The organism is Streptomyces sp. NPDC026672, from assembly GCF_040638185.1.
In the GTDB taxonomy this organism is placed as follows: Bacteria; Actinomycetota; Actinomycetes; order Streptomycetales; family Streptomycetaceae; genus Streptomyces.
On record NZ_JBEZXS010000005.1, the window covers coordinates 222,887 to 336,048 of the forward strand.

Consider the following 113,162-nt stretch of genomic DNA (forward strand, 5'->3'; position numbering starts at 1 on the left):
ATGGCGAGCCCGCCGTAGGGATCGGTGAGCTGCCACCAGCGCCGGCCCTCCAGGTCCTCTAAGGGGAGGGCCTTCTCCAGGCGCCGGCCGAGGGCGTCCTCGGGGCGTACGGCGGTGATGCGGGCGGCGGCGGAGTTGAAGCAGACCACCCGGCCGTGTTCGTCGGCGATCACCAGACCGTCGGGCAGGTCCTCGGGGTCGATGCCGGACCCGGTGGGGTCGCCGTACCGGGGCGCCGGCACGCGCCGCAGGTCACGCCCGCCCGGGGCACTGTTCGTGCCGACGCTCATCCCCGTATCCCACCCTTCGGCCGCCGTGGGCCCCAGAGCTGGTCACCTTACTAGCTCTCGGTGACGGAGCGGCACCCTCCGGAGGCGCGCTGCGCACGGGCCGACGCGTAGAGACATACGGCGGCGGCGGTGGCGAGGTTCAGGCTCTCGGCCTTTCCGTGCAGGGGGACACGCACGACGGCGTCCGCCAGCGCGCGGGTCTCCTCCGGGAGCCCCCACGCCTCGTTGCCGAACACCCAGGCCGTGGGCCCGCCCATGGTGCCCTTGTCCAGCTCGTCGTCCAGGTCGTCGGTGCCGGCGCCGTCGGCGGCGAGGACGCGCACCCCGGCGGCCCTGAGGCCGGCGACGGCCCGCTCCACCGGGACGCCGACGGCGACGGGCAGGTGGAACAGCGAGCCGACGGAGGCGCGTACGGCCTTGGGGTTGTACAGGTCGACGGAGGCGTCGGTGAGGACGACGGCCTCGGCGCCCGCGGCGTCGGCGCACCGCAGCACGGTGCCGGCGTTGCCGGGGTCGCGGACGTGCGCGAGGACGGCGACGAGCTTGGGGCGGGCCCTGAGGACGTCCTCGAAGTCGGTGTCGAGGAACCTGCACACCCCGACGAGTCCCTGCGGGGTGACGGTGGTGGAGATGTCGGCGATCACGTCCTCGGAGGCGAGGTGGACGTGGACCCCGGCGGTGCGGGCCTCGCCGACGATGTCGGCGTACCGCTCCGCGGCCTCAACGGTGGTGAACAGCTCGACGAGCGTGTCCCCGTGCCGGGCGGCCTCCCGTACGGCCTGCGGCCCCTCGGCGAGGAACAGCCGCTCCTTGCCCCGGAAATTCCGCTTCCCGAGCCGCCGGGCGGCAGTCACACGCACGGAACGGGGGGAGATCAACTCAGGAGAGACAGGGGGCATCTTTCTTGCTTCCGGAGACTTGTGGCGCCCCGGAGGGGCGCGGGGCTGTGTCGATATGCGGCTCCGCCGCGTGGGCGCGACCAGCCACGGCGGAGCCGCAGCCGAAGGACGGCCCACCCCACCCCAACGGCAAGGCCCGCAAGCCATGACAGCCTGCGGGCCTGCAGTCGGGTCGGCCGAAGCTCAGCGCAGCGTCACGCCGCCTTGGGGGCGTTCACGTCCGCCGGGAGCGCCTTCTGCGCGGCCTCGACCAGCGCGGCGAACGCGCTCGCGTCGTTGACGGCCAGCTCGGCGAGGATCTTGCGGTCGACCTCGATGTTCGCGGCCTTCAGACCCTGGATGAAGCGGTTGTACGTGATGCCGTTGGCGCGGGCAGCGGCGTTGATGCGCTGGATCCACAGCTGACGGAAGTCGCCCTTGCGCTTCTTGCGGTCGTTGTAGTTGTAGACCAGCGAGTGGGTGACCTGCTCCTTGGCCTTGCGGTACAGGCGCGAACGCTGACCGCGGTAGCCGGAGGCCTGCTCGAGGATCGCCCGGCGCTTCTTGTGGGCGTTGACTGCCCGCTTGACGCGTGCCACTTGTTAACTCCTTGTAGCGGGGCCGCGGTTGACTTCACGCGACCCGGAAACGATATGGGTCCCGGTCCTTGCGTACGGCGCTCAGGGGGCGCCGTGCGTCACTTGCCGAGAAGCTTCTTGATCTTCGCGGCGTCGCCCGGGGCCATCTCGGCGTTGCCGGTGAGGCGACGCGTCACGCGGGACGACTTGTGCTCGAGCAGGTGGCGCTTGCCGGCGCGCTCACGGAGCACCTTGCCGGAGCCGGTGACCTTGAAGCGCTTGCTGGCACCGCTGTGCGACTTGTTCTTCGGCATGGCGCCGTTATCTCCTCGTCGGTGGCACTCCGGTGCCCGGTCGCGAAACCGGGCACGGTGGAGCGTCGCTGCTTGTTTCGGTTACGTCCTGGGACTCGCGTCCCGGGGATCACGCCTCGGCGGGTTCCTCGGCGGGCGCCTCTGCCTCGGCCTCTACCTCGGCCTCGGCGGGGTTCTGCGAGCGGCCGGGGTTGGCCTTCGCGTCCGCCTTGCGGGCTTCCTGCGCCTGTCGAGCCTCGGCCATCGCCTCGGTCTTCTTCTTGTGCGGACCGAGGACCATGATCATGTTGCGGCCGTCCTGCTTCGGGTTCGACTCCACGAAGCCGAGGTCCTGGACGTCCTCCGCGAGCCGCTGGAGCAGCCTGTAGCCCAGCTCGGGCCGGGACTGCTCACGACCGCGGAACATGATCGTGATCTTGACCTTGTCGCCCTGCTTGAGGAACCGGACGACATGACCCTTCTTGGTGTCATAGTCGTGCGGGTCGATCTTCGGCCGGAGCTTCATCTCCTTGATGACCGTGTGCGCCTGGTTCTTGCGCGCCTCACGGGCCTTCATGGCCGACTCGTACTTGAACTTCCCGTAGTCCATGAGCTTGCAGACGGGCGGACGGGCGTTCGCCGCGACCTCGACCAGGTCGAGGTCGTACTCCTGCGCAAGCTCCAGGGCCTTCGCGAGCGGCACGATGCCGACCTGCTCGCCACTGGGACCGACAAGTCGCACCTCGGGAACGCGAATCCGGTCGTTGATGCGGGGCTCGGTGCTGATGGATCCTCCTCGGTAGCACCATACGGCCGCCTGGCGGACGACCGCGTGTGTCTGACTGACATGGAGACCAACCATCACGGCACATGAAAAATGCCCCGGACGGGACACAGGCGGGACTCCGAAGCATCCGGAGCACCGCCGCGGTGAGCCGCGGGGCGCGCTTTCCGACGACTGCTCCACCGTCCGTACGGAACGGTGGGGGTCGTCTGACCCGGTTGACCCGCCGTCCCGGGGGACGGTCAGGTGGGAGATCGGAGCCTCCACTTGCGGGCCGAACACATACATGTTCGACCGGTCGTTGCACAAGGCTAGCAGCTCCACCGGTGAAGGGCTAACCGAGACCGGCTGGGGCCGGGCCCGCCGCGCCGCCTATCGTGTCCCGCATGAGTGAGACCTCCCCCTCCGGCCCCGACGGGCAGCCCGACTTCGACGAGATGACCCGCGACATCGCCGAGGTCCCCGCGGTCGAGGTGATCGTGACGGTCGCCGTCAACCTGATGAGCGCCGCCGCGGTGAAGCTCGGCCTGACCGAGGAGGGCGACAAGTACAAGGACCTGGACGAGGCGCGCAAGCTGGTGACCGCCCTCGCCGGTCTGCTGGACGCGAGCGCGACCGAGATCAGCTCCTTCCACGCGGCGCCGCTGCGCGACGGTCTGAAGTCGCTCCAGCTGGCGTTCCGCGAGGCGTCGATCGTCCCGGACGACCCGGGCCAGGGTCCGGGCGAGAAGTACACGGGCCCGGTCTACGGCTGAGGTCCCCGCAGGACGCCCCCGGTTTCCCCTCTCCGCTCGAACGGAGAGGGGCGCCGCCGGTTCAGGCGCGGACGTACAGGGGCTCGCCCGGCGGGGTGGTCCCGGCCGGCAGGAGCGCCAGGTCGAGACCGCGCACCAGGCGGGCCCTCAGTGTGTCGTCGGCCGCCAGGCGTCCGGCGACGGCGCGGGCGGCCACGGCGGGGTCGGCGCCAGGGTCGAGCACGAGGGCGAGGGTGCCGTCGGCCTCGCCGGGGCCCAGGTGGGCGCGGAGCACGGCGGGTTCGCCGGCGCAGACCGCGCGCACGGCCCCGACGACGGCGGGATCGGCGAGCGGGTCGGTGCTCGTGCGGCCCTCGGCCAGCGCGAGCAGGGCGGGGCCGGTCAGCTCGAACGGCACCGGGCCCGACATGTCGAGCACGATGGTGTCCGCCCGCTCATGGGCGGCGGCGCGCAGCGCCTGGTACAGCGGTACGGCGACGGGGCGGGCCCCGGCGTCCCACCGGGCCAGCGCGTCGGTGGAGGTGAACGCGGGCAGGGCGGTGCGGCCCCCGGCCTTCAGGGTGGGCACGGCCATGTCGCTGGTCTTCTCCCGGCGCAGCCCCTTCTCGTCGTACTCGGCCTCCCCGAGCACGGCCACGACGGGCACGAGCAGCCGGGTCCCCTTCAGGGCCTCCAGGACGGGGCCGACGGCGGTGCGGTCCTCGGCCCAGGCGGCGAGCGCGGCGCTCAGCCGGGGGTCGGCGGAGCCGTCGTCGTCGGAGTAGCCGGGGTCGGGAATGTTCTTGTTCGCCACGGTCACCGACCCTATCGGTGGGATGCTGCTGGGCTTGTGCGGGGCCCGAAACCCGGCGGTCACACGGCTCATGGATTTCTGGGATTTCTCTGACAAGGATCTAACGCCGGGCTAACGGGGCGCACAGCCGGTGCCCCGAGCATCACGGCATGGAGTCTTCCGGAGGGGGCCGCCCGCTCGTCCACGCCCTGGTCGCGGCCGTGGCGGTGGTGGGGGTGACGGCGGCGGGGTCGGTGTACGTGCAGGCGCGGGCGCACTCGGGGCCTGCGCCCGTATCCTCGGCGTCGTCGTTGCCGCCCTCGCCGTCACCGTCGTCCCGCTCGACGGCGGCGCCGTCGTCGGTGCCGTCGGTCTCCGCCCCCGCGGCGGCGCGCGAGGAGGAACCGGTGGATCCGGACGAACTGCTGCACAAGGGGATGGCCGACGTCGACGTGCCGTCGGGGGCGCGGGTCTCGGTGGCGGTGCTGGACCTGGGCTCCGGTGCGCGCGCCGGGTACGGGACGGGGACGTTCGACACGGCGAGCATCGTGAAGGTCGACATCCTGGCGGCGCTGCTGCTGCGGGCGCAGGACGCGGACCGGCGGCTCACGGCGGCCGAGCGGGCGTACGCGACGCGGATGATCGAGAGCAGCGACAACGACGCGGCGTCGGCGCTGTGGCGGGACATCGGCGGTGCGGCGGGGCTGGACGCGGCCAACAGGCGGTTCGGGCTCATGGACACGACCGGCGGGGACGGCGGTCTCTGGGGGCTGACGCGGACCACGGCGGCCGATCAACTGACGCTGCTGCGGCAGGTGTTCGAGGACGACTCGAAGCTGAGCGCGGCCTCACGGGCGTATCTGCGGGGTCTGATGGAGAACGTCGTGGCGGGGCAGCGGTGGGGGGTCTCGGCCGTCCCGGGCGGCTCCTCGGGGTGGGCCCTGAAGAACGGCTGGCTGCCGCGCAGTACGACCGGCCTGTGGGACGTCAACAGCATCGGCCGGGTGACCTCGGCCGGCCGCTCCTACCTCCTGGCCGTCCTCACCGACGGCACGTCCACGCAGGAGCGGGGCATCACCCTGGCCGAGTCGGCGGCGCGGGCGGCGGTCGCGGCGCTCGCGGCCGGCTGACCTCACTCGGACCGTTCGCGGCGGGTCCGCCAGAGGATGGCCGCGGCGACGAGGAGGACACCGCCCGCGCCGCCCGCGAGGGGGCCCGCCCAGCCGGCCGCGCCGCCGGAGCCGCCCTCCTTGTCGGGGCCGGGGCCGAAGTACCGCTCGCCGTAGGCCGCCGGGCGCAGGCCGCGCGGCTTGAGGCGGCCCGCGGCCTCGATGGCGGCGGCCGGGTCGACGAACCCGAAGCCGCGGGAGTCGTCGCGGCCCCCGCTGGGCGCGTTCCGCGCGGTGTCCTCCAGCAGCTTCTTGATCTGCGCGGGGGTCAGCCCGGGGTGGGCCGCCTTGACGAGGGCGACGGCGCCGGAGACGAACGCGGACGCGGCGCTGGTGCCCCAGCCCTCGTAGTACTTGTGGTCGGGGTCGGCGATCACGACGTCCACGCCGGGCGCGCTGACCGTGGCGTACCAGCGGCGGGTGGAGAACGCGGCGCGGGTGCCGTACCGGTCGACGGCGGTGGCGGCGATGACGCCCGGGTAGGCGGCCGGGTAGGAGATGTGGTCGCCCTTGTCGCCGCCGTTGCCGGCGGAGGCGACCACGGCGACGCCCTTCTTGAGGGCGTACTGCACGGCCTCGTCCTCGCTGGGTTCCGGGTGCGCGGAGTCGGAGTCGTCGCCGAGGGAGAGGTTGATGACGTCGGCGCCGTGGTCGGCGGCCCAGCGGATGCCTTCGGCGAGGGCGTTGCCGCGGCTGCTGCGGGCCTTTCCGCGGGCGGAGTCGCCGTCCTCCAGGATCACGCGGACGGGCAGGATCTTGGCCTCGGGCGCGACGCCCATGACGCCGTCCGCGTCGCCGGGGCCGTGGCCGTGTCCGGCGATGATGCCGGCCATGGCGGTGCCGTGCCGGGCCCACGCGCGGTCGCCGGGCTCCGCGCCGAAGCCGATGAGGTCCTTGGTGGGCAGGACGTTGCCGGTGAGGTCGGGGTGGTCGGACTCGACGCCGGTGTCCAGGACGGCGACGGTGACGCCCCCGCCCTTGGTGGTGCGCCACGCCTGGTCGGTGTGGAGCGCGGACAGGGCCCATTGCTGGGCGCGGATGCCGTCGGCGTGCGCGGTGGTCGCGGGCAGCAGGGCGAGGGAGCCGGCGAGGAGGAGGCTCAGGGCCGTACCGGTGGCTCGGTTCACTCGGTTCGCTCGCTTCTCATGAGGGCGTCTCCGTGGCCGAGGCGACCGTGGAGCGCAGCCGCCGTGCGACGCGGTCGGCGAGGCCCTGCGCCTCCTGGCCGAGGCCGGCCTGGGCGGGGGCGGTGGTCGCGCCGGTCTGCACGGCGTCGGCGGCGGGCTGGGGGGCGTCGACGGTACGGCCGTCGGCCCAGCCGGAGACGGCGTAGGCGACGACGGGGGCGTCGGTGAGGACGGAGAGGGTCCAGGAGGCGCGCTGCCGGTCGTGGAAGCCGGCGGCGACGGTGCCCGCGGCGGCGTACGTGCGGGGCATCAGGTCGGTGCGGCGGTCCAGGCGCTCGTTCTTGACGCGGGCCGCGAGGGCGGTCATCGCGGCGGGGTCGGCCTCGGTGAACAGGAGGCCGACGGTGGTGACGTAGCTCTGGGTGGCGTCGGTGTAGGTGGCCCGCAGCAGGCGGCGGCAGCCGGCGGGGGCGAGGACCTTGCGCAGGAGGGGGTCGAAGGCGGTGGCGCAGCCGCTGTCGGGGGCGACGGCGATACGGGTCCAGGTGCGGTCGGCTCCGCCGGGGCCGGCGCCGCGGCCCTCCAGGGTGGGCGGGAACAGTTCGTCGACGGGGACGCTGTGCCAGAGGCCGGCCGCGGTGACGAAGCGTCCGCCGGTGCCGGAGTCGCCCGAGTCGTCGGTGAGCCAGCTGCCGGTCACGGCGCCGCCGATCAGGCCGAGTCCGAGGACGACGCAGACGGCGGAGGCGAGGGCGCGGGGGCGGGGGCGGACCCGGGTGCCGAGCGGCCGTGGGCGGGCCTGCTCGTCGTAGCCCTCGGGCACGCCGAAGGACACGACGGGGCGCTGTCCGGGGGCGCTCCAGGACAGAGCGGGGTCGGGCGCGGAGTCCGGCCGGGGGCCGACGTCGGGCGCGGTGCTGGGCATGGGCGGCACGACGGGCCCGCGTCCGGCGCGCACCCCGAACGCCTGGAACTCCCCGTCGGAGTCGACCTCGTCGACCGCCGCCCGCGCCCCCCGGCGGGGCGGGCTGTCGGGAAACCGAGCAGAGGCCACCGGCGGCCCCGGCTCCCCGGAACCGGTGCCTCGGGAGACGCGCGAGCCCCGACCCCCGTCGAACGCGCCCCCGCTCCCTGCCCCCGCCGACTCCCGGGGGCCGACGCCTCGCGGGGCACCCCCGGAGGCAGACGGGAAGGACTGCTCCCCGGAACCGGCGGCGCGCGGAGCGTACAAGGGCCGGGGAGCCGTGGCCGCGGGACCGTCGGCCGCGGCCCGCGGGGCACCCCCGGAAGCAGGCGGGAAGGGCGGTCCGTCGGTGTGCGGAGGCCGGGGAGCCGTGGGGTCGGTTCGTGGGGCACCCACCGACGGGTGCGCGGGGGGCCGGTCGCCGGGGTCGGCGGGTGCGGTGTCCGCCGGGCGGGGTGGGCGTTGGGGGTCGGGTCTGTGGGGTGGGGGCGGTGCGTGGTGGGAATCCGTGTTCATTCGCCCCCCGTCTCCTCATCCCCGGGCCCTGTGCTCGTACGCGGGCCGTCGTCCTCGCCCGGGCCCGCGGAGCCGATCCGTCCCGGGCACGCATACCCGCACGGACGGGTCGGCATCCCGCCGCAGGCGCTGCGGCCGGGCTCGCCCCGTCGTGCGTGCGCGTCACTCTACGGCTTGTCGGACGGCGGACGGGAACCAGTCCGCACCCCCGGGGCATCTGCCCGGAACGTCCCCCTACCCTGCGGTAATCCCGTCTGGCAGGCTTCGTTCATGACAACGCGCGCCGCCGACCGGGCCCGTTACGACCGGGCCACCGCCGCTCTCGACGCCCCTCTCGCGATCGTGGACCTGGACGCCTTCGACGCCAACGCGGACGATCTGGTCCGGCGCGCGGCGGGCAAGCCGGTCCGGGTCGCCAGCAAGTCCGTGCGCTGCCGGGCGCTGCTGGAGCGGGTGCTCGCGCGCGACGGCTTCCGGGGGATCATGTCGTTCACCCTGGCCGAGTCGCTGTGGCTGGCCCGCTCCGGTTTCGACGACGTCCTGCTGGCCTACCCCTCCGCCGACCGCACGGGCTTCGCCGAGCTGGCCGGCGATCCCAAGCTCGCCGCCGCGGTCACGGTGATGGTCGACGACCCCGCCCAGCTCGACCTGATCGACGCCTCCCGGGCGGGCGGCCGTGAAGTGGTGCGTGTCTGCCTGGAGTTGGACACCTCGCTGAAGCTGCTCGGCGGCCGGGTGCGGGTGGGCGCGCGGCGCTCCCCGCTGCACTCCCCCGCCCAACTGGCCGAGATGGCGCGGACGGTGTCCCGGCGGCCCGGCTTCCGGCTGGTCGGGATCATGGCGTACGAGGGCCATGTCGCCGGGGTCGGTGACGCGGTCGCGGGCCGGCCGCTGCGCTCGCGGGCGATACGGCTGATGCAGGCGACGGCACGCCGGGAGCTCGCGGAGCGCCGCGGGGCGGTGGTGCGGGCGGTCCGCGCGGTGGTGCCGGACCTGGAGTTCGTCAACGGCGGCGGCACGGGCAGTGTGCAGCACACGGCGGCCGAGGACGCGGTGACGGAGATCGCGGCGGGTTCGGGGCTGTACGTGCCGCGGCTGTTCGACAACTACACGTCGTTCACCGGCCGTCCGGCGGCCCTGTTCGCCCAGCCCGTCGTACGGCGCCCGGGGGTGGGCGTGGTGACGGTGCTCGGCGGCGGCTATCCGGCCTCCGGTGCGCCGGGCACCGACCGCCTTCCGGTGCCGTACCTGCCCGAGGGCCTGTCGTACGACGGGCAGGAGGGTCCCGGTGAGGTGCAGACCCCGCTGCTCGGCTCGCCGGCGGACGACCTGCTGATCGGGGACAAGGTGTGGTTCCGGCACGCCAAGGCCGGTGAGCTGTGCGAGCGGTTCGACGTGCTGCACCTGGTCGAGGGGGACGTGGTGACGGCGACGGTGCCCACGTACCGGGGCGAGGGCCGCACGTTTCTGTGACCGTTCGTTTCCCCCGCGCCCCTTTGCGGCACTACTCCTCGCCGGGTCGTATGCCTCGGGTGATGGTGTCCATCTCGGACAATGGCGGTCCGTCCGGACCCGCGTCGAGGACCAGCCGGACCACGACGGGCGCCCCGCTGCCGGTGCTGGAGGGGAAGGCGAGGGACTCGACGTAGCCGCCGGGTCCGTCGGCGGTCGTCACCCGCCAGCGCACGAAGTATCCGGCGCGGCCCGCCACGGTGAGGGGTCCGGAGGCGACGACCCGGTGGGACTCGATGCCGCCGAAGGGCCGCTCGCCGACGAGGTCCTCCTCGTAGGCGGCGTCGGCGGCGTCCGGGATGTCCTCGCGGGCGAGGTCCTCGGGGGTGCCGGCGTCCGCCGTGTGGGTGGTGACATAGCCGTGGCGGCACAGGCCGGCGCCCGCGGGGCAGTCGTAGGTGCCGTCCGTGCTCATGACGACGCTGTGGTCGGCGACGTACTCGGGGCGGACCCAGCCCGTGGGCAACGGCAGGGTGATGCCGTTGAGTTCGTCGACGACACGGTCCGGGTCACCGGAGGGTGACGCGTCCGCGGGACGCGAGGCGAGCGGCGAGGGCGGGGTGCCGCTCGCCGGGGCGGCGGGCGGACCGTCCGCGGCGGTGGGCGGGGTGTCCACGGCGGTGGAGGTGTCCTCGCCGTCGCCGCCGCGCAGCACGAGCGCACCGACGACGATCGCCGCGACCAGGACAACCCCGGCGGTGACCAGCGCGATCGCCTTCGCGGGCCGGGAGGCGCCCTCGGCCGGGGGCGGCGGGGCCCCGGGAGTACGCCGGTGCTCGGTCCAGGCGGTGCCGTCCCACCAGCGCTCCTGGTGGGGGGCGTGGGGGTCGGGGTACCAGCCGGGCGGGGGCGTCATGCTCATTGCGGCACTGTAGGACGGGGACCGCGGGCGGGTACACGGTGTCCCGGAGGCCGGGACACCGTGCGCCGGTGCCGCTACAGGGGCGTGACGTACGCGCCCGAGATGCCGCCGTCGACGAGGAAGTCGGTGGCGTTGACGAAGGACGAGTCGTCGCTCGCGAGGAAGGCGACGGCGGCGGCGATCTCGTCGGCCTCGGCGAACCGGCCGACCGGGATGTGCACCAGCCGGCGCGCGGCCCGCTCGGGGTCCTTCGCGAACAGCTCCTGGAGCAGCGGGGTGTTGACCGGTCCGGGGCACAGCGCGTTGACGCGGATGCCCTCCCGCGCGAACTGGACGCCGAGTTCGCGGGACATGGCGAGGACGCCGCCCTTGGACGCGGTGTAGGAGATCTGGGAGGTGGCCGCGCCCATCCGGGCGACGAAGGACGCGGTGTTGATGATGGAGCCCCTGCCCTGGCGCCGCATGTAGGGGATGGCGGCCTTGCAGCACAGGTAGACGGAGGTGAGGTTGACCTCCTGGACGCGCTTCCATGCCTCCAGTCCGGTCTCCAGGATGGAGTCGTCGTCGGGCGGGGAGATGCCCGCGTTGTTGAAGGCGACGTCGACGCTGCCGTAGGTGTCGTGGGCGATCCTGAACAGGGCCTCCACCTGGTCCGCGTCGGTGACGTCGACCTTGACGAACAGCCCGCCGACCTCGTCGGCGGCGGCCTTGCCGCGGACCTCGTCGACGTCGCCGCAGACGACGTGGGCGCCCTCGGCGGCGAGCCGCCGCGCGGTGGCGAGTCCGATGCCGCTGCCGGCGCCGGTGATGACGGCGGTCCGGCCGACGAGACGTCGGCAGACGGGAGTCCGGGGGAAGTCCCCGGGGGTGGGGACGGTCTCTGCGGTCACTGTGCGGGGCCCTCCGTGCTGATGAAGACGTTCTTGGTCTCGGTGAAGGCGGTCAGGGCGTCCGGGCCGAGTTCGCGGCCGAGGCCGGACTGCTTGAAACCCCCGAAGGGGGTCCAGTAGCGGACGCTGGAGTGGGAGTTGACGGACAGGTTGCCCGCGCGGACGGCCCGGGAGACGCGCAGGGCGCGGCCCAGGTCGCGGGTCCACAGGGAGCCGGCCAGCCCGTAGGGGGTGTCGTTGGCGAGGCGGATCGCGTCGGCCTCGTCGGTGAAGGGCAGCAGCACGGCGACGGGTCCGAAGATCTCCTCGCGGGCCGCAGCGGAGTCGGGCCGTTCGCCGGTGAGCACGGTGGGCGGGAACCAGAAGCCGGGCCCGTCGGGGGCCGAGCCGCGCAGCGCCTCGGCGTCGTCCGGCACGAACGACCGTACGCGGTCGAGCTGCCGGCGGGAGATCAGCGGTCCCATCCGGGTCTTCTCGTCGTCCGGGGCGCCGACCACGACCGCGGCGAGCGCGTCGGCGAGCAGGGCGCGGACGTCGTCGTACACGCTCTCCTGGACGAGGACGCGGGTGCGGGCGCAGCAGTCCTGGCCGGAGTTGTCGAGGAAGGAGAAGGGGTCGACGGCGGCTTCGAGGTCGGCGTCGGCGAAGACGATGTTGGGGCTCTTGCCGCCGAGTTCGAGGGTGACGGGCTTGACCTGTCGGGCGCAGCGCTCCATGACCTCGCGGCCGGTGCGGGTGGACCCGGTGAACACGATCTTCGCCACGTCGGGGTGGTCGACCAGGGCGCGGCCGGTGATGTGCCCGTGTCCGGGCAGGACCTGGAAGAGGTGCTCGGGCAGGCCCGCGTCCAGGGCGAGTTCTGCGAGCCTCAGGGCGGTGAGCGGGGTGGTCTCGGCGGGCTTGAGGAGCACGGCGTTGCCCGCGGCGAGGGCCGGGAAGGAGCCCCAGGAGGCGATGGGCATGGGGAAGTTCCAGGGGGCGATCACGCCGACGACGCCGAGGGGTTCCTGGAAGGTGACGTCCCAGCCGCCGGGGACGGGGATCTGCTTGCCGAGGAGGCGTTCGGCGCCGCCGGCCGCGTACAGCAGCAGGTCGCGGGCGTTGCCGGCCTCCCAGCGGGCGTTGCCGATCAGATGGCCGGCCTCGCGGACCTCCAGCCGGGCGAGTTCCTCGGTGTGGCCGTCGACGGCGTCGGCGAAGCGGCGCAGCAGCCGGGCGCGGTCGGCGGGGGCCGCGGCGGCCCAGGCGCGCTGGGCGGCGCCCGCGCGGGCGACGGCGCGGTCCACGTCCTCCGCAGTGGTGCCGGGGACGGTGGCGACGACGTCTTCCGTCGCCGGGTCGAGAACGGTCAGTTCATGCTCGTGCGACACCGAAGGACCTCTCACATGCGTTCGAAGGAGCGGCGCAGCTCCCAGTCGGTGACCGCCGCGTCGAAGGCCTCCAGTTCGACGCGGGCCATGTTGCGGTAGTGCGCGACGACCTCGTCGCCGAAGGCCGCGCGGGCGATGGGGCTGTTCTCCCAGAGCTCGGCGGCCTCGCGCAGGGTGGTGGGGACGTGGGCGAAGTCGGCGGTGTAGGCGTTGCCCGGGCAGGGGTCGGGCAGGTCGAGTTCCTGCTCGATGCCGTAGAGGCCGGCCGCGACGAGTCCGGCGACGGCGAGGTGCGGGTTGACGTCGCCGCCGGGGAGCCGGTTCTCGAAGCGCAGGGAGCGGCCGTGGCCGACGACGCGCAGGGCGCAGGTGCGGTTGTCGTGGCCCCAGGCGACGGCGGTGGGGGCGAAGGAGCCGGGCTGGAAGCGCTTGTAGGAGTTGATGTGGGGGGCGTAGAGCAGGGCGAAGTCGCGGAGGGCGGCGAGCTGTCCGGCGAGGAAGTGGCGCATCACCGGGGACATGCCGCCGTCGAGGTCGCCGGGCATGGCGTTGGCGCCGCTCCCGTCGGCGAGCGAGAGGTGGACGTGGCAGGAGTTGCCCTCGCGCTCGTTGTACTTGGCCATGAAGGTCAGGGAGACGCCCTCCTGGGCGGCGATCTCCTTGGCGCCGGTCTTGTAGATCGCGTGCTGGTCGCAGGTGACGAGGGCGTCGTCGTAGCGGAAGGCGATCTCGTGCTGGCCGGGGTTGCACTCGCCCTTGGCGGACTCGACGGTGAGGCCGGCGCCGGCCATCTCGTTGCGGATGCGGCGCAGCAGGGGTTCGACGCGGCCGGTGCCGAGGACGGAGTAGTCGATGTTGTACTGGTTGGCCGGGGTCAGGCCCCGGTAGTTGGCGTCCCACGCCTGTTCGTAGGTGTCCTTGAAGACGATGAACTCCAGCTCGGTGCCGACCTTGGCGGTGTAGCCGAGGGCGGCGAGGCGCTCCAGCTGGCGGCGCAGTATCTGGCGGGGCGCGGCGACGACCGGGGAGCCGTCCTCCCAGGCGAGGTCGGCGATCACCATGGCGGTGCCGGCGTTCCAGGGCACACGGCGCAGGGTGGTGAGGTCGGGGTGCATGGCGAAGTCGCCGTAGCCGCGGTCCCAGGAGGACATCGCGTAGCCGTCGACGGTGTTCATGTCGGCGTCGACGGCGAGGAGGTAGTTACAGCCCTCGGTGCCGTGGTGGAGGACCTCGTCGAGGAAGAAGCGGGCGGCGAACCGCTTGCCCTGGAGCCGGCCCTGCATGTCGGGGAAGGCCAGGACGACGGTGTCGATCTCCCCGCCGGCCACCAGGGCGTGCAGTTCCTCGACGCTCAGCGGGGGTGTGCGGTCTGCCACGGGAGTGCTCCTTCGGCTGCTGCGCGCTTCTTCGGCCGGGCCGGGAGCCATAAGGTATTGCGGACGACCTTTGCTTGGGAAGGGGGCACGGCCGGATGCCACTGCACGCGGACGGCGAGGCCGGCGACCGGCTCGCGCCGGTGCTGCGGCCGGTGCGCGCGGGCAACGGCTTCGAGGAGGCGCTGGAGCAGATCCTCCAGGTCGTACGGCTGGGGCTGGTGCCCGGCGGCGGGCGGCTGCCGGCCGAGCGGGAGCTCGCGGAGCGGCTCGGGATCAGCCGGGTGACGCTGCGCGAGGTGCTGAAGGTGCTCCAGGAGCAGGGGCTGGTCGAGGCGCGGCGCGGGCGGTACGGCGGGACGTTCGTGCTGCCGCGCGCGGACGCGGGCGGCGAGGACGAGCTGCGGCGGCGGATCGCCGCGGTGGACATCGAGGACGTGCTGCGCTTCCGGGAGGTCCTGGAGGTGGGGGCGGCGGGCTTGTGCGCGGCGCACGGGCTGGAGGGGGCCGCGGCGGGGCGGCTGCGGGAGGCGCTGGCGGGGACGCGGGACGCGCCGCTCGCGGAGTACCGGCGGCGGGACACGCTGCTGCACCTCACCCTGGCCGAGCTGTGCGGGTCGCCGACGCTGGCGGCGCAGTACGCGGCGGTGCGGGCGGGCGTGAACGATCTGCTGGACTGCATCCCGCTGCTCGTGCGCAACCTGGAACACTCGCAGCGTCAGCACACCGCGCTCGTGGAGGCGGTGCTGGCCGGGGACGCGGACGCGGCGCGGCGGACGATGCGGGAGCACTGCGCGGGGACGGCGGCGCTGCTGCGGGGCTTTCTGGCCTGAGTCCGCGGTAAAGGTTTTGGGTTCGACCATTGGATGTCGGGAGGCACGTGTGACCGGACGACCGTTGATCGGGGTGAGTACGTACCTGGAGGCCGGGGCGCGCTGGGGGGTGTGGGAGCTGGAGGCGGCGCTGCTGCCCGCCGGGTATCCGCGGCTCGTGCGGCGGGCCGGGGGGATCGCGGTGATGCTGCCGCCGGACGATCCCGCGCACGCGGCGGCCGTGGTGGAGCGGCTGGACGGGCTGGTGATCGCGGGCGGCCCGGACGTGGATCCGGGGCGGTACGGCGCGGAGCGCTCCCCGCGGACGGGTCCGGCGGCGCCGGAGCGGGACGCGTGGGAACTGGCGCTGATCGGGGCGGCGTTGGGGGCGGGAGTGCCGCTGCTGGGCATCTGCCGGGGGATGCAGCTGCTGAACGTCGCGCTCGGGGGGACGCTCGTGCAGCACATCGACGGGCACGCGGAGGTGCCGGGGAAGTTCGGGGAGCACGCGGTCAGGCCGGTGCCGGGTACGCGGTACGCGTCGGTGGTGCCGGAGGAGACCGTCGTGCCGACCTTCCACCACCAGGCGGTGGAGCGGCTCGGCGAGGGGCTGGTGGCGTCGGCCTTCGCGGAGGACGGGACCGTGGAGGCGATCGAGACGGGGGGTGCGGGGGCGTTCGTGCTGGGGGTGCAGTGGCACCCGGAGATGGACGAGGACGTCCGCGTCATGCGCGCCCTGACCACCGCCTGCCCACCTCGTTAGGCCCTCGCGACCAGCCCGCCCGCCCCGCTCACCCCCGTGTGAGCGACAGCAGTTCGCGTGCCGGGCCCGTCGGGGGGTGGCCGGTCGGCCAGACCGCCCTCAGGGCGCGGTGGAGGGGGATGTCCGCGAGGGGGATCTGCACCAGGCGGCGCATCGTGAGTTCCTCGCCGACGGCCAGTTCGCTCAGGACCGCCGGGCCCGCGCCGCTGATCGCCGACGCCTTCACCGCCGTCGTCGAGGAGAGCTCGATCAGCGGGCGGGCGAGGCCGCCGAGCGCCGCGTCCAGGACCTGGCGGGTGCCCGAGCCGCGCTCGCGCAGGATCAGCGGGGTCGCCGCCAGCTCCCCCGCCGCGAGCGGTCGGCGGCGGCGGGCCCAGGGGTGTGTGGGCGCCGTGACGACGATCAGGTGGTCGTGGGCGACCGTCGTCGCGTCCAGGCCCGCCGGCACCGTGAGCCCCTCCACGAACCCCAGGTCCGCCTCGTCGGCGAGCAGCCGTTCCGCCACCGTCGCCGAGTTGCCCGCGTGGAGCGAGACCGCCGTGTCGGGGCGCTCCGCGCGCAGCGCGATCAGCCAGCCGGGCAGCAGGTACTCGGCGATGGTCATGCTCGCCGCCACCCGCAGCCGGGAGTCCCGCCGGTGCCGCAGCGCCTGGGTGCCCGCGTCGAAGGACTCCGCCGCCTCCACCACCCGCCGGGCCCAGTCGGTCACCAGCGCCCCCGTGTCGGTGAGCCGGGAGCCGCGCGGCGAGCGGTCGACCAGGGCCAGCCCCAGTTGCCGTTCCATGGAGCGGATCCGGCTGCTCGCGGCGGGCTGGGTGATCCCCAGCTCCCGCGCCGCCGCCCCGAGGCTGCCCAGCCGGGCCACGGCGAGCAGCAGTTCCAGCGCGCCCAGGTCCGGCACCCGGTGGGCCACCGTGCCGCCCGGTCGGCGCCCGTCGTCCGCCCGCCCGTCCCGCCTGCTCATAAGGTCAGTTTATGCCCTGATAGCGACGTGCCCCCTGGTCGGGTGGAGCGGGGCGCGCGACGGTGGACGCATGGTCACCGTCGCCCACTCCCTGCGCCTCCCCCGCGCCGCCCGCGTCCGTCATCTCGGCCCCAACTGGTACGCCGCCGTCATGGGCACCGCCATCGTCGCCTCGGGCGGCGCCGCCCTGCCCGTCGGCACCCGTGCGTACCGGCCCGTCTGCACCGCGGTGTGGGCGCTCGCGGGGATCTCGCTCGCCGTGCTCCTCGTGGCCCGCGCCCGGCACTGGGTCCACCACCGCGACCAGGCCCGCGCCCATCTCCTCGACCCGGCCGTGGCCCCCTTCTACGGCTGTCTGGCGATGGCCCTGCTCGCGGTCGGCGGCGGCGCCATGACCGTGGGGCGGGACTGGATCGGCACCGGGGCGGCGGTCGCGCTGGACACGGTGCTGTTCACCGCCGGCACGGTCACCGGACTGGCGTCGGCCGTCGCCGTGCCGTACCTCATGGCCGTACGCCACCGGGTGGAGCCCGCGCAGGCGACCCCCGTGTGGCTGCTGCCGCTCGTCGCGCCGATGGTGTCGGCCGCGCTCGGCCCGCTGCTCGTGCCGCACCTGCCGCCGGGGCAGGCCCGCGAGACCCTGCTGCTGGCGTGCTTCGCCCTGTTCGGGGTGAGCCTGCTGGCCACGCTGCTGATGCTGCCCCTGGTGTTCGCCCGGCTGATCACCCGGGGCCCGCTGCCGCCCGCGCTCGCGCCGACGCTGTTCCTGGTCCTCGGGCCGCTCGGGCAGTCGACCACGGCCGTGGGGATCTTCGCCGACCTCGCCCCGGGTGTGGTGCCCGCCCCCTACGACCAGGGCTTCGGTGTGCTCGCCGTGCTCTACGGGGTGCCCGTCATGGGGTTCGCGCTGCTGTGGCTGGGCTTCGCCGCGGCGCACGTGGTGCGGGCCCGGCTGCACGGGATGCGGTTCGCGATGACCTGGTGGGCGTTCACCTTCCCGGTGGGCACCTGTGTCACCGGGGCCGCGGCGCTGGCCCGGCACACGGGGCTCGCCGTGTACCAGTGGCTCGCGGTGGGCCTGTACGCGCTGCTCGTCGTGGCGTGGGCCGCGGCCGCCGCCGGGACCGTGCGCGGGCTGGTCAGCGGTGAACTGCTCGCAGCGCCCGGGACAGCACCCGCGGCGCGTCGGCCAGAGACGGCCCGTACCAGGTGAGCCGGCGCCCATCGACCAGGGCGCAGGGCAGGCCGGGGAAGGACTCGGGGCCGTCGTCGACGGTGAACCGGTAGGGCTCGTCGGGCAGCACGACCAGGTCGGGGGCGGCGCCCCGCAGGTCGTCGAGCGGGACGCGGGGGTAGCGCTCGGGGTGGCCGGCCCAGAGGTTGTCGACACCGAGGCGGGCCAGGACGTCCCCGGCGAAGGTGTCGCGGCCCAGGACCGTCCAGGGCCGCCGCCACACCGGCACGACCGCCGTGCGGCGCTCCGCGGGCGCGGGGAGCTCCGTCCAGGTGCGCTCCGCCTCGTCCAGCCAGCGGGGCCGCGCGGGCGCGCCGCACGCGGTCAGCACCCGCTCCAGTTCACGGAAGGCCTGCGGGACCGTGCGCACCTCGGTGACCAGCACCTCCGGGCCCGCGGCGCGCAGGGCGGCCAGGTCGGGGGCGCGGTTCTCCTCCTCGTTGGCGACGACCAGGTCGGGGGCGAGCGCGGCGATCCGTGCCACGTCGGGGTTCTTGGTGCCGCCCACGCGCACCACGTCGAGACCGGCGGGGTGGCTGCACCAGTCGGTGGCGCCGACGAGCCCTCCGGGGGTGGTGGCCGCGATCGCCTCGGTGAGGGACGGGACGAGGGAGACGATCCTCATCTTGCGCTCCGCCGGGAAGGGCGCGATGTGCCGGTTCTCAGGTGCGGCGGCGTCGTGGCCGGTCGCGCAGTTCCCCGCGCCCCTTCGGGGCGCTGCGAAGATTCGCTCGGCATGCTCAGCGGGCGCGGTCCTGGACGGCCTCGATGTGTTCGGCCACCGCGACGACGACCACCCGGGTGTCGGGGACCGTGGCCCGCCAGCGGTGGCGCACACCACCGGTGAGGTAGAGGGTGTCGCCCTTGCCGAGCCGGTAGGCGCGGCCCTCGGCCTCGATCTCCACGGCTCCGTCGGCGACGTACATCAACTCGTCGTTGCGGTGCTGGAATTCACGGCCGGCGTCGTGGTCGCCGGTGAACTCGGAGGCGTGCAACTGGTGATGACCCCGCACCAGGGAGCGCACCCGGGGCGCAAAGTCCTGTTCGCAGTCGTCGGCGCGCACGACGTCGACGCTGCACGCGGGGTCGGCGGCGGCGAGGAGTTCGACGGCCGTGGTGCGCAGGGCGTCGGCGACCTTCTCCAGGGAGCTGCGGCTCGGGCGGGCCCGGTCGTTCTCGACCTGGCTCAGGAAGGGCACGGACAGTCCGCTGCGCTCCGCGACGACGGCGAGGGTGAGTTCCAGCGCACGGCGTCGCCGCCGGACGGCCGCGCCGACCCGCAGGGGCTGTTGTTCTTTGTGGTCGCCCATCGCTCCGGCTCCCTCCTTCGCTCGTCGTCGCGCCGCTTCGGTGCCTGTGCGCGGGCACACACCGTCTGGTGGGTTCTCTGCACCCTACGCATGTTCGCCAAACCGTTTCATGCGCCCGTCACATCCGTGTCACGCCCTGTGGACATCACCCTTACGGTTCGCGCCAGTGCGCGGGCCGGTCGCGTCGCGCCTGCGGGGGTCGCCGCCCGGGTGTGAAAGGGCTGGCCGGCGGGGCGCCGACCGGTCCGGCCGGGCGTGGGATCGTGCTCATGGGCCGCTCCCGAGGTCGTGGCGGCACCGCCGGTTCCTCGACCGGCGCGGATCGCCGCCCCATATTTCTCAATGCGCGGGCGGCTCCGTGTGTTCCCGCTCACGCGACGGAATTCGGGCGCGGCGCGGGGCCGCAGGTCACAGCGGATGCCGGAGGGGCGCCAACCCGGCCGTTACGGCGGCGACTTGGGGCGGTCCTGACAGGGCGGTGCCGCCGGTCGCGCGGTGTGCGCGACCGGCCGCACCGGTCGGAAGCATGGCCTTCCCCGGTCATGGTGTGGCGCTCCGTGGTTGGCCGGATCCTTACCGTAGGCAAGGATCCGGCCCCCCGGCGCACCGGGCCCGTCAGGTCACCCGGCCGTCTGTTTCCCGGTCACCGGGGCCCACTTCTCGGCGAGCCCCGGGTGGGCCTTCAGCCAGTCGCGGACGGCGTCCTGCTCCTTGCCCTTGCCCGCCTGCTGGATCTGCGACTCCAGACCGGTGAGCTGCTTCTCCGTCATGGAGAAGTCCTTGAGCCAGGCCGCGACCTCGGGGTTGTCACCGGCGAAGCCCTTGCGGGAGAGGCTGTGCACACCGTCGCCCTTGCCCCAGGCGCCCTTGGGGTCCGTGAGCTTCTTCAGGCCGTAGTCGCTGTACGCCCAGTGCGGCGACCAGAGCGTGACGACGATCGGCTGCTTCTTGGCGTACGCCCTCTCGAGTTCGGCCAGCATCGCGGGCGTGGAGCCGTCGACGACGTCGTACGAGCCCTGGAGGCCGTACTCCTGGAGGACCTTGTCCTTGAGCATGCCCATCTCGCCCGCGCTGGGCTCGATGCCGACGATCCGCCCGCCGAACTCGGAGGCGTGCGCCTTGAGGTCGGCCAGCGAGTTCACGTCCTTCACGTACGAGGGGACGGTGAGCTCCAGGGAGGTAGGGCCGTACCACGAGCCGAGGTCGTCGAGCCGCTTGCCGTACTTGCGCCAGTACTCGGCGTGGGTGGTGGGCAGCCAGGAGTCGGTCTCGAAGTCGACCTGGCCGGTGGCGAGGCCCGTGTACAGGGGTCCGGCGGTGTACTGGGTGGTCGTCACCTTGAAGCCGCGCTCCTCCAGGAGCTCCTTCCAGAGGAAGGTGGAGGCGACGCCCTCGTCCCAGGGGATGTAGCCGATCTTGATCTCCTTGCCCTTGCCGACGTCCGTGGCGGACGCCTGCGCGGGGCCCGAGGAGGAGCCGAAGACGCCCATGCCGCCCGCGACGAGGGCGAGGACGACCACGCCGACGACGGCGACGACCGGGCTCGGCCGGTACTGCCACGGCCGGGTGCCCGCCGCCGCGCGGGCCCGGGCGGCGGCCCTGCGGCCCAGCGGGGAGAGCTGGGTGCCGAGGGCACTGGTCATCCGGTCCAGGTAGATGGCGAGGACGACGATGCCGACGCCCGCCTCGAAGCCGAAGCCGATGTCGAGCCGGCCGATGGCCTCGTTGACCGCGCCGCCCAGACCGCCGGTGCCGACCATGCCGGCGATGACGACCATGGACAGGCCCAGCATGATCACCTGGTTGACGCCGGCCATGATGGTCGGCAGGGCCAGCGGCAGCTGGACGCGGAGCAGGATGTCGCGCGGTGGTGTGCCGAACGCCTCGGCGGCCTCGACCAGTTCGGCGTCGACCTGCCGGATGCCCAGCTCGGTCATGCGGACGCCGGGGGCGAGCGCGAAGATCAGGGTGGCGATGACACCCGCGGCGGTGCCCAGGCCGAAGAAGAGGATGGCCGGGATCAGCAGCACCATCGACGGCATCGTCTGGAGCAGGTCCAGGACGGGCCGCACGGTCGCGCCGACCGCCCGGGAGCGGGCGGCCCAGATGCCGAGCGGGACGGAGATCACCAGGGCGATCACCGTGGCCACGAGCACCAGGGCCAGCGTGGACATCGCCCGGTCCCACAGGTCGAGGGAGTCGACCAGCGCGAACCCGGCGAAGGCGAGGACACCGGCGGCCGGCCCGCGCAGCCACCAGGCGAGCACGGCGAGGATGCCCGCGAGCAGCAGGGGCTGCGGCGCGGCGAGGACGGCGTTGATGCCGTCGTACATGCCCTCGACGACCGCGCGGATCGCGTCGAACAGCCAGGAGAGGTGACCGACGAGCCAGTCGACGCCGGAGTCGACCCAGTCGCCGAGCGGGAGCCTAGGCACGGGCCACCGCCTTTCCGCCGCGGCCGTCCCGGCCGTCGCGCGGGTGGTCGCAGGGCTCGGGCTCGGGCACCCCGGCCCCGTCGGCGAGGAAGCCGACGAGCCGTTCGCGCGGCACGACGCCGACGAGCGCGCCGTCGGTGTCGAGGACGGCGACCGGGTGCGTCAACCGGGCGCTGATCGCGCAGAGTTCGGTGAACGGCGTGTCCGGCGCGGCGGTCTCGCAGCCGCAGTCGGCCTCGTCGCCGCGCACGTCGCCGTCCATGACGGCGCGTGCGGTCAGCACGCGGGAGCGGTCGACGTCCTTGGTGAAGGAGGCCACGTAGTCGTCGGCGGGCCGTACGAGGATGTCCTCGGCGGTGCCCGTCTGGACGATGCGGCCGTCGCGCATGACGGCGATGCGGTCGCCCAGGCGCATGGCCTCGTTGAGGTCGTGGGTGATGAACACGATGGTCTTCTTGAGGGTCTTCTGGAGTTCGAGGAGCTGGTCCTGCATGTCACGGCGGATCAGCGGGTCGAGCGCGCTGAACGACTCGTCCATGAGGAGCAGGTCGGCGTCGGTGGCGAGCGCGCGGGCGAGGCCGACGCGCTGCTGCATGCCGCCGGACAGCTCGTCGGGCCAGGAGTCCTCCCAGCCGGCCAGACCGCACAGGGCGAGCGCCTCGTCGGCGCGGGATTCGCGCTCGGCGCGGGGCACGCCCTGCACGGACAGGCCGTAGGCCGCGTTGTCGCGGACACTGCGGTGCGGGAAGAGCGCGAAGTGCTGGAAGACCATGCTGATCTTCTTCGAACGCAGTTCGCGCAGCTCGCGGTCGCTCATGGCGGTCAGGTCCTGGCCGTCGAAGCGGACGCTTCCCGCGGTGGGCTCGGACAGGCCGTTGAGCATGCGCAGCAGGGTGGACTTGCCGGAGCCGGACAGCCCCATCACGACGAAGATCTCGCCGCTCTCCACCCGGAAGGAGGCGTCGACGACGGCGGCCGTGATGCCGTCGGCACGCAGCTCCTCGCGGTCGGTCCCCTGCCGCAGCCGCTCCACGGCCTCGTCGGGTCGTCTGCCGAACACCTTGTGGAGATGGTCGGCCTCAAGCCTGGATGACACGCTTGCCTTTCGTCGTGGTGGGGGAAACAGAGGCCGCGCCTGCCCCTGTTCCGGTGGGCCAAACACGCGAGTGGCCCAGTTCACAGCCGCTCCACGGCCCTCGACGCGCTCCGCCGCCGGGTGGCTGTCGGTGGGGTGCGGCATGATGCGGGCGTGACCGGACGACTGATGCTCCTCGACACCGCCTCCCTGTACTTCCGCGCCTACTTCGGCGTGCCGGACTCCGTGCGGGCACCGGACGGGACACCGGTGAACGCCGTGCGCGGGCTGCTCGACTTCGTCGACCGGCTGGTGCAGGACCACCGGCCCGACCTGCTCGTGGCCTGCATGGACGCGGACTGGCGGCCGGCGTGGCGGGTCGAGCTGATCCCCTCCTACAAGGCGCACCGGGTGGCCGAGGAGCAGACGGTGGGACCGGACACGGAGGAGGTGCCGGACACGCTGTCGCCGCAGGTGCCGGTGATCGAGGAGGTCCTGGACGCGCTCGGGATCGCCCGCGTCGGCGTCGCCGGTTACGAGGCGGACGACGTGATCGGCACCTTCACCGCCCGCGCGAAGGGCCCGGTCGACATCGTCACCGGCGACCGCGACCTCTACCAGCTGGTGGACGACGAGCGCGGGGTGCGGGTGCTGTACCCGATCAAGGGCGTCGGCACGCTCCAGCTCACCGACGAGGCGGTGCTGCGCGAGAAGTACGGCGTCGACGGCCGGGGGTACGCGGATCTGGCGCTGCTGCGCGGCGACCCCAGCGACGGGCTGCCGGGCGTGCCGGGGATCGGCGAGAAGACGGCGGCCAAGCTGCTGGCCGAGTTCGGGGACCTCGCCGGGATCATGGCGGCGGTCGACGACCCGAAGGCGAGGCTCACCCCGTCCCAGCGCCGGCGGCTGGACGAGTCCCGGCCGTATGTCGCGGTGGCGCCGAAGGTCGTCCGGGTCGCCGGAGACGTGCCCGTGCCGGACGTCGACACCCGTCTGCCGCGCACCCCGCGCGACCCCGCGGCCCTGGAAACACTGGCGGTCCGCTGGGGTCTCGGAGGCTCGCTCCAGCGCCTGCTCACGACCCTGATGGTGTGACCCAACCCGCAGTTCTACGCCAAAAACGCCCCATGATCGTGTCACGGGAGAGGTCCGATGGACCAAGGAGGTGCTAACTTAGGTAAACCTAATGTGGAACAGGGAGGACGGTCATGGCAGTGGCAGAACGCCCGGGACGCACATCGCGGAAGCCTCATTCCGCCCAGGTCGTTCGTGTGGAACGCCTGACTCCCCATATGCACCGTGTGGTCCTGGGCGGCGACGGCCTGGCCGGCTTCAGCGCGGACAGCTGCACCGACCACTATGTGAAGCTCCTGTTCGGCGCCGAGGGCGTGACCTATCCGGAGCCCTACGACCTCCAGCACATCCGGGACGTCTACCCGCGCGAGCAGTGGCCGATCACCCGGACCTACACCGTGCGGGACTGGGACTCCGAACAGCGGGAGCTGACGCTGGACTTCGTGGTGCACGGCGACGAGGGCCTGGCCGCCCCGTGGGCGCTGCGCGCACGGCCCGGCGAGGTCCTGCGGTTCATGGGCCCCGGCGGCACCTACCGGCCCGACGCGGACGCCGACTGGCATCTGCTCGCCGGTGACGAGAGTGCCCTGCCCGCGATCGCGCGATCCCTGGAGGCACTGCCGGACGGTGCGCGGGCGCACGCGTTCATCGAGGTGTCGGGCCCCGAGGAGGAGCAGAAGATCGACGCCGACGTGGAGGTCGTCTGGCTGCACCGCGGCGCCCGGCCCGTGGGCGAGCCGCTGGTGGAGGCCGTGCGGGCGCTGGAGTTCCCCGCCGGCCGGATGCAGGCGTTCGTGCACGGTGAGGCGGGCTTCGTGAAGCAGCTGCGCCATCTGCTGCGGGTGCAGCGCGGTGTGCCGCGCGAGGACCTGTCGATCTCCGGGTACTGGCGGCTGGGTCACAACGAGGACGGCTGGCAGGCGTCCAAGCGCGAGTGGAACGCCCGTATCGAGGCCGAGCAGGAGGGCGGGACGGCCGCCGCCGCGTAGCCCACCGGGCGCCGCACCTCGGCGCCCACCGGAAGTCGCGGGCCGCTCCTCCCCCGCGCAGTGCCGTCTACGCTGGCCGGATGCGACGCAAGAACCGGGTTCCGGCCTCTCCCCTGCCGCAGCGCGACGGCGTGGACGCGGTGCGGGTGCGGCTGCCCCGGGAGGGGGACTGGGCGACCGTGCGCGAGTACCTCGTGGCACGTCTGTCCGGTGCCGGGCCCGGAGTGATCGACTCGATGATCGGCGCGGGGCGGTTCGTGGGGGCCGACGGGCGGGCGGTGGCACCGGACGCGCCGTATGTGCCGGGGATGTTCGTGTGGTTCCACCGCAACTCCTCCCCCGAGGTCCCGGTGCCCTTCCCGCTGGTGGTCGTCCATCACGACGACCACCTCGTCGTCGCCGACAAACCGCACTTCCTCGCCACCACCCCGCGCGGCGGACACGTCACCGAGACGGCGCTGGCCCGGCTGCGGCGGGAGCTGGACCTGCCCGAGCTGTCGGCCGCGCACCGGCTGGACCGGCTGACCGCCGGGCTGGTCATGTTCACGGTGCGCCCCGCGGAACGCGGCCGCTACCAGGCGCTGTTCCGCGACCGGCTGGTGCGCAAGGAGTACGAGGCGATCGCGCCGTACGACCCCGGGCTCGCCCTCCCCCGCACCGTGCGCAGCCGGATCCTCAAGGAGCGCGGGGTGCTGGCCGCCCGCGAGGTCGAGGGCGAGCCCAACGCGGAGTCCCGGATCGAACTGCGGGGTCACCGCGAGGGGTTGGGGCGCTACCGGCTGCTGCCGCGCACGGGGCAGACACATCAGCTGCGGGTGCACATGACCGCCCTGGGCGTGCCGATCCTCGGCGACCCCCTGTACCCGGAGGTGACCGCCCCCGCACCGCCCGGCGACTTCCGGCGCCCGCTCCAACTGCTGGCCCGGAGCCTGGAGTTCACCGACCCGATCACGGGGACCGAACACCGCCTGCACAGCACCCGGACCCTGACGGCCTGGTCGGCGTACCAGGAGTGGACAGAAACCGACCGGTGACCGGGCCGGCCCGGGGCCGCGCAGGGCCGGGCCGGGCAGGGCGGGACAGGGGCCGCGCGGGGCGGGGTCGGGTTGGATTGGGCGGGGTCGGGTTGGGTTGGGCGGGGTCGGGTTGGGCTGGGCTGGGCTGGGCTGATCCGACTGGGCCGGTCCAGGCCGCTCCGGGCGGGCCGGGCGGGACGCGCAGCGCAGGGCAAGGCCGTCCGGGTGGGTGGGGTGGTCAGCGGGTGGTCCACCAGCGGCGCAGGCGCTGCCACAGGCTCCGTGGGCCGGTGGGACCGGGTGTTGCCGGGGGCTCGGGGACCGTCGTCGCGGCACGGAGGTCGGGCACCGGACCGGGACGGAGGGCGGGCGTCGGCTCGGGACGAAGGCTGGGCGTCGGCTCGGGGCGGGAAGCCGTGGTGCCGACCTCCCGGGCGGGGGGCCGCGGTGGCAGCGGGACGGGGCTGGGCCTGGCCATGACGTCCTGCGGTGGTCTCGGTTCGAACCGCACCGGCAGTTCGACGAGATGGCGCGAGGCGATCGACGCCCGCCACCGCAGCTCGCTCTCGTCGCAGTCGAGCCGCACGTCCGGCAGGCGCGTCAGCAGCGCGTCGACACCGACGTCGGCGATGGCGCGTCCGATGTCCGCGCCCGGACACTCGTGCGGCCCCCCACCGAAGGCCAGATGGGACCGGTTGCCCTGCATGTTGGCGTTCGGGTCCGGACGGACCCGGGGGTCGACGTTGCCGGGCGCGGGTGCGAACAGCAGCCCGTCGCCCCTGCGGATGCGCTGCCCGCCCAACTCCGTGTCCTGTTTGGCGAAGTAGCCGAACACGGTGCTGAACGGCGGCTCGTCCCACAGGGACTGCTCGACCGCCTCGGGCACCGTCATCTGCCCGCCGCTGAGCCGGGCGCGGAAGCCGGGCTCGGTGAAGACCATGCGCAGCGCGTTGGCGAGCAGATTGGCGGTGGTCTCGTAGGCCGCGATGAGCACGACCCGCAGGTGCTGGCCGACCTCCTCGTCGCCGAGCCCGGCCGGGTGGGTGACGAGGTGGCTGGCGAAGTCGTCCTCGGGCCGGGCCCTGCGGCGGGCGGTGAGCCGCATCAGGCAGCCCATGATGTACTCGTTGCTCGCGATCGCGGTGTCGGTGCCCTTGAGCATGTCGCGGGCGGCCTGCACGAGCCGGTCGTCGTACTCCTCGGGCATGCCGAGGACCTCGCACATCACCGCCATCGGCAGGTGCTCGGAGAACTGGGACACCAGGTCGGCCCGGCCCGTCTCGCAGAAGTCGTTGACCAGGCGCTGGGTGTGGCGGCCGATGTACCGCCGGATGCCGCGGTGGTCGACGGTGGCGATGGCACCGGTGACGGCGGCGCGCAGCCGCTGGTGCTCGTCGCCCTCGGCGTGCGAGCAGATGGGCTGCCAGGCGATGTGCGGCATCAGCGGGTGGTCGGGCTTGACCGAGCCCCCCTGGAGGGGGCTCCAGATGCGGCTGTCCCGGGTGAACTGCGAGGGGGTGCGCACCATGTGGAGGTTCTCGGCGTGCCCCAGGACCAGCCACATCGGTACGTCGTCGTGGAGCAGGACGGGGGCCACGGGGCCGTGTTCCTCGCGCAGCCTCTCGTACAGGTCGCCGAGGTCCGTCGCGTCGGGGCCGTACAGCCGGTGCGGTCCCCCGGGGCCCTGGCCGTGCGCGGGGCAGCCGGGAGGCGGTGCGGGACGGCCCTCGTCGGTGCCGGCCGGGGAGTGGGGTCGAGACGTCACAGTGGTCGCTCCGGAACTGGAGGATGTCGGGGTCGGGGACGGTCGGGTGAGGGGGCGGTCAGGTGAGGGGGCGGTCAGGTGAGCGCGCCGGTCATGGCCAGCGAGTGCAGGAAGCGCATCAGGGTCATCAGCACGTCGCGGCTGGAGGCGCGGCGGCGCGCGTCGCACTCGACGATGGGGATGTCCGGGGAGAGGTCCAGCGCCGTCCGCAGTTCCTCGACGGGGTAACGGGGGGCGTCCGGGAAGGAGTTGACGGCCACGGCGAAGGGCACGCCGCGTTCCTCCAGACGCCCTATGACCTCGAAGCTGACTTCAAGACGCCGGGTGTCGACGAGGACGACCGCGCCCAGCGCGCCCTCGAACAGCCGGTTCCACAGGAACCAGAAGCGCTCCTGGCCGGGGGTGCCGAAGAGGTAGAGGACCAGCTTGTCGGTGATGCTGATGCGGCCGAAGTCCATGGCGACGGTGGTGGCCGTCTTGGTGTCGGAGCCGTAGTCGTCGTCGACGCCGACGCCGGCCTGCGTCATGGTCTCCTCGGTGGTCAGCGGTCTGATCTCGCTGACGGAACCGACCATGGTCGTCTTGCCGACCCCGAAGCCGCCCACGATCACGATCTTCACGGCGGCCCGTGCCGTCTGCGGGAGGTGGTCCTCGGTCCGTGGGCCCGGGACGGTGTCAGAGCCGTTGAAGTCCATGCATCACCGCTTCGAGGAGGGAACGGTCGGGGAGCGCCTGGCGGACGATCGGGGCGCGCGCCTGCACCAGTCCCGCCGTGATCAGCTCGGTGATCACCACGGTCGTCGCGCTGAACGGCAGGCTCAGATAGGCCGAGAGCTCGGCCACCGACAACGGGGAGGTGCAGAGCCGGAGCAGGGTCGCCTGCTCCGGCGAGACGGACGGCGGGGAGTCGGCGTGGGCCACGATGAGCGTCACCAGGTCGAGTTCCGCACGCCCTCCGTCGGCGGGGCCAGCGATGACGTAGAGCCGCTCGGGGTTCTTGGGCCGGTCCTGCTCCGCGCCGTCCTCCCCGGCGGCCCCGGGCGGCGGGGCCGTGTCGGGGAACGGGGGCAGGAACGGGGGTGGCGCGGGCGGTTCGGGGCGGGGGAAGCGCCGTTTGCGTTGCGGAGGAGTCATACGGTCTGCCCGTTCCGCCGCGGCGGTGAGGTGAGGTGGGCGCCGATCCGGACGACGAGGTCGCGCATCCGGCCGCTCATCCGCCCGGGTTCGCACACGACGTCGGCGAGGACGGCGAGATAGGCGTTGGCTCCCGCGGCCATGAGGTAGAAGTAGCCGCCGTCGATCTCGATGACGACGAGCTTCATCTCGCCGCTGCTGCCCGGGAGTTCATGGGCGACGGCGCCGGCGAGGCTCTGCACGCCCGCGCAGGCCGCGGCGAGCCGGTCGGCGGAGTCGGGGTCCCCGCCGTGGCGGGCGATGCGCAGGCCGTCGGCGGAGAGCACCACGATCATCTCGATGCCCGGGACCCCGTCGGCGAGTTCCTTGAGCATCCAGTCGAAGTTGGCTCGTTGCTGGATCACTTGACGTCCCCCTCGTCGTCGGCCTCGGAGCCGGCGGGCTTGTTGATGAGGTGCAGATAGGCAGTGGGGTTCTTCGTGAAGTCCGTGGGGTGGACACCGGGGTTGCCCTCCTTGAGGCCCTCCCAGAACGCCTCGACCCACAGGCCGGGTTCACGGTCCTTCTTCTTCTCGCGCTCGGGGTCCGGCGCGGGTTCCGGCTCGGGCTCGGTGCTGGTCTGCGACCAGATGGTGGGCCGGCCCTCGCGTTCGGCCTTCTCGATGGCCGCCTGTTCGGCGATGCGCCGGCTGAGCGGGGTCTTCACCTTGCTGCGCCGCTGCGGCAGACCGCCCGCCGTCCATTCGGTGACCTCGGGGACGTCGTCCTCCAGGGAGATCCCGGCCGGGATGCGGGGGCTGGTGGGGCGGCGCTTCTTCGGCGGGCGCTTGGGACCCTCCAGGGCGCCGAGTTCGGGCTTGGGCACGGCGGTGGCGCCGATGCCGTGGGCGAGGCCGGGGGCGGGCTCGGAGGTGATCATGTTGCTCGGCACGACGAGGACGGCGCGGACACCGCCGTACGCCGAGGCGCGCAGCGAGACGTGCATGTCGTACGTCGAGCAGAGCCGGCCGACGACCGCGAGGCCGAGGCGCGGGCTCTCGCCGAGGTTCTCCGCGTCGCGGCCCGCCTTGGCGCGCTCCAGCATGTTCTCGACCCGGGCGCGGGACTCCTCGCTGAGGCTGACGCCGCCGTCCTCGATCTCGATGGCGACACCGGTCTGCACCTCGACCGCGGTGACGTGCACCTTGACCTGCGGGGGCGAGTAGCGGGTGGCGTTGTCGAGGAGCTCGGCCAGGGCGTGGATGATCGGCTCGACGCTGACGCCCTTGATGTTGAGGTGGGCGATCGAGCCGAGTTGGATGCGCGGGTACTCCACGATGCGCGACATGGCGCCGCGCAGCACGCTGTAGAGCGACACCGGGCTCGGCCACTGCCGGCCGGGACGTCCGCCGCCGATGACGGAGATGGAGTCGGCCAGGCGTCCGATGAGCGCGGTGCCGTGGTCGATGCGCAGCAGGTCGTCGAAGACCTCGGGGTTGCGGCCGTGGTCCTCCTCCATCTCCCTCAGTTCGTGGGCCTGTTGGTGGACGATGGCCTGGACGCGCTGGGCGATGTTCACGAAGGAGCGCTGCGTCGCGTCGCGCATGGAGATCTCGTCGTCGACGGCTTTGAGGACCGTGCGCAGCAGTTCGCGCTGCGCGCCGGAGACGTGGCGCAGCTCGGGATCGTCGTCGATGACGTCGATCATCGCTTCGCGCGCCGAGCGGCCGTGGTGCAGCCGGTACAGCATGTCCGGCACGGTCTCCGTCGTGAAGCGGACGATCTCCTCGTCGTGGGCGGCGACGCGCCGCTCCAGATACGCGGTGTGACGGGCGCGTTCGGCGCGTTCGGCGTGCAGTCGGCGGCCGCGGCGGGCCGCCTGCGCGGCGGTCGCGGTCACCAGCAGCGTGGCGACGGCGCCGCACCAGCCGACCGCGGCGCGGGCCGGCCCGGAGACCAGGGCGACGGCGGCCCCGGTCGCGGCTGCCATCACGACGGCCGGCAGCAACAACGCGCGCGCAAAGGGAAGTTCACGGCCACCGGGAGGCGGTTGCACACTCACCATGGATGCCCTCCGAGACAAGGCGGCTGGGTGTCGGGGGTGCGGGAAGGGGGAAGATTCACGGAGCTGTCGGGATCTTCCGCATGTTGGGGAACAAGCGCACGAATGCACCTCAACTCGGTGCGCCGCGGGCGAGCCTAGCCCGGTAGGATCATCGCTGTGTCATATTCCGCAAGCACCTGAAATGGCGCGCTCCCCCGGGTAGCCTCAAGCCCATTTGCACACACGGGAATCGTTCGAACACGTGCGGTAACGGCGAACGGGCATGCGAAAGTCACTCACCGTCATGAGTGAACCCCCTGGGGGAAAGTGCTCCGAAGGGGGCGCGGGGAACCGCGCGACAAGCCACGGCCCAGCCGCGCGCCCACCGTCGGACGGTCAGCCCACGGACGAGTAGGCCACGACTCCCCGCAGCACCAGGTCGACCGCCTTGCGCGCGGCCTTGCCCACGGTCGAGCCCTCCACCGGAGCCGCCGCCCCGATCTGCCCCAGCACGTCGATCACCTGCTTGCACCACCGCACGAAGTCGCCCGCGGGCATCTCCGCCTCGCGCAGCACCTCGTCGAGCCCCTTGCCCTCGGCCCAGGTGTACACGGCCCAGGCGAAGCCGAGATCGGGCTCACGCTGCCCGACCCCCTCGGTCTGCGTGATCCGGAACTCCTCCTCCAGACCGTCCAGCCGACCCCAGATCCGGACCATCTCACCGAGCGCGGCCTTCGCCCTGCCCGAGGGCACCTTGGGCGCCATCGCGTCGTCGCCGACCCGTGCCTCGTACACCAACGCCGAGACGCACGCGGCGAGTTCGGCGGGCCCCAGGCCCTCCCACACCCGCTCGCGCAGACATTCGCTGGCCAGCAGGTCCAGTTCGCCGTACAGCCGGGCGAGGCGCCTGCCGTGCTCGGTGACCTCGTCGCCCCGCAGGTAGTCGAGTTCGGTCAGCAGCGCCACGATCCGGTCGAAGGTCCGCGCGATCGTGTTCGTACGGCCCTCGATGCGCCGCTCCAGCTGGGAGGTGTCCCGCAGCAGCCGCTGGTGGCGCTCGGCCCAGCGGGCGTGGTCCTCACGGTCGTTGCAGCCGTGGCAGGGGTGCGCGCGGATCGCCGTGCGCAGCCGGGCGATCTCGCGGTCGTCGGCCGCCTGGGAGCGCTTCTTGCGGGCGCGCTCCGGCGGGATGTGCCCGGCCTTGGTGCGCAGCGCCGAGGCGAGGTCCCGCCGGGACTGCGGCGAGCGCGGATTGAACGTCTTCGGGATGCGCATCCGCTCCAGCGCCTCGACCGGCACCGGGAAGTCGATCGCGCCGAGCCGCTTGACCTGCCGCTCGGCGGTGAGGACGAGCGGGCGCGGCCCGTCGTGCTGCTCGAAGCCGCGGTGGCCGTTGGAACGCCCGGCGGGCAGACCGGGGTCGAGGACGAGGGCGAGCCCGGCGTACTTGCCCGTGGGGACGTGGATGACGTCGCCCGGCCGCAGCTTCTCCAGCGCGACGGCGGCCTCGGCCCGGCGCTCGTTGGCGCCCTGCCGGGCCAGCTCGTTCTCCCGGTCCTTGAGTTCACGGCGCAGGCGCGCGTACTCCTCGAAGTCCCCGAGGTGGCAGGTCATGGAGGCCTTGTAGCCCTCCAGGCCCTCCTCGTTGCGCTGCACCTGCCGGGAGATCCCGACGACGGACCGGTCGGCCTGGAACTGCGCGAAGGACGTCTCAAGCAGTTCGCGCGAGCGGTGCCGGCCGAACTGCTCGACCAGGTTGACCGCCATGTTGTATGACGGCTTGAAGCTGGAGCGCAGCGGATACGTGCGGGTGCCCGCCAGACCCGCCAGGTGCTCGGGGCTCATCCCCCGCTGCCACAGCACCACGGCGTGGCCCTCGACATCGATGCCACGGCGCCCGGCCCGGCCGGTGAGCTGGGTGTACTCGCCGGGCGTGATGTCGGCGTGCTGCTCGCCGTTCCACTTGACGAGCTTCTCCAGGACCACCGAGCGGGCGGGCATGTTGATGCCCAGCGCCAGCGTCTCGGTGGCGAACACGGCCTTCACCAGGCCGCGCACGAAGAGTTCCTCGACGACCTCCTTGAAGGTCGGGAGCATGCCGGCGTGGTGGGCGGCGATGCCGCGCTCCAGGCCCTCCAGCCACTCGTAGTAGCCGAGGACGTGCAGGTCCTCGGTGGGGATGGTGGCGGTGCGCTCCTCGACGAGCGCGCGGACCTCTTCCCTGGCCTCGTCGTCGTTGAGCCTGAGTCCCGCGTGCAGGCACTGCTGGACGGCGGCCTCGCAGGCGGCGCGGCTGAAGATGAACGTGATGGCGGGCAGCAGGCCCTCGGAGTCGAGCCGCTCGATGACCTCGGGGCGGCCCGGGGTCCACACCCGTGAGCGCTGGCGCCGCTCGCGCTCCCGGTCGGCCTCGCGCATGGCCCGGCCGCGTCTGCGGTCCTGGTAGGAGGGTCTTGTCGCCTCCATGCGGGCGAGCCGGGTGAGGTCGGGGTTGACGGCCTTCCGGTGGCCCTCGCCCTCCTCGAACAGGTCGTACATCCGGCGTCCGGCGAGCACGTGCTGGAACAGCGGCACGGGCCGGTGCTCGGAGACGATCACCTCGGTGTCACCGCGGACGGTGTCGAGCCAGTCGCCGAACTCCTCGGCGTTCGACACGGTGGCCGACAGTGACACCAGGGTCACGGACTCGGGCAGGTGGATGATCACTTCCTCCCAGACGGCGCCGCGGAAGCGGTCCGAGAGGTAGTGCACCTCGTCCATGACCACGTAACCGAGGCCGAGGAGGGTCTGGGAACCCGCGTACAGCATGTTCCGCAGGACCTCGGTGGTCATCACGACCACCGGCGCCCCGGAGTTGACGCTGTTGTCCCCGGTGAGCAGGCCGACCTTGTCCGCGCCGTAACGACGGCACAGGTCGGCGTACTTCTGGTTCGACAGCGCCTTGATGGGTGTCGTGTAGAAGCACTTCTTGCCCTGCCCCAGGGCGAGGTGGACGGCGAACTCGCCCACGATCGTCTTTCCGGAGCCCGTGGGGGCGGCGACGAGTACGCCCTTGCCCGCCTCCAGCGCCTGGCACGCCTCGATCTGGAAGGGGTCGAGGCCGAAGTCGTACATCTCGCGGAAGGACGCGAGCGCGGTGGCCTGCTCGGCAGCCCGCTTGCGGGAGGCCGCGTACCGCTCGGCCGGTGAGAGGTCCTCTGTCATCGTGCTTTCGAGCGTACCGGGCCGCACTGACAACAGGACGATCATTATCCCGAACCCGGGACGACGCGGGGGAGACCGCCGGACGACGAAGGTGCCCGCCCCCGGTGGGGACGGGCACCCGTGCGCCTGGTGGGACGGGACCGTCAGGTCACGTCGTCGTAGCCGTTGACCCGGTCCCGGCTCGACTGCTCGGGCAGGGAGCGGCTCGCGGACACGGTCTCGACGTCGCCGACGTCCTCCGGGGTGAGGTCCAGGTCGGACGCCTCGTCGTCGCCGGGGCCCGCCGCCTCGCGGGACCTCCGGCGCCTGTCGTTGAGGAGGGAGAAGGCGACCGCGCCGAAGTACAGCACCCAGATCGGTCCGGCGAGCGCCAGCATGGACAGCGGGTCGGTGCTGGGCGTGGCCACGGCCGCGAAGACCGTGATGCCCAGGATCATCGCCCGCCACCAGCCGAGCATGCGGCGGCCGGTGATGATGCCGGTGAGGTTCAGCATCACCAGCAGCAGCGGCAGTTCGAACGAGAGCCCGAAGACGATCACCATGCGGGTGACCAGCTGGAGCAGGTCGTCGAGCGGCAGCAGGTTGTCGACGCCCGCCGGCGTGAAGTCGATGAGCACCTTCGCGGTGGTCGGCAGCACCCGGTACGCGAAGTAGCCGCCGCCGAGGAAGAGCGGCACGCCGGTGGCGACGAAGGCGTACGCGTACTTCTTCTCGTGGCGGTGCAGGCCCGGCGCGACGAACGCCCAGAGCTGGTAGAGCCAGACCGGGGAGGCGAACACGACACCGGCCATCAGCGAGACCTGGAGGGCCAGCGTGAAGGGGGCGAGGAGGCCGTTGATGGTGATGCGCGCGCACTGCTGGCCGTTGTCGCTGGAGCGGGCCAGCTCCTCGAAGGTCTTCCCGCAGCCGACGGAATCGAGGATCGGCTTGGTCAGGAAGTTGATGATGTCGTTGTAGAAGAAGGCGGCGACGACCGTCACGACGACGATGGCGAGCATCGCCTTCGCGAGCCGGTTGCGGAGCTCACGAAGGTGATCCGCAAGGGGCATCCGCCCCTCGGGATCCTTCTCCTTCTGGCGGGCAGGCTTGGGCAACCCACGTCCTCATCTCGTGCGGCGGGCCGGGGGTCCGGCCCTGCGTCAGCGCTTGGTCGTGTCCGTCGGCTCGGTGACCGGACGCGAGCTGGTCACGTCACCGGGAGCGGCCTGGATGGTGCGCTGCGCCGAGGCCTGCTCGTCGGCGGGGGCGGGGGCCGCCGTGCTGTTGCCGCTGCCGCCCTCCTCCTTCATCGCCTTGGCCTCGCTCTTGAGGATGCGCGCGGACTTGCCGAGCGAACGCGCCATGTCCGGAAGCTTCTTCGCGCCGAACAGCAGGATGATGACGACGAGGATGAGAATGATCTCGGGGGCTCCGAGCCTTCCGAACATAAGTCTTTACCTTCTCACCGAGGCGGCTGGGTGGGATGCTGTCCGATCGGTCGGACATGTGTCCGAAGTGATCGTGCTGGCAGCGATCGTAACGCTCAGGGGTAAACGTGAGGCAATCCCCGTGCGTACTCCCGGTCCGCGGAACGGGCCTCGTTCTCCGCACCGCGAGCAGCAGCGTACCTGCACCTCCCGGCAGCATGACAGGGCGAAGTGTCGCAAACCCCTTCCGGAACCCCGCACAGCCCTCTTTCCGGGCACCGCTCAGAGGGTGTCGGCGGCCCGGGCCGCGCTCACCGCGGCCCGCTCCAGGTCCTCGGCGGCCCTGTTGATCCGGCGCGCCGAGTCCGACACCTGCCGACCGAGGCGCCCCGCCTCCACGAAGACCCGGACGGCGAACACGGCGAGGACGGCGAGCCCCGCGAACCCCACGGCTACCGCAAGCATCGGCCAGAACATGGCGCCGAGCCTAGACGGTGGGGTGCAGGCGCAATGTCCTGACCCCGCCCCCGGTGAGCAGTTCGACGATGCGCTCACCGGCCGGCTTGCGGACCATGACCCCGCAGTCGGGGCAGGTGAAGGAGTAGAACGTCGTGCGGCTCGTGGCGCCGATGGCCAGCCGCAGGGCGCTCGCGGAGAGTTCGAAGCGGCCCCGGCAGTCCGGGCAACCCGCCCGGAACACCACGGGCGCCACCCGTCTCATGCCCGCGAACGCGGCGGCGACCGTCATGTCCCGCGCACCGGGCACCGAAGACTCGTTCACAGCCCGCGCTCCTCCCTGTCGTCCTGGCCGTCGCGGTCGCCGTGCGCACCGCGCACCCCGTCCACGACGCTCGGCGCCACGTCGTACGCCGCCAGCGCCTCGTTCGCCGCCCGCCGGGCGCTGTCGGCCAGCTCCGGCGGGGACACGATCCTGCCGTCACCGCCGAGCCGCAGCGCGAGCCGTCGGAGCGAGGCCGGGTCGGGGGTGCGCAGCGTGATGCGCAGACCGCCGTCGGCGAGCTCCTCCGCGCTGTCGTGCGGGTAGTACTCCGCGACCCAGCGGCCGCCCGGGCCCACGTCCACGACCACCTCGGGGTCCTCTGCGGCGGGCTGCACCAGCCCCTCCGACAGGTCCCGCAGCTCGACCTCCGGCGGCGCCGACGGCTCGTCGAGGATCCGGATCTCGGCCACCCGGTCCAGCCGGAACGTGCGCCGCGCCTCCGAGCGGCGGCACCACGCCTCCACATAGGTGTGACCGACGCTCACCAGCCGGATCGGGTCGATCTCGCGCTCGGTCACCTCGTCGCGCGCGGGCGAGTAGTAACGGATCCACAGCCGGCGGCGCTCCGAGATCGCCCGGTCGACGTCGGCGAAGACCCCGCCCTCCGACTCGAAGGTCACCGAGAGCCGGGAGCTGGCGCCCGCCGCGTCCCCGGCCGCCCCCTCCACCTTGGCGGTCGCCCGCAGCAGCGCCTGCCGGTCGCCCTCGCGCAGCCCCGGCAGCGTGGCCACCGCTCGGGCGGCCACCAGCAGCGCCGTCGCCTCGTCGGCCGCCAGCCGCAGCGGCTCCGCCGCCTCCTCGCCGAGGGCGGCGGCGTTGTGCCACCAGATGCGCTCGCCGTCGGTGTCGATGTCCAGCAGATCGCCGCCGCGGAAGCTGGTGCCGCACATGGGCAGCACATCGAGGTCCGAGACCAGCTCGTCCTCGGTGATGCCGAAGGCGCGCGCCACGTCGGCGACCCGGGCGCCGGGACGCTCCCTGAGATACGTCACCAGGGAGAGCATCCGCCGCGTCTGGTCGATGGCGTTGACGGGCCTGACCGGTTTGCCTGCCACTGTCCTGCTCCGCTCCCCCTCAGCCCTTGGCCACGGCACGCAGCCGGTCCACCACGTCCGCGCGCAGCTCGGACGGCTCCAGGACCACCACGTCCGGCCCGAACTCCACCAGCCAGGCGTCCAGCCCGTGCCCGTACGGAATCTCCAACTCGTCCCAGCCGTCTCCGAGTTCCCGCACCGCCGTGGCCTTCGCCCGAAGGGGGTAACCGGCGCCCGCGCGCAGCCGGATCAGCGCCGAGCGGTCGGCGATCTCCCCCGCCCAGCCCGCCACGGTCTCCCGCACGGTGACGACGTCGGGCACCGGCGCGGTGAAGCCGCTGCCGCGCGCCCGCACCCGCCCGGTGATCCGGGACAGCCGGAACACCCGCTCGGCGCCCCGGTCCCGGTCCCAGCCCGCCAGGTACCAGTGGCCGCGCCAGCACTCCAGGGCCCACGGCTCCACGTGCCGGGTCTCCGGGCGGGCGGCGGTGGCCTTGCGGTACTCGAAGATCACGGGACGGCGGTCGCGGCAGGCCAGCATCAGCGGCTCGAAGGCCGACTCGTGCACCGGGATGCGGGGCTCCAGGGCGCCGTGCGCCTCGTAGGGGTCGACGTCCTCGGGCAGCCCGGCCGCGCGCAGCTTCTGGAGGGCGCCGCTGGCCGCGCCCGCGAGCCGGGCCTGCTGCCAGACCTTGGCGGCCAGGCCGAGCGCGGCGGCCTCCTCGGCGTCCAGGGTGATGGGCGGCAGGCGGTTGCTGTCGCGGCGGGCGAGGTAGCCGACCTCGCCGTCCAGGTTCTCCACGGTCTCGATGACCAGGCCCAGTTCGCGCAGGTCGTCCTTGTCGCGCTCGAACATCCGGTTGAAGGAGTCCTCGGACCCCGCAGCGCCCTTTTCCGGCCTGACAGCCGCGCCCTTCCCCGGCCTGACGGCCGCGTCCTTCCCCGGCCTGACGGCCGCGTCCTTCCCCGGCCTGACGGCCTCGACGTATGCCTCGATGGAATCCCGCAGCTCGCGCTTGCTGAGCGGCCGCCGGGTCCCGAGCAGACACAGCGCCAGGTTCATCAGCCGCTCGGCCTTGGCAATCGCCATCGACGCGCTTCGCCTCCCTATGGTGCTTACGACCGATGACCGTACCGCTCCGCGAGGGCGGGACAAAAGCCGAGGGCCCATGCCCGGACAGGCATGGGCCCCGGATGATCAATTCCGATCAGACGGCGACCAGGTCGCAGACGAAGATCAGCGTCTCGCCGGGCTTGATCCGGGCGCCGGCGCCGCGGTCGCCGTAGGCCAGGTGCGGCGGAATGGTCAGCTGGCGACGGCCGCCGACCTTCATGCCCTGCACGCCCCGGTCCCAGCCGGCGATGACCTGTCCGATGCCGAGCTGGAACTGCAGCGGCGTGCCGCGGTTCCAGGACGCGTCGAACTCCTCGCCCGTGGAGAAGGCCACGCCCACGTAGTGGACGGAGACGGTGTCGCCCGCCTTGGCCTCCGGGCCGTCACCCTGCCAGATGTCCTTGATCTCCAGGTCCGCCGGGGGCTCGCCGCCCGGGAAGTCGATCTCGGGCTTGTCGATGCTCACGTCTTTCGCTCCTGCTTGTGTACGACACGGAACCCGCACAGTCTTTCATCCCCACCCAGGTCGCGCCCGCGGCGGGCGGACGCCCCGGCCCGCGCTAGGGCGTGTTTCGGAAGTCCCGCCTGGCCCGCGACGCCTGGCACGCACACTCGCTGCGTTGTCGGAACGCCCAAGTACATCCAGTACGAGGGCGATCCTCCGCCTTGCGATTGCACGCACCAGACGCCGCGGGCCCCGCCCTCCGGGCGGACGGCGCTACTTTCGAAACACGCCCTACATCGCGGCGAGGATGTCCACCGAGAACACCAGCGTGGAACCCTTCTCGATGACACCGCCGCTCGGCGGTGTGTCCCCGTACCCCAGGTCCGGCGGCACCACGACCAGGACGCGGCTGCCGACCTTCTTGCCGGTCACCCCCTGCGCGAGCCCCTTGACGATCTGCTGCATCTGCTCCACCGAGAACTGGCTGAGCCGGCCCGAGCCGTAGGTCTGCTCGAACGTCTTGCCGCCGGCCCACACCACGCCCTTGAACTGGCACAGCACGGTCTGCTCGGCCTTCACCTCGGCGCCGTCGCCCTCCAGGACGTAGTTCGACACCAGCTTCTTCGGCGGGTCGCCCTTGGGAATGTCGATCGAGGGCGCGTTGCCGTCGGTGTTCGTGCCGATCTTCGGCAGCGCGGCGTCGGTCTGCGGGGCCTGCTCGCCCTGGGCGGAGCTCTTGGAGTTGAAGGAGTCCAGCAGGTCCACGACGAACACCAGGGTGTCGGTGCCCTTGATGCCCGCCTGGTCGTTGCCCGACGTGCCGTAGCCCCACGTGGGCGGGACGGCCATCTCTACCCGGCTGCCGACCTTCTTGCCCGCCAGCGCGTAGCGCCAGCCGTCGATGATGCTGCCCTGGGCCAGCTGGAGCACCAGCGGGCTCTTGCGGTCGTAGGAGTTGTCGAAGACCTTCGCCGTGGACCAGATCTGCCCCAGGTAGTGGGCCTGCACGAAGTCGTTCTCCGCGACCGTCTTCCCGCTGCCCGCGATCACCGTCCGCACCGCGAGGTTCGGCGACGGGTCCCCGGAGCCCTTGGCGACGGTGGGCTTCTCGCCGAACTTCGTGCCCGCCGTGATCGCGGGCAGCGGGCCGTCCACGATCTTCGGCGGGGGCACCTGCGACGCGGACGGCGAGGGCGGGGCCGACGGCGACTCGCTCGCCTTGCTGGAGTCGGACTTGTCGTCACCACAGGCGGCGAGGGTGACCAGTCCTGCGGGCACGGCGGCGAGGAGGAGCGAGCGTCGGCGCACGGTGGGGGCCTCGTAATCGGTCGATCTTGTTGATGGCGTGCGCGCAACTCTACGGCGAAAGAAGGGCGCCGTACGGGAAACGTACGGCGCCCGTGTGGCGTTCCGGCAGCGCACCGGAACGCTTTGCTCACATTCCGGCGATGAGCTTCTCGACCCGGTCGTCCACCGAGCGGAACGGGTCCTTGCACAACACCGTGCGCTGCGCCTGGTCGTTGAGCTTCAGGTGCACCCAGTCGACCGTGAAGTCACGGCGCTGCTCCTGCGCCCGCCGGATGAAGTCGCCGCGCAGCCGGGCCCGAGTGGTCTGCGGCGGCACCGACTTGCCCTCGAAGATCTTCAGGTCGTTGCAGATCCGAGTGGCCTGCCCCTTCTTCTCCAGCAGGTAGTAGAGGCCACGACGGCGGTGGATGTCGTGGTAGGCGAGGTCTATCTGGGCGACCCGCGGGTGCGACATCGTCATGTTGTGCTTGGCCCGGTACCGCTCGATGAGCTTGTACTTCATGACCCAGTCGATCTCGGTGCCGATCCGGTCCAGGTCCTCGGCCTCGATCGCGTCCAGCGTGCGGCCCCACAGCTCCAGGACCTGCTCCACGGTGCCGGTGCGGATGCCCCGGCGCTCGCAGAAGTCCACGGCCTTCTCGTAGTACTCGCGCTGCACCTCCAGGGCGGAGGCCTCGCGGCCGCTGGCCAGGCGCACCTTGCGCCGGCCGGTGATGTCGTGGCTGACCTCGCGGATCGCCCGGATCGGGTTCTCCAGGGTCAGGTCGCGCATCACCGTGCCCGCCTCGATCATGCGCAGCACCAGGTCGGTCGCGCCGACCTTGAGCAGCATGGTCGTCTCGGACATGTTGGAGTCACCCACGATGACGTGCAGCCGGCGGTAGCGCTCGGCGTCCGCGTGCGGTTCGTCCCGGGTGTTGATGATGGGCCGGGAGCGGGTCGTCGCCGAGGAGACGCCCTCCCAGATGTGTTCGGCCCGCTGGCTCACGCAGTACACGGCGCCCCGCGGAGTCTGGAGCACCTTGCCCGCGCCGCACAGCAGCTGCCTGGTCACCAGGAACGGGATGAGGATGTCGGCCAGCCGGGAGAACTCCCCGTGCCGGGCCACCAGATAGTTCTCGTGGCAGCCGTACGAGTTGCCCGCGGAGTCCGTGTTGTTCTTGAAGAGGTAGACGTCGCCCGCGATTCCCTCCTCGTGCAGGCGTCGTTCCGCGTCCACCAGAAGCCCTTCGAGAATGCGCTCGCCGGCCTTGTCGTGGGTGACCAGTTCGGTCACGTTGTCACATTCGGGTGTGGCGTATTCCGGATGTGACCCCACGTCGAGATAAAGCCGGGCGCCATTGCGCAGAAAGACATTGCTGCTACGGCCCCATGACACGACACGGCGGAAGAGGTACCGCGCCACCTCGTCAGGCGACAGGCGGCGCTGTCCCCTGAACGTGCACGTGACGCCGTACTCGTTCTCCAGCCCGAAAATGCGGCGGTCCATGACTGAACATTACGCCCGATCCCCTGAACTGAAACGGGGTTCGACGGCACGGTTCGGATCATTTTCCTGTGAAGACGCAACGACCGCGCCCCGCGCGGGAGCTGCGAGTACCCGCCCCGTGGCCAGCAGAACCAGCAGGGACACGGCCCCCGCCGCGCCCGGCAGCACGAAGCCCCAGCGGGCGCCACCCGCCTGGACCACCGGGCCCGCAAGGCCCGTTCCGACGGACGAACCCACGGTGAACGTCGTCACGAGCCAGGAGAACGCCTCCGTCACCGTGCCCCGCGGGGCGTGCCGGTCGACGATGACGAACGCGCAGGCGATGCAGGGGGCGAGGAACACGCCGGCGAGCACCGTGAGCAGCACCATGGGCACCGCGGCGGGCAGCAGCGTCAGTGGCAGGTAACACACCGCCAGAAGGGCGACCAGCACCCGCAGCCGCCGCTCGGGCACGCCGCCCCACTGCCGGGCCCCGTAGCCGATCCCGCCCACCAGGGCGCCGAGCCCCAGCCCCGCCATCATCCAGCCGTAGACGGCGTCGCCGCCGTGGCCGTCGGCGTACGGCACCGACGCCACCGTGATGGAGCCGAGCGCGATCCCGACGAACAGGAACGCGCCGAGGAGCGCGAGCAGACCGGGCGAGCGCAGCGCGCCCAGCCAGTGCGCCTCGCGCGGCGCGGAGCGCCAGGCGCGCGAGGGCCGGGAGACGACGACCGAGAGGGCCCCGACCACCCCCAGGGCGTTCAGGACCAGCAGCGCGGCCCGCTCCGACCACGCCGACACGCACAGGGTCACCAGCAGCGGCCCGACGGTGAACATGACCTCCTGCGCCACGGCGTCCATGGCGTACGCGGTGTGCACCTGCTCCTCGCGGCGCAGCACCGAGGGCCACAGCGCCCGCAGCCCGCCCTCCAGCGGCGGGGTGAACAGCCCGGAGGCCGCGACCAGGACGTGGGCGAGGGGCAGCGGATCGGTGCCCGTGAAGGCGAACGCGCCCATGGCGAGGGCCGCGAGGACGGCCGCGGGCAGTTGGACGCGCGGCTGTCCGCGCAGGTCCACCAGCCGTCCCAGCACGGGCTGGCCCACGGCGTTGGCGACGCCGTAGACGGCCGCCAGGGCCCCGGCGAGGCTGTAGGTGCCGCCCTCCGCGCGGACGAAGAGGACCAGCGCTATGGCGGCCGTGGCGTTGGGCAGCCGGCCCACCAGCGTGCCCGTCAGCAGCCGGGCCGCGTGCCTCGTCCTGAGGATCTCCAGGTATCCCGCGGCCATGTGCCACCCTCCACGTGTTACGTATAACTCCCTCGGTCATACGTACCATGTGCGCTGTTCGGAGTCCAGACGGGACCACGCGAAGGAGCGCACCACCGTGGCACGCAGCAGCACCCGCCCGACCAGCCGCGACGTCGCGGCCGCGGCCGGTGTCTCCCAGGCGGCGGTCTCGCTCGTCCTCGGCGACAAATGGCGCGGCCGCGTCTCCGAGACCACCGCCGAGCGCGTCCGGCAGGCCGCCCAGGACCTCGGCTACCGGCCCAACCTCGCCGCCCGCAACCTCCGCACCGGCCGCACCCGCACGGTGCTCCTGGTCGTCCCCGCCCTCACGACCGAGTTCTTCGCCGGCGTCTACACCGGAGCCGCCCGCGTCGCCGCCCAGCACGGCTTCGGCGTCGTCCTCTACCCCTCCCCCGAGGGCATCGGCCCGGCCCGCAGCCCCTTCGGCTCCGCCCAGGCCGCCCTCGACGGCGTCATCGCCTCCTCCATGGCCGCCGACGCCCTCACCGCCATCCGCGGCGACCAGCTCCCCCTCGTCATGCTCGACAGCGACCCCCACGGCAGCCTCGGCGCCGCCACGGTCAACCTCGACATCGCCGACGGCGTACGGCAGGCCGCCGACCACCTCCTCGCCCTCGGCCACCGGCAGTTCCTGCACCTCGCCGCGGACGTCGCCTCCTGGACCTTCGACATCCGCGCGCGGGAGCTCGCCGCCCGGCTCGGGGCCGTCCCGGGCACCTCGCTGCGCACCGCCCGCGCCCCCATCTCCATCGAGGGCGCCGTGGCCGTCGCCGAGAGCGCCCTCACGGGCCCCCCGCCCACCGCCGTGGTCTGCGACGACGACCTGCTCGCCGCCGGCGCCTACAAGGCCGCCCGCCGGCTCGGACTGCGCGTCCCCGACGACCTCTCCGTCACCGGCCTCGACGACCTCGCCCTCGCCACCGCCCTGGACCCCGAGCTGACCACCGTCCGCCTCGACGCCGAGCGGTTCGGCGAACACGGCATGCGCGCCCTCCTCGCCGTCCTGGAGGGCGAACGTCCCGAGGCCGGTGACATCCCCGTCCACCTGGTCGTCCGAGGCTCCACGGCACCACCACGGCCCGTCTGACGGGGCCCGGGTACGACGGTGCCCCGGCCGGTGGTCACCGGCCGGGGCACCACGAGGAGGTCACTCCTCCTCGGACTCCTCGGAGCTCTCGGCCTCGGTGACCGCGCCCTCCGCCTCCAGCAGACGGGAGAGCTGGCGGCCCACGACACGCTTGAACTTGCGCTGCTGCGGGCGCGTGCGGTCCAGCACCGCCACCTCCAGGCGCTCGGCGGGGATCTCCCGCTCGCTGCCGTTGGTGTCGCGGGACAGGGCCTGCACGGCCAGCTTGAGCGCCTCGGCGAGGCTCATGCCGTCCTGGTGACGCTGGTCCAGGTAGCTGCTGATCTGCTCCGCGTTGCCGCCGACCGCGACCGAGCCGTGCTCGTCCACGATCGAACCGTCGTGCGGCAGCCGGTAGATCTGGTCGCCGTCGGGCGTGTCGCCCACCTCGGCGACGACCAACTCCACCTCGTACGGCTTCTCGGCCGCGCTGGAGAAGATCGTGCCCAGCGTCTGGGCGTAGACGTTGGCGAGACCGCGGGCGGTCACGTCGTCCCGGTCGTAGGTGTAACCGCGCAGGTCGGCGTAGCGGACGCCGCCGATGCGCAGGTTCTCGTACTCGTTGTACTTGCCGGCGGCCGCGAAGCCGATCCGGTCGTAGATCTCGCTGAACTTGTGCAGCGCGCGGGACGGGTTCTCGCCGACGAACACGATGCCGTCGGTGTACTGCAGCACGACCAGGCTGCGACCGCGGGCGATGCCCTTGCGGGCGTACTCCGCCCGGTCGGCCATGGCCTGCTGGGGTGAGACATAGAACGGCGTCGACACCGGTTATCCGTCCCTTTCTGTCGAAGTCACACGATCACCTTGATAAGACCGGTCGCCGGGCTACAGCAGCGCGGCCCGCGGGCCGTCGGGCTGCTCCAGCCGGCGCTCCAGCACCGCCCGGGCGATCTCGGAGGACTCGTCCTCGGTGAGCCGGCGGAAGCCGTCCTCGGTGATCACGGTGACGATCGGGTAGATCCGGCGAGCGACGTCGGGGCCGCCCGTCGCCGAGTCGTCGTCTGCCGCGTCGTACAGGGCCTGCACCACCAGGGTCGTGGCCTGGTCCTCGGTCAGGTCGTCGCGGAACAGCTTCTTCATGGCGCCGCGGGCGAAGATCGAGCCGGAGCCCGTCGACGCGTAGCCGTGCTCCTCGGAGCGGCCGCCCGTGACGTCGTAGGAGAAAATCCGTCCCTTGGCTCGGTCCACGTCGAACCCGGCGAACAGCGGCACGACCGCCAGGCCCTGCATGGCCATGCCCAGGTTGGAGCGGATCATGGTGGACAGGCGGTTCGCCTTGCCCTCCAGGGACAGCTGGGCGCCCTCGACCTTCTCGAAGTGCTCCAGCTCCAGCTGGAAGAGCTTGACCATCTCGACGGCGAGGCCCGCGGTGCCGGCGATGCCCACCGCCGAGTACTCGTCCGCCGGGAACACCTTCTCGATGTCGCGCTGGGCGATCACGTTGCCCATGGTGGCCCGCCGGTCACCGGCCAGGACGACACCGCCGGGGAACGTCACGGCCACGATGGTCGTGCCGTGCGGTGCCTCGACGACCCCCTGGGTCGGGGGCAGCTGACGCTTGCCGGGCAGCAGCTCGGGCTGGTGGTCGGAGAGAAAGTCCATGAACGAGGACGACCCGGGCGTCAGGAAGGCAGCTGGTAGACGCCCGGTGCTACGAGTGTTGGCTTCCACGCGTTTCCTTCCAGGTATGCGACGGCTCGACGGCCGACGTCGGGATCATCCCTCAATTTGCCGATGGCCGAATTGCAGTTGAAGCACAGTACGCCACGGACCCTACCCGTGTTGTGGCAGTGATCCACATGCACGGCCGGGGCTTGCAGACAGATCACGCAGAGACCCATCTGAGAAGCGATCATCGCGTCACGCTCGGCCACCGTGATGCCGTACTGACGCTTCAGATGGTCCTGCCGTCCGCGCTCGGCCCGGCACGCCTTGCAGCGCGTCGACAAGCCGTCCGAGGCGGTCGCGTTACGGTGCCACTCGCTGTGCGGCTTCACCTCACCGCACGCCCGGCAGAGCTTGTGCCCGTCGGGCACGTCCACCTTCTCCCGAACAGTCCTGCCCCTGGCTTCCTGGCTACGCCGGTAGTACTCCGCAGCGCATTCGCGGCAATTGGTCTGCAGTCCGTCAGACCGCGACCGATTGCTCGCGAATGCGCCGGCCGGAAGCACCTCCTGGCAAGTCGAGCACTTCTTCCCACCCCCGTTGTTCATATTTGTGAACTACTGGCCACCCTTTTGCACGAAGGACCGCACGAAGTCCTCCGCGTTCTCCTCCAAGACGTCGTCGATCTCGTCCAGGACGGAGTCCACGTCGTCGCTCAGCTTCTCCTGGCGTTCTTTGAGATCGTCCGCGGCCTGTGCGTCCTGCGACTGCTCCTCGACCTCCTCGGTGGAGCGCGTCGCCTTCTGCTGGCCGCCGCCGGTGTCCTTGGTCGCCATAACCCTCACCCCGCTCAGTTCGCCCGACATGTCGCTGATGATCAGACCCTACAAGCCGGGTCCGACATCGGCCCCGCAGTTTCGTCAACGTACGGGGGCCACCTCGATGATTCCCGGGCGCCGGGATTTCCACCCCGGTCGCCCGGTGCCGCCCGGGTGCCGGCTCAGCCGCCCGACAGGACCCTGACCAGGTCTTCCGCCGTGCGGCAGCGGTCCAGCAGCTCCTTGACGTGATTTCGCGTTCCGCGTAGCGGTTCCAGGGTTGGGACCCGCTGGAGGGAGTCCCGCCCGGGCAGGTCGAAGATCACCGAGTCCCAGGACGCCGCCGCGACGTCGTCGGCGTACTGCTCCAGGCACCGCCCGCGGAAGTAGGCCCTGGTGTCCTCCGGCGGCTTCGTGCGCGCCCTGTCGACCTCGGCCTCGTCCAGGAGCCGCTTGATGCGCCCGCGGGCCACCAGACGGTTGTAGAGGCCCTTCTCGGCCCGTACGTCGGCGTACTGGAGGTCGACCAGGTGCAGCCGGGCCGCGTCCCAGTCGAGGTCGTCGCGGCGCCGGTAGCCCTCCATCAGCTCCCGCTTGGCGACCCAGTCCAGCTCGCCCGCGAGGCTCATCGGGTCGTTCTCCAGCCGGTTGAGCGTGTCCTCCCAGCGGGTCAGGACGTCCTTGGTCTGTTCGTCCGCGTCGGCGCCGTAGCGCTCCTCCACGTACTTGCGGGACAGCTCGTAGTACTCCATCTGCAACTGGACCGCGGTCAGGGTCCGGCCGCTGCGGAGCGTGACCAGGCGCTTGAGCGTCGGATCGTGGGAGACCTGGTGGAGCGTGCGCACGGGCTGGTCGACGGCCAGGTCGACGGCGATGAAGCCGTCCTCGATCATCGACAGCACCAGGGCCGTGGTGCCGAGCTTGAGGTAGGTGGAGATCTCGGAGAGGTTGGCGTCACCGATGATCACGTGCAGCCTGCGGTACTTCTCGGCGTCCGCGTGCGGCTCGTCGCGCGTGTTGATGATCGGGCGCTTGAGCGTGGTCTCCAGGCCGACCTCGACCTCGAAGTAGTCCGCGCGCTGGCTGAGCTGGAAGCCGTGCTCGTGGCCGTCCTGGCCGATGCCGACGCGGCCGGCGCCGGCGAAGACCTGGCGCGAGACGAAGAAGGGCGTCAGGTGGCGCACGATGTCCGAGAAGGCGGTCTCCCGCTTCATCAGGTAGTTCTCGTGCGTGCCGTAGGAGGCGCCCTTGTTGTCGGTGTTGTTCTTGTAGAGGTGGATCGGCTGGGCCCCGGGCAGCTGGGCGGCCCGTTCGGCGGCCTCGGCCATGATCCGCTCGCCGGCCTTGTCCCACAGCACGGCGTCGCGCGGGTTGGTGACCTCGGGCGCGCTGTACTCCGGGTGGGCGTGGTCGACGTAGAGCCGTGCGCCGTTGGTGAGGATCACGTTGGCGAGGCCGATGTCCTCGTCGGTGAGCTGGCTGGCGTCGGCGGCCTCGCGGGCGAGGTCGAAGCCCCGGGCGTCCCGCAGCGGGTTCTCCTCCTCGAAGTCCCAGCGGGCCCGGCGGGCCCGGTGCATCGCCGCCGCGTAGGCGTTGACGATCTGGGACGAGGTGAGCATGGCATTGGCATTGGGGTGGCCGGGGACGGAGATGCCGTACTCCGTCTCGATGCCCATTACTCGCCGTACGGTCATGCGGCCCTCCTTGCCCGGCGGCGCCCTCGGTCGTGGGCGCCGCTCGCGTACCGCTGGCGCTCCGGTGCGTGTGCGGTGCCCGTCCCCGCACTGCGCGACTCGGCGGTACCGATGAGCCTAGAACGCCTTTGCGCTGGTGGGGAGATCATTTGCGTCTTTGCCTCGCTCCGGTGTGCCCCGGAAAGCAGTCGGCTGCGGGTACCCGCTGTGGGGACCCGCAGCCATTCCGCTTTTACAGGTACTGACCGGTGTTCGCCACCGTGTCGATGGAGCGGCCGGTGTCCGCGCCCTGCTTTCCGGTGATCAGGGTGCGGATGTAGACGATCCGCTCGCCCTTCTTTCCGGAGATGCGGGCCCAGTCGTCCGGGTTGGTGGTGTTGGGCAGGTCCTCGTTCTCCTTGAACTCGTCCACGCACGCCTGGAGGAGGTGGGAGACCCGGAGGCCCTTCTGCTTGTTGTCGAGGAATTCCTTGATCGCCATTTTCTTGGCGCGTCCGACGATGTTCTCGATCATGGCGCCGGAGTTGAAGTCCTTGAAGTACAGGACTTCCTTGTCGCCGTTGGCGTAGGTCACTTCCAGGAAGCGGTTCTCCTCGGATTCGGCGTACATGTGTTCCACAGCCGTCTGGATCATGCTCTGGACGGTGGTGGTCTTGTCGCCGCCGTGTTCCCCGAGGTCGTCCGCGTGCAGCGGCAGGCGCTCGGTGAGGTACTTCTGGAAGATGTCCTTCGCCGCCTCGGCGTCCGGACGCTCGATCTTGATCTTCACGTCGAGCCGGCCGGGCCGCAGGATGGCCGGGTCGATCATGTCCTCACGGTTGGAGGCACCGATCACGACCACGTTCTGCAGGCCCTCCACGCCGTCGATCTCGGCGAGCAGCTGGGGGACGATGGTGTTCTCCACGTCCGAGCTGACACCGGATCCACGGGTGCGGAAGAGCGACTCCATCTCGTCGAAGAAGACGATCACGGGGGTGCCCTCGCTGGCCTTCTCACGGGCACGCTGGAAGACCAGGCGGATCTGCCGCTCGGTCTCGCCGACGTACTTGTTGAGCAGCTCGGGACCCTTGATGTTGAGGAAGAAGCTCTTGCCGGCGGCCTGGCCGGTCACCTCGGCGACCTTCTTGGCCAACGAGTTGGCCACGGCCTTGGCGATGAGCGTCTTGCCGCATCCGGGCGGTCCGTAGAGCAGGACGCCCTTGGGCGGGCGCAGTTCGTGCTCCTTGAACAGGTCCGGGTACAGGTACGGCAGCTCGACCGCGTCGCGGATGGCCTCGATCTGGTTGCCGAGGCCGCCGATCTGCTCGTAGCCGATGTCGGGCACCTCTTCGAGGACGAGTTCCTCGACCTCGCTCTTGGGCACGACCTCGTAGACGTAGCCGGAGCGGGGTTCGAGCAGCAGGGCGTCGCCGGGACGGATGGTGACGTCCAGCAGCGGCTCGGCGAGCCGCACCACCCGTTCCTCGTCGGTGTGCCCCAGCACCAGGGCGCGCTCGCCGTCCTCGAGGACTTCCTTGAGGGTGACGATGTCCCCGACGCGCTCGTACTCCATGGCCTCGACCACGTTGAGCGCTTCGTTGAGCATTACTTCCTGGCCGCGCCTGAGGTCGTCGACCTCGACGCTTGGGCTGACGTTCACGCGGAGTTTGCGACCGCCGGTGAAGATGTCGGCGGTGCCGTCCTCGTTCGCCTGCAGGAACACGCCGAAGCCGGCCGGTGGCTGCGCGAGCCGGTCGACCTCTTCCTTGAGGGCCACGATCTGGTCGCGGGCCTCGCGGAGCGTGTTGGCGAGTCGCTCGTTCTGCGCGGACACGCCGGCCAGATTCGTCTGAAGCTCGACGATCCGCTCTTCGAGAATCCTCGTGTGACGCGGAGAGTCGGCGAGCTTGCGTCGCAGGACGGCGATCTCCTGCTCAAGGTAGGCGATCTGCCCGGCAGGGTCTTCGGACCCTCGTCCCGGGCGGATGCCGCGGTTCATGTCGTCGTCGTGGGCTGCCACGGTCCTCACCTCCTCCAAGGGGAGCTGGACGCTTCCAGACCCTACCTGGGTGGGTGTCGATTGAAACCCCTAGATCACAAAGACTGTCGGGGTGTGTCCGATCTTCACCCTTGCGCTCTCCCTCACGCCAGGGAGATACCCAGTGAACGCGAGGGGAAAGCCGCCGGAGGTAGGGTCGAGGTGTTCAACACCCGTCAGAGCTGGCCGGATTCCCGTGCGGCTCGGTGAATCACCGGCAGGAGAGATGAGCGTGGGGCAGGAGACCCGGGTCGACGAGGCGCTTGAGGTCTGGATCGACCAGGACCTGTGCACCGGCGACGGGATCTGCGTGCAGTACGCGCCCGAGGTGTTCGAGCTGGACATCGACGGGCTGGCGTACGTGAAGGGCCCCGACGACGAGCTGCTGCAGGCCAAGGGGGCAGTGACGGCGGTGCCGTTGCCGCTGCTGACCGATGTGGTGGACTCGGCGCGGGAGTGCCCCGGGGAGTGCATCCACGTACGTCGGGTTTCGGACAGCGTCGAGGTGTACGGACCCGACGCGGTGTGACCGGTCGGGCACCCTCCGTGGCCTATGTCTGATTTCTCACATTCCGCGCCCGGTGGCCGGGATGCGGTGCGCCGGGCGGGACGCCGGACGCCTCGGGACCGGGGGGCGCGGGGTCAGACGCTGTGGGCGGCGGCCGGGGTGGAGCGGACGAACGCGTGGCCGTTCCACCGCCACTTGGCCCGGGTCGTGACGTCGGGGCAGCAACTCGGTACGTCGGACGTGGAGTAGCCGAGCAGGGTGGCGCTGACGGTACCGCCGGTGACGGCGAAGTCCGTGACGGTGAGCCGGTCCTTGGGGTCGACGAGGGTGGCGACGACGCGGGGCTCTGTGGCCCCGGCGGCGCGGGTGATGACGTAGACGGCGTCCGGCGGGGTGCCCATGGGGGCGTCGCAGTGGACGACGGCGACCGTCTCGGGCCGGTGGTCGCCGTCGAGGTCCCCGCTGGCCTTCTTCTGCACGAGGGCCTTCACGGGCCCGCACTGGAGGGGGAAGTCGACGCCCGCGGTGCCGGGGGCGGTGGCCGCGGGTATGGGCTTCGCCTCCGTGCCGGGCTCGGGCTGGGCGGCCTTGGCCGAGCCGGGCTGGAGCAGGGAGGAGAGCGCCACGACGCCGGCGACGGCGGTCGCGGTGGCGACCCAGTGGATGGGCCGGGTGTGCGTGTGGGCGAGTTCCGGGACGGCGGATTGCTGCACGAGGAGTGTCTCCTGTGAGGGCTGTGCCGGTGGGGGTGGCCAGCATGGTGCCACACGTCACAGTGGGAGGGAACGGCGGGGTCCGGGATGTGCCTCGGGCACGTGGCATGGGGGGCCGTCGGTCCGTTCTCCCGGTGTGCTGTCAACGCGCGGGCGCCGTGGCGGAGTTCCCGTCCGAGCGGGGGGAACTCCGCCACGGCGCCGGTGCGTTGTCGCGGGTGGGGAGGTGGGTCAGCGGGCCGTGCCTGCGTCGGCGTTGGGCCCGGCGTAGTCCTCGCCGTAGGCGCCCTTGGCGGGGCGGCGGCGGCGCATGGGCGGCTCGACGCCGTCGGCGAGGCGGCGGGCGGTCAGCAGGAAGCCGGTGTGGCCGATCATCCGGTGGTCGGGGCGGACGGCGAGGCCCTCGATGTGCCAGTTGCGGATCATCGTCTCCCAGGAGGTCGGCTCGTTGAAGCAGCCGATCTCGCGGATGGACTCGACGGTCCGCGCGAGCTGGGTGGTGGTGGCGACGTAGCAGCACAGGATGCCGCCGGGGACGAGGGCCTTGGAGACGGCCTCCAGGCACTCCCAGGGGGCGAGCATGTCGAGGATGACGCGGTCGACGTCGACGTCGGAGAGGTTGTCCTGGAGGTCGCCGACCGTGAGCTGCCAGGCGGGGTGGGGGCCGCCGAAGTAGCGCTCGACGTTCTGCTGGGCGATCTCGGCGAAGTCCGCGCGGCGCTCGTAGGAGTGCAGCATGCCCTGGTCGCCGATGGCGCGCAGCAGGAAGCTGCTGAGCGAGCCGGAGCCGACGCCCGCCTCCACGACGCGTGCGCCGGGGAAGATGTCCGCGAAGGCGAGGATCTGCCCCGCGTCCTTGGGGTAGACGACTGCCGCCCCGCGGGGCATGGACAGGACGTAGTCGGGGAGCAGGGGGCGCAGCGCGAGGTAGGCGACGTTGCCGGTCGTGCGGACAACGCTGCCCTCGGGAGCACCGATCAGTTCGTCGTGCGGGAAGGACCCTTTGTGGGTGTGGAAGTTCTTCCCGGCCTCGAGCGTGAACGTGTAGTGGCGGCCCTTGGGGTCGGTCAGCTGTACCTGGTCCCCGACCTTGAAGGGCCCGCGCCTGCGGGCGGCACCGGTCGGTTCGGACATGCGCCCAGCCTACCGGGTCCCTGCCGGGCCCCCGACCGCTGGAGGGGGTCGTCAGGCCGGCCTCGCCATGGCCTTCACGAAGGCCCGTTCCACGTCCGCCGCCGACAGGACGCCGTAGATCTCGCCGGTGTCCTCGACCACCAGGTACTCGGTGGCGGGGTTGGCGCGCAGGGCGTCGAGGAGGTCCTCGCCGGCGAGCTCGGCGGAGACCCGCATGCCGTCGGTGAGGTCCTGGGCGAGGCCGCTGACGGCGACCCAGGGGCGGCGGTGTTCGGGCACGCCGACGATGGCGGCCTCGCGGACGAGGGAGAGGGGGGTGCCGTCGGCGTCGACGACGACCAGGGCGCGGGCGCCCGCGGCGTTGGCGCGGCGCAGGGCCTCGGAGAGGGGGGTGTCGGTCTCGACCGGGACGGCACGGCGGGTGAGGGTGCGGGCGCGCAGTTCGGGGAGGTGTTCGCGCAGGCGGGCCATGCGGAGGCTGTTGCCGGCGCCGGTCCAGATGATCGCGGCGAGGATGGCGGCGAGCAGGGCGTCCATGACGGTGTCCATGCCGCTGATGTCCTCGTTGCCGGAGCCGAGGGCGCCGGACTGGTTGAGGAGGGGCAGGCCGATGAGGACGGTGATCGCGAGGGCGCGGCCGACCCAGGCGGCGGCGATGGTGCCGCTCATGGGCCTGCCGGTGATCTTCCAGACGACGGCGCGGAGCATGCGGCCGCCGTCGAGGGGGAGGCCGGGCAGCAGGTTGAAGGCGGCGACGATGAGGTTGGAGACCATCAGGCCGGCCAGCAGGACGCCGGGGACGGTGCCGGGGCGCACGGGCTGCATGGCGAGGTAGAAGAGACCGGCCAGGACGAGGGAGAGGAGGGGGCCGACGAAGGCGAGGACGAACTCCCGTCCGGGGGTCTCGGCCTCCTTCTCGATCTCGGAGACGCCGCCGAAGAACTGGAGCTGGATGCGGCGGACGGGGAGTTTGTAGCGGATGGCCGCGACGGTGTGGGCGAGTTCGTGGACGAGGACGGAGGCGTAGAAGGCGACGGCGAAGAAGAGGGAGACGAGGTAGCGGGCGGCGCCGAGTTCGGGCAGGACGCGGTCCAGTTGGCCGCCGAAGACCCAGGTGATCAGCGCGGCGACGAGGAACCAGCTGGGCGCGACGTACACGGGCACTCCGAACGGCTTCCCCATGAGCAGTCCGCCGCCGGGCTCCCGTCCCCGCGGCGGGGTCTGTCCACCGGCCGGGCCGCCGTGCGCGTGGGAACGGTGGGTGTGCGGGGCGCCGGGGCCCGGGGGCGGCGACGCGGGGGCGCCGTGCCGCGGCGGTACGGGAGCGACGTGCGGTGCCTCGTCCCCGGCCGTGGGTTCGCGCGGGGGCTCGGGCCGGTCCGCGGGGGCCCGGCCGAACGGCTGCCCGGATTCCGCCCCGGCCTGCTGACCGGGTGCGGGCTCGCGGTCCGCCGAGGGTCCGGTCGTCCGCCGGTGCCGGGGCCCGGACTCGTCCGCGGGCTCGTGCTCGGTCGCGGGGCCCTGCGCGGGTTCCGCGCCGGACTCCGGTCCGGGCGCGCGCTCGGGCCCGGGGGCGGGGTGCTGCCCGGGTGTCGGGTGCTGTTCGGGGGCGGATGCGGGGCGCTCGTCCCGGGGCGTCGCCGTGTCGTCCGGTGTCGCGCCGTCGGGGGTGGGCGGGTCCTCCGGAGGCGGGGGTGCCGTCGGGGCGGGGTGTTCGGTCGGCTCGTCGCCGCCGGGGCGCGGGTGCCCGCTGCCGCCGCTCACGTCCACGGTGTCCCCTCGTTCGAAACGTTCTCCGCGCCGGCCGGGCGGAGGGGTCTGGGGTCGATGGTATGCGTCCGTCGCCGTGCGTTCCGCCCCGGCACCCCTCCGGTTCGTGCGGCCGTCGTGCGCCGTGCGGTCCGCGGCTGGGTCACTGTCAGTGGCGGCACGTATGGTCTGTGGTCATGGACAGCAGCATCGAGGGTGTCACGGGGGCGGGGCGGGACGCGACGGCGCCCACGTCCCTCTCCCCTTCCCGCGCCGGTGACTTCATGCAGTGCCCGCTGCTCTACCGGTTCCGGGTGATCGACCGGCTGCCGGAGAAGCCCAGCGAGGCGGCGACGCGGGGCACGCTGGTGCACGCGGTACTCGAGCGGTTGTTCGACGCGCCCGCGGCCGAGCGCACGGCGCCCCGCGCCAGATCGCTGATCCCCGGCCAGTGGGACCGGCTGCGGGAGACCCGGCCGGAGGTCGTGGAGCTGTTCGCCGACGACCCGGAGGGCGAGCGGCTGGCGACCTGGCTGGCCGAGGCGGAGCGGCTGGTGGAGCGCTGGTTCACGCTGGAGGACCCCACGCGGCTGGAGCCGGCCGAGCGCGAGCTGTTCGTGGAGGCCGAGCTGGACTCCGGGCTGCGGCTGCGCGGGATCATCGACCGGGTGGACGTGGCGCCGACCGGCGAGGTGCGGATCGTCGACTACAAGACGGGCAAGGCGCCCCGCCCGGAGTACGCGGAGGGCGCGCTGTTCCAGATGAAGTTCTACGCGCTGGTCGTGTGGCGGCTGAAAGGGGTGATCCCCCGGCGTCTCCAGCTCGTGTACCTGGGGAGCGGGGAGGTGCTGACGTACGACCCGGTGCTCGCCGATCTGGAGCGGGTGGAGCGCAAGCTCCTGGCGCTGTGGGAGGCGATCCGGCTGGCGACGGAGACGGGTGAGTGGCGGCCGCGCCGGACGAAGCTGTGCGGCTGGTGCGACCACCGGGAGCACTGCCCGGAGTTCGGGGGCACTCCCCCGCCGTATCCGCTGCCCGTGAGGGCGCCGGACTCCGGGGCCGTGCCGCAGGGCAGAATGGGCCCGGACTAGCGAAGGAGACTCAGGTGGCCATCCGTGTCCTACTGGTCGACGACCAGCCCCTGCTGCGTACCGGCTTCCGGATGATCCTGGAGGCGGAGCAGGACATCGCGGTCGTGGGTGAGGCCGGGGACGGCCTCCAGGCCCTCGACCAGGTCCGTGCCCTCCAGCCGGACGTGGTGCTCATGGACATCCGCATGCCCCGCATGGACGGGGTGGAGGCGACCCGCCAGATCACGGGTCCGGGCCGGGACGGTCCGGCGAAGGTGCTGGTGCTGACCACGTTCGACCTGGACGAGTACGTGGTGGAGGCGCTGCGCGCGGGGGCCAGCGGGTTCCTGCTGAAGGACGCGCCGGCCAATGAGCTGGTGCAGGCGATCCGGGTGGTGGCGGCGGGCGAGGCGATGCTGGCGCCGAGCATCACGCGCCGGCTGCTGGACAAGTACGCGACGCACCTGCCGTCCGGCGAGGACCCGGTGCCGGACACGCTGCACACGCTGACGGACCGCGAGGTCGAGGTGCTGAAGCTGGTGGCGCGGGGGCTGTCGAACGCCGAGATCGCGGCGGACCTGTTCGTCAGCGAGACGACGGTGAAGACGCACGTGGGGCATGTGCTGACCAAGCTGGGCCTGCGGGACCGGGTGCAGGCGGCGGTGTACGCGTACGAGAGCGGTCTGGTGCGTCCCGGCGCCCAGTGACGCTCCTGCCGGGCCGGTGCCGCTGCCGGGCCGTGAACGAACCGGTGGCCGGTTCCCTCCCCTCGCGGGCGGGACCGGCCACCGGTGTGTACGGCGTCGTGCGAGGGGCGTCAGCCGCTCACACCCCGGCTCAGCTCCCAGAGCTGGAGCGTGGAGGAGGAGTTGAGGGCGTAGGCCGCGCCGGTGATGTCGTTGCGGGAGGCGACGTACTGCTTGCCCTGCCACAGCGGCAGCACGGGGACGTCCTCGGCGGTGATGTCCTGGATGGTGGTGAGGCTCTTGGCCGCGGCGAGGCGGTCGGCCTCACGACGGGAGTCCGGGAGCAGGGAGCCACGGATCCTGTTGTTCACGTACGGCGATCCGATGGTGTTGTCCTTGTCCAGGAACGGCGCGATGTAGTTGTCCGCGTCCGGGAAGTCGGGGAACCAGCCCATGCCGTAGACGTCGTAGGCGCCCTTCTGCTCCGCGGGGCGGAAGGTGTCCCAGGGGGTGCCCTTGATGTCGACGTCGAACAGGCCGCTGTCGTTCAGCTGCTTCTGGAGGACCTCGAACTCCTGCTTGGTGGCCGGGCCGTAGTGGTCGGTCGTGTAGTGCATGGTGAGCTTGACCGGGGTGGTGACCCCGGCCTGCTCCAGGAGTTCCTTGGCCTTGTCCTTGTTCGGGTCGCCGTACCTGTTGAAGAAGGCGTTGGAGTGGCCCGTGATGGTGGCCGGGACCATGGAGTACAGCGGTTCGGCCTGGGAGCCGTAGACCTTGGCGACGAGTTCGCCGCGGTCGACGAGCTGGGCCATCGCCTGGCGGACGGCCTTCGACTTCACGGTGGGCGCGTCGGTGTTGAAGCCGAGGTAGCGGATCTCCAGGCCGGGCATCTCGACGAGGTCGACGTTCTCGTCGGAGCCGGTGTCCAGCTTGGAGATCTGGGCGGGCGACATGCTGCGGGTCATCACGTCGATGTCGCCCTTGTCGATGGCGGTGCCCATCGCGGCCGCGTCGTCGAAGGAGCGCATCTCCACCTTGTCGTTGTTCACCTTCAGACTCCCCTTGTAGTGGGGGTTCTTGGTGAACGTCGCGGTGACGATCGCGTTGTCCTTGGCGTCGGTCCGGATCGTGTACGGGCCGGAGCCGTCGATCGCGAAACCGTCGCGGAGCTTGTCCTCCTTGTAGTCCTTCGGGTTGACGATGCCCGCGACCGGGGTGGACAGCTTGTACGGGAAGGTGGCGTCCGCGTCCTTGAGGTGGAAGATCACATCGCGGTCGCCCTGGGTCTCGACGGTGTCGATGGTGGAGAGCAGGGCGAACACACCGGAGTCGGCCTTGATGCGCAGGGCACGCTCGATGGAGAACTTGACGTCCTCGGCGGTGATCGACTCCCCGTTGGAGAACTTGAGGCCGTCGCGGAGCTTGCACGCGTAGCGCTCGTTGCCGCTGTCGGTGAAGCCGCAGCTCTCGGCGGCCTCCGGGATCGGGTCGCCCTCGCCCTTGGGCTGGATCATCAGGGTCTGGACCGTCTGGCGCAGGATGTTCCAGGTGCCGACGTCGTAGGCGTACGCCGGGTCGAGCGGCGCCGGTGCGTCCTTCGTGGCGGTGAACCGGTCCGTGGTGCCGACGACGATCGCTTCGCCACCGTCGCTGCCGCTGTCCGCTCCACCGCACGCGGCGAGAACCGGCGCGAGCAGACCGACCACGGCCGGCAGCACCAAAGTCTTGCGGTTCATGCTCGAGATTCTCCAGGACTGTTCGAGTCCGTGTATTCCACATGCAGGGGTGTCGCTGCGGATCACGGGGGTAGGGGCGATGTTCTCGCGACGACACTAGTCCGGACCCGCACGAGGGTTCACGGCCGCCGGAGTTGAGGTCCCATCACGCAGCGAAACCGGGTGCGGACGCATTGAAAACCCGACAGCGGCAGGATTCGTGCAGCGTTCCATCAATCGGGACACAAAGGCGTGCCGGACGCCCCCGCGGAAGGGGGTCCGGCACATGCGGGCACGAATGTCGACCCCCGGGAAAGTGGGGAACCTCACACTCTCAACTGAGTTGGTCGCTACCTGAATTCGGCCACGCGGCCTGCTTCGAATTACCGCGGGTGTACAGCGCCGGGTTTTTGTTCCGTGTGCTTTGCGCGCCGGGCGGACGGGTCAGCGCATTTCCGTCATGAGGCCGCGGAGAAAAGCGAGGTCCACCTGTTCGAGGGAGGGCACGACGGTGCGGCGGGCTGCGGGGGCGATGGGCGCGAGGGAGGGGACGGCGACGACGTGGCAGCCGGCGGCCTCCGCGGCGGCGACACCGGTCGCGGTGTCCTCGACCACCGCGCACCTGGCCGGATCCGCGCCGAGGCCGGTGGCCGCGAGCAGATACGGGTCGGGGTACGGCTTGGTGCGGGAGACCTCGTCGCCCGCGACGGACAGGGCGAAGTGGTGGGGGCCGAGGGAGGTGAGCACCCGGTCGATGATGCGGCGGTGGGAGGCGGAGACCAGGGCGGTGGGGATCTGCTGCTCGTGCAGTTCGGTGAGGAGACGGGCGGCGCCCGGCATCAGGGGCAGGACGTCGGCGATACGCTCCTCGAAGCCCTGGTTGAGCAGGACGCACAGCTCGGCGAGGGGGACGTCGGCGCCGGTCGCCTCGATGAGGAAGCCGGCGCTGCGGGTCATGGGGCCGCCGACGACGACGTGCCGCCAGGAGTCGTCGAGGCGGTGACCGAGGGCGGCGAAGACCTCGACCTCGACGTCCCACCAGAACCCTTCGGTGTCCACCAGGGTGCCGTCCATGTCGAGCAGCACGGCCTGCAGGGCCGAGCCTTCCGCCGAACGGGTTCCGAGCGCGGGGACCGTTGTGGTCATCCGGGCGCACCTCCTTGAGGGACGACCAGGCCGGCTCCCGCGCGGGGAACCGGCCTGCAATGGACCGACCAGTCTACGTCGCCCTCGGACAAAACGCCTTGCACGCCCCTTGGACCCCGACCGGGGCCCGCTCCGGCCGGCGGGGTCGGCAGCCGCCGGACCCCGAGCCCGCACGGACCGGGAGACCCGGAACTCCGCACCACACCCCGCCCGGGAACGACCCCCGCCTGCCCCGCGACGGCGCCGGACCCACCCGCGCCCGCGGAATCCGGCCGAGCCCGCTCCCGCTCCCGCTCCGCCCGGCTCGGGCGGTCCGGACAGCCGGGTTCAGGTGGGCTTCCGGCCGACCCCCGGAGGGGTCAGCGGGCGTTGAAGTACTTGGCCTCCGGGTGGTGGATCACGATGGCGTCCGTGGACTGCTCGGGGTGGAGCTGGAACTCCTCCGAGAGGTGGACGCCGATGCGTTCGGGCCGGAGGAGCTCGGCGATCTTCGCGCGGTCCTCCAGGTCAGGACAGGCGCCGTAGCCGAGGGAGAAGCGGGCGCCCCGGTACCCGAGGGCGAACATGTCCTCCATCGCCTGCGGGTCCTCCCCTGCGAAGCCCAGCTCCGCACGCACCCGAGCGTGCCAGTACTCCGCGAGCGCCTCGGCCAACTGCACCGAGAGGCCGTGCAGTTCGAGGTACTCCCGGTAGGCGTTCGCCTCGAACAGCTTGGCTGTCTCCTCCCCGATGCGCGAGCCGACGGTGACGACCTGGAGGCCGACCACGTCCGTCTCCCCCGACTCCTCCGGCCGGAAGAAGTCCGCGAGGCACAGCCGCCGCCCGCGGCGCTGGCGCGGGAACGTGAACCGGGTCCGCTCGTTGCCCGCGTCGTCCAGGATGATCAGGTCGTCGTCCTTGGAGACACAGGGGAAGTAGCCGTGGACCACGGCCGCTTCGAGCAGTCCCTCGGTCTGGAGCCGGTCGAGCAGCCCGCGCAGCCGGGGCCTGCCGTCCGTCTCGACGAGTTCCTCGTACGTCGGTCCGTCACCGGCGCGGGCCTGCTTGAGCCCCCACTGCCCCTTGAACAGCGCGCCCTCGTCCAGCCACCCGGCGTACTCCTTGAGCTGGATGCCCTTGACGACCCGGGTGTCCCAGAACGGCGGGACGGGCACGGGGTTGTCGACGGCGACGTCGGAGCGGACGTGGCCCTCCTCGGGCCGCTCCTCGACCTCGGCGACGGCGGTCCGCCGCACCCGGCGCTGCCTCAGCTCCGGCAACTCGGCGCCGGGCAGCCCGCGCTTGACGCCGATGAGCGCGTCCATGAGCCGCAGCCCCTCGAACGCGTCGCGCGCGTAGCGGACTTCGCCCTCGTACAACTCGTGCAGGTCCTGCTCAACGTACGCCCGGGTGAGCGCCGCGCCGCCGAGGATGACGGGGTAGTCCGCCGCCAGGCCGCGCTGGTTCAGCTCCTCCAGGTTCTCCTTCATGATCACCGTGGACTTGACCAGGAGCCCGGACATGCCGATGACGTCGGCCCGGTGCTCCTCGGCGGCCTCCAGGATCGCGGAGACGGGCTGCTTGATGCCGAGGTTGACGACGTTGTAGCCGTTGTTGGACAGGATGATGTCGACGAGGTTCTTGCCGATGTCGTGGACGTCGCCGCGCACGGTGGCGAGCACGATGGTGCCCTTGCCCTCGGCGTCCGACTTCTCCATGTGGGGTTCGAGGTGGGCGACGGCGGTCTTCATGACCTCGGCGGACTGGAGGACGAACGGGAGCTGCATCTGGCCGGAGCCGAACAGTTCGCCGACGACCTTCATGCCGTCCAGCAGGGTCTCGTTGACGATGTCGAGGGCGGGGCGGTCCTGGAGGGCCGCGTCGAGGTCGGCCTCCAGGCCGTTCTTCTCGCCGTCGATGATGCGGCGCTTGAGGCGCTCCTCCAGCGGGAGGGCCGCCAGTTCCTCGGCCTTGCCGGCCTTGAGGGACTTGGCGGTGGCGCCCTCGAAGAGCTGCATGAGCTTCTGGAGGGGGTCGTAGGCCGGCTTGTCGCCCTGCTGGGCGGAGCGGCGGTCGTGGATCAGGTCGAGGGCGGTACGGACCTCTTCCTCGCTGAACCTCGCGATCGGCAGGATCTTCGAGGCGTGGACGATCGCCGAGTCCAGGCCGGCCTTGACGCATTCGTCGAGGAAGACCGAGTTGAGCAGGATGCGGGCGGCCGGGTTGAGGCCGAAGGAAATGTTCGACAGGCCGAGCGTGGTCTGGACGTCGGGGTGGCGGCGCTTGAGTTCGCGGATCGCCTCGATGGTGGCGATGCCGTCCCCGCGGGACTCCTCCTGGCCCGTGCAGATGGTGAAGGTCAGGGTGTCGACGAGGATGTCCTCCTCGCGGATGCCCCAGTTCCCGGTGAGGTCGGCGATGAGCCGTTCGGCGATCTCGACCTTCTTCTCCGGGGTGCGGGCCTGGCCCTCCTCGTCGATGGTCAGCGCGATCAGCGCGGCGCCGTGCTCCCGCGCCAGCGTGGTGACCTTGGCGAAGCGGGACTCCGGGCCGTCGCCGTCCTCGTAGTTGACGGAGTTGATGACCGCGCGGCCGCCGAGCTTCTCCAGGCCCGCGCGCAGGACGTCGACCTCGGTGGAGTCGAGGACGATCGGCAGGGTGGAGGCGGTGGCGAAGCGGCCGGCCAGTTCCTCCATGTCGGCGACGCCGTCCCGGCCGACGTAGTCGACGCACAGGTCGAGCATGTGCGCGCCCTCGCGGATCTGCTCGCGCGCCATCTCCACGCAGTCGTCCCAGCGGCCCTCCAGCATGGCCTCGCGGAACTTCTTGGAGCCGTTGGCGTTGGTGCGTTCGCCGATGGCCAGGTAGGCGGTGTCCTGGCGGAAGGGGACGTTCTGGTAGAGGGAGGCGGCGCCGGGCTCGGGCCGCGGGTCGCGGGCGGGCGGGGTGAGGCCGCGGACGCGCTCGACGACCTGGCGCAGGTGCTCGGGCGTGGTGCCGCAGCAGCCGCCGACGAGGGAGAGGCCGTACTCGCCGACGAAGGTCTCCTGGGCGTCGGCGAGCTGGGACGGGGCCAGCGGGTAGTGGGCGCCGTCCTTGCCGAGGACCGGCAGGCCCGCGTTGGGCATGCAGGACAGCGGGATCCGGGCGTTGCGCGCGAGGTGGCGCAGGTGCTCGCTCATCTCGGCCGGGCCGGTGGCGCAGTTCAGGCCGATCATGTCGATGCCGAGGGGTTCCAGCGCCGTCAGGGCGGCGCCGATCTCGGAGCCGAGCAGCATGGTGCCGGTGGTCTCGACGGTCACCGACACGATCACCGGCAGGTCGAGGCCGAGGGCGTCGAGGCCGCGGCGGGCGCCGAGGACGGCGGCCTTGGTCTGGAGGAGGTCCTGGGTGGTCTCGACGAGCAGGGCGTCGGCGCCGCCGGCGACCAGGCCCTCGGCGTTGCGCTGGTAGGAGTCGCGCAGCACGGTGTACGGGGCGTGGCCCAGGGTGGGCAGCTTGGTGCCGGGGCCCATGGAGCCGAGGACCCAGCGCGGGCGGCCGTCGCGGGCGGTGAAGCCGTCGGCGACCTCGCGGGCGACGCGGGCGCCGGCCTCGGAGAGCTCCTGGACGCGGTGGGAGATGTCGTACTCGCCGAGGGCGGTGTGGTTGGCCCCGAACGTGTTGGTCTCGACGCAGTCGACGCCCACGGCGAAGTACGCCTCGTGGACGGAGCGGACGATGTCGGGGCGGGTGAGGTTGAGTACCTCGTTGCACCCTTCGAGGTGCTCGAAGTCCTCGAGGGTGGGGTCCTGGGCCTGGAGCATGGTGCCCATGGCTCCGTCGGCGACCACCACCCGGGTGGCGAGGGCCTCTCGGAGCGCGGACGCACGGGCCCGGCTGTCGGTGGAAGGGGACGGTGGCGACGACGCCATGTGGGGCTCCCTGAAATGCGACGGCTGTCGGCTATGCGGCATCCCGGAGCGGACCGGGCGGGACGCACGGCGCCAGCCTAACGGGGAGTGGGCTTGGATGGGCAGGGCGTCCACGAGGCGGACGGGTGTGGCGGTGTGCCGCACCCGGTCGCGGACGGACGGCGGGCGGGGCCGGACGGGCGCCGGGACACACCCCCCGCCCACGACACGACAGGTGTCGGCCAACCGTTGGCGGGAGGTCGACATGGACCGGTAGTGTTCGGCATTGCCGAACAAGGGCAGCGCTGCGTCACCCATCGACGCGCGAAGAGGACGGAGGCAGTGGGGCGATGGCACGGAACATCCAGTCGCTCGAGCGGGCGGCCGCGATGCTGCGGCTGCTGGCGGGGGGCGAGCGACGGCTCGGCCTCTCGGACATCGCCTCGTCGCTGGGCCTCGCCAAGGGCACCGCGCACGGCATCCTGCGCACCCTCCAGCAGGAGGGCTTCGTGGAGCAGGACGACGCCTCCGGGCGCTACCAGCTGGGCGCCGAGCTGCTGCGCCTGGGCACGACGTACCTGGACGTGCACGAACTGCGGGCGCGGGCCCTGGTGTGGACGGACGACCTGGCCCGCTCCAGCGGGGAGAGCGTGTACCTGGGGGTGCTGCACCAGCAGGGGGTGCTGATCGTGCACCACGTGTTCCGCCCCGACGACAGCCGGCAGGTGCTGGAGATCGGGGCGATGCAGCCGCTGCACTCCACGGCGCTGGGCAAGGTGCTGTCGGCGTACGACCCGGTGGCGCACAGCGAGGCGCTGGAGGCGCAGCGCAAGAGCTTCACGGAGCGCACGGTGTGCGACCTGGAGGGGTTCGAGGGCGTCCTGGACCTCACGCGCGCGCGGGGGTACGCGGCGGACGTCGAGGAGACCTGGGAGGGCGTGGCGTCCATCGCGGCCCCGATCCACGACCGGCGGCGGATGCCGGTGGGGGCGGTCGGCGTCGCGGGCGCGGTGGAACGGCTGTGCCGGGACGGGGAGTTGCGTCCCGAGCTGATCGCGGCCGTGCGGGACTGCGCCCGTTCGGTGTCGCGGGACCTGGGCGCCCAGCGGTTCTGAGGGGCCCGCCCCACCGGTCACCGAGGTGATCACCGAGGCCGGTTCGCCTGTCGGCGTTCCGGCCTCGGTCGTACCCTGAGGTGGACAAAGCGGTGCAAAGTTCGACATCACCGGCCTGCGTACCACTGCGCCGCGCCGTGTTCGGATGTGCGAGGACCGATGGCCCTGGGCAATCAATAACGATCGGGGTTTCGAGAACCGAACCCTTGACGCACCTATGACGCCGGAGCAAGACTCCCGTCCAACGGTCGGCATTGTCGAACACCTAACGGCATTACGCGCTAGAGTGTGACAAGGCCAGGACCGGGACAGCTCTCACCCCCCGAGGGCGCCAGAACACCCGGAGGGACCCGGGTTTCGGTTTCCCTGGACGAAGGACAAAGGAGTCGCGGGTGTCCAGCTCCGACATCTTCATCGGCGAGACCATCGGTACCGCCGTACTCATCCTGCTCGGCGGTGGCGTCTGCGCCGCCGTGACCCTGAAGGCATCCAAGGCCCGCGGTGCCGGCTGGCTCGCCATCGCCTTCGGATGGGGTTTCGCCGTACTGACGGCCGTCTACACCTCCGCGCCCCTGTCCGGCGCGCACCTCAACCCGGCCGTGACCCTCGCGCTCGCCATCAAGGACGGCGACTGGAGCCACGTCCCGGTCTACTGGGCCGGCCAGCTGCTCGGCGCCATGATCGGCGCCGCCCTCGTCTGGGTGGCCTACTACGGCCAGTTCCACGCGCACCTCACCGACCGCGAGATCGTCGGCGGTCCGGGCGCCCAGGCCACCGCGGTCAAGGCCGTCGAGGCCGAGGAGAAGGGCGCGGGCCCGGTCCTGGGGATCTTCTCCACCGGCCCGGAGATCCGCAACGCCGTGCAGAACCTGGCCACGGAGGTCATCGGCACCGTCGTCCTGGTGCTCGCCGTCCTCACCCAGGGCCTCAACGGCGACGGCAACGGCCTCGGCACCCTGGGCGCCCTGATCACCGCCCTCGTCGTGGTCGCCATCGGCCTCTCCCTCGGCGGTCCCACCGGCTACGCGATCAACCCGGCCCGCGACCTCGGTCCGCGCATCGTGCACGCCCTGCTCCCCCTGCCCAACAAGGGCGGCTCCGACTGGAGCTACGCCTGGATCCCGGTGGTCGGTCCGCTGATCGGCGGCGCCGTCGCTGCGGGCATCTACAACGTCGCTTTTGCTTAGAGGGACCTCTGCCCAGAGATCTCCGACCCGAGCACCGAGCCTCCGGCACGCGCCGTACGTACCGCCCAAGAACACGGAACCCCAGGAGCACACAGTGACCGACGCCCACACGGCCGGCCCGTTCATCGCCGCCATCGACCAGGGCACGACCTCCAGCCGCTGCATCGTCTTCGACCGGGACGGCCGCATCGTCTCCGTCGACCAGAAGGAGCACGAGCAGATCTTCCCCAAGCCGGGCTGGGTCGAGCACGACGCCAACGAGATCTGGACCAACGTCCAGGAGGTCGTCGCCGGAGCCGTCGAGAAGGCGGGCATCACCCGCGACGACATCAAGGCGATCGGCATCACCAACCAGCGCGAGACCACCGTCCTGTGGGACAGGAACACCGGTGAACCCGTCCACCACGCCATCGTCTGGCAGGACACCCGCACCGACGCGCTGTGCAAGGAGCTCGGGCGCAACGTCGGCCAGGACCGCTTCCGCCGCGAGACCGGCCTGCCGCTGGCCTCCTACTTCGCCGGCCCCAAGGCCCGCTGGCTGCTCGACAACGTCGAGGGCCTGAAGGAGCGCGCCGAGGCGGGCGACATCCTCTTCGGCACCATGGACAGCTGGGTCATCTGGAACCTGACCGGCGGCGTGGACGGCGGCCGGCACGTCACCGACGTCACCAACGCCTCCCGCACCCTCCTGATGAACCTGCACACCATGCAGTGGGACCCGAAGATCGCCGAGTCCATCGGCGTCCCGCTCACGATGCTGCCGGAGATCCGCTCCTCCGCGGAGGTCTACGGCGAGATCACCGGCGGACGCCTCGGCGAGCTGCTCGGCGGCATCCCGGTCGCCTCCGCGCTCGGCGACCAGCAGGCGGCCCTGTTCGGCCAGACCTGCTTCTCCGAGGGCGAGACCAAGTCGACGTACGGCACCGGCACGTTCATGGTCATGAACACCGGCAGCAAGATCATCAACTCCTACGCCGGTCTGCTCACCACGGTCGGCTACAAGATCGGCGAGCAGCCCACGGTTTACGCCCTGGAGGGCTCGATCGCCGTCACCGGCTCGCTGGTGCAGTGGATGCGGGACCAGATGGGCCTGATCTCGACCGCCGCCGAGATCGAGACGCTCGCCCTGTCCGTCGAGGACAACGGCGGCGCCTACTTCGTACCGGCCTTCTCCGGCCTGTTCGCCCCGCACTGGCGCTCCGACGCCCGCGGTGTGATCGCCGGCCTGACCCGGTACGTCACCAAGGCCCACCTCGCCCGCGCCGTCCTGGAGGCCACCGCCTGGCAGACCCGGGAGATCGCCGACGCCATGGTCAAGGACTCCGGCGACGAACTGGTCACCCTCAAGGTCGACGGCGGCATGACCGCCAACAACCTGCTGATGCAGACCCTCTCGGACGTCCTCGACGCCCCCGTGGTGCGGCCGATGGTCGCCGAGACCACCTGCCTCGGCGCCGCCTACGCCGCCGGTCTCGCCGTCGGCTTCTGGACCAACACCGACGACCTGCGCGCCAACTGGCGCCGGGCCGCCGAGTGGACCCCCCGCATGGACGCGGAGACCCGCGACCGTGAATACAAGAACTGGCTCAAGGCCGTCGAGCGGACCATGGGCTGGATCGAGCACGAGGAGTAGACACCCCACATGACCAGTCAGCCCGCCCTGCAGTCCGTGCCTGCCCTGGGGACGCACCCGGCCTCCGGTTCCAACCCGAGCCGCGCCGAGACCCGGGAGCAGCTCTCCAAGGCGTCGTACGACCTCCTCGTCATCGGCGGCGGCATCCTGGGCATCTCCACCGCCTGGCACGCCGCGCAGTCCGGTCTCAGGGTGGCTCTGGTCGACGCCGGCGACTTCGCCGGCGCCACCTCCTCGGCCTCCTCCAAGCTCCTCCACGGCGGTCTGCGCTACCTCCAGACCGGCGCGGTGAAGCTGGTGGCGGAGAACCACTTCGAGCGCCGTGCGGTCTCCCGCCAGGTGGCCCCCCACCTGGCGAACCCGCTCACCTTCTACCTCCCCGTGTACAAGGGCGGGCCGCACGGCGCGGCGAAGCTCGGGGCGGGCGTCTTCGCCTACTCCGCGCTGTCCGCGTTCGGCGACGGCGTGGGCCACCTGCTCTCCCCCGCCAAGGCGGCGCAGGACGTGCCGGAGCTGCGCACCGACAACCTCAGGGCCGTGGCCGTGTACGGCGACGACCAGATGAACGACGCGCGCATGGCGCTGATGACGGTCCGCGCGGCCGTCGAGGCGGGCACGGTCGTCCTCAACCACGCCGAGGTCACCGGGCTGCGCTTCACCCGGGGCCGGGTGACCGGGGCGGAACTGCGCGACCGGCTGTCCGGCGACGAGTTCGGGGTGGACGCCCGGCTCGTGCTGAACGCGACCGGCCCGTGGGTGGACCACCTGCGCCGCATGGAGGACCGGCACGCGGCGCCGTCGATCCGGCTGTCGAAGGGCGCGCACCTGGTCCTCAGGCGCACGGCACCCTGGAAGGCCGCGCTCGCGACGCCGATCGACAAGTACCGCATCACCTTCGCGCTGCCCTGGGAGGACATGCTCCTGCTGGGCACGACCGACGAGTCGTACGAGGGCGACCCGGCCGACGTCGCGGTCACCGAGAAGGACACCGCGCAGATACTCGACGAGGCCGCGTTCTCGATCCGCGACCAGCAGCTCGACCGCGACCTGATCACCTACTCCTTCGCCGGGCTGCGGGTGCTGCCGGGCGGTCCCGGCGACACCGCCAAGGCCCGGCGCGAGACGGTGGTGACCGAGGGCGCGGGCGGGATGCTGTCCGTCGCGGGCGGCAAGTGGACCACCTTCCGGCACATCGGCCGCACGGTCATGAAGAAGCTGGAGTCGCTGCCGGGCCGGCCGCTGGGCGAGGACTTCGAACCCATCGGCTCGCTGCCGAAGAAGCTGCCGCTGCCCGGGGTCGCCAACCCGCGCGCGGTGGCCCACCGCCTCCTGGTGGACGGTCCGGCGCCGGGTCCGCGCATGGCCGCCGACACCGCCCGGCACCTGGCCACCCACTACGGTTCGCTGGCCTTCGACGTCGCCCGGCTGGCCAACGAGAACCCGGAGCTGGCCGCGCGGATCCACCCGGACGCCCCGGAGATCTGGGCGCAGGTCGTGTGGGCGCGGGACAACGAGTGGGCGCAGACGGCGGACGACGTGCTGCGCCGCCGTACGACGCTGACGATCCGGGGCCTCGCCACCGACGAGGTCCGGGCGGGCGTCCAGGACCTGTTGGACAGGAGGCCGTGACGCGGTAGCGCCGGCCCCACGGGCCGGGCCACGAGGGGCGGTTCCACACCGGTGGAGCCGCCCCTCCTCGTTGTCCCGACCGCCCCGGCCGTCCCAACTGTCCCTGATTTCCTGTCATGTCGAAGAGTTAACGGTCCATTAGGACACGTGCGGTACGAAAAGCAGATCCGAACCGGCACCTTCATTGTCATGAACCTGCGATCCGAGATCCGGATCGCGGTCGTCATGGAGGTGTGGGATGCGTCGAAGACTCGCCACCGGCCTCGCGGCCACGACCCTCGCCCTTGTCACGGTCACCGCCACCGCAACCGCCGCCACCGCGGCGCCCGCCGACAAGCCCCAGGTGCTGGCCGGCTGGACCCAGACCAGCGCGTCCAGCTACAACGCGTGGGCCGCCGCCCGCGCCAACCAGGCCGCGTGGAGCGCCTACGCGTTCGACTGGTCCACCGACTACTGCTCCTCCTCGCCCGACAACCCCTTCGGCTTCCCCTTCGCCACGTCCTGCGCGCGGCACGACTTCGGCTACCGCAACTACAAGGCCGCCGGCACGTTCAGCGCCAACAAGGCCCGCCTCGACAGCGCCCTGTACGAGGACCTCAAGCGCGTGTGCGTCGCCTACAACGGCGCGACGAAAACCGCCTGCGACGGCACGGCCTGGACCTACTACCAGGCCGTGAAGGCGTTCGGCGGCTGACACCTCGTCATCTCGCCCGGGGCCGGGCGCGGTCGACCGCCGCGGCCGGTTCCGGGAGCCCGCGCCGTCCGGCGGGCGACCGACCGGGCGGACCCGTGTGCCGTACCCCCATAATGTGCTGAGACATCGGATGTCTCAGCACCCAGGGAGGTACCGCCATGGCAGTGACCGACGAGGCGATCGAGAAGATCAAGGACATGATCGTCTCCGGTGCGCTGCACCCCGGAGACCGGCTGCCCAAGGAGAGCGAGCTGGCGGCCGAGCTGGGCCTGTCCCGCAACTCGCTGCGCGAGGCCGTGCGCGCGCTGTCGCTGATCCGCATCCTGGACGTGCGCCAGGGCGACGGCACGTACGTCACCAGCCTGGACCCGCAGCTGCTCCTGGAGGCCATGAGCTTCGTCGTCGACTTCCACCGCGACGACACGGTCCTGGAGTTCCTCGCCGTGCGCCGCATCCTGGAGCCGGCCGCCACCGCCATGGCCGTCTCCCGGATCAGCGACGAGCAGCTCGACGCGCTCGCCGCCCAGCTGGACATGCTCGGCACCGCGCCCTCGGTGGAGGAACTGGTCGCCGGCGACCTGGAGTTCCACCGCGGCATCGTGCAGACCTCCGGGAACTCGGTGCTGTGCTCCCTGCTCGACGGGCTGTCCGGGCCGACCACCCGGGCCCGGATCTGGCGCGGTCTGACCCAGGAGGACGCGGTCGCCCGCACCCTGCGCGAGCACCGGGCGATCCTGGCCGCGCTGCGCGACCGGGACGCCGAGGCGGCGCGCTCCTGGGCGACCGTGCACATCGCCAGCGTGGAGCAGTGGCTGCGGTCCACCCTCTGAGTCCGGCCGAATCCGGCCGTGTGCCTCCGGGAGCGCTCGCCGTACGCGCCGGGGCCCTGGGGGTGTCCCGGGGCGGCGGAAGGGGCAGTGATCCGTTCACTCCCCCGTGCAAGGGGGCTGCGGGCGCCCTTGCCGGACGCCGTAAGGTTGGGACGTACGCGAGGGCACGTCGGAAGGAGGCACTGGGTGATCGAGCTCGAGGGGGTTCCCGAGCTGATCGACCCGGTCATGGTGGCCGCGTTCGAGGGCTGGAACGATGCCGGCGACGCCGCCTCGACCGCGGTCGCGCATCTGGAGAAGGAGTGGAAGGGCGAGGTGTTCGCGGCGCTGGACGCCGAGGACTACTACGACTTCCAGGTCAACCGCCCCACGGTGTTCATGGACGGCGGCGTGCGCAGGATCACGTGGCCGACGACCCGGTTGTCGGTCGTGCGGGTCGGCGGCGACAAGCCGCGCGACCTGGTGCTGGTGCGCGGCATCGAACCGTCCATGCGCTGGCGCTCGTTCTGCAACGAGCTGCTGGGCTTCGCCCACGAGCTGGGCGTGGAGATGGTGGTCGTCCTGGGCGCCCTGCTGGGCGACACCCCGCACACGCGTCCCGTGCCGGTGAGCGGGGTCACCTCCGATCCGGACCTGGCGCAGCGGATGGACCTGGAGGAGACCAAGTACGAGGGCCCGACGGGCATCGTCGGCGTCCTCCAGGAGGCGTGCACGCACGCGGGCGTCCCCGCGGTGTCGCTGTGGGCCGCGGTGCCGCACTACGTGTCGCAGCCGCCCAACCCGAAGGCGACGCTGGCGCTGCTGAACCGGCTGGAGGACCTGCTCGACCTGCGCATCCCGCTGGGCGAGCTGCCCGAGGACGCGCGGGCGTGGCAGGTGGGCGTGGACCAGCTGGCCGCGGAGGACAGCGAGGTCGCCGAGTACGTGCAGACGCTGGAGGAGGCCCGGGACACCGCGGAGCTGCCGGAGGCGTCGGGCGAGGCCATCGCACGGGAGTTCGAGCGCTATCTGCGGCGCCGGGACGTGAGCCCGCCGGGCGGCCACGCAACGGCGGACGGCGGGGAGGGCACGGCGTCGTCCTCGTACCTGCGGGACAACCCCGGTGGCCGGGGCCGTCCGCCCAGGCCGCCGAAGCCGGGCGGCACCGGGGAGGGCGGGACCCAGGGCGGTTCGCGGGGTCCGGGGCCGGCCGGGAACGACGACGAGGACACGTCCGAGGACTGACCCGGCGCTGGCCGAGGGCTGTCCACGAGGACTGGACAAGGACTGCACGAAGGGGCGGTACGCGGCTCGCGTACCGCCCCTTCGCCGTCAGGCCCGGACGGCGGTCACGGTGTAGGTGGTCTGCGGTGTCGGGGTCGTGGTGAACCGCGCGTTGGGCAGGTAGAGCCGGCCCCGGTGGGCGGCCACGGTGGTCGGCACGTCGAAGCCCGGGTCGGTGATCCGGCGCTCGAAGGTCCCGCGGCGGCCGTCGGGGGCGAGCCGGAAGACGTCGACGGCGTTCTGCCGGTTCTGCACCACGTACAGGGTGCGCCCGGTGACCAGCAGCCCGTCCCCGTTGGTGAGCGGCGCGGCGTCGCCCAGGTCGACGATCCGGGTGGTGCCGGTGCGCGGGTCGACGCGGTGCAGCAGTCCGGCGCCGGCCTGCACCACGAGGAGGGCCGAGCCGTCCGGGGTGCGGGCGATGCCGTTGGCGTTGAGGGCGCCGTCGGCGCTCTGGCGCCAGTCGCCGCCGAGCGGCAGCCGTACGACGTCCTCCCGGTCGGGCAGCGTGCCGGCGCGGCCCAGCGGAAGGCCGTACAGGACGGGCTGGTTGGACTCGGTGAACCAGGCGGCGCGCGGGGTCACCACCACGTCGTTGACGAAGGTGGGGGTGGTGGTGGCGAGGGTGTACGAGGCGAGGGTCTCACCGCTGCGGACGTCCACGACCCGGGCGCCGAAGGCCTGTCCGGCGACGAACAGCCGTCCTCGGCCGTCGAGTTCGAGGCCGACGGCGGGGGTGCCCGGCCCCTCGGAGACGATGTGTCCCGCTCCGGTGCGCAGGTCGGCGCGGTAGACGGAGCCGTCGGCGAGCGAGCCGACGTAGGCATGGGGGCCGGCGCCCATCGCGATGCCCTCGGGGCGCCAACCGTCCGGCAGGGCGAGGGTGGTGGGCCAGGACGCGGCGTCGGCGCGGGGGGCGAGCGCGGCGGCGCCGGCCGTCGCCGCGCCGAGGGTGAGTAACCGGCGCCGGCTCAGGGAGCGGGCGGAGGAACGGTGAGGGGCCACGGGGCGACCTTCCTTGTGGGGACCGGGAGTTGACCGGTCGGGCGGTCGTACGGACGTGCCCACCTCATCACAGGGGGGCGCCGCCGTCCCACCCCCGCGCAGTCTCTCGACAGCACCTCGACGGACGGGAGCGTCCCGGCAGGCGGGCCGCACGACGGCGAGGGGCCGCGCCTCCGTCGGGAGGTGCGGCCCCTCGGCCGTGCGGGGGCGCCCGGGCGCTTACAGGGCGACGCCGAGCAGGGCGTCGACGGCGCGGGAGACGACGCCGGGGGCGCCGGTGTCCGTGCCGCCCTCGGTCTCCTGGAGCGCCGCCCAGCGGTCCACCGCGGCCAGCGCGGCGGGCGCGTCCAGGTCGTTGGCCAGGGCCTCGCGGATCTCCTCGACCAGGGCGTCGGCGGAGGGTCCGTCGGGCCGGGAGACGGCGGCCCGCCAGCGGCCGAGCCGGGCCACCGCGTCGGCGAGCACCTGGTCGGTCCACTCCCAGTCGGTGCGGTAGTGGTGGGCGTGGAGGGCGAGCCGTACGGCGGCCGGGTCCACGCCGTCGCGGCGCAGCCGGGAGACGAAGACGAGGTTGCCCTTCGACTTGGACATCTTCTCGCCGTCGAGGGCGACCATGCCGGCGTGCACGTACGCCTTGGCCATGGGGAACTCGCCGGTGAGCACCTGGGCGTGCGAGGCGCCCATCTCGTGGTGCGGGAAGGCGAGGTCGGAGCCGCCGCCCTGGACGTCGAAGCCCATGCCGAGGTGGTCCAGGGCGATGGCGACGCACTCGATGTGCCAGCCGGGGCGGCCGGGGCCGAGCGAGCCGCCGTCCCAGCTGGGTTCGCCCTCGCGGGCGGCCATCCAGAGCATGGGGTCGAGCGGGTTCTTCTTGCCCGCGCGGTCCGGGTCGCCGCCGCGCTCGGCGGACAGCAGCCGCATGGCGGCGGCGTCGAGGCCGGAGACCTGGCCGAAGTGCGGGTCGGACTCCACCGAGAAGTAGGTGTCGCCCTCCAGTTCGTAGGCCGCGCCGAGTTCCCGCAGCCGCTCGACGAGCGGGACGATGCCGGGTATGGCCTCGACGGCGCCGATGTAGTGGCGGGGCGGGAGCAGGCGCAGCGCGGTCATGTCCTCGCGGAAGAGGGCGGTCTCCCGCTCGGCGAGGCCGACCCAGTCGACGCCGTCGCGCTCCGCGCGCTCCAGGAGCGGATCGTCGACGTCGGTGACGTTCTGGACGTAGTGGACCTGCCGCTTGGTGTCGAGCCACACGCGCTGAACGAGGTCGAACGCGTTGTAGGTCGCCGCGTGACCCATGTGGGTCGCGTCGTACGGCGTGATGCCGCAGACGTAGATACGGGCGACGGGACCGGGCTGGAGTGTGACCAGATCACCGGTCGCGGTGTCGTGGATCCTCAGGTCGCGGCCCTGACCGGGCAGGGCGGGGACCTCGGAAGCGGGCCAGGCATGCATGTACATGAGCGTAACCGGCCACAACTCGCGTATACGAACCGGACCGGCACGGACGACCGGAAACGCGATCTTGCGCCGCGGGCCGCCGCGTGCACCCCCGGGACCGCGCGGTCGGCGCGCGCGTCCCGGGGGCCCGCCGGAGCGTCACACGGGGGGCCAGGGGATGGCCGGCCATTCGCCGCTGGGCTCGGGATGTCTGCCCGAGGCGAGGAGGGCGTCCACGCGGGCGCGGGTGGCCTCCAGTTCGGGGGCGGTGATCAGGGCGGCGAGCCGGGTGCCCAGCGGGCCGCCGTCGGCCAGGCCGTCCTTGAGGCCCTTGAGGACGCCGACGGCCTCGGGGGTGAGGGGTTCGCCCGCCCAGCCCCACAGCAGGGTGCGCAGCTTGTTCTCGACGTTGAAGGTGACGCCGTGGTCGATGCCGTAGAGGCGGCCGTCGGCCGTGGGCAGCAGGTGGCCGCCCTTGCGGTCCGCGTTGTTGACGACGGCGTCGAGGACGGCGAGCCGGCGCAGCCGTTCGTCGTCGGCGTGCACGAGCAGCGCCGTGCGGTCCTCCTCGACCTCGGCGAACCCGATCGCCTTCCAGCCGGGGCCGGGCTCCTCCCCGTCGACGAGGGCGAGGAGTTCGGTGTCGGGGGCGACGTCGATCCACAGCTGGCACATGCCCTCGCCGTAGGGGCCCTCGCGCAGCACGGTGGGCGGCACGAGCCCCCAGCCGGTGGCCTCGGAGACCTCGTACGCGGCGACCTCGCGCTCGGCGAGCGTGCCGTCGGGGAAGTCCCACAGGGGCCGCTCCCCGGCGACGGGCTTGTACACGCAGGACGCCTCGCGCCCCTCGTGGGAGACCGTGCAGAACAGCGCCGCGTTGGACGCGTCACGAATGCGGCCGCGCACCGTCAGCTCGCCGCGGGCGAGCAGGTCGGCGGAGCCGGGGCCGGACGTCACGCTCCCCGGCGGTATCCGTTCTGGCGCGGACATACGTGTCCTTCCGGGTCGAGCGGCAGGCTGCACAGCGGGCACGGCGGCCTTCCGGCGTTGACGACGTCGAGCGCGCGCTTGGCGAAGGCCCTGGCCTGCGCGCCGGTGAGCCGGACCCGCAGCATCGGGGGTCCGTTCTCCTCGTCCTGGAGGAGCCGTTCCTCGGCCTCCGCGAGGTCCTCCTCGGACTCGGCGTCCAGTTCCACGAGCGCCTGGGCCTCGACGATCATGCGCTGTTCCTCGCCGTCCCAGGCCAGCGCCATGGTGCCGACGCGGAACTCCTCCTCGACGGGGGTGTCGAGGGGGGCGGTGTCGGAGACCTCGTTGGGGGCCACGGCGGGCACGGGGGCGCTGCCGCCGCTACGGCGTACGACCTCGTCGAGGAGCTCGTCCATGCGCTCGGCGAGTGCGGCGACCTGGGTCTTCTCCAGGGCCACGCTGGTCACCCGGGGGCCGGCGGACGCCTGGAGGAAGAACGTACGGCGTCCGGGCAGCCCGACCGTGCCCGCCACGAAGCGGTCCGGCGGGTCGTAGAGGAACACCTGACGGGACACGTCCTGTCTCCATAAAAATCGTGTGTGCGTGAAGGTCCATGCGTGAACGCGATGGTGTGAATCGCTTCACCCTACTGCGGGTGACGATCACGGTGCGCCCGCACCGCCCCCGACCGGTGCGTCTTCCCCGTGCGGTTCCTCACGCGGGGCAAGGGAGGCGAAATCCCCGGTGTCGCCGAGGCGAACGAGGTACGGCCGCAGCCGTGTGTAGCGGATGGCGGTGACGGAGCAGGGGTCGACGGAGATCCGCTGGAACAGGTCGAGGTGCAGACCGAGGGCCTCGGCGACCAGGGACTTGATGATGTCGCCGTGGGAGCACATGAGGTAGACGGCGTCGGCGCCGTGGTCGCGCTCCACGCGCGCGTTCCACTCCCGCACGGCCTCGGCCGCGCGGGTCTGCATGGCGCGCATGGACTCCCCGCCCGGGAAGGCGGCGGCCGACGGGTGGGACTGGACGACCTCCATCAGCGGTTCGTCCTGGAGTTCGGCGAGCTTGCGGCCGGACCAGTCGCCGTAGTGGCACTCGCCGATCCGGTCGTCGGTGTGGACGCGCAGTCCGGGGCGTGAGTCGAGCAGCGGCTGGACGGTCTCCCGGCAGCGCTGGAGGGGGCTGGTGACGACTTCGGCCAGGGGCAGCTTCGCGAGCCGTCCGGGCAGGCCGGCGGCCTGGGCGGTACCGCGTTCGTCGAGGGCGACGCCCGGGGTCCAGCCGGCGAGCAGGCCCGCGGTGTTGGCGGTGGATCGTCCGTGCCTTACGAGGATCAGCGTGGGCATGCCGCCCAGGGTAGGCGTACACCGCGCGCGGGTCCGTACCGGTCCTGGCGCGGCCCGGGTGGCATGACCGGGCGAGCGGCGGGAAGATGCCGTGGATGATCGTCGACTGCGCCATCTACCGGAACGGGGAGCGCGCGGAGGAGCCCGAGGATCTCTCCGACGCGCTCGCGCAGGCGCGTGCGCACGGGAACAGCTTCCTGTGGATCGGCCTGTACGAGCCGACGGAGCGGGAGTTCGACCTGGTCACCGAGGAGTTCGGACTGCATCCGCTCGCCGTGGAGGACGCCCTCAAGGCCCATCAGCGGCCCAAGCTGGAGGTGTACGACGACTCGCTGTTCATGGTCCTGAAGCCGGTGACGTACGAGCCGGAGAGCGACCGGGTCGGGGCGGGTGAGCTGATGGTCTTCCTCGGCGACTCCTTCGTGGTGACCGTGCGGCACGGCGAGGGCCAGCCGCTGGGCGCGCTCAGACGCCGGATGGAGGAGCAGCACGAGATGCTGCGGCACGGTCCCACGGGGGTGCTGTACTCGATCACGGACGCGGTGGTGGACCACTATCTGGAGGTGGCCACGGAGCTGGGCACGGACCTGGAGGAGCTGGAGGCGGAGGTCTTCTCGCCGGGCGGGGGCGGTTCGCGCCACACGGCGTCGCGGATCTACACCTTCAAGCGGCAGGTGCTGGAGTTCCGCCGGGCGACGGTGCCGCTCGCGCTGCCGATGACCAGGCTCGCGGGGTTCGGTCCGCACCCGACGCCGGTGCCGTTCGTGAAGGACAAGGCCCGCCCGTTCTTCCGGGACGTCAACGACCACCTCACCCGGGTGAACGAGTCGGTGGAGGGCCTGGACCGGCTGGTGTCGGACGTCCTGTCGGCGCACCTGGCGCAGATGAGCGTGCGGCAGAACGACGACATGCGGAAGATCTCGGCGTGGGCGGCCATGGCCGCGGTGCCCACGATGATCGCGGGGATCTACGGCATGAACTTCGACCACATGCCCGAGCTGCACTGGCTGTGGTCGTATCCGGCGGTGATCGCGGTGATGGCGGCGCTGGAGGTGCTGCTGTACCGCCTGTTCAAGCAGCGGGGCTGGCTGTGAGGACCGGCGTCGGCCGGGACGGGGGAAGTCGGGCGGGACCGGGCGGAGTCAGGCGGGCTCGGTGGCGGCGGGTCCGCCGAGGGCGTCGCGGCGTTCGGGCGGACGCAGGGAGACCATCCGGTGCCAGCCGGCGAGGCGTTCGTAGGCGTACACGGCGTGGATGCCGGCCGCGAGCAGCGCGGACCTGGCCCGGGACCAGCCGAGGACACGGCCCATGTGGACCATGACGGCGAGGCTGACGTCCCGGTGGACGCGGATCTCGGCGAGGGCGCACTCGCGCAGGGTGCGCTGGATGGCGCGGCCGTGGCCGGCTCCCGCGAGGCGGAGCAGTTCCTCGTGGCAGTAGGCGAGGTGGTTGTCCTCGTCGTCGGAGATCATCCGCACCGCGCGTCCGACGTCGGGGTGGTCACCGAAGTGGTGGCGCAGCATCCGCATCTGCTCGGAGGCGCGCTGTTCGGTGACGCGGCTGTGGGCGAGGTAGACGACGAGGTCCTGGACGGTGAGCGGCCGGTCGGTCTTGAGCCTGTCGTGGGCGAGGCCGATGCCCTTCCGTTCCAGGAGCATCGTGTAGTCGGTCTCGGGCGGTACGGGGACGGGCCGCAGGCCGCGCTTCCTCATGAGGGCGCCGAAGATCCGCCCGTGCTTGTCCTCGTCGGCGCCGTGCCGGGCGATCTTGGGGGCCAGGGCGCGTTCGCTCTCCGGAACCAGTGCGGCGATCCGGCCGTTCTCCCAGCCGCCCTGGGCCTCCCCGCCGGCCGCGATGGAGCAGAAGAGGCGGAAGGACTCGTCGTCGTCGAGGATCTCCTGGAACAGACTCTTGGCCGAAAGCATCGTGGGCGCCTCTCTGCGGGACGCGTGGATTCCGCGGGTTCCGCCGCTTCCGTGGGGTTCCGCACGGATCGAGTCAAGTGCCGTGCGGGAGGTGGTGCAACAGGTGTGTCGGCCGAATGGGCCGAACGGAGGAGGAACGGCGGCCGGGCCGGGAGACGTGGCCGGGCGGGCGGGGAGACCTGACCCGGCGGGCGGGGAGGCACGGCCGGGCGGGCCTGGTCGCGGTCCGGGGCGTAACCGGGCGGGCGCGGGCGCGTTGTTCCCCGTGACGGCCGTGGCGGGGAAGACCCCCGAGCCCCCACCACGGCCGCTGAAACTCCTCCACGTGGGGGCGACTCCCCCGCGTGGGGCGGGGTGTCACGCGAGGCCGCTGCGCTCCAGCGCCTCGGCGCCCGCCCGCAGGGAGGCGAGCCGCTCGTCGAGGGTGAAGCCGGCGGGCGCGAGGGTGAGGGTGGTGACGCCGGCCGCGGCGTAGGCCGTCATGCGGTCGGCGATGCGCTCGACGGAGCCGAGCAGGGTGGTCCCGTCGATCAGGTCCTGCGGCACGGCGGCCGCGGCGCCCTGCTTGTCGCCGGACAGGTACTTGTCCTGGATCTCGGCGGCCTCCTTCTCGTAACCCATGCGCTGGGCGAGCTGGTTGTAGAAGTTCTGCCTGCGGCTGCCCATGCCGCCGACGTAGAGCGCGGTGTAGGGGCGGAAGGTGTCGGCGAGCCGGGCGACGTCCTGGTCGGGGCCGACGGCGAGCGGCAGCGTCGGGCAGATGTCGAACCCGTCGAGCGTCCGGCCCGCCTTCTCCCGGCCGGCGCGCAGATGCCGGACGGCGGTGTCCTCCAGGTGGTCCGCGGAGGGGAAGATCAGCAGCGCGCCGTCGGCGATCTCGCCGGTCTGCTCCAGGTTCTTGGGGCCGATGGCGGCGATGTAGAGCGGGATGTGCTCGCGCTCGGGGTGCACGGTCAGCTTGATCGGCTTGCCCGGGCCGCCGGGCAGCGGCAGCGTCCAGTGCTCGCCCTCGTACGACAGGCGCTCGCGGGTCATGGCCTTGCGGACGATCTCGACGTACTCGCGGGTGCGGGCGAGGGGCTTGTCGAACTTGACGCCGTACCAGCCCTCGGAGACCTGCGGTCCCGAGACGCCGAGGCCGAGGCGGAAGCGGCCGCCGGAGAGCGAGTCGAGGGTGGCGGCGGTCATCGCGGTCATCGCGGGCTGGCGGGCCGGGATCTGGAAGATGGCCGAGCCGACGTCGATCCGTTCGGTCTGCGCGGCGACCCAGGTGAGCACCGTGGCCGCGTCGGAGCCGTACGCCTCGGCGGCCCAGCACACGGCGTAGCCCAGCCGCTCGGCCTCCTGCGCCACGGTGAGATTGTCCGCGTCCATCCCGGCGCCCCAGTAGCCGAGGTTGATCCCGAGCTGCATGACCGCATCCCCTTACCGATCAGTAACGTCCTTGTCGGCCCGACATTAGCGCGCGCGACGGCCGAGGGGCAGGGGCGGGCACGCCGGCGGTCGGCGTGGCGGGGCGAACCCGCAGGCGCGCCGCGGGAAAGGGACCGTGCCGGGCCGCGCCGGACGTGGCGGAAATCGGTTGTCCACAGGCAACCCACGGCACCAGTTCTGGCCAGTAATCTCGGCGGACATGGAGCAGAGGTATCTCGGCCGTACCGGCCTGCGTGTGTCCCGGATCGGACTCGGCACCCTCACGTGGGGCCGGGACACCGACGAGCACGACGCCGCGGACATGCTGAAGGCGTTCTGGGAGGCGGGCGGCACCCTGGTCGACACGGCGGACGTGTACGGCGCGGGGGAGGCCGAGTATCTGCTCGGGCAGCTCATCGAGGGGCTGGTGCCGCGACAGGACCTGGTCATCTCGACGAAGGCGGGCAGCGTGCCCGACCCCGACCGCCGTTTCAACGGCTCGCGCGGTCATCTGCTCGCCGCGCTGGACGCGTCGCTGGCCCGGCTGGGCACGGACTACGTGGACGTGTGGCACATCCACGCCTTCGATCCGGACACCCCGCTGGAGGAGACGCTCCAGGCCCTCGACCTCGCGGTCAGCAGCGGCCGGGCGCGCTATGCGGGGGTGTCCAACTTCTGCGGCTGGCAGCTCGCCAAGGCGGCGACGTGGCAGCTGGCGGGGGCGGGAGCGCGGACCCGGCTGGCCAGCACGCAGATGGAGTACTCCCTGCTCCAGCGCGGCATCGAGCGGGAGGTGCTGCCGGCGGCGCTGGACCTGGGCGTGGGGCTGCTGCCGTCCTCCCCGCTCGGGCGGGGGGTGCTGACCGGCAAGTACCGCACCATGACGCCGCCGGACTCGCGGGGGGCGTCCGAGCATCTGGCGCCGTTCGTCGAGCCGTATCTGGACGACACGGCGAGTCACATCGTGGAGGCGGTGACGACGGCCGCGGACGGGCTCGCGGTGACCCCGCTCCAGGTGGCACTCGCCTGGGTCCGCGACCGGCCGGGCGTGGCAGCGCCGATCGTGGGCGCGCGCAACGCGCAGCAGCTCACGGCGGCGTTGTCAGTGGAGGCGCTTAGTCTTCCCGACGAGATCTGCAGGGCCCTCGACGACGTGTCGGCGCCCCTGCACCGCTATCCCGACCACGACTGGAGCACCCTGTGACCACGGAACCGGGCACCCCGGAGGAACCCCGCCCCGAGACACCGGGAAGCGCCCAGGGGGCCGCGGAAGGCGACGGGGTGGGGGCGGCAGGGGACGGGACGGCCGGGGCCAGGACGGCCGGCGCTGCGGATTCCGCCGGGGCGGACGCCGGGGCCACGGGCGAGGCCGGGGACGGCGGGGGTTCGGGCCGGGCCGGGGACGGAAGCGGCGATGACGGGGGTGGGGACGGCGCCTCGGCGAGTGGCGGTGGTGCGGACTCTGCGGGAGCGGGGGCCGAGGGTGCCGGGGACCGGGCGGCGGCCGGGGGCCGTGACTCCGAGGGGGCGGCCGGGAGTGCGGACGGGGGCTCCGGGGACGCGAAGCAGTTGTCCGAGGCCGAGGCCGAGTTGGTGGCTCAGCGGGTCGAGCGGGAGCGGATCGCCCGGCGGAAGGCCGAGAAGGCGGGGCCGGTCGAGAGCGGCGGCAAGCTGAGCGGCACGGCGGCCGATCTGCTGGCGGCGGTCCGGGCCGTGGAGAGCGGGGCGAAGCCCGTCGCCGGTGCCTTCGCGGAGCCCGCGCCGGCGCCCCGAAGGCCGGCCGTGCAGGAGCCGGTCCACCGTCCCGAGCCCGCCCCGGTCCACGCCCCGGTGGCACCGGCGACGGAGACCGTCGACGCCGTGCGGCGTGTGCTGACCGAGGGCGGCGCCCCCGATTCCCTCGCCCCGCAGATCGCCGAGGTCCTCGGCGAGGGCGCCGACGACGTCCTGCGGGAGGACCCCTGGCAGTTGCTGCGGGTCGCGAGCGTACGGCCGGACCAGGCCGACGGGTTCGCGCGGGCGCTGCTCGGCGCCGAGTGCGGACCGGACGACGAGCGCCGGGGCCGTGCGCTGACCGTCCGGCTGCTGGAACAGGCCGCGGCGGCCGGGCACACGGCGCTGGAGATGCCCGCACTGGAGGCCGCGCTGACCCAGCGGTCCGTACCGGACCCGGAGGCCGCCGTGCGCGGCACGCTCGCGGAGGGCGAGGCCCTGGTGTTCCAGGACGCCCTGGAGGAGCCCGGCGCCCCGGCCGCGCGGCCGCAGGGGGAGCGGGCGGAGAACCACGACGGGGAGGACGGGGAGGACGACGAGGAGGAGCGTCCGGTACGGGTCCTCGTCGGCCTGGAGCGCTACGCGCTGGCGGAGGAGAGCCTCGCCGACGCGCTGGCCCGGCTGGTCAACGCCCTGTCCAAGGAGGACACCCGGCAGTGGGAGACGGCCGCCGCCTCCGCACCCCGCGCCGCGGCCGAGCTGGTCCGTGCGGTCGCCGGTCACGGCCTCGTGCTGCACACCGGCGGCGAGGCGGCCCGCGCCGAACCGGCCGCCCTGCTGACGGCCGCCCGCGCGGCGGGGCTGCGGGCCGTCGCCGCCTGCCACACCCCCGACGGCCGGCGCCGGTTCGCCGCGCTGCTCGGGGCACCCGAGGAGGAGGCCGCCGGCTCCGTCGTCACGGTCCCCGGTCTGCTCGCCGGCACCGAGGGTCCCGGGCGGGACGCCGAGGGCGCGCTGGCCCTGGACCTCCTGGTCGTTCTGGACGCTCCGCTGCTGGACGTGGAGGGCGCGGCGATGCTCGTGGAGTCGCTGCCCGACGGTGCGCGGCTGGTGCTGAGCGGTGATCCCGCGGTGCTGTGGTCGGCGGGGCCGGGGCGGGTCTTCGCCGACCTCCTCGCGGTCCGTGCCTGCCCCCAGATCGCCTCGCGCACGCCCGATCCGGGTCCGCTCGGCGAACTGGTCTCGGGCATCGGCATCGGTGAGCTGAACCAGGTCGAGGCGCCGGGCAAGGAGGTCGTGATCGTGCCGGTGCGGGACGCGGGCGAGGCCGTGCACCGGACCGTGCAGCTGGTCGCGGACTCGGTGCCGCGCGCCCTCGGGGTGCCGGCCGAGCAGACCGCGGTGATCACTCCGGGGCACGGCGGGGCGGCGGGCACCCGTGCGCTGAACGCCGCGCTCAAGGAGCGGCTCAACCCGGGTCCCGGCCGCTTCGGCGGCTTCGACCCCGGGGACCGGATCGCCTACTCCCCCGCGCCGGGTCGTACGGTGCAGGGGCAGGTGGTGAAGGCCGACGCGGAGGGGCTGCACCTGAGGTGCGCCGGGGCGGCCGTGGTCGTACCGAAGGAGCGGGTGGAGCAGTCCGTGCGGCACGGGTGGGCGCTGACCGCGCACCAGGCGGTGGGCTGCCGCTGGCCTGCGGTGGTCGTGGTGCTGCCGGGCGACGCGACGCAGGCCCTCAGCCGGCCCTGGGTCTACACGGCGTTCAGCCGGGCCGACCGCCATCTGTCCGTGGTCCACGGAGCGGAGCAGTCCCTGCCGAGGGCGGTGGCGGACGTCCCCCACAAGCCCCGCACGACCCGTCTCCCCACCCTGCTGCGCCCCCAACTCCCCCCGGCGCCCTGACCGTCCGGCCGGCCGCGCCGACGCGGGACGGCGGTGCCGAACCGGCCCGATCGGTTCGGCACCGCCGTCACCGCGGTGTCAGCGCTCCGCGTCGAGGGGCTCCAGGTCGTCGTCGGCGTCCAGGTCCAGCTCGTCCTCGAGATCGTCGTCATCCGCGCCGTCGTCCGTCTCGTCGTCGTCCGTCTCCTCGTCGAACACCGCGCTGACGTCGAACCGGCACACGACCTGCTGCGGATCGATCTGCTCGAACGGCGCCTCCAGCCACTCCCCCGGCTCGGGCGTCTCGTCCGAGGCGGTCACCCAGAGCGTCGAGTCGCCCTCCTCCAGCCCGAACTCCTTGTGCCGGGAGGCGATCTCGTCGGGCTCGAACTCGCCGAACAGGATGCCGAGCGCGCCGTGCACGGTGGCGGCGTCCGCGCCGGCACCGTTCTCGTACTCCACCGCCTCGACCCGCTGTGCCTGTGCCAGCAGTCGCTGGGGCTCCACCACGGCGTAGTCACGGCGGATCAGCACGCTGAGGGCGTTCGGCTCCTCGGGCCCCGCGTACGGCGGGAGGGAGTCCTCCGCGCCGGGGATCTCGAAGGGGGTGACCTCGTCGTAACGGTCGTAGAGCAGCTCGTCGTACGCTTCGGCGGCCGCCGCGAGCTGGTTGAACGCCTCGTAGACGGCCGGGTCGTCCTCCCCCGACCTGCGTTCGACCGCGGCCAGGTGGCGGTCGAGCGCGGTCTTGACCGCCTCGGCGGCGGCGCGTACCTCGGCAGCGGTGGGCTGCGCAGCATCAGACATAGTGCAGACGCTATCCGTACCCGGCCCCAGCCCGCACAATAGATGCGATGCCGGAATACGAATTTGTCGACGTGTATGTGCCTCGCGGGGTCTCCCGCAAGGAGGCGACGCGTCTACTGACGGACCATGCCGAGTACGGACACTGGGAGTTGGACCGACTGAGCCTGATGCACGACGGCAGCCGCAGGGTGCGGTTGCGCCGGCGGATCATCCGCCAGGTGCGCGCCACGTGGTGATGCAGGCCGCACGAACGGAATGGGCCCCGCCGTAGCGGGGCCCGCTCCGTTTGAGGGGGGTGCTCCGGGCCGTGAATGGCCGAAACCGCCCGCCCTCGAACGGCTAGGGCGAGGCGCGGGCCTTGCGGTAGAGCACCGCACCCGCCAGCAGGGCGCCGGCGCCGACCGGGAGCACGACGCCCAGGGGCAGTTCACCGCCGGTGTGGGCGAGCTGGGCGCCGGGGCGGGGGCCGGTCACGCCGCTGCTCCGGTACCCCACGTTCGTGGACCCGCCGGGCCGCACGCCGGACGGATTCCCCGGCGTACCGGGGTGCCCGGGGTTGCTGGGGCTACTGGGGTTACTGGGGTTGCCGGGCTGATCGGGCGTCCCCGGCGTACCGGGAGGCGTCGTACCGCCGCCACCGCCGCCACCGCCACCACCGTGACCGCCTCCGCCATGGCCGCCCCCACCACCGTGGCCGCCACCTCCGTTACCACCACCGTGGTCACCGCCTCCGTGGCCGCCTCCATGACCTCCGTGCCCCCCGTGCCCCCCGTGCCCGCCATGGCCGCCGTGCCCTCCATGGCCACCCCCGGTGCCGCTTCCGCCGCCCCCGTTGCCGCACTCGTTGTCCGTCGACGGGTTGCCGATGCCGACGAGGTCGACGCTGTTGCCGCAGACGTTGACGGGGACGTCGATCGGCACCTGGACGGTGTTGCCGGAGCCGACGCCCGGTGAGTCGTCGGTGTGGCCCTGGGCGTGACCGCCGGGGGCGCCCCCGCCCCTGTTGCCGCTGTTGCCGCACGTGTTGCCCATCGACGGGTTGAGCAGACCGACGACGTTCACGGTGTTGCCGCAGACGTTGACCGGCACGTGCACGGGCACCTGGACCGTGTTGCCGGACAGCACGCCGGGCGAACGGTGGGCGGAGCCGCTCGCGCCCGAGTCGGCGTGCGCGTAACCGCTCGCGGCGGCGAGCACACCGGTCGCCGCGGCCATGGTCATGAGTCCCTTGCGGGTCCTCTGTCGCATTGCTGAAATCCCCCCTGCCTCGGATCCCGCGGATTCCTGGTCCCCGGTTTCCTGTTCCCTGATTCCGAATTCTTCGCGTCCTGGACGCGGAAAGACCGGTCGGCTCCGGAGCGCATGGCGCGCGCTCCGGAGCCGACGGAAAAGCTCCTCAGGGAGCGGACGTCACTTGTTGACGCAGGCGTTGCCGAAGGCGGGGTTCAGCAGCCCGATCACCGAGATCGTGTTGCCGCAGACGTTCACCGGGACGTGCACCGGAACCTGGATGACGTTGCCGGAGACGACGCCCGGGGAGTGCACGGCCGCACCCTGGGCACCGGAGTCGGCGACGGCCAGGCCGGCGCCCGCGAGAACCAGACCACCGGTGGCGGCCGCGGCGGCGACGATCTTCTTGATCATTATTCCTCCTTGTTGGCAAAGCGATCCCAAGCAGCGGATCGCATCACGAGTAACGAGGAGGGAGTAATGGGGATACGAGCTTATCGTCGCATTCACTCTTATCGGTAAGTCCGCACAGGCGACCGATTACCGAGGTCCGGTTTCCGTGGGCACGTTCGCGTTCAGGAGGCGTCGATGAACCGGTCGAGCACCCGCACGCCGAACTTGAGCCCGTCCACCGGCACCCGCTCGTCGACGCCGTGGAACATGCCCGCGAAGTCCAGCTCCGGCGGCAGCTTGAGCGGCGCGAAGCCGAAACCGCGGATGCCGAGGTCGTCGAAGGACTTGGCGTCCGTGCCACCGGAGAGCATGTACGGGATCGCCTTCGCGGCCGGGTCCTCGGCGACCAGCGCGGACTGCATGGCCTCGACCAGGGCGCCGTCGAAGGTGGTCTCGACGGCCTTGTCGGAGTGCACGTCCTCGCGCCGCACGTGCGGGCCGAGGAGCCGGTCGAGGTCGGTGAGGAACTCGTCCTCGAAGCCGGGCAGGAAGCGTCCGTCGATGTGCGCGGTGGCCTCGCCGGGGATGACGTTGACCTTGTAGCCGGCGTTGAGCTGGGTGGGGTTGGCGGTGTTGCTCAGCGTCGCGCCGATCAGCTTGGCGATGCCGCCGAGCCGGGCGAGCGTCGACTTCATGTCCTCCGGGTCCAGCTCGGTGCCGAGGGCGTCGCCGAGCTCGTCGAGGAAGGCGCGGGTGGTCTTGGTGACCCGTACCGGGAACGTGTGGCGGCCTACACGGGCGACGGCCTCGGACAGCTCGGTGATCGCGTTGTCGCGGTGGATCATCGAGCCGTGTCCGGCCGTCCCGGCGACGGTCAGCTTCATCCAGTGCATGCCCTTCTCGGCCGTCTGGATCAGATAGAGCCGGCGCTGCTCGTTCACCGTGAACGAGAAGCCGCCGACCTCGCTGATCGCCTCGGTGACGCCCTCGAAGAGGTCGGGGTGGTGGTCGACGAGGTGCCGGGCGCCGAAGGTGCCGCCGGCCTCCTCGTCGGCGAGGAAGGCGAGCACGATGTCGCGCGGGGGACGGCGTCCGCTGCGCAGCCGGTCGCGCACGACCGCCAGGGTCATCGCGTCCATGTCCTTCATGTCGACGGCCCCGCGGCCCCACACGCACCCGTCGGTGATCTCGCCGGAGAAGGGGTGGTGGGTCCAGTCGGCGGCGTTGGCCGGTACGACGTCGAGGTGGCCGTGGATCAGCAGGGCGGGCCGGGACGGGTCCGTGCCCTCGATGCGGGCCACGGTGGAGGCACGGCCCGGGTGCGACTCGAAGATCTTCGGTTCGAGCCCCACCTCGGCGAGCTTCTCCGCGACGTACTCGGCGGCCTTGCGCTCGCCCGGGCCCGAGTGGTCGCCGTAGTTGCTGGTGTCGAACTGGATCAGCTCGCGGCAGAGGTCCACGACCTCGTCCTCGCCGGTGACGCCCCTGGCCGTGTCCGTCTCGCTCACGATGCTTCCTCCCACTGTCACTGCTGGTGGTCCTCCCTCATCCTCCCTCCCCCGACGCTCCCCTCCCAAGACCGGACCCGGCCCGTCACACGCAGTTCACGGGCGCGGGAGTCCGGGGACGGGGTGTGATCGGCCGCCCCCGAAAGCCTGGTAGTGTTTCCTTCATCGCCACGGGGGGAACCCCGCGCGACAGACACCTGGTCCGGGTGGCGGAATGGCAGACGCGCTAGCTTGAGGTGCTAGTGCCCTTTATCGGGCGTGGGGGTTCAAGTCCCCCCTCGGACACACTGAAGACCCCTGTGAAAACAGGGGTCTTTCGCGTTTTTCGGTTTCCCGTTCGCCGGGCCACGACCCCGTAGATCATGGAGCGATGGCGGACACGAGGGATGTGGCGGCCGCCGCCCAGGGCTTCGACCGGGCGGCGCTGGGGGATCTGCTGAAGCGGGCGGACCAGGACCGACGACAGGTCGCCGAGAGGTTCCCGCTCGACGGCTGGCCCGACCTCACGTTGGACCGGTACGCGCTCGGCATGCCGTACGACGCCGGCACCGGCCACCCGTTCTGCTGGTACATGGAGTACGGGACGGAGGCGCTCGGCAGTATCCGCGGCGGCAGCGCAGCGAAGCACATCATCTACCGGCAGCGACGCAGCGGCGAGTGGCGGCTGCCCGCGTCGCTCCAGAAGGCGGGCGCGAGCATCGACGAGGCGTGGCGGCTGGTCCGCACCGAGTTCGTCACCGCGTTCGACGCTGTGCGGAGCGGGGACTTCCACGGCATCGAGGAGCTCGACCTGCTGTCGTACGGGCAGGCCCTGGTCACCAAGGCGCTGGCGACGTACTTCCCGGACGACTTCCTGCCCGTCTACTCGGCCTCGCACCTCCAGCACTTCACCGAGTTGCTCGGCGGGACGGGACACCGGGCCTACGGCAACGTCCGCTCCTGGCGGGCCAACCGGGAACTGCTCGCCCTCGTGCGCGGCATGCCCGAATTCGACGGCTGGCACCCGCTGGAGGTCGTGCGCTTCCTGTACGGCGCGTTCTCCCCGAAGCCCCGGCGGCGTGACACCTGGAAGATCGCGCCGGGTCCGCGCGCCGTCCTGTGGGAGGAGTGCCGGGCAGGCGGCCACATCCGGGTCGGCTGGGACGAGGTCGGTGACCTCGGCGCGTACGAGAGCGATGTGGAGCTCAAGCGGGAGCTGGACGAGCTGTGGCCGCATTCCGTGGGCGGCAATCTGCGGCTCGCCCGCCAGCTGCTGGCCTACCGCGACCTGGAGCCCGGTGACCGGGTCGTCGCCAATCGGGGCAAGTCGGAGGTACTCGCCCTGGGTGAGGTCGACGGCGGCTACACCTACGACGAGTCGTACGCCGAGTACCGGCACAAGGTGCCCGTGGCCTGGGACGAGAGCTTTGCGCAGGTCTTCCCGCTGCCGGAGAACGCCTGGCAGCCGACCTTCGCGAAGGTCCCGGAGAAGCTCCTGCGGCGCGTCCAGGAGGGGCGCACGGCCTCGGCGGCCTCACCGAGCATGCCGGTGGAGGTTCCCGACGTAGTGCAGGACGTGCTGGAGGTGCTGCGGCACAAGGGGCAGGTGATCCTCTTCGGCCCGCCCGGCACCGGCAAGACCCGGCTGGCGCTGAGCGCGGCGCTGGCGCTGGCCGGCCGGGCGGACGCCATCGAGGCGGCGCCCGCCGAACGCTCGGCGGCCGTGACCGGCCTGCTGCCCGCCCCCGGTTCCCAGGGGGTGACACAGGTCTCACTGGTGACCTTCCATCCTTCGTACGGTTACGAGGACTTCGTCGAGGGCTTCAGGCCGGACACGGCCTCGGACCAGGCGGGGCTGAACCTCAAGAGGCGCGACGGGATCTTCCTGCGCATCTGCGCGGCGGCCGAGGCGGCACCCGAACAGACCTTCCTGCTGATCATCGACGAGATCAACCGCGGTGATCTTCCCCGCATCCTCGGGGAGTTGGTCACCCTGCTGGAGACGGACAAGCGGGGCATACCGGTAACCCTGCCCGTCAGCGGGCGACAGGTCAGCATTCCGCACAACGTCCGGATCATCGGCACGATGAACACCGCCGACCGCAGCGTGGGACATCTGGACGCGGCCGTCCGGCGACGCTTCGGGTTCATCGAGGTCCCGCCGGACCTGGACTCCGTGGAGGGCTCGGTGGGGGCGCTGGACCTCGCGACGTTCCTCGGCGCGCTGAACGCGCGGCTGGCGCGGGAGTTCGGTCCTGACCACCAGCTCGGCCAGGCGTTCCTGCTGCGGGACGATCAGCCTGTCGCCACTGAGGAGGAACTGGGCCTGGTCTTCTACCACGACATCGTGCCGCAGATCGAGGACCACGGAATGGGCCGGCCCGAGCCGTTGCGTACCATCCTCGGCGATCTCGTGGACCCGGACTCCGGGCGCGTCGCCCGGATGACGCCACAGGACCTCCCCAGCAAGCTGGCGGCCGAGTTCATGGAGCCGGACGATGCCGTCGAACGGTGAACGCCGCTCGGCACCGACGGACGTGGTGCTGGAGGAGCACACGTCCGTCGCCCTGGCGCGGGATCAACTGACCGAGGCCGACCGGCGGGTCCTCGGTCCGCTCGTCGCCCATGACCGGATCCGGTTGCTGGAGACGCGCACCGGCTGGAAGATCACGGCCCGGTCGACGGTCGGAGTGCTCAGGCTCAGCCGGGTCCGGCTGGTCGTCACACCGAAGATGACCATTTCCGGCAGTCGGCTGATCTCCTGGCTCTGCTACGCCCATGGCATCCCCGTGCCGCACGCGACCCCCAGATCCTGGCTGACGGGCGACGCCGGATACGCGGCGGTCGTCCCGCACGCGCTGCTCACCGAGTGCCAGGCACTGCTGAAGGAGGGGCTGCGGCGCGACTACACCCGGCTGGAGGGGGTGCAGCCCGTGCTGCGTGGACAGCTGGACCTGCGGGCGCAGCTGACACGGCAGTACGGGGTCGTCGACCGGTTGCACGTGCGGACCTTCGAACGGCGGATGGACATCTGGGAGAACCTGATCTGCGGTGCGGCGCTCACCGCGGCGATCCCGCTGACCGCGGACCCCGGTCTGATGCGGGCCCTGCGGGAGACGGCCGGGTACTTCCCCGCGCCCCGGCCGGAGGTGTCGGTGACGCATCTTCTGGCCCGCGCCCGTTATACCCGGCACAACTCCCGCTACCGGGCGGCGCACACCTGGGCGCGGCTGGTGCTGGGCGGAGGCGGCATCACCGATCTGCTCCAGGACCGGGGACTGCCGTCCGGAAGCCTGCTGCTGTGGATGGACAGGCTCTGGGAGCTGGTCGTACAGCGAATGGCCGAGCGGGCAGCCGCCGAGCTGGGCGGCGCGGCCGTGGACGTCGGCCCCGGCCGGGCCATCACGACGAGTGACGAGACGGGCCCGTACCCGAAGCCCTTCCGGCCCGACGTGCTGCTGCGGTTCGCGAACCCCGAGGAGCGCTTCCTGCCCGTCGACGCCAAGTACATCAGATACGGCGGCAGACGGCTCAGCGCCGAGAACCGGCATCAGCTACTGACGTACGTCGCCGGGTACACGACACCGGACGCCCGGGTGGCCGTGCTCGTCCATCCGAGCCCGGACGGTGCCACCAGCCGGACGGTACGGGTCGACGGGCCACGCGGGCGGCTGGGCACGATCAAGGTGCTGGGCATCGACACACGGCTCGCTCCCGAGCAGGCGGCGGCGCCGCTGCGGGAGGCCATCGCCGGGTTCGCGGCGCGCGACAGCGGCTGATCTGGACGAACCGCCCATGGGCGAGGCCTATCGGCGCCCTGTGGGGCATCTCTCGTTCGGTGTGGAGTCGGCAGGTCACCGTGGGTGAAAGGGGGCGGTGGGAGGGCTCGTACGGGTCTGTCGAGTGGCCGGTGAAAGGGGGCGGACCTAGCGTCGTACTAAAATTTCCGGCTTGTTACGGAGCCGCCGGACAACCCCAGGCACACCTGTGGGCCCGCCGGCGCCCCGGAGGCATCCGGGAACGAGACGCGAGGACCGGATGGCAGCCATACACGAGGGCAGTGCTCTCGGCCTGCTCGACGAGGAGATCCTCGATCAGTTCGGCGACACCGCACGTTTCTCCGCGGGGAACGCCGCCTCGCCGCGCACGCTCGTCGACGTGTTCGACGCGAGTGTGCGGTCGTATCCGAACGAGCCCGCCCTGGACGACGGGACGCGTCGGCTCACCTACCGTGCGCTGGCCACCGAGGTGGAGCGGCTGCGGCGTCGGCTGGCCGCCGCGGGGGTCGGGCGCGGGGACCGGGTGGGTGTGCGGGTTCCCTCCGGGACCAATGACCTGTACGTCGCGATCCTGGCCGTGCTCGCCGCCGGAGCCGCCTACGTCCCCGTCGACGCCGAGGACCCGGACGAGCGGGCCGACCTGGTGTTCGGGGAGGCGGAAGTCCAGGCCGTCGTGACGACCGACCACCACATCGAGGCGGGCCCGGGAGCCGGGACCGGGGCCGGAACGGTCGCAAACGGAGGGGACGGAGGGGCCGCACCTGGGGCCGTCATGCCCGGCGGCGCCGTATCCGGAGGCATCGCCCTCGACAAGACCGTGCCCGGGACTGTCGCTCCCGGGGTCGTCGCGCCCGGCGGGACCACACCCGTGGGTGCCACACCCGTGGGTGCCGCACCGGGAAGGGCCCTCCTCGGTGAGGCTGTGCCCGGAGGCCCGGCGTCCGCCACCGAGCGTCCAGCGGGAGGGACCCCCTCGCCCGCCGGATCATCCACCGTCCGCCCGGCCGGAACCGCCGTCGGCCCCACGGCTTCCGCCGACGGCCCCGTCACCCCCCTCGGTTCCGCCGGTCCCGGTGACCGCCTCGGCGGAACCGTCGGCCTCGCCAACCCTTCCGGCCGGTCCGCCGGTCGTCCCGGTGGCCCCGCCGCCCACCCCGCCGCCCACGTCCATCGGCCCCGTGTCGAGGATGACGCGTGGGTGATTTTCACCTCCGGGTCCACCGGGAAGCCGAAGGGGGTCGCCGTCAGTCATCGCAGTGCTGCCGCCTTCGTGGACGCCGAGGCCGCGTTGTTCCTGGCCGAGGAGCCGATCGGGCCCGGGGACCGGGTGATGGCCGGGCTGTCCGTGGCGTTCGACGCGTCGTGCGAGGAGATGTGGCTGGCGTGGCGGTACGGCGCCTGTCTGGTGCCGGTGCCCCGGTCGCAGGTCAGGAGCGGTGCCGACCTCGGACCGTGGCTGGTGGAGCAGGAGATCACCGTCGTCTCCACCGTGCCGACGCTGGCCGCGCTGTGGGAGCCGGAGACCCTGAACGACGTACGGCTGCTGATCTTCGGCGGTGAGGCGTGCCCGCCCGAGCTGGCGCAGCGGCTGGTCACCGAGGGCCGTGAGGTGTGGAACACCTACGGGCCCACGGAGGCGACCGTCGTGGCGTGCGCGGCGCTGCTGACCGGTGCGGAGCCCGTGCGGATCGGGCTGCCGCTGCCCGGCTGGGAGCTGGCCGTGGTCGACGAGGCCGGGCTGCCCGTGCCGATGGGCGGCAGCGGCCAGCTGGTGATCGGCGGGGTCGGGCTGGCCCGGTACCTGGACGCCGAGAAGGACGCGGAGAGGTACGCGCCGCTGGAGTCGCTGGGCTGGGAGCGGGCGTACCGCAGCGGTGACCTGGTGCGGGCCGATCCCGAGGGTCTTGTGTTCCTCGGGCGGGCCGACGAGCAGATCAAGCTGGGCGGCCGGCGCATCGAGCTGGGCGAGGTGGACGCGGCGCTGCAGGCGCTGCCCGGGGTCGCGGGCGCGGCCGCCGCCGTGCGCACCGCGCGCAGCGGCAATCAGCTGCTGGTCGGGTACGTCGTCACGCAGGACGGCTGGGACCGCGAGGCGGCGGTCGAGAAGCTGCGGGCCGCGCTGCCCGCCGCGCTCGTCCCGCTGCTGGCGCCGGTCGACGACCTGCCGACGCGGACGTCGGGCAAGGTGGACCGGGCCGCGCTGCCGTGGCCCCTGGAGAACGTGGAGCAGCCCGCAGCCGAGCTGTACGGCACGGAGGCGTGGCTGGCCGAGCAGTGGGCGGACGTCCTCGGCGCCCCGGTGACCAGCGCGTCGGACGACTTCTTCGCGATCGGCGGCGGCAGCCTGGCCGCCGCCCAGCTCACCACCCGGCTGCGCACCCGCTATCCGAGCGCGGCCGTCCTCGACATCTACCAGCAGCCGGTGCTGCGCAAGCTGGCCCGGCGCCTCGAGGCGTCGGCGCAGGGCGAGGAGGCGCGGCGCACTGTGGCGCCGGTCCCGGTGCGTGCGCAGCTGGTCCAGCTGCTGCTGCTCGTTCCGTTGTTCACGCTGCTCGGGCTGCGCTGGACGATCGTGCTGGCCGCGGCGGGCAATGTGCTGCCGGGGTACGGCTGGCTGCCGACGGCGTCCTGGTGGCTGCTGGCGGCGGGCGGTGCGCGGCTGCTGCTGCGCGGTGTGCGGCCGGGGCGGTATCCGCGCGGTGGCGGTGTGCACCTGCGGCTGTGGGCGGCCGAGCGGCTGGCCGAGTTCACGGGGGCGACGTCGCTGACCGGATCGTGGCTGGAGCGGTACGCGCGGGCGCTGGGCGCGCGGGTCGGCCCGGAGGTCGATCTGCATTCGCTGCCGCCGGTCACGGGTCTGCTGAAGCTGGGCCGCGGGGCCGCGGTGGAGTCCGAGGTGGACCTGTCCGGGCACTGGCTGGACGGGGACCGGCTGGAGGTCGGCGCGGTGAAGGTCGGCGCGCACGCGGTGGTCGGGACGCGCAGTGTGCTGTTCCCGGGCGCCCGGGTGGGCAAGCGGGCCGAGGTGGCGCCGGGTTCGGCGGTCACCGGGCAGGTGCCGACGGGGCAGCGCTGGGCGGGTGCGCCGGCGGTGAAGCTGGGCCGGGCGAAGCGGAACTGGCCGAAGGAGCGGCCGCGGCGGGGCACGTACTGGCGGGTGATGTATGGGGTGACGGGTGTCGCGCTGAGTGCGCTGCCCGTGGTCGCGGGTGCCGCCGCGCTGCTGGTGGCCGCGGTGTTCGTGCGGCCCGGTGCCGGGCTCGGTGCGGCGCTGCGCGGTGCGGGGCTCGCGCTGGTGCCGGCGACGCTCGCGTTCGGGCTGGTGTACGCGCTGCTGGTCCTGGTCTCGGTGCGGCTGCTGAGCGTGGGGCTGCGTACCGGGACGTATCCGACGCACAGCAGGGTCGGCTGGCAGGCGTGGACGGTCTCGCAGCTGATGGACCGTTCCCGGGAGACGCTGTTCCCGCTGTACGCGGGGCTGGTCACGCCGGTGTGGCTGCGGCTGCTCGGTATGCGGGTCGGCAAGGGCGCCGAGGTGTCGACGGTGCTGGCGCTGCCGAGCCTGACGACGGTCGGGGACGGGGCGTTCCTGGCGGACGACACGCTGACGGCTCCGTACGAGCTGGGCGGCGGCTGGGTGCGGATCGGGCGTGCGGAGATCGGCCGGCGGGCGTTCCTCGGGAACTCGGGGATGACGGCGCCGGGGCGCAGCGTGCCGGACGGCGGTCTGGTCGGGGTGCTGTCGGCGACGCCGAAGAAGGCGAAGAAGGGCACGTCGTACCTGGGGCTGCCGCCGGTGAAGCTGCCGCGCAGCACGAGCGACGGGGATCAGAGCCGGACGTACGATCCGCCGGTGCGGCTGCTGTGGGCGCGGGGTCTGGTGGAGCTGTGCCGGATCGTGCCGGTGTTCTGCTCGGCGGCGCTGGCCGCGCTGACGGCGGCGGCGCTGTGCGCGCTGGGGGTGTGGGCGCCGCTGCTCTCGGGTCTGGTGCTGCTCGGGGCGGGTCTGGTGGCCGGTGTCGTCTCGATCGTCGCGAAGTGGCTGCTCGTGGGCCGGCACCGGGGTGCGGAGCATCCGCTGTGGAGCGGGTTCGTGTGGCGCAACGAGCTGGCGGACACGTTCGTGGAGGTACTGGCGGTGCCGTGGCTGGCGGGTTCGGTGCCGGGCACGGTGGTGCTGACGGCGTGGCTGCGGGGGCTCGGGGCGCGGATCGGCCGGGGTGTGTGGGTGGAGAGCTACTGGCTGCCCGAGACGGACCTGGTGACGCTGGGGGACGCGTCGACGGTGGGCCGTGGCTGTGTGCTCCAGACGCACCTCTTCCACGACCGGATCTTGAGGACGGATACTGTGGTTCTCCGTGAGGGCGCCACGCTGGGTCCCGGCGGGATCGTGCTGCCCGGCAGTACGGTCGGGGCCCGTGCGACGCTGGGGCCCGCGTCGCTCGTCATGGCCGCGGAGTCGGTCCCGGACGACACCCGCTGGCTCGGGAACCCGATCGAGGCATGGCGCCCCTGAGCACGGGCCGTCCCGGTCCGGCGGGTGGTGCGGCGCCGGGCCGGAGGTCGAGCACAGCGCAGGGAGCGGACGCGGCAGTGGCAGTTCAGCAGGCAGCAGGTCAGGACCCGTACTTCCCGGACAACGGGGACGCCCGGTACCGGGTGCACCGGTACGAGCTGACGCTGGACTACCGTCCGGGGCCCAACCGGCTGTCGGGGACGGCCCGGATCAACGCGATCGCGGGGCGGGCGCCGCTGAGCGAGTTCCAGCTGAACCTGGCCGACTTCAGGGTCGGCCGGGTGCGGGTGGACGGGCGGCAGCCGCACTACACGCACCGGGGCGGGCGGCTGCGGGTGCGGCCGGCGAAGCCGGTGCGGGCCGGGGCGGCGTTCACGGTCGAGGTGCACTGGTCGGGCAACCCCCGGCCGGTGTCCAGCCCGTGGGGCGGGCTCGGCTGGGAGGAGCTGGCGGACGGGGCGCTGGTGGCGAGCCAGCCGGTGGGGGCGCCGTCGTGGTTCCCGTGCAACGACCGGCCGGCCGACAAGGCGTCGTACCTGCTGTCGGTGACGACGCCGTCGGCGTACGCGGTGGTGGCGGGCGGGCGGCTGCTGACCCGGACGCCGAAGGCGTCCACGACGACGTGGGTGTACGAGCAGTCGGCGCCGACGTCGAGTTATCTGGTGGGGCTCGCGATCGGCAAGTACCAGACGGTGCTGCTGGGCGATCCCGGTCCGGGCGGGGTGCCGCAGCACGGGCACATCCCGGCGCATCTGCTGCCGGAGTTCTCGCGGGACTTCGCTCGGCAGCCGGCGATGATGGAGCTGTTCCAGGAGCTGTTCGGGCCGTACCCGTTCGACGAGTACGCGGTCGTGGTGACCGACGAGGAGCTCGATGTCCCGGTCGAGGCGCAGGGGTTGTCGCTGTTCGGCGCCAACCACGTGGACGGGGCGCGGGGTTCGGAGCGGCTGGTGGCGCACGAGCTGGCGCACCAGTGGTTCGGCAACTGTGTGTCGATCGCGGACTGGCGGCACATCTGGCTGAACGAGGGGTTCGCCAAGTACGCGGAGTGGCTGTGGTCGGAGCGGTCTGGCGGGCGGGGTGCGGAGCAACTGGCCGCCGCCGCGCACCGGTTGCTGGCCGGGCTGCCGCAGGACCTGCGGCTGGCGGATCCGGGGCGCAAGGCGATGTTCGACGACCGGCTCTATGAGCGCGGGGGTCTGACGCTGCACGCGATCCGCTGTGCGCTGGGCGACGAGGCGTTCTTTCCGATGCTGCGGAGTTGGGTGCGGTTGCATCGGGGCGGGGCGGTGACGACGGGGGCGTTCGAGGCTCACGTCGCCCGCTTCGCGGATGAGCCGGTGGACGGGTTGTTCGGGGCGTGGGTGCATGGGGCGGCGTTGCCTCCGTTGCCCCGGCCGGGGGAACGTACGGCGGTGTGACACGCCGTTCTTCGGGTGCGGCGCCATTGTGGCTGGTCGCGCCGTTCCCCGCGCCCCTTTCGGGGCGCTGGCCCCTTCCGGTGTCGTCATGTCCAGCAGAATGAGGGCCATGACCTTGCGTTCCTGTCCCTGTGGGTTGGCCAAGTCGTACGAGGAGTGCTGTGGACGTCGGCACTCCGGGACGGCACCCGCTCCTACCGCCGAAGCCTTGATGCGGGCGCGGTACAGCGCGTTCGTCGTGGGGGACGTGGGGTATCTGCTGCGGACATGGCATCCACGGACGCGGCCCGCTCGGCTCGATCCGGACCCGGGGACGCGGTGGACGGGGCTGGAGGTCCTGGGGGCGGAGGCCGGTTCGGCGTTCCACTCGGTGGGGACGGTGACGTTCCGGGCGTCCTACCGGGGCGGCTCGCTGCACGAGCGCAGCCGCTTCGAGCGGGTCGACGGGGCGTGGGTGTACGTCGACGGGGACTTCCCCGAGGGCTGAGCGCTACGGCGCCAGGATGTCCAGTTCGTGGAGGGCGCCGACGGTGATCTCGCGGGTGAGCTGTTCGGCGCGGGCGGCGTCGCCGGCGCGGACGGCCTCGGCGACCTGGACGTGCAGGGTGACGGCGGACGGGTCGGGGTCCTCGAACATGACCTCGTGGTGGGTGCGGCCGGCGAGGACCTCGGCGACGACGTCGCCGAGCCGGGCGAACATCTCGTTGCCGGAGGCCGTGAGGATGACCCGGTGGAAGGCGACGTCGTGGACGAGGTAGCCCTCCAGCAGATGGCCGCGTGAGTGGCCGACCATGCCGAGGGCGCACTCGGTGAGTTCGGCGCACTGCTCGGCGGTGGCGTTCTTCGCGGCGAGGCGGGCGGCCAGCGGTTCGACGGCGGAGCGCAGCACGGTGAGCGAGCGCAGCTGGTGGGGGCGGTCGGAGCCGGCCAGCCGCCAGCGGATGACCTGCGGGTCGTAGACGTTCCACTCGCTCCTGGGCAGCACCGTGACGCCGACGCGGCGGCGGGAGGCGACCAGGTGCATGGACTCCAGGACGCGCACGGCCTCGCGCATCACGGAGCGGGACACGTCGAAGTCCTGGGCCAACTCGTCCGTGCGCAGGACACTGCCCGGCGGATACTCGCCCGCGGTGATCGCGGGGCCGAGGCTGTCCAGTACGCGTCCGTGCAGCCCTCGGCCCGGTGTGGTCATGGGGCCAGGCTACCGAGTGGATCACCCCAAGAAAAAGTCGGACTTATTTGTCACAGACTCTTGAATTCGTCGTACCTAATCGATTTCATCTAGGCCGACGCCCGACGTCGGGCGTCGTTCGTCGCGGAAGACAGCGAGGCAGTCATGCGTACCCCCCACGTCATCGTGGTGATGGGAGTCGCCGGCACGGGCAAGACCACCATCAGTCCCCTGCTCGCCGCCCGGCTCGGTGTTCCCTACGCCGAGGGCGACGACTTCCACCCGGAGGCCAACATCGCCAAGATGACGGCCGGTGTGCCGCTGGACGACGAGGACAGATGGCCCTGGCTCGACGCCATCGGCGCCTGGGCCCTCGGGCGGGCCGGGCTCGGCGGGGTGGTCAGCTGCTCGGCGCTGAAGCGGTCGTACCGCGACCGGCTGCGGGCCGCCGCGCCCGGCGTGGTGTTCGTGCACCTCAGCGGGGACCGCGCGCTCGTCGAGGACCGGATGTCCCTGCGGCAGGGCCACTTCATGCCGACCGCCCTGCTGGACTCCCAGTTCGCCACGCTCCAGCCGCTCCAGGCGGACGAGGCGGGCGTCACGGTGGACGTCTCCGGCTCCCCCGAGGAGATCACCGAGCGGGCCGAGCGGGCGCTCGCCGCCCTCCCCGACGGCACGCCGTAACCGCCGCACCACCCGCACCACCCGCACCACCCGCACGAGCGCACGTCCCGCGCGTCCCGCACCTCCCTCCCCCGTCCCCCCTCTCCGCAAGGAACCCCCGTGACCGGACTCAGCGTCGAGATACTGGCAGCGGACGCTCCCGAGCCCATCACCTCCGCCGGACATGCCCAGTTGGGCATAGCCGTGCTGGTGGGCATCGCCGTGATCGTCCTGCTCATCACCAAGTTCAAGCTGCACGCCTTCCTGGCCCTGACCATCGGCTCGCTGGTGCTCGCCGCGGTCGCCGGGGCGCCCCTCGACAAGGCGATCACCAGCTTCACCACCGGCCTCGGCAGCACCGTCGCCGGTGTCGGTGTGCTCATCGCGCTCGGCGCGATCCTCGGCAAGCTGCTCGCGGACTCCGGCGGCGCGGACCAGATCGTCGACACGATCCTGGCCAGGGCGAGCGGACGGGCGATGCCCTGGGCGATGGTGCTGATCGCGTCCGTGGTCGGTCTGCCGCTGTTCTTCGAGGTCGGCATCGTGCTGCTGATCCCGGTCGTCCTGATGGTCGCCAAGCGCGGCAACTACTCGCTCATGCGCATCGGCGTGCCCGCGCTGGCCGGTCTGTCGGTGATGCACGGTCTGGTGCCCCCGCACCCCGGCCCGCTGGTCGCGATCGACGCCGTCAAGGCCAACCTGGGCGTCACGCTGGCGCTCGGCGTGCTGATCGCGATTCCGACGGTGATCGTCGCCGGTCCGCTGTTCTCCAGGGTCGCGGCGCGCTGGGTGGACGTCCCGGCCCCCGAGCGCATGATCGAGGCACGGCCCTCCGAGGACCTGGAGCGGCGCCCCGGCTTCGGCGCCACGCTCGCCACGATCCTGCTGCCGGTGGTCCTGATGCTGGCCAAGGCGCTGGTGGACATCGTGGTCGACGACCCGGCGCAGCCGGTGCAGCGGGTCTTCGACGTCGTCGGCTCGCCGCTGATCGCCCTGCTCACCGCCGTCCTCGTCGGCATGTTCACGCTGGGCCGGCCCGCCGGGTTCACCCGGGCCCGGCTGTCCGTGACGGTCGAGAAGGGCCTCATGCCCATCGCGGGCATCCTGCTGATCGTGGGCGCGGGCGGCGGCTTCAAGCAGACGCTGATCGACTCCGGGGTGGGACAGATGATCCTGGAGATCTCCAAGGACTGGTCGATCCCGGCCCTGCTGCTCGCCTGGCTGATCGCGGTGGCCATCCGGCTCGCCACGGGTTCGGCGACGGTGGCGACCGTCTCGGCCGCGGGCCTCGTGGCCCCGCTCGCCGCCGACATGTCGACCACCCACGCGGCCCTGCTCGTGCTGGCCATCGGCGCGGGCTCGCTGTTCTTCAGCCATGTCAACGACGCCGGTTTCTGGCTGGTGAAGGAGTACTTCGGGCTGAGCGTCGGGCAGACGGTGAAGACCTGGTCCGTCATGGAGACGATCATCTCCGTGGTGGCGGGCGGCCTGGTCCTGCTGCTGTCCCTCGTGATCTAGGAGTACGGCGATGACGGCTCACCCCCTCTTCGACGTCTCCGGCCGGACGGCGCTCGTCACCGGCTCCAGCCGCGGCATCGGGCTCGCCCTGGCCCGCGGGCTCGCCGAGGCGGGCTGCACGGTGGTCCTGAACGGCCGGGACGCCGACCGGCTCGCCGAGGCGGCGGCCGCGCTGCCCGGCGGCCGGGTGCACACCGCCGTGTTCGACGTGACCGACGGGCCCTCGGTCGCCGCGGGCATCGCCGGGGTCGAGGAGCGGGTGGGCCCGCTCGACATCCTGGTCAACAACGCGGGCATGCAACTGCGCGCCCCGCTCCTCGAGTTCACCGAGCCGGACTGGCACCGGATCCTCGACACCAATCTCACCAGCGCGTTCCTGGTCGGCCGGGAGGCCGCGCGGCGGATGACGGAGCGCGGCCACGGCAAGATCGTCAACATCTGCTCGCTCCAGAGCGAGGTGGTCCGTCCGGGCATCGCGCCCTACGCGGCGACCAAGGGCGCGCTGAAGATGCTCACCAAGGGCATGTGCGCGGACTGGGGCCCTCACGGTGTGCAGGTCAACGCGCTCGGGCCCGGGTACGTCGAGACCGAGCTGACCCGGCCCCTCGTCGAGGACGAGGAGTTCAGCGGCTGGGTGCGCCGCCGCACCCCGGCCGGCCGCTGGGGCCGTACGGAGGACCTGGTGGGCGGGCTGCTGTTCCTGGTCTCGCCGGCCGCGGACTTCGTCGGCGGGCAGGTGCTGTACGTCGACGGCGGCATGACGAGCGTGCTGTGAACGGGCGAGCGGCGGAAGGGGGCCAGGGGATGCTGGGCTGTGTGATCCACGGGCGGGGCGACCTGCGGGTCGAGGAGCTCGCGGTGCCCGAGCCGGGACCCGGGCAGGCGCTGGTCGCCGTCCGCTACGGCGGGGTGTGCGGCTCGGACCTGCACTACTGGCGGCACGGCGGGGTCGGCGACTTCCGGCTGCGCGAGCCGATGGTGCCGGGGCACGAGGTGGTGGGGACGGTCGTCGCGTACGGCTCGCCCGGCACCCCGGGTCCCGCCGTGGGTACGGCCGTCGCCGTGCACCCGGCGACCCCGTGCGGGGTGTGCCCGGAGTGCGTGGACGGGCGGGCGAACGTGTGCCGGGACACCCGCTACCTCGGCAGCGCGGCGCGCTTCCCGCATGTGCAGGGCGCCTTCGCGGGCCGGGTGGTCGTGCCCGCCGCCCAGCTGCGGCCGCTCCCGGAGGGCCTGGGGCGGCGCCGGGCGGCGCTCGCCGAGCCGCTGTCGGTGGCGCTGCACGCGGTGCGGCGGGCCGGGGACGTGTCCGGGCGGCACGTCCTGGTGACCGGGGCCGGGCCGCTCGGGTGTCTGGTGGTCGCGGCGGCCCGTGCGGCGGGCGCGGCGCGGGTGACCGCGACGGACCTGCTGCCGGGGGCGCTGCGGTACGCGGAGTCGGCCGGGGCGGACGTGGTCGTACGGGCCGACGACCCCGGGGACCCCGGGTGGCCGGACGAGGTGGACGTGGCGGTCGAGGCGTCCGGGGCGGCGGCCGGCCTGGACACGTGTCTGCGGCTCGTGCGGCGCGGCGGGGTCGTGACGCAGCTCGGGATGCTCCCGCCCGGACCGAGCCCGTTCGCCGGGAACCTGGTGGTGAGCCGGGAGATCGAGCTGCGCGGGGCGTTCCGCTTCGGCCCCGAGTTCGACGAGGCGCTCGCCCTCCTGGCGGCGCGTCCTTCGTTCGACGCCCTGATCAGCGCGGTCGTGCCCGTCACCGAGGCGGAGTACGCCTTCGCCCTGGCGGCCGACCGCGCGCGTTCCTGCAAGGTCCTGCTGGACTTCGCGGGCTGACGCGTCGCGGTCGCCGCGCGGTCGGGGCTCTCTCCGGGACGGTCGGGGCTTCCACCGGGACGGTCAGGGCTTCCAGAGGGGGTGTTCCCGGGCGGCCCACTCCCGGTCGACCGATCCCGTGCGCAGGCCCCTGCGGGCCTCCGGGTCCGCCAGGGCCATGCCGATGTGGCCGGCCAGGACGACGCCGATCGTGAGGGCGAGCCAGTCGTGGACGAAGGTCGCCGAGGTGCGCCACATCAGGGGGGTGAGGTGGGTGAACCACATCAGCAGGCCCGTGCCGAGCATGACGAGCGTCGCCCCGGCGAGCCACGCGGCGTACACCTTCTGCCCGGCGTTGAACTTGCCGGCGGGCCGGGAGGAGTAGCGCCGGTCGCGGCGCAGCGCGGCCCGCAGCCAGACCCGGTCGTGCGGGCCGAAGCGGTTGAGGAAGCTCAGGTCGGCGCGGAAGGCGCGGGAGGCGAGCCCGAGGAGGACGGGCACCGGCAGGGCGAGTCCCGCGTACTCGTGGATGCGGACGACGGTCTCGCGCCGTCCGACCAGCACGGCGAGCTGCGGGATGTAGAGGCAGGCGGCGGTGGCCACGCAGACCCCCATGAGCAGCGCCGTCGTCCGGTGGATCCAGCGCTCGGCGGGGGTGAAGCGGTGCAGCCGTCCGGTGCCGGCCGGGGCCTCAGTTCGTAGGCTCATCGGTGCGTCCGTTCGACCGACCGACCCAGGCGTCGACGTCGTAGCCCAGCTTCTCCCAGTACCCCGGCTCGACCTCGTCGGTGACCGTGATGCCGGAGAGCCATTTGGCGGACTTGTAGAAGTACATCGGCGCGACGTAGAGGCGGACCGGGCCGCCGTGGTCGTGGCCGATGTCCTTGTCCTGCATGCGCAGGGCGACCAGGACGTCCGGGCGGCGGGCCTGGTCGAGGGTGAGGCTCTCGGTGTAGGCGCCGTCGAAGCAGCGGAAGCGGATCGCCCGCGCGCCGTCGCGCACGCCGGCCGCGTCCAGCAGCCGCGACAGCTGCACGCCCTCGAACGGCGTGTGCGGCACCCGCCAGCCGGTGACGCACTGGACGTCCTTGACCAGCCGGGTCTGCGGCTGGGCGCGCAGGTCGGCGAGGCTGTAGCTGCCGGGCCGGTCCACGAGTCCGTCGACGGTGAGCCGGTAGTCGGCGGGGCCCTTGCGGGGCACGGACGCGGTGACGGAGTAGTAGCGGAAGCCGCCGCCGTTGGGCAGCAGTCCGGTCAGGCCCGTGGGGTCCTTGCCGGACATGGTGCCGAGGAATGCCTCCAGTCCGCGCTGGAGCGGGGGCGCGGCGACCACGCCGAGCGCGCCGAGGCCGAGGGTGCCGAGCAGGACGCGGCGGCCGATGGGCCGGCCTTCCTCGGGCGGGCGCGCGTCGTCCCCGGGTTGTTCGGTGTTCACGTATCCATTCGACCACCACGGGGTTCCCGGGGGCCAGGGGTCCCGGGTGGGCGTCAGGGTTCCGTAATGCGTTCCTGCCCGTCTTCCGAGCAGGTGCCGGCGTCGTGGAGGGCGTCCTTCCAGACGGTGGCGGAGAGGGTGCCGAAGGCGCGGACCCGGGCGGCGCGGAACGCGGCGTGGGGGGCGTGGTCCGGGTAGGACCAGGGCGCGGGGGTGATGTGGCGGTCGATGTGCTGGAAGAGGGCGGCGGCCTCCGCGTGGCGGCCCGCCGCGGACAGGGCGTGGGCGAGGAAGTTGAGGTCGACGTGGCGGCGCGGATGGTCTTCGGGCTCCCACTCCAGCCACCAGTCGAAGCCGGCCCGCAGCAGGTGTCCCGCGCTCTCCTCGCACCAGTGCCCGGAGGCGGTGGGGTCGGCGGGGACCCGGCCCGCGACGGCGAGGACGCGGTAGCGCTCGGCGTGGGCGACGACCGGCAGGAGGGCCAGCGGGGAGTCGGCGGGGGCGCGGGCGGCGGACTCGCCGGCGAAGTCGTAGACCTCGTGGTCCGGGTCGGCGCCCCGGTCGGGTCTGCGTTCGGCGAGGCGGGCGGTCATCAGGTGGTGGGCGTGGTGGTGGTCGGGGTGACGGGCACGGACCTCGGTGAACAGCCGGCGCATTCCGTCCCCCGTGCCTAACGCCCGTTCGAGGAGGAGCAGTCCGAACCAGGGGGTCGGATCGCGGGGCGCGAGGTCGGCGGCCGCCCGGCAGGCGGTGCGGGCGGCCTCGGGGTCCTCCTTGCCGCGCAGGGCCCGGTGGACCAGGGCGAGGGCGAGGAGGACGGTCGCGCCGGCGGAGTCCGGTTCGGCGAGGAGCCAGTCACGGGCCCGGGCGGCGGCGTACGGCTCCTGGGCGAGGACGTTGACGCGGTGGCCGCGGCGGTCCCAGTCGTCGCCCGTGCGCAGGAACAGGGCGCGGACGGCCTGGCGGCGGCCCTGGGTGAACGCGGAGCGCGCGGCGACGAGTTCGGCGTCGTCCAGGGCGCCGTCCACGGCCTGGGCCGGGGGTTCGCGGCGGGTACGGAGCAGAGGCGGGGGTGGGGGCACCGCGGGACTTCCTGGTTCGGGCTGCCATCGGCCGATCACTCACAGCAAACCCCCAGCCAATAGTTTGCGTCAAGTTCCCCGCCGGTGATACGGGCTTCAACTACCGTTACCCGAGGGGCAGTTGCGGCGGGTCACCGGAGTGTGCACGGTATCGTGGACGGCGCACCGCGGGCCGTTCTGTGGCGTACGCCATGGCGCCGTCGCTCCCGACACCGGACCATGGCCGTACGGTCGCACCGCCGCAGCGCACGCTCCCCGCGGACGGAAGCCCCGTGACCGAGTCCACTGCCCGGTTCCCGGCGGTACCGGACGCACTCCGGACCGTGGAACGCTACAGTCGGCCCCACGCATTCGTGGCCCGGCCGGATGATCGAGGTACGCAGCGTGTCGGTTCTGGTTCTGATTCTCGCCGTGAGCGCGGCCTGCTGCCTCGGCTTCGGGTTCGTGCTCCAGCAGAACGTCGCCCAGAAGGCGCCCCTCAACGACTTCCTCTCCCCGCGCCTGCTGCTCGACCTGATGCGGGTGCCGCGCTGGCTCGGCGGCATCGGGCTGATGGTGGCCGGCATGATCCTCGGCGCGATAGCGCTGGGCGGGGGCGAGATCTCCCTCGTCGAACCGCTGCTCGCCACGAACCTGCTGTTCGCGCTCGCGCTCTCCCGGCACCAGACGAAGCAGCCGCTCGGCCGGCAGGGCTGGGCCGGGCTCGTGCTGCTCGCGGGCGGGGTGTCCGCGTTCATCGTGGCGGGCCAGCCGCGCGGCGGCACCGCCGTCTCCGACCCGGTGCGGCACTGGCTGATCATCGGCGCGATGGTCGGCCTCGCCCTGCTGCTGACGACCTACGCCAAGCGCTCCCGGCTGAGCTGGGGCCCGGTGCTGCTGGCCCTCGCGGCGGGCCTGCTGTACGGCGTGCAGGACGCGCTGACCCGGGTGAGCGGCCAGCGCTTCTCCGCGGGCGGCTTCGCCGAGCTCCTCACGGGCTGGCAGCCGTACGGCGTGCTGGTGCTCGGCGTCACCGGGCTGGTCCTGGTACAGAGCGCCTTCGAGACCGCGCCGCTGCGGATGTCGCTGCCCGCGCTGACCGCTGCCCAGCCGCTCGCCGGAATACTGTGCGGCGTGGGCTTCCTCGGCGACCGGCTGCGCACCGACACCGGCGCCCTCACCTGGGAGGCGATCGGCCTCGCGGCGGTGATCACGGGCATCGTCCTGCTCGGACTGCACCCGGCGATGCCCTGCGGCGCGGCCCAGCCCGAGCCCGCGCGGGACCTCCAGCCGCACTGACCTCCGCGCCCGGCCGCCCGCGCGCCCTGCTTGGATGGGGGCATGAGCGCTGCTGACGAGATCCTCGACGTCGTCGACGAGCAGGACCGGGTCGTCGGACAGGCACCCCGGGGCGAGGTCTACGCGCGCGGGCTGCTGCACCGCGCCGTGTTCGTCCGGGCCCGGGACGCCGCCGGCCGGCTGTTCGTCCACCGCCGCACCGCCACCAAGCTGGTCTTCCCCTCGCTGTACGACATGTTCGTGGGCGGGGTGGTCGGCGCGGGCGAGTCCTACGACGACGCCGCCCTGCGCGAGGCCGAGGAGGAGCTGGGCGTCCGGGGGCTGCCCCGGCCGGAGTTCCTGTTCCGGTTCCTGTACGACGACGGGGCCGGCGGCGGCTGGTGGTCGGCGGTGTACGAGGTCCGCTGCGAGCTGCCCGTGCGCCCGCAGGTCGAGGAGGTCGCCTGGTACGACTTCCTCACCGAGGACGAGGTCGCCGCGCGGCTCGACGAGTGGGAGTGGGTGCCGGACGGCCTGGCGGCGTACGAGCGGCTGGCCGCGTACGGCCCGGGCGGCCCCCGATAGGGTCCGGCACGTGATCGAATTCGTGCGCAACGTCCGGCTGTGGTTCGCGCCCGCGCAGATCCGCGAGGAGGGCGACACCCCCGACTACCGGTTCTCGCTGGCCAACGAGCGCACCTTCCTGGCCTGGCTGCGCACCGCGCTCGCACTGATCGGCGGGGGCTTCGCGGTGGACCAGTTCCTGCCCGACCTGCGCTGGGGCTGGCGGGTCGGGCTGGCCCTGGCCCTGCTCGGCGCCGGGGTGCTGTGCTCGCTGCGCGCGGTGAACCACTGGGTGCGCTGCGAGCGGGCGATGCGGCGGGGCGAGGACCTCCCGGTGTCCCGGTTCCCCGCGCTGCTCGGCGTGGTCGTCGGTGTGGTGGCCGTCGCCATGGTGGTCGTCGTCCTGGTCGGCTGGGACGGATGACGGCCGACCGCGACCCCGGGCTGCAACCGGAGCGCACCCGGCTCGCCTGGCGCCGCACGACCCTGTCGTACGCCGTCGCGGCCGTCCTCGCGCTGCGCGCCGCTCTGCACGGCGGGGCGGCGGCGGGCGCCGTCGTGGTGTGCGCGCTGTGCTGTGCGCTGTGGTCGGTGTTCCTGTGGGTGGCCCACCGCCGCATCGGCGCCCTGTCCGCGTCCCCCCGCCCCCGGGCCCTGGGCCCCCGGCACGCGACGGCGGCGGCGCTGTGCGCGGTGGCGACCGCGGTCTGCGCGGTGGTCCTGGTGGTGGGATAGGACCTGTCCGTCCCGGGCGGTCTTCTCTCCGTGCGGCGCCGGGGGCATCGTTGTGCCGGTCACGTTGGGGGCGCGCACTGGACGGCATACCGACCGGTCGGCATCATGGTCGCGTCCCGTTCACCCGCGCGTAGGAGCGATGTATGAACCCCGACCACCCGCCAGGACTCGATCTCGGCCGGCTGCGCGGTCTGCTCGACCGTGAGCGGCCCGGTCTGGTGACCGGCCCCCTCGGCGGCCGGCTGATCGAGGGCGGCCGGTCGAACCTCACCTACGCGGTCTCCGACGGCGCCTCCCGCTGGGTCGTGCGCCGGCCCCCGCTCGGCCACGTGCTGGCCACCGCGCACGACATGAAGCGCGAGCACCGGGTGATCAGCGCGCTGCACCCCACCCGGGTCCCGGTGCCGCGCCCGGTGCTGCTGTGCGAGGACGAGGAGGTGCTCGGGGCCCCGTTCTACGTCATGGAGTTCGTCGAGGGCACCCCGTACCGCACCGCCGACCAGCTCGCCCCGCTCGGCCCCGAGCGCACCCGGGGCGCCGTGCTCTCCCTCGTGGACACCCTCGTCGACCTGCACGCGGTGGACCCCGCCGAGGTCGGCCTCGCGGACTTCGGCAGACCCGAGGGCTTCCTCGACCGCCAGCTGCGCCGCTGGGGCAAGCAGCTCGACGCCTCCCGCAACCGCGAGCTGGCCGGCATCGACGAGCTGCACGCCGCGCTCGGCCGGGCGCTGCCGGTCTCCCCCGCGCCGACCGTCGTGCACGGCGACTACCGGCTGGACAACGTGCTGATCGGCGCCGACGACGAGATCACCGCGGTCCTGGACTGGGAGATGTCGACGCTCGGCGACCCGCTGACCGACCTGGGTCTGCTGGTCATGTACAGCATCCCGCTGGGCACGCCCCACTCGCCCGTCTCCACCACCGCGGAGGCCGCGGGCCACCCCTCCCCCGCCGAGCTGGTCGAGCGCTACGCGGCCCGCTCCGGGCGGGACGTCTCGGCGGTCTCCTGGTACACGGCGTTCGCCTGGTTCAAGCTCGCTGTGATCCTGGAGGGCATCCACTACCGGTACACGCTCGGGCAGACGGTGGGCCGCGGCTTCGACCGCATCGGCGACCTCGTGCCCGTCTTCATCGACCACGGACTGACCACTCTCCAGGAAGGCTGACCGGTCATGGACTTCGCGTTCGACGCGCGCACGGAGGAACTGCGCGCCACACTGCTCGCCTTCATGGACGAGTACGTCCATCCGGCCGAGCCGGTCGCCGACGAGCAGCGGGCCGCCCTGGCCTCGCCGTGGGACACCCCGCCGGTGGTCGAGGAGCTGAAGGCCGAGGCGCGCAGGCAGGGCCTGTGGAACCTGTTCCTGCCGGACGCCGAGTACGGCGCCGGTCTCACCAACCTCCAGTACGCGCCGCTCGCCGAGATCACCGGCCGTTCCCCGCAGCTCGCGCCCACCGCGCTGAACTGCGCGGCGCCGGACACCGGCAACATGGAGGTGCTGGCCCAGTTCGGCGACGAGCGGCAGAAGAAGCAGTGGCTGCAACCGCTGCTGGCGGGCGAGATCCGCTCGGCGTTCGCGATGACCGAGCCGGAGGTGGCCTCCTCGGACGCCACCAACATCACCACGCACATCGAGCGGGACGGCGACGAGTACGTCGTCACGGGCCGCAAGTGGTACATCTCCGGGGCCATGAACCCGGACTGCGCGGTCTTCATCGTGATGGGCAAGACGGACCCGGACGCGACCGACGTCCGCCGCCAGCAGTCCATGGTCCTGGTCCCGCGCGACACCCCCGGCGTCACCGTGCGGCGGGCGATGCGGGTGTTCGGGTACGAGGACCACTTCCACGGCGGTCACGCCGAGGTGGTGTTCGACCACGCGCGGGTGCCGGTGTCGAACCTGGTCGGTGAGGAGGGCGGCGGCTTCGCCATCGCGCAGGCACGGCTGGGTCCGGGCCGCATCCACCACTGCATGCGGCTGATCGGCATGGCCGAGCGGGCGATCGAGCTGATGTGCCGGCGGGCGGTCTCCCGTACGGCGTTCGGCAAGGCGCTCGGGCAGCAGGGCGTGGTGCACAACTGGATCGCGGACGCGCGGGTGCAGGTCGAACAGCTGCGGCTGCTCGTGCTGAAGACGGCCTGGCTGATGGACACCGTCGGCAACCGGGGCGCGCACACGGAGATCCAGGCCATCAAGATCGCCACCCCGCGCGCGGTCGTCGACATCATCGACCGGGCCATCCAGTTGCACGGCGCGGGCGGCGTCAGCCAGGACTTCCCGCTGGCCGAGCTGTACGCGGCGGCGCGCACGCTGATGATCGCGGACGGTCCGGACGAGGTGCACCAGCGGTCGCTGGCGCGGCGGGAGCTGAAGAAGTACCTGTGACCGGTGCGGGGCGGCCGGTCGTGCCGGCCGCCCCGTCCGACCGGCTCAGGGGCGCAGCGCGCGCAGCAGCAGGTCGGCCAGGTGGTCGGCGACCTCCTGCGGGGCGAGCGGACCGCCGGGGCGGTACCAGGTGGACAGGTGGTGGACCGAGCCGAAGTGGTAGTCCACGACCAGGTCGGCCGGGGTCGTCGTGGAGAAGACGCCCGTGCGCTGGCCCTCCTCGATGAGCGCGCGGAACCGCTCGTGGTAGCGCCGGCGTTCGGCGCGCACCTGCTTGTTCTTCTCCGGGCTGAGCTGGTGCATCGACCGGAAGAAGATCATCGCGTCGTCGAGGTTCTCGATGGTGGTGACGACGACGTCGGCCGCCGCCGCCCGCAGCCGCTTCTCGACCGGCTCGTCGGCGTCCGCGAAGGCGTCGAGCCGCTCCTGCTGGACGCGCAGCACCCGCGCGTACACCTCGTGCAGGAGGTCGTCCTTGGAGCCGAAGTAGTGGTAGAGCGCGCCCTTGGTGACGCCCGCCGCCTCGACGATCTCCTGCACGGAGGTGCGGTCGTAGCCCTGCTCGGCGAAGAGCCGGGTGGCGGCGGCGAGCAGCCGCTGCGGGACGGGCGTACCGTCTCCGTCCGTCGTCCTGGGCACTGCCGCCACCTGCCTTTCCGTGAGGTCTCTACCGGCCGCCGTGGGTACGGGAACGCAGTTCCCGACGGAGGATCTTCCCACTGGCCGTCTTGGGCAGGTCGGGCAGGATCTCCACCTGGCGCGGATACTTGTAGGCCGCCAGTCTCTCCTTGCAGTACGCGGCGAGCGCACCGGGGTCGGCCTCGGCGCCCGGACGCAGGCTGATGTACGCCTTCACGGTCTCGCCGCGGTAGCCGTCGGGCACCCCGACGACGGCCGCCTCGCGCACCGCCGGGTGCGTGTAGAGGACGTCCTCGACCTCGCGCGGCCAGACCTTGAAGCCGGACGCGTTGATCATGTCCTTCTTGCGGTCGACGACGTACAGCCAGCCCTGTTCGTCCATGAACCCGATGTCGCCGGTGCGCAGTTCGCCGTCCGGGAAGGTCTCCGCGGTGGCCTCGGGGCGCCGCCAGTAGCCGGGGACGACCTGGGGGCCGCGGACGACGATCTCGCCCTGTGCGCCGAGGGGGACCTCCGCGCCGCGGTCGTCGAGGATGCGCACGACGGTGTCGGCGCCGGGCACGCCCACGGCCAGCGTCCCGGAGGCCGGGTCGACGGGGGCCTCCAGCTGGGGCGGTACGGAGGCGCAGGGGGCGGTGCACTCGGTGAGGCCGTAGCCGTTGCGGATGTAGGGCCCGAAGTCCGCCCGGAACTTCTCCACGAGGGCCGGGGGCACGGGGGCGCCGCCGGAGGAGATGTTCACGAAGGAGGCGAAATGGTCGGGGGTGGCGTCCGGGTGGGCGGCCAGCGCCATGAACGCGGTGGAGGGTCCCACGGTGTAGTGCGGGCGGTGCTCGGCGAACGCGTCCAGGACGACGCCCGCCTCGAAGCGGTACGTCAGCACCAGGGTGCCCGCGCTGACCAGACAGGCGCCGAGCTGGCAGACCATTCCGGTGATGTGGAAGAGGGGGGCGAGCGCGTAGTAGACGGGCCCCTCGGGCAGGGCGAGGCCGGTCCGCTGGCGCTCGGCGTTGTACATGATGTTGGCGTGTGTGTTGGTGGCGCCCTTGGGGGTGCCGCTGGTGCCCGAGGTGTAGCTGATCAGGGCGATGTCGCCGGGCAGCGGGTCGCGGCCCTCCGGGGCCCGTCCGCCGTGCCGGGCGACGGTCACGAGGTCGTCGGCGTCGGGGGCCTGCGGCAGCCGCTCGAAGGTGAGCACGCGGGTGTCGTCGCGGGTCTGGAAGTCCCGTTCGCAGCCGGTGAGCACGATCCGCACCGGCGAGTCGGCGGCCGTGTCGCGCAGGTACGACTCCCAGGCCCGGTCCGAGCAGACCAGCGCGGTCACCTCGGCGTCGCGCAGGACGTGGGCGACCTCCGCCGACTTGTACATGGGGTTGACCGGCACGACGGTCGCGCCCGCCTTCCACGCGCCGAGCAGGGCGAGCACGAAGTGCGGGGAGTTCTGGAGCAGGACGGCGACGCGGTCTCCGCGCTCCAGTCCGCGCGCGACGAGGTACGCGGCGACGGAGTCGCTCAGCTCGTCGAGCTCGCGGTACGTGAGGCGGGCGTCGAAGTAGGTGAGGGAGGTGCGGTCCGGGGCCCCGGCGACGGCGGCGCGCAGGGCGTGCACCAGGGAGTCGGCGGGGTCGAGGGGGGCGCGCTGGGCCTCGTTGAGCAGCTTCACCCAGGGACGGTCGGCGTATCCGGTCATCGGTTCTCCTCCCAGGTGCGCTGGATGCGGTTCATGCCGGCGAGCCAGCGGTCGGGCTCGGTGGCCCGCGCGGCGTAGAAGTCGGCGACCTCGGGGTGCGGCAGGATCAGGAACCGGTCCTCGGCCATGCCCCGGAAGAGGGCGTCCGCGACGGCGTCGGGCTCGATCGCGGTGGGCTTCAGGACCAGGTCGCCGGCGGTTCCGGTGGCCGCCAGCATGTCGGTGCGCACACCCTGCGGGCAGATCGCGTGGACCTTCAGACCGCGGTGACGGTACGTCAGCGACAACCATTCGGCGAAGGCGAGGGCGCCGTGCTTGGTGACGCTGTAGGGGGCGGCGCCGATCATGGTGAGCAGTCCGGCGGCCGAGACGGTGGAGACGAAGCGTCCGCTCCCGCGCTCCAGCCACTGCGGGAGCAGCGCGCGGGCCGCGCGGACGTGGGCCATGACGTTGACGTCCCAGGCCCGTTCCCACACGTCCTCGGGGGCGTCCTCGGAGCCGCCGGACCCGACTCCGGCGTTGGCGCAGTACACGTCGACGGTCCCGCCGAGCGCGGCGCGGGCCTCGCCGACGACGGTGGAGGCGTCGCCGGGGAGAGCGATCCCGCCGATCTCGTCGGCGACGGCCTCGGCCCGGTCCCCGTCCAGGTCGTTGACGACGACCCGGGCCCCTTCCCGGGCGAACCGCCGGGCCAGCGCGGCCCCGATCCCCCCGCCAGCCCCGGTGACGACCACACCGGCATCCCGCACCACGTCCACGCCCGGTCTCCTTCGACACGAACCGACTTCCGCCGGGCCACACTAACCGGTCGGTATGTTGAAGGAAACCCGCACCCTCCCCCACGACAGCCGGAAGCGCATAGCGTGCGCATGCCAACGCAAAAAAACGCAGCGGAGGTCACCCCCATGCACCTGCCCAGACGAACCCTCCTGACGGCGGCAGCAACGGCACCGAGCTCAACGGCACCCACGGCCAGGGCCGCGCGCGGCGGCAACGTGCGGACAGGTTTCGACAACCTCGCCAGAACCGGCTACGCCCCGCTCCGCGGACAGCGCGCCGGGATCGTCACCAACCCCACCGGCATCACCCGGGACGTCCGCCACGTCGTGGACGTCATGCACGCCGACTCCCGGGTGGACCTGACCGCCGTCTTCGGCCCCGAGCACGGCTTCCGGGGCACCGCGCAGGCCGGCGGCTCCGAGGGGCGCCACGACGACCCGGCGACCGGGCTGCCCGTCTACGACACGTACCAGAAGAGCGGGCAGCCCCTGGCCGACGTGTTCACCGACTCCGGTGTGGACACGGTCGTCTTCGACATCCAGGACGTGGGCGCGCGCTTCTACACGTACATCTGGACGCTGTACGACTGCATGGAGGCGGCGGCGCTCGCGGGCAAGCGGTTCGTCGTGCTGGACCGGCCCAACCCGGTGACCGGCCGCACCGCCCTCGGGCCGGTGCTGCACCCGGAGTTCGCGACGTTCGTCGGGCGGCAGCCCGTAGCGCAGGCGCACGGGATGACGGTCGCCGAGCTGGCCCGCCTGTTCAACGGGGAGTTCCTGAGCACGCCGGTCCCGCTGGAGACCGTGCGGACGACGGGCTGGCGGCGGGCGGACTTCTACGACGCGACGGGGCTGCCCTGGGTGCCGCCGAGTCCGAACATGCCGACGCCGGACACCGCGCTCGTCTACTCGGGGACCTGTCTGTTCGAGGGCACCAACGTGTCGGAGGGGCGCGGCACGACACGGCCCTTCGAACTGCTGGGCGCGGAAGGGGTCGACGGGCGGTGGGCCGCCGCGGTGAACGGGCTCGGGCTGCCGGGCGTGCGGTTCAGGGAGGCGTACTTCGCGCCGACGTTCTCCAAGTTCGAGGGCCGGACGGTTGG

Annotated in this window: 103 protein-coding genes and 1 tRNA gene (2 of these 104 running past the window's edge); 41 read left to right on the forward strand and 63 right to left on the reverse strand. The window is 72.5% G+C overall.

Features of this window, described 5'->3' with window-relative positions:
- The 5 genes from AB0F77_RS07770 to infC form a co-directional block, all read right to left on the reverse strand.
- A protein-coding gene (locus AB0F77_RS07770) for an ATP-binding protein (RefSeq protein WP_361943135.1) crosses the window boundary here: on the reverse strand, nucleotides 1–290 show its 5' end (the start). Its footprint begins 862 nt before the window's first position; 290 of the gene's 1,152 nt are visible here — the first part of the coding sequence; it begins with the start codon at nucleotides 288–290; its stop codon lies off the left edge, out of view.
- Between the two features lie 50 nt (nucleotides 291–340).
- Nucleotides 341–1,189 carry an RNA methyltransferase gene (locus tag AB0F77_RS07775; RefSeq protein ID WP_361943138.1) on the reverse strand — a complete coding sequence of 283 codons (849 nt, stop codon included), beginning with the start codon at nucleotides 1,187–1,189 and terminating at the stop codon, nucleotides 341–343.
- 194 nt (nucleotides 1,190–1,383) lie between these two features.
- Nucleotides 1,384–1,767 (reverse strand): 50S ribosomal protein L20, encoded by a 384-nt coding sequence (rplT, locus tag AB0F77_RS07780; RefSeq protein ID WP_189309714.1) that lies wholly within the window; start codon nucleotides 1,765–1,767, stop codon nucleotides 1,384–1,386.
- A gap of 98 nt (nucleotides 1,768–1,865) precedes the next feature.
- Entirely contained in the window at nucleotides 1,866–2,060 is a 195-nt protein-coding gene (gene rpmI, locus AB0F77_RS07785) for a 50S ribosomal protein L35 (protein ID WP_004933563.1), read from the reverse strand.
- A 109-nt stretch (nucleotides 2,061–2,169) separates the two neighbouring features.
- Nucleotides 2,170–2,901 carry a translation initiation factor IF-3 gene (infC, locus tag AB0F77_RS07790; protein WP_361943141.1) on the reverse strand — a complete coding sequence of 244 codons (732 nt, stop codon included), beginning with the start codon at nucleotides 2,899–2,901 and terminating at the stop codon, nucleotides 2,170–2,172.
- A gap of 308 nt (nucleotides 2,902–3,209) precedes the next feature.
- On the opposite strand from infC, the gene AB0F77_RS07795 reads away from it, so the two are divergent.
- Nucleotides 3,210–3,578, forward strand: a complete 369-nt coding sequence (locus AB0F77_RS07795; protein ID WP_361943144.1) for a DUF1844 domain-containing protein — start codon at nucleotides 3,210–3,212, stop codon at nucleotides 3,576–3,578.
- 61 nt (nucleotides 3,579–3,639) lie between these two features.
- Here the strand turns inward: AB0F77_RS07795 and AB0F77_RS07800 are convergent, their stop codons facing one another.
- A complete protein-coding gene (locus AB0F77_RS07800) occupies nucleotides 3,640–4,371 on the reverse strand; it encodes an SseB family protein (RefSeq protein WP_361943148.1) in 732 nt (243 codons plus the stop codon).
- Nucleotides 4,372–4,520: 149 nt separating this feature from the next.
- Here AB0F77_RS07800 and AB0F77_RS07805 point away from each other — a divergent pair, with 149 nt between their 5' ends.
- Nucleotides 4,521–5,480 carry a serine hydrolase gene (locus AB0F77_RS07805; protein WP_361943151.1) on the forward strand — a complete coding sequence of 320 codons (960 nt, stop codon included), beginning with the start codon at nucleotides 4,521–4,523 and terminating at the stop codon, nucleotides 5,478–5,480.
- 2 nt (nucleotides 5,481–5,482) lie between these two features.
- On the opposite strand, the gene mycP is transcribed toward AB0F77_RS07805, so the two are convergent.
- Together mycP and AB0F77_RS07815 are read right to left on the reverse strand one after the other, a co-directional pair.
- Complete coding sequence (mycP, locus tag AB0F77_RS07810) at nucleotides 5,483–6,646, reverse strand: type VII secretion-associated serine protease mycosin (RefSeq protein WP_361943154.1); 1,164 nt, start codon at nucleotides 6,644–6,646, stop codon at nucleotides 5,483–5,485.
- A gap of 16 nt (nucleotides 6,647–6,662) precedes the next feature.
- A complete protein-coding gene (locus tag AB0F77_RS07815) occupies nucleotides 6,663–7,700 on the reverse strand; it encodes a hypothetical protein (protein ID WP_361943157.1) in 1,038 nt (345 codons plus the stop codon).
- Between the two features lie 696 nt (nucleotides 7,701–8,396).
- Here AB0F77_RS07815 and AB0F77_RS07820 point away from each other — a divergent pair.
- On the forward strand, nucleotides 8,397–9,599 hold the full coding sequence (locus AB0F77_RS07820; RefSeq protein ID WP_361943160.1) for an amino acid deaminase/aldolase: 1,203 nt from the start codon (nucleotides 8,397–8,399) through the stop codon (nucleotides 9,597–9,599).
- Nucleotides 9,600–9,630: 31 nt separating this feature from the next.
- On the opposite strand, the gene AB0F77_RS07825 is transcribed toward AB0F77_RS07820, so the two are convergent.
- From AB0F77_RS07825 to AB0F77_RS07840, 4 genes are all read right to left on the reverse strand, one after another.
- Entirely contained in the window at nucleotides 9,631–10,494 is an 864-nt protein-coding gene (locus tag AB0F77_RS07825; RefSeq protein WP_361943497.1) for a DUF2510 domain-containing protein, read from the reverse strand.
- 80 nt (nucleotides 10,495–10,574) lie between these two features.
- Nucleotides 10,575–11,390, reverse strand: a complete 816-nt coding sequence (locus AB0F77_RS07830; RefSeq protein ID WP_361943164.1) for a 3-oxoacyl-ACP reductase — start codon at nucleotides 11,388–11,390, stop codon at nucleotides 10,575–10,577.
- Nucleotides 11,387–12,760: an aldehyde dehydrogenase family protein gene (locus tag AB0F77_RS07835; protein ID WP_361943167.1), complete on the reverse strand. Its 1,374-nt coding sequence runs from the start codon at nucleotides 12,758–12,760 to the stop codon at nucleotides 11,387–11,389. The genes AB0F77_RS07830 and AB0F77_RS07835 overlap by 4 nt, the downstream gene beginning before the upstream one ends.
- Before the next feature lie 11 nt (nucleotides 12,761–12,771).
- Complete coding sequence (locus tag AB0F77_RS07840) at nucleotides 12,772–14,136, reverse strand: glutamine synthetase family protein (RefSeq protein ID WP_361943170.1); 1,365 nt, start codon at nucleotides 14,134–14,136, stop codon at nucleotides 12,772–12,774.
- A 95-nt stretch (nucleotides 14,137–14,231) separates the two neighbouring features.
- Here AB0F77_RS07840 and AB0F77_RS07845 point away from each other — a divergent pair, with 95 nt between their 5' ends.
- Nucleotides 14,232–14,966 carry an FCD domain-containing protein gene (locus AB0F77_RS07845; protein ID WP_361943173.1) on the forward strand — a complete coding sequence of 245 codons (735 nt, stop codon included), beginning with the start codon at nucleotides 14,232–14,234 and terminating at the stop codon, nucleotides 14,964–14,966.
- Nucleotides 14,967–15,015: 49 nt separating this feature from the next.
- A complete protein-coding gene (locus AB0F77_RS07850) occupies nucleotides 15,016–15,708 on the forward strand; it encodes a gamma-glutamyl-gamma-aminobutyrate hydrolase family protein (RefSeq protein WP_361943176.1) in 693 nt (230 codons plus the stop codon).
- Between the two features lie 28 nt (nucleotides 15,709–15,736).
- Here the strand turns inward: AB0F77_RS07850 and AB0F77_RS07855 are convergent, their stop codons facing one another.
- On the reverse strand, nucleotides 15,737–16,672 hold the full coding sequence (locus tag AB0F77_RS07855) for a LysR family transcriptional regulator (RefSeq protein ID WP_361943179.1): 936 nt from the start codon (nucleotides 16,670–16,672) through the stop codon (nucleotides 15,737–15,739).
- A gap of 70 nt (nucleotides 16,673–16,742) precedes the next feature.
- Between AB0F77_RS07855 and AB0F77_RS07860 the strand changes: the two genes are divergently transcribed.
- On the forward strand, nucleotides 16,743–17,885 hold the full coding sequence (locus tag AB0F77_RS07860; protein WP_361943182.1) for a TDT family transporter: 1,143 nt from the start codon (nucleotides 16,743–16,745) through the stop codon (nucleotides 17,883–17,885).
- Here AB0F77_RS07860 and AB0F77_RS07865 read toward each other — a convergent pair.
- From AB0F77_RS07865 to AB0F77_RS07880, 4 genes are all read right to left on the reverse strand, one after another.
- The gene (locus AB0F77_RS07865) at nucleotides 17,812–18,531 is read right to left on the reverse strand and encodes a helical backbone metal receptor (protein ID WP_361943185.1); all 720 of its coding nucleotides are present in this window, start codon (nucleotides 18,529–18,531) and stop codon (nucleotides 17,812–17,814) included. The two genes, AB0F77_RS07860 and AB0F77_RS07865, sit on opposite strands and share 74 nt — an antisense overlap.
- 115 nt (nucleotides 18,532–18,646) lie before the next feature.
- Nucleotides 18,647–19,216, reverse strand: a complete 570-nt coding sequence (locus tag AB0F77_RS07870) for an XRE family transcriptional regulator (RefSeq protein ID WP_361943188.1) — start codon at nucleotides 19,214–19,216, stop codon at nucleotides 18,647–18,649.
- 620 nt (nucleotides 19,217–19,836) lie between these two features.
- Nucleotides 19,837–21,651, reverse strand: coding sequence for an ABC transporter permease/substrate binding protein (locus tag AB0F77_RS07875; protein WP_361943191.1), 1,815 nt, complete (start codon nucleotides 21,649–21,651; stop codon nucleotides 19,837–19,839).
- On the reverse strand, nucleotides 21,644–22,747 hold the full coding sequence (locus tag AB0F77_RS07880) for a glycine betaine/L-proline ABC transporter ATP-binding protein (protein WP_361943194.1): 1,104 nt from the start codon (nucleotides 22,745–22,747) through the stop codon (nucleotides 21,644–21,646). Before AB0F77_RS07880 ends, AB0F77_RS07875 begins: the two co-directional genes overlap by 8 nt.
- A gap of 153 nt (nucleotides 22,748–22,900) precedes the next feature.
- Here AB0F77_RS07880 and AB0F77_RS07885 point away from each other — a divergent pair, with 153 nt between their 5' ends.
- From AB0F77_RS07885 to AB0F77_RS07895, 3 genes are all read left to right on the forward strand, one after another.
- Complete coding sequence (locus AB0F77_RS07885; protein WP_361943197.1) at nucleotides 22,901–23,821, forward strand: 5'-3' exonuclease; 921 nt, start codon at nucleotides 22,901–22,903, stop codon at nucleotides 23,819–23,821.
- Nucleotides 23,822–23,940: 119 nt separating this feature from the next.
- Nucleotides 23,941–24,789 (forward strand): siderophore-interacting protein, encoded by an 849-nt coding sequence (locus AB0F77_RS07890; RefSeq protein ID WP_361943500.1) that lies wholly within the window; start codon nucleotides 23,941–23,943, stop codon nucleotides 24,787–24,789.
- Nucleotides 24,790–24,869: 80 nt separating this feature from the next.
- A complete protein-coding gene (locus tag AB0F77_RS07895; protein ID WP_361943200.1) occupies nucleotides 24,870–25,823 on the forward strand; it encodes a pseudouridine synthase in 954 nt (317 codons plus the stop codon).
- A 220-nt stretch (nucleotides 25,824–26,043) separates the two neighbouring features.
- Here AB0F77_RS07895 and AB0F77_RS07900 read toward each other — a convergent pair whose 3' ends face one another.
- The 16 genes from AB0F77_RS07900 to AB0F77_RS07975 form a co-directional block, all read right to left on the reverse strand.
- Complete coding sequence (locus AB0F77_RS07900) at nucleotides 26,044–27,570, reverse strand: cytochrome P450 (protein WP_361943203.1); 1,527 nt, start codon at nucleotides 27,568–27,570, stop codon at nucleotides 26,044–26,046.
- Between the two features lie 74 nt (nucleotides 27,571–27,644).
- Nucleotides 27,645–28,265 (reverse strand): ATP/GTP-binding protein, encoded by a 621-nt coding sequence (locus tag AB0F77_RS07905; protein WP_361943206.1) that lies wholly within the window; start codon nucleotides 28,263–28,265, stop codon nucleotides 27,645–27,647.
- On the reverse strand, nucleotides 28,246–28,704 hold the full coding sequence (locus AB0F77_RS07910) for a DUF742 domain-containing protein (protein ID WP_361943209.1): 459 nt from the start codon (nucleotides 28,702–28,704) through the stop codon (nucleotides 28,246–28,248). The genes AB0F77_RS07905 and AB0F77_RS07910 overlap by 20 nt, the downstream gene beginning before the upstream one ends.
- Nucleotides 28,701–29,108 carry a roadblock/LC7 domain-containing protein gene (locus AB0F77_RS07915; protein ID WP_361943212.1) on the reverse strand — a complete coding sequence of 136 codons (408 nt, stop codon included), beginning with the start codon at nucleotides 29,106–29,108 and terminating at the stop codon, nucleotides 28,701–28,703. Before AB0F77_RS07915 ends, AB0F77_RS07910 begins: the two co-directional genes overlap by 4 nt.
- Complete coding sequence (locus AB0F77_RS07920) at nucleotides 29,105–30,748, reverse strand: ATP-binding protein (protein WP_361943215.1); 1,644 nt, start codon at nucleotides 30,746–30,748, stop codon at nucleotides 29,105–29,107. Before AB0F77_RS07920 ends, AB0F77_RS07915 begins: the two co-directional genes overlap by 4 nt.
- Before the next feature lie 375 nt (nucleotides 30,749–31,123).
- Nucleotides 31,124–33,976: a DEAD/DEAH box helicase gene (locus AB0F77_RS07925; RefSeq protein WP_361943218.1), complete on the reverse strand. Its 2,853-nt coding sequence runs from the start codon at nucleotides 33,974–33,976 to the stop codon at nucleotides 31,124–31,126.
- 98 nt (nucleotides 33,977–34,074) lie between these two features.
- Nucleotides 34,075–35,025, reverse strand: a complete 951-nt coding sequence (tatC, locus tag AB0F77_RS07930; protein WP_361943221.1) for a twin-arginine translocase subunit TatC — start codon at nucleotides 35,023–35,025, stop codon at nucleotides 34,075–34,077.
- A gap of 45 nt (nucleotides 35,026–35,070) precedes the next feature.
- Nucleotides 35,071–35,358, reverse strand: coding sequence for a Sec-independent protein translocase subunit TatA (gene tatA / locus AB0F77_RS07935; RefSeq protein WP_361943224.1), 288 nt, complete (start codon nucleotides 35,356–35,358; stop codon nucleotides 35,071–35,073).
- Nucleotides 35,359–35,619: 261 nt separating this feature from the next.
- Nucleotides 35,620–35,814, reverse strand: a complete 195-nt coding sequence (locus AB0F77_RS07940) for a hypothetical protein (protein WP_361943227.1) — start codon at nucleotides 35,812–35,814, stop codon at nucleotides 35,620–35,622.
- Between the two features lie 10 nt (nucleotides 35,815–35,824).
- The gene (locus AB0F77_RS07945; protein WP_361943230.1) at nucleotides 35,825–36,118 is read right to left on the reverse strand and encodes a hypothetical protein; all 294 of its coding nucleotides are present in this window, start codon (nucleotides 36,116–36,118) and stop codon (nucleotides 35,825–35,827) included.
- Nucleotides 36,115–37,173, reverse strand: coding sequence for a WYL domain-containing protein (locus AB0F77_RS07950; protein ID WP_361943232.1), 1,059 nt, complete (start codon nucleotides 37,171–37,173; stop codon nucleotides 36,115–36,117). The genes AB0F77_RS07945 and AB0F77_RS07950 overlap by 4 nt, the downstream gene beginning before the upstream one ends.
- Nucleotides 37,174–37,192: 19 nt before the next feature.
- Entirely contained in the window at nucleotides 37,193–38,242 is a 1,050-nt protein-coding gene (locus AB0F77_RS07955; RefSeq protein ID WP_361943235.1) for a WYL domain-containing protein, read from the reverse strand.
- Between the two features lie 118 nt (nucleotides 38,243–38,360).
- A complete protein-coding gene (locus tag AB0F77_RS07960) occupies nucleotides 38,361–38,732 on the reverse strand; it encodes an FKBP-type peptidyl-prolyl cis-trans isomerase (protein ID WP_361943238.1) in 372 nt (123 codons plus the stop codon).
- 270 nt (nucleotides 38,733–39,002) lie between these two features.
- Entirely contained in the window at nucleotides 39,003–40,019 is a 1,017-nt protein-coding gene (locus AB0F77_RS07965) for an FKBP-type peptidyl-prolyl cis-trans isomerase (RefSeq protein ID WP_361943241.1), read from the reverse strand.
- Between the two features lie 127 nt (nucleotides 40,020–40,146).
- Nucleotides 40,147–41,508 carry a Pup--protein ligase gene (pafA, locus tag AB0F77_RS07970; RefSeq protein ID WP_062672158.1) on the reverse strand — a complete coding sequence of 454 codons (1,362 nt, stop codon included), beginning with the start codon at nucleotides 41,506–41,508 and terminating at the stop codon, nucleotides 40,147–40,149.
- Nucleotides 41,509–41,517: 9 nt separating this feature from the next.
- Nucleotides 41,518–42,777, reverse strand: a complete 1,260-nt coding sequence (locus tag AB0F77_RS07975; protein ID WP_361943245.1) for an MFS transporter — start codon at nucleotides 42,775–42,777, stop codon at nucleotides 41,518–41,520.
- A 97-nt stretch (nucleotides 42,778–42,874) separates the two neighbouring features.
- Here AB0F77_RS07975 and AB0F77_RS07980 point away from each other — a divergent pair, with 97 nt between their 5' ends.
- The gene (locus AB0F77_RS07980; RefSeq protein WP_361943248.1) at nucleotides 42,875–43,885 is read left to right on the forward strand and encodes a LacI family DNA-binding transcriptional regulator; all 1,011 of its coding nucleotides are present in this window, start codon (nucleotides 42,875–42,877) and stop codon (nucleotides 43,883–43,885) included.
- Nucleotides 43,886–43,945: 60 nt separating this feature from the next.
- On the opposite strand, the gene prcA is transcribed toward AB0F77_RS07980, so the two are convergent.
- The 6 genes from prcA to arc all read right to left on the reverse strand — a co-directional run bounded on the left by prcA (nucleotide 43,946) and on the right by arc (nucleotide 50,043).
- A complete protein-coding gene (gene prcA, locus AB0F77_RS07985) occupies nucleotides 43,946–44,692 on the reverse strand; it encodes a proteasome subunit alpha (RefSeq protein ID WP_361943251.1) in 747 nt (248 codons plus the stop codon).
- Between the two features lie 60 nt (nucleotides 44,693–44,752).
- Nucleotides 44,753–45,598: a proteasome subunit beta gene (gene prcB, locus AB0F77_RS07990; protein ID WP_361943254.1), complete on the reverse strand. Its 846-nt coding sequence runs from the start codon at nucleotides 45,596–45,598 to the stop codon at nucleotides 44,753–44,755.
- Nucleotides 45,550–46,140, reverse strand: a complete 591-nt coding sequence (locus AB0F77_RS07995; RefSeq protein ID WP_361943257.1) for an endonuclease VII domain-containing protein — start codon at nucleotides 46,138–46,140, stop codon at nucleotides 45,550–45,552. The genes prcB and AB0F77_RS07995 overlap by 49 nt, the downstream gene beginning before the upstream one ends.
- A 9-nt stretch (nucleotides 46,141–46,149) precedes the next feature.
- Complete coding sequence (locus AB0F77_RS08000) at nucleotides 46,150–46,368, reverse strand: ubiquitin-like protein Pup (protein ID WP_003981605.1); 219 nt, start codon at nucleotides 46,366–46,368, stop codon at nucleotides 46,150–46,152.
- Between the two features lie 164 nt (nucleotides 46,369–46,532).
- Nucleotides 46,533–48,044: a depupylase/deamidase Dop gene (gene dop / locus AB0F77_RS08005; RefSeq protein WP_361943260.1), complete on the reverse strand. Its 1,512-nt coding sequence runs from the start codon at nucleotides 48,042–48,044 to the stop codon at nucleotides 46,533–46,535.
- Between the two features lie 232 nt (nucleotides 48,045–48,276).
- Entirely contained in the window at nucleotides 48,277–50,043 is a 1,767-nt protein-coding gene (gene arc, locus AB0F77_RS08010; protein ID WP_361943263.1) for a proteasome ATPase, read from the reverse strand.
- Between the two features lie 244 nt (nucleotides 50,044–50,287).
- Here arc and AB0F77_RS08015 point away from each other — a divergent pair, with 244 nt between their 5' ends.
- Nucleotides 50,288–50,590 carry a ferredoxin gene (locus AB0F77_RS08015; protein WP_361943269.1) on the forward strand — a complete coding sequence of 101 codons (303 nt, stop codon included), beginning with the start codon at nucleotides 50,288–50,290 and terminating at the stop codon, nucleotides 50,588–50,590.
- Between the two features lie 113 nt (nucleotides 50,591–50,703).
- Here AB0F77_RS08015 and AB0F77_RS08020 read toward each other — a convergent pair whose 3' ends face one another.
- The 3 genes from AB0F77_RS08020 to AB0F77_RS08030 form a co-directional block, all read right to left on the reverse strand.
- On the reverse strand, nucleotides 50,704–51,282 hold the full coding sequence (locus AB0F77_RS08020) for a hypothetical protein (RefSeq protein WP_361943272.1): 579 nt from the start codon (nucleotides 51,280–51,282) through the stop codon (nucleotides 50,704–50,706).
- Nucleotides 51,283–51,513: 231 nt separating this feature from the next.
- Nucleotides 51,514–52,416 (reverse strand): tRNA (adenine-N1)-methyltransferase, encoded by a 903-nt coding sequence (locus tag AB0F77_RS08025; RefSeq protein WP_361943274.1) that lies wholly within the window; start codon nucleotides 52,414–52,416, stop codon nucleotides 51,514–51,516.
- A 51-nt stretch (nucleotides 52,417–52,467) separates the two neighbouring features.
- Nucleotides 52,468–54,186: a site-2 protease family protein gene (locus AB0F77_RS08030; RefSeq protein ID WP_361943277.1), complete on the reverse strand. Its 1,719-nt coding sequence runs from the start codon at nucleotides 54,184–54,186 to the stop codon at nucleotides 52,468–52,470.
- A gap of 176 nt (nucleotides 54,187–54,362) precedes the next feature.
- Between AB0F77_RS08030 and AB0F77_RS08035 the strand changes: the two genes are divergently transcribed.
- Nucleotides 54,363–55,256, forward strand: coding sequence for a RecB family exonuclease (locus tag AB0F77_RS08035; protein ID WP_361943280.1), 894 nt, complete (start codon nucleotides 54,363–54,365; stop codon nucleotides 55,254–55,256).
- 14 nt (nucleotides 55,257–55,270) lie between these two features.
- Nucleotides 55,271–55,942, forward strand: a complete 672-nt coding sequence (locus tag AB0F77_RS08040) for a response regulator transcription factor (protein ID WP_356939150.1) — start codon at nucleotides 55,271–55,273, stop codon at nucleotides 55,940–55,942.
- Between the two features lie 110 nt (nucleotides 55,943–56,052).
- On the opposite strand, the gene AB0F77_RS08045 is transcribed toward AB0F77_RS08040, so the two are convergent.
- The 3 genes from AB0F77_RS08045 to metH all read right to left on the reverse strand — a co-directional run bounded on the left by AB0F77_RS08045 (nucleotide 56,053) and on the right by metH (nucleotide 62,675).
- Entirely contained in the window at nucleotides 56,053–57,657 is a 1,605-nt protein-coding gene (locus AB0F77_RS08045) for an ABC transporter substrate-binding protein (protein ID WP_361943283.1), read from the reverse strand.
- Between the two features lie 423 nt (nucleotides 57,658–58,080).
- Nucleotides 58,081–58,782, reverse strand: coding sequence for an HAD family phosphatase (locus AB0F77_RS08050; RefSeq protein ID WP_361943286.1), 702 nt, complete (start codon nucleotides 58,780–58,782; stop codon nucleotides 58,081–58,083).
- Nucleotides 58,783–59,141: 359 nt separating this feature from the next.
- A complete protein-coding gene (gene metH / locus AB0F77_RS08055; protein ID WP_361943289.1) occupies nucleotides 59,142–62,675 on the reverse strand; it encodes a methionine synthase in 3,534 nt (1,177 codons plus the stop codon).
- A 329-nt stretch (nucleotides 62,676–63,004) separates the two neighbouring features.
- On the opposite strand from metH, the gene AB0F77_RS08060 reads away from it, so the two are divergent.
- The 7 genes from AB0F77_RS08060 to AB0F77_RS08090 all read left to right on the forward strand — a co-directional run bounded on the left by AB0F77_RS08060 (nucleotide 63,005) and on the right by AB0F77_RS08090 (nucleotide 70,966).
- Nucleotides 63,005–63,769 (forward strand): IclR family transcriptional regulator, encoded by a 765-nt coding sequence (locus tag AB0F77_RS08060; RefSeq protein ID WP_361943292.1) that lies wholly within the window; start codon nucleotides 63,005–63,007, stop codon nucleotides 63,767–63,769.
- Nucleotides 63,770–64,161: 392 nt separating this feature from the next.
- A complete protein-coding gene (locus AB0F77_RS08065; RefSeq protein ID WP_361943295.1) occupies nucleotides 64,162–64,956 on the forward strand; it encodes an MIP/aquaporin family protein in 795 nt (264 codons plus the stop codon).
- 94 nt (nucleotides 64,957–65,050) lie between these two features.
- Nucleotides 65,051–66,589 (forward strand): glycerol kinase GlpK, encoded by a 1,539-nt coding sequence (gene glpK, locus AB0F77_RS08070; RefSeq protein WP_361943297.1) that lies wholly within the window; start codon nucleotides 65,051–65,053, stop codon nucleotides 66,587–66,589.
- A 9-nt stretch (nucleotides 66,590–66,598) separates the two neighbouring features.
- Entirely contained in the window at nucleotides 66,599–68,218 is a 1,620-nt protein-coding gene (locus AB0F77_RS08075; RefSeq protein ID WP_361943300.1) for a glycerol-3-phosphate dehydrogenase/oxidase, read from the forward strand.
- Nucleotides 68,219–68,456: 238 nt separating this feature from the next.
- Complete coding sequence (locus tag AB0F77_RS08080; RefSeq protein ID WP_361943303.1) at nucleotides 68,457–68,912, forward strand: phospholipase; 456 nt, start codon at nucleotides 68,457–68,459, stop codon at nucleotides 68,910–68,912.
- 158 nt (nucleotides 68,913–69,070) lie between these two features.
- Nucleotides 69,071–69,742, forward strand: coding sequence for a FadR/GntR family transcriptional regulator (locus AB0F77_RS08085; protein WP_361943306.1), 672 nt, complete (start codon nucleotides 69,071–69,073; stop codon nucleotides 69,740–69,742).
- Between the two features lie 186 nt (nucleotides 69,743–69,928).
- Entirely contained in the window at nucleotides 69,929–70,966 is a 1,038-nt protein-coding gene (locus tag AB0F77_RS08090) for a PAC2 family protein (RefSeq protein WP_361943309.1), read from the forward strand.
- A gap of 87 nt (nucleotides 70,967–71,053) precedes the next feature.
- Here AB0F77_RS08090 and AB0F77_RS08095 read toward each other — a convergent pair whose 3' ends face one another.
- The 5 genes from AB0F77_RS08095 to AB0F77_RS08115 all read right to left on the reverse strand — a co-directional run bounded on the left by AB0F77_RS08095 (nucleotide 71,054) and on the right by AB0F77_RS08115 (nucleotide 75,762).
- The gene (locus AB0F77_RS08095; RefSeq protein WP_361943312.1) at nucleotides 71,054–72,010 is read right to left on the reverse strand and encodes a superoxide dismutase; all 957 of its coding nucleotides are present in this window, start codon (nucleotides 72,008–72,010) and stop codon (nucleotides 71,054–71,056) included.
- Nucleotides 72,011–72,229: 219 nt separating this feature from the next.
- Nucleotides 72,230–73,459: a cysteine--1-D-myo-inosityl 2-amino-2-deoxy-alpha-D-glucopyranoside ligase gene (gene mshC, locus AB0F77_RS08100; RefSeq protein ID WP_361943315.1), complete on the reverse strand. Its 1,230-nt coding sequence runs from the start codon at nucleotides 73,457–73,459 to the stop codon at nucleotides 72,230–72,232.
- Nucleotides 73,460–73,603: 144 nt separating this feature from the next.
- Entirely contained in the window at nucleotides 73,604–74,434 is an 831-nt protein-coding gene (locus AB0F77_RS08105; RefSeq protein ID WP_361943318.1) for an SCO1664 family protein, read from the reverse strand.
- Complete coding sequence (locus AB0F77_RS08110; protein ID WP_361943321.1) at nucleotides 74,398–74,988, reverse strand: DUF3090 domain-containing protein; 591 nt, start codon at nucleotides 74,986–74,988, stop codon at nucleotides 74,398–74,400. Before AB0F77_RS08110 ends, AB0F77_RS08105 begins: the two co-directional genes overlap by 37 nt.
- A gap of 87 nt (nucleotides 74,989–75,075) precedes the next feature.
- Nucleotides 75,076–75,762, reverse strand: coding sequence for a histidine phosphatase family protein (locus AB0F77_RS08115; RefSeq protein WP_361943324.1), 687 nt, complete (start codon nucleotides 75,760–75,762; stop codon nucleotides 75,076–75,078).
- A 95-nt stretch (nucleotides 75,763–75,857) separates the two neighbouring features.
- On the opposite strand from AB0F77_RS08115, the gene corA reads away from it, so the two are divergent.
- Nucleotides 75,858–76,856, forward strand: coding sequence for a magnesium/cobalt transporter CorA (gene corA / locus AB0F77_RS08120; protein ID WP_361943327.1), 999 nt, complete (start codon nucleotides 75,858–75,860; stop codon nucleotides 76,854–76,856).
- 48 nt (nucleotides 76,857–76,904) lie between these two features.
- Here the strand turns inward: corA and AB0F77_RS08125 are convergent, their stop codons facing one another.
- Complete coding sequence (locus AB0F77_RS08125) at nucleotides 76,905–77,687, reverse strand: ferritin-like domain-containing protein (RefSeq protein ID WP_361943330.1); 783 nt, start codon at nucleotides 77,685–77,687, stop codon at nucleotides 76,905–76,907.
- 357 nt (nucleotides 77,688–78,044) lie between these two features.
- Nucleotides 78,045–79,100 carry an LLM class F420-dependent oxidoreductase gene (locus AB0F77_RS08130; protein ID WP_361943332.1) on the reverse strand — a complete coding sequence of 352 codons (1,056 nt, stop codon included), beginning with the start codon at nucleotides 79,098–79,100 and terminating at the stop codon, nucleotides 78,045–78,047.
- A gap of 220 nt (nucleotides 79,101–79,320) precedes the next feature.
- On the opposite strand from AB0F77_RS08130, the gene AB0F77_RS08135 reads away from it, so the two are divergent.
- Together AB0F77_RS08135 and AB0F77_RS08140 are read left to right on the forward strand one after the other, a co-directional pair.
- A complete protein-coding gene (locus AB0F77_RS08135) occupies nucleotides 79,321–80,304 on the forward strand; it encodes an aldo/keto reductase (protein WP_361943336.1) in 984 nt (327 codons plus the stop codon).
- Nucleotides 80,301–82,715 (forward strand): helix-hairpin-helix domain-containing protein, encoded by a 2,415-nt coding sequence (locus tag AB0F77_RS08140; RefSeq protein ID WP_361943339.1) that lies wholly within the window; start codon nucleotides 80,301–80,303, stop codon nucleotides 82,713–82,715. The genes AB0F77_RS08135 and AB0F77_RS08140 overlap by 4 nt, the downstream gene beginning before the upstream one ends.
- 78 nt (nucleotides 82,716–82,793) lie before the next feature.
- On the opposite strand, the gene AB0F77_RS08145 is transcribed toward AB0F77_RS08140, so the two are convergent.
- A complete protein-coding gene (locus AB0F77_RS08145) occupies nucleotides 82,794–83,501 on the reverse strand; it encodes a hypothetical protein (RefSeq protein WP_361943342.1) in 708 nt (235 codons plus the stop codon).
- 47 nt (nucleotides 83,502–83,548) lie between these two features.
- Here AB0F77_RS08145 and AB0F77_RS08150 point away from each other — a divergent pair, with 47 nt between their 5' ends.
- Nucleotides 83,549–83,737: a DUF5703 family protein gene (locus AB0F77_RS08150; RefSeq protein ID WP_361943345.1), complete on the forward strand. Its 189-nt coding sequence runs from the start codon at nucleotides 83,549–83,551 to the stop codon at nucleotides 83,735–83,737.
- 103 nt (nucleotides 83,738–83,840) lie between these two features.
- Here the strand turns inward: AB0F77_RS08150 and AB0F77_RS08155 are convergent, their stop codons facing one another.
- From AB0F77_RS08155 to AB0F77_RS08165, 3 genes are all read right to left on the reverse strand, one after another.
- Entirely contained in the window at nucleotides 83,841–84,749 is a 909-nt protein-coding gene (locus AB0F77_RS08155) for a chaplin (RefSeq protein WP_361943348.1), read from the reverse strand.
- Nucleotides 84,750–84,911: 162 nt separating this feature from the next.
- Nucleotides 84,912–85,145, reverse strand: coding sequence for a chaplin ChpH (gene chpH, locus AB0F77_RS08160; protein WP_361943351.1), 234 nt, complete (start codon nucleotides 85,143–85,145; stop codon nucleotides 84,912–84,914).
- Nucleotides 85,146–85,306: 161 nt separating this feature from the next.
- Nucleotides 85,307–86,632: a M20/M25/M40 family metallo-hydrolase gene (locus tag AB0F77_RS08165; RefSeq protein WP_361943354.1), complete on the reverse strand. Its 1,326-nt coding sequence runs from the start codon at nucleotides 86,630–86,632 to the stop codon at nucleotides 85,307–85,309.
- A 200-nt stretch (nucleotides 86,633–86,832) separates the two neighbouring features.
- On the opposite strand from AB0F77_RS08165, the gene AB0F77_RS08170 reads away from it, so the two are divergent.
- The 6 genes from AB0F77_RS08170 to AB0F77_RS08195 all read left to right on the forward strand — a co-directional run bounded on the left by AB0F77_RS08170 (nucleotide 86,833) and on the right by AB0F77_RS08195 (nucleotide 96,814).
- Nucleotides 86,833–86,917: transfer RNA gene (locus AB0F77_RS08170), tRNA-Leu, on the forward strand.
- A gap of 85 nt (nucleotides 86,918–87,002) precedes the next feature.
- On the forward strand, nucleotides 87,003–89,126 hold the full coding sequence (locus tag AB0F77_RS08175) for an AAA family ATPase (RefSeq protein WP_361943357.1): 2,124 nt from the start codon (nucleotides 87,003–87,005) through the stop codon (nucleotides 89,124–89,126).
- Complete coding sequence (locus AB0F77_RS08180; protein WP_361943360.1) at nucleotides 89,110–90,390, forward strand: PE-PGRS family protein; 1,281 nt, start codon at nucleotides 89,110–89,112, stop codon at nucleotides 90,388–90,390. Before AB0F77_RS08175 ends, AB0F77_RS08180 begins: the two co-directional genes overlap by 17 nt.
- Before the next feature lie 259 nt (nucleotides 90,391–90,649).
- Nucleotides 90,650–94,906: a Pls/PosA family non-ribosomal peptide synthetase gene (locus AB0F77_RS08185; RefSeq protein WP_361943363.1), complete on the forward strand. Its 4,257-nt coding sequence runs from the start codon at nucleotides 90,650–90,652 to the stop codon at nucleotides 94,904–94,906.
- Between the two features lie 77 nt (nucleotides 94,907–94,983).
- Complete coding sequence (locus tag AB0F77_RS08190; RefSeq protein ID WP_361943366.1) at nucleotides 94,984–96,327, forward strand: M1 family metallopeptidase; 1,344 nt, start codon at nucleotides 94,984–94,986, stop codon at nucleotides 96,325–96,327.
- Nucleotides 96,328–96,436: 109 nt separating this feature from the next.
- Nucleotides 96,437–96,814, forward strand: a complete 378-nt coding sequence (locus AB0F77_RS08195; RefSeq protein WP_361943369.1) for a YchJ family metal-binding protein — start codon at nucleotides 96,437–96,439, stop codon at nucleotides 96,812–96,814.
- Between the two features lie 3 nt (nucleotides 96,815–96,817).
- On the opposite strand, the gene AB0F77_RS08200 is transcribed toward AB0F77_RS08195, so the two are convergent.
- The gene (locus tag AB0F77_RS08200; protein ID WP_361943372.1) at nucleotides 96,818–97,519 is read right to left on the reverse strand and encodes a FadR/GntR family transcriptional regulator; all 702 of its coding nucleotides are present in this window, start codon (nucleotides 97,517–97,519) and stop codon (nucleotides 96,818–96,820) included.
- Nucleotides 97,520–97,663: 144 nt separating this feature from the next.
- Between AB0F77_RS08200 and AB0F77_RS08205 the strand changes: the two genes are divergently transcribed.
- The 4 genes from AB0F77_RS08205 (at nucleotide 97,664) to AB0F77_RS08220 (ending at nucleotide 101,512) form a co-directional block, all read left to right on the forward strand.
- The gene (locus AB0F77_RS08205; RefSeq protein WP_361943375.1) at nucleotides 97,664–98,182 is read left to right on the forward strand and encodes a gluconokinase; all 519 of its coding nucleotides are present in this window, start codon (nucleotides 97,664–97,666) and stop codon (nucleotides 98,180–98,182) included.
- Between the two features lie 99 nt (nucleotides 98,183–98,281).
- Entirely contained in the window at nucleotides 98,282–99,679 is a 1,398-nt protein-coding gene (locus AB0F77_RS08210; RefSeq protein ID WP_361943378.1) for a gluconate:H+ symporter, read from the forward strand.
- Between the two features lie 10 nt (nucleotides 99,680–99,689).
- Nucleotides 99,690–100,454, forward strand: coding sequence for an SDR family oxidoreductase (locus tag AB0F77_RS08215; protein ID WP_361943381.1), 765 nt, complete (start codon nucleotides 99,690–99,692; stop codon nucleotides 100,452–100,454).
- Nucleotides 100,455–100,483: 29 nt separating this feature from the next.
- A complete protein-coding gene (locus AB0F77_RS08220) occupies nucleotides 100,484–101,512 on the forward strand; it encodes an L-idonate 5-dehydrogenase (RefSeq protein ID WP_361943384.1) in 1,029 nt (342 codons plus the stop codon).
- A gap of 63 nt (nucleotides 101,513–101,575) precedes the next feature.
- Here AB0F77_RS08220 and AB0F77_RS08225 read toward each other — a convergent pair whose 3' ends face one another.
- Genes AB0F77_RS08225 through AB0F77_RS08235 form a run of 3 tightly spaced genes read right to left on the reverse strand, consistent with a single transcriptional unit; the run spans nucleotide 101,576 to nucleotide 104,008 of the window.
- A complete protein-coding gene (locus AB0F77_RS08225; RefSeq protein WP_361943387.1) occupies nucleotides 101,576–102,199 on the reverse strand; it encodes a cytochrome b/b6 domain-containing protein in 624 nt (207 codons plus the stop codon).
- Nucleotides 102,183–102,926 carry a molybdopterin-dependent oxidoreductase gene (locus tag AB0F77_RS08230; protein ID WP_361943390.1) on the reverse strand — a complete coding sequence of 248 codons (744 nt, stop codon included), beginning with the start codon at nucleotides 102,924–102,926 and terminating at the stop codon, nucleotides 102,183–102,185. The genes AB0F77_RS08225 and AB0F77_RS08230 overlap by 17 nt, the downstream gene beginning before the upstream one ends.
- Before the next feature lie 53 nt (nucleotides 102,927–102,979).
- Nucleotides 102,980–104,008, reverse strand: coding sequence for a hypothetical protein (locus tag AB0F77_RS08235; protein ID WP_361943393.1), 1,029 nt, complete (start codon nucleotides 104,006–104,008; stop codon nucleotides 102,980–102,982).
- 384 nt (nucleotides 104,009–104,392) lie between these two features.
- On the opposite strand from AB0F77_RS08235, the gene AB0F77_RS08240 reads away from it, so the two are divergent.
- The 6 genes from AB0F77_RS08240 to AB0F77_RS08265 all read left to right on the forward strand — a co-directional run bounded on the left by AB0F77_RS08240 (nucleotide 104,393) and on the right by AB0F77_RS08265 (nucleotide 108,951).
- On the forward strand, nucleotides 104,393–105,286 hold the full coding sequence (locus AB0F77_RS08240; protein ID WP_361943396.1) for a DMT family transporter: 894 nt from the start codon (nucleotides 104,393–104,395) through the stop codon (nucleotides 105,284–105,286).
- Nucleotides 105,287–105,328: 42 nt separating this feature from the next.
- Nucleotides 105,329–105,850: an NUDIX domain-containing protein gene (locus AB0F77_RS08245; protein WP_361943399.1), complete on the forward strand. Its 522-nt coding sequence runs from the start codon at nucleotides 105,329–105,331 to the stop codon at nucleotides 105,848–105,850.
- A gap of 10 nt (nucleotides 105,851–105,860) precedes the next feature.
- Entirely contained in the window at nucleotides 105,861–106,253 is a 393-nt protein-coding gene (locus AB0F77_RS08250) for a DUF202 domain-containing protein (RefSeq protein WP_361943402.1), read from the forward strand.
- The gene (locus tag AB0F77_RS08255; protein ID WP_361943405.1) at nucleotides 106,250–106,564 is read left to right on the forward strand and encodes a DUF202 domain-containing protein; all 315 of its coding nucleotides are present in this window, start codon (nucleotides 106,250–106,252) and stop codon (nucleotides 106,562–106,564) included. The genes AB0F77_RS08250 and AB0F77_RS08255 overlap by 4 nt, the downstream gene beginning before the upstream one ends.
- Before the next feature lie 143 nt (nucleotides 106,565–106,707).
- On the forward strand, nucleotides 106,708–107,730 hold the full coding sequence (locus AB0F77_RS08260; RefSeq protein WP_361943408.1) for a phosphotransferase family protein: 1,023 nt from the start codon (nucleotides 106,708–106,710) through the stop codon (nucleotides 107,728–107,730).
- Nucleotides 107,731–107,736: 6 nt separating this feature from the next.
- Entirely contained in the window at nucleotides 107,737–108,951 is a 1,215-nt protein-coding gene (locus tag AB0F77_RS08265; RefSeq protein WP_361943411.1) for an acyl-CoA dehydrogenase family protein, read from the forward strand.
- Between the two features lie 45 nt (nucleotides 108,952–108,996).
- Here the strand turns inward: AB0F77_RS08265 and AB0F77_RS08270 are convergent, their stop codons facing one another.
- From AB0F77_RS08270 to AB0F77_RS08280, 3 genes are read right to left on the reverse strand one after another with little or no spacing between them, the layout of a single operon-like run.
- A complete protein-coding gene (locus AB0F77_RS08270; protein WP_361943414.1) occupies nucleotides 108,997–109,590 on the reverse strand; it encodes a TetR/AcrR family transcriptional regulator in 594 nt (197 codons plus the stop codon).
- Nucleotides 109,591–109,618: 28 nt separating this feature from the next.
- On the reverse strand, nucleotides 109,619–111,280 hold the full coding sequence (locus tag AB0F77_RS08275) for an AMP-binding protein (protein WP_361943416.1): 1,662 nt from the start codon (nucleotides 111,278–111,280) through the stop codon (nucleotides 109,619–109,621).
- Nucleotides 111,277–112,038: an SDR family NAD(P)-dependent oxidoreductase gene (locus AB0F77_RS08280; RefSeq protein ID WP_361943419.1), complete on the reverse strand. Its 762-nt coding sequence runs from the start codon at nucleotides 112,036–112,038 to the stop codon at nucleotides 111,277–111,279. The genes AB0F77_RS08275 and AB0F77_RS08280 overlap by 4 nt, the downstream gene beginning before the upstream one ends.
- A gap of 147 nt (nucleotides 112,039–112,185) precedes the next feature.
- Between AB0F77_RS08280 and AB0F77_RS08285 the strand changes: the two genes are divergently transcribed.
- On the forward strand, nucleotides 112,186–113,162 hold the 5' portion of the coding sequence (locus tag AB0F77_RS08285; RefSeq protein ID WP_361943422.1) for a DUF1343 domain-containing protein. Its footprint extends 256 nt past the window's final position; only the first 977 of its 1,233 coding nucleotides appear in the window; it begins with the start codon at nucleotides 112,186–112,188; its stop codon lies off the right edge, out of view.

Excerpts from the sequence above, each read along its gene's own strand:
- infC (WP_361943141.1), bottom strand. The coding sequence starts at position 2,901 with ATGGTTGGTCTCCATGTCAGTCAGACACACGCGGTCGTCCGCCAGGCG.
- chpH (WP_361943351.1), bottom strand. The coding sequence starts at position 85,145 with ATGATCAAGAAGATCGTCGCCGCCGCGGCCGCCACCGGTGGTCTGGTT.
- AB0F77_RS08125 (WP_361943330.1), bottom strand. The coding sequence starts at position 77,687 with ATGCTTTCGGCCAAGAGTCTGTTCCAGGAGATCCTCGACGACGACGAG.
- AB0F77_RS08085 (WP_361943306.1), top strand. The coding sequence starts at position 69,071 with ATGGCAGTGACCGACGAGGCGATCGAGAAGATCAAGGACATGATCGTC.
- AB0F77_RS08220 (WP_361943384.1), top strand. The coding sequence starts at position 100,484 with ATGCTGGGCTGTGTGATCCACGGGCGGGGCGACCTGCGGGTCGAGGAG.
- AB0F77_RS08015 (WP_361943269.1), top strand. The coding sequence starts at position 50,288 with ATGAGCGTGGGGCAGGAGACCCGGGTCGACGAGGCGCTTGAGGTCTGG.
- rpmI (WP_004933563.1), bottom strand. The coding sequence starts at position 2,060 with ATGCCGAAGAACAAGTCGCACAGCGGTGCCAGCAAGCGCTTCAAGGTC.
- AB0F77_RS07865 (WP_361943185.1), bottom strand. The coding sequence starts at position 18,531 with ATGAGGATCGTCTCCCTCGTCCCGTCCCTCACCGAGGCGATCGCGGCC.
- AB0F77_RS08215 (WP_361943381.1), top strand. The coding sequence starts at position 99,690 with ATGACGGCTCACCCCCTCTTCGACGTCTCCGGCCGGACGGCGCTCGTC.
- AB0F77_RS07975 (WP_361943245.1), bottom strand. The coding sequence starts at position 42,777 with ATGGCCGCGGGATACCTGGAGATCCTCAGGACGAGGCACGCGGCCCGG.
- AB0F77_RS08075 (WP_361943300.1), top strand. The coding sequence starts at position 66,599 with ATGACCAGTCAGCCCGCCCTGCAGTCCGTGCCTGCCCTGGGGACGCAC.
- AB0F77_RS07905 (WP_361943206.1), bottom strand. The coding sequence starts at position 28,265 with ATGGACTTCAACGGCTCTGACACCGTCCCGGGCCCACGGACCGAGGAC.
- AB0F77_RS08080 (WP_361943303.1), top strand. The coding sequence starts at position 68,457 with ATGCGTCGAAGACTCGCCACCGGCCTCGCGGCCACGACCCTCGCCCTT.
- AB0F77_RS08045 (WP_361943283.1), bottom strand. The coding sequence starts at position 57,657 with ATGAACCGCAAGACTTTGGTGCTGCCGGCCGTGGTCGGTCTGCTCGCG.
- AB0F77_RS07775 (WP_361943138.1), bottom strand. The coding sequence starts at position 1,189 with ATGCCCCCTGTCTCTCCTGAGTTGATCTCCCCCCGTTCCGTGCGTGTG.
- AB0F77_RS08185 (WP_361943363.1), top strand. The coding sequence starts at position 90,650 with ATGGCAGCCATACACGAGGGCAGTGCTCTCGGCCTGCTCGACGAGGAG.
- AB0F77_RS08035 (WP_361943280.1), top strand. The coding sequence starts at position 54,363 with ATGGACAGCAGCATCGAGGGTGTCACGGGGGCGGGGCGGGACGCGACG.
- AB0F77_RS08000 (WP_003981605.1), bottom strand. The coding sequence starts at position 46,368 with ATGGCGACCAAGGACACCGGCGGCGGCCAGCAGAAGGCGACGCGCTCC.
- AB0F77_RS07845 (WP_361943173.1), top strand. The coding sequence starts at position 14,232 with ATGCCACTGCACGCGGACGGCGAGGCCGGCGACCGGCTCGCGCCGGTG.
- mshC (WP_361943315.1), bottom strand. The coding sequence starts at position 73,459 with ATGCATGCCTGGCCCGCTTCCGAGGTCCCCGCCCTGCCCGGTCAGGGC.
- AB0F77_RS07805 (WP_361943151.1), top strand. The coding sequence starts at position 4,521 with ATGGAGTCTTCCGGAGGGGGCCGCCCGCTCGTCCACGCCCTGGTCGCG.
- AB0F77_RS07795 (WP_361943144.1), top strand. The coding sequence starts at position 3,210 with ATGAGTGAGACCTCCCCCTCCGGCCCCGACGGGCAGCCCGACTTCGAC.
- AB0F77_RS08265 (WP_361943411.1), top strand. The coding sequence starts at position 107,737 with ATGGACTTCGCGTTCGACGCGCGCACGGAGGAACTGCGCGCCACACTG.
- AB0F77_RS08025 (WP_361943274.1), bottom strand. The coding sequence starts at position 52,416 with ATGTCCGAACCGACCGGTGCCGCCCGCAGGCGCGGGCCCTTCAAGGTC.
- AB0F77_RS08255 (WP_361943405.1), top strand. The coding sequence starts at position 106,250 with ATGACGGCCGACCGCGACCCCGGGCTGCAACCGGAGCGCACCCGGCTC.
- metH (WP_361943289.1), bottom strand. The coding sequence starts at position 62,675 with ATGGCGTCGTCGCCACCGTCCCCTTCCACCGACAGCCGGGCCCGTGCG.
- AB0F77_RS08050 (WP_361943286.1), bottom strand. The coding sequence starts at position 58,782 with ATGACCACAACGGTCCCCGCGCTCGGAACCCGTTCGGCGGAAGGCTCG.
- tatA (WP_361943224.1), bottom strand. The coding sequence starts at position 35,358 with ATGTTCGGAAGGCTCGGAGCCCCCGAGATCATTCTCATCCTCGTCGTC.
- AB0F77_RS08105 (WP_361943318.1), bottom strand. The coding sequence starts at position 74,434 with ATGTCCGCGCCAGAACGGATACCGCCGGGGAGCGTGACGTCCGGCCCC.
- AB0F77_RS07870 (WP_361943188.1), bottom strand. The coding sequence starts at position 19,216 with ATGGGCGACCACAAAGAACAACAGCCCCTGCGGGTCGGCGCGGCCGTC.
- AB0F77_RS07995 (WP_361943257.1), bottom strand. The coding sequence starts at position 46,140 with ATGAACAACGGGGGTGGGAAGAAGTGCTCGACTTGCCAGGAGGTGCTT.
- AB0F77_RS08275 (WP_361943416.1), bottom strand. The coding sequence starts at position 111,280 with ATGACCGGATACGCCGACCGTCCCTGGGTGAAGCTGCTCAACGAGGCC.
- AB0F77_RS07910 (WP_361943209.1), bottom strand. The coding sequence starts at position 28,704 with ATGACTCCTCCGCAACGCAAACGGCGCTTCCCCCGCCCCGAACCGCCC.
- AB0F77_RS07895 (WP_361943200.1), top strand. The coding sequence starts at position 24,870 with ATGCGACGCAAGAACCGGGTTCCGGCCTCTCCCCTGCCGCAGCGCGAC.
- AB0F77_RS08145 (WP_361943342.1), bottom strand. The coding sequence starts at position 83,501 with ATGTCTGATGCTGCGCAGCCCACCGCTGCCGAGGTACGCGCCGCCGCC.
- AB0F77_RS07920 (WP_361943215.1), bottom strand. The coding sequence starts at position 30,748 with ATGGTGAGTGTGCAACCGCCTCCCGGTGGCCGTGAACTTCCCTTTGCG.
- AB0F77_RS08205 (WP_361943375.1), top strand. The coding sequence starts at position 97,664 with ATGCGTACCCCCCACGTCATCGTGGTGATGGGAGTCGCCGGCACGGGC.
- AB0F77_RS08195 (WP_361943369.1), top strand. The coding sequence starts at position 96,437 with ATGACCTTGCGTTCCTGTCCCTGTGGGTTGGCCAAGTCGTACGAGGAG.
- AB0F77_RS08225 (WP_361943387.1), bottom strand. The coding sequence starts at position 102,199 with ATGAGCCTACGAACTGAGGCCCCGGCCGGCACCGGACGGCTGCACCGC.
- AB0F77_RS08175 (WP_361943357.1), top strand. The coding sequence starts at position 87,003 with ATGGCGGACACGAGGGATGTGGCGGCCGCCGCCCAGGGCTTCGACCGG.
- corA (WP_361943327.1), top strand. The coding sequence starts at position 75,858 with ATGATCGTCGACTGCGCCATCTACCGGAACGGGGAGCGCGCGGAGGAG.
- AB0F77_RS07855 (WP_361943179.1), bottom strand. The coding sequence starts at position 16,672 with ATGAGCAGGCGGGACGGGCGGGCGGACGACGGGCGCCGACCGGGCGGC.
- AB0F77_RS07860 (WP_361943182.1), top strand. The coding sequence starts at position 16,743 with ATGGTCACCGTCGCCCACTCCCTGCGCCTCCCCCGCGCCGCCCGCGTC.
- AB0F77_RS08135 (WP_361943336.1), top strand. The coding sequence starts at position 79,321 with ATGGAGCAGAGGTATCTCGGCCGTACCGGCCTGCGTGTGTCCCGGATC.
- pafA (WP_062672158.1), bottom strand. The coding sequence starts at position 41,508 with ATGGACCGCCGCATTTTCGGGCTGGAGAACGAGTACGGCGTCACGTGC.
- AB0F77_RS07925 (WP_361943218.1), bottom strand. The coding sequence starts at position 33,976 with ATGATCGTCCTGTTGTCAGTGCGGCCCGGTACGCTCGAAAGCACGATG.
- AB0F77_RS08180 (WP_361943360.1), top strand. The coding sequence starts at position 89,110 with ATGCCGTCGAACGGTGAACGCCGCTCGGCACCGACGGACGTGGTGCTG.
- AB0F77_RS08150 (WP_361943345.1), top strand. The coding sequence starts at position 83,549 with ATGCCGGAATACGAATTTGTCGACGTGTATGTGCCTCGCGGGGTCTCC.
- dop (WP_361943260.1), bottom strand. The coding sequence starts at position 48,044 with ATGACCGTACGGCGAGTAATGGGCATCGAGACGGAGTACGGCATCTCC.
- AB0F77_RS08115 (WP_361943324.1), bottom strand. The coding sequence starts at position 75,762 with ATGCCCACGCTGATCCTCGTAAGGCACGGACGATCCACCGCCAACACC.
- AB0F77_RS07940 (WP_361943227.1), bottom strand. The coding sequence starts at position 35,814 with ATGTTCTGGCCGATGCTTGCGGTAGCCGTGGGGTTCGCGGGGCTCGCC.
- AB0F77_RS07820 (WP_361943160.1), top strand. The coding sequence starts at position 8,397 with ATGACAACGCGCGCCGCCGACCGGGCCCGTTACGACCGGGCCACCGCC.
- AB0F77_RS08200 (WP_361943372.1), bottom strand. The coding sequence starts at position 97,519 with ATGACCACACCGGGCCGAGGGCTGCACGGACGCGTACTGGACAGCCTC.
- AB0F77_RS08060 (WP_361943292.1), top strand. The coding sequence starts at position 63,005 with ATGGCACGGAACATCCAGTCGCTCGAGCGGGCGGCCGCGATGCTGCGG.
- AB0F77_RS08260 (WP_361943408.1), top strand. The coding sequence starts at position 106,708 with ATGAACCCCGACCACCCGCCAGGACTCGATCTCGGCCGGCTGCGCGGT.
- AB0F77_RS08245 (WP_361943399.1), top strand. The coding sequence starts at position 105,329 with ATGAGCGCTGCTGACGAGATCCTCGACGTCGTCGACGAGCAGGACCGG.
- AB0F77_RS08155 (WP_361943348.1), bottom strand. The coding sequence starts at position 84,749 with ATGCGACAGAGGACCCGCAAGGGACTCATGACCATGGCCGCGGCGACC.
- AB0F77_RS08130 (WP_361943332.1), bottom strand. The coding sequence starts at position 79,100 with ATGCAGCTCGGGATCAACCTCGGCTACTGGGGCGCCGGGATGGACGCG.
- AB0F77_RS07825 (WP_361943497.1), bottom strand. The coding sequence starts at position 10,494 with ATGACGCCCCCGCCCGGCTGGTACCCCGACCCCCACGCCCCCCACCAG.
- AB0F77_RS07955 (WP_361943235.1), bottom strand. The coding sequence starts at position 38,242 with ATGGCGATTGCCAAGGCCGAGCGGCTGATGAACCTGGCGCTGTGTCTG.